Source organism: Thermobacillus sp. ZCTH02-B1 (assembly GCF_002159085.1).
GTDB lineage: Bacteria > Bacillota > Bacilli > Paenibacillales > Paenibacillaceae > Thermobacillus.
The window spans coordinates 230,687-341,709 of the sequence record NZ_LZRU01000009.1; the positions used below are offsets into that span (position 1 = coordinate 230,687).

122 protein-coding genes, 1 tRNA gene, 1 pseudogene and 1 riboswitch (1 of these 125 cut by a window edge) are annotated in these 111,023 nt (G+C 65.4%); of the genes and pseudogenes, 12 read left to right on the plus strand and 112 right to left on the minus strand.

The genetic code is table 11. The features are described 5' to 3' along the window. Nucleotides 1–151: the 5' portion of a hypothetical protein gene (locus tag A9Z00_RS02680; RefSeq protein WP_296974061.1), read on the minus strand. The gene continues 65 nt to the left of window position 1, outside the view; 151 of the gene's 216 nt are visible here — the first part of the coding sequence; its start codon is at nt 149–151; its stop codon lies off the left edge, out of view. A 154-nt stretch (nt 152–305) separates the two neighbouring features. Then, nucleotides 306–1,115 carry a carbon-nitrogen family hydrolase gene (locus tag A9Z00_RS02685; protein WP_296974062.1) on the minus strand — a complete coding sequence of 270 codons (810 nt, stop codon included), beginning with the start codon at nt 1,113–1,115 and terminating at the stop codon, nt 306–308. A 309-nt stretch (nt 1,116–1,424) separates the two neighbouring features. On the opposite strand from A9Z00_RS02685, the gene A9Z00_RS02690 reads away from it, so the two are divergent. The 8 genes from A9Z00_RS02690 (at nt 1,425) to mtnB (ending at nt 9,405) form a co-directional block, all read left to right on the plus strand. Next, the gene (locus A9Z00_RS02690; protein ID WP_296974065.1) at nt 1,425–1,835 is read left to right on the plus strand and encodes a hypothetical protein; all 411 of its coding nucleotides are present in this window, start codon (nt 1,425–1,427) and stop codon (nt 1,833–1,835) included. Between the two features lie 112 nt (nt 1,836–1,947). After that, nucleotides 1,948–3,141 carry a pyridoxal phosphate-dependent aminotransferase gene (locus A9Z00_RS02695; protein ID WP_296974067.1) on the plus strand — a complete coding sequence of 398 codons (1,194 nt, stop codon included), beginning with the start codon at nt 1,948–1,950 and terminating at the stop codon, nt 3,139–3,141. Nucleotides 3,142–3,540: 399 nt separating this feature from the next. Continuing rightward, nucleotides 3,541–4,644, plus strand: coding sequence for a glutamate 5-kinase (proB, locus tag A9Z00_RS02700; protein WP_296974070.1), 1,104 nt, complete (start codon nt 3,541–3,543; stop codon nt 4,642–4,644). Nucleotides 4,645–4,693: 49 nt separating this feature from the next. Further along, nucleotides 4,694–5,959, plus strand: a complete 1,266-nt coding sequence (locus A9Z00_RS02705; protein WP_296974071.1) for a glutamate-5-semialdehyde dehydrogenase — start codon at nt 4,694–4,696, stop codon at nt 5,957–5,959. A gap of 15 nt (nt 5,960–5,974) precedes the next feature. Next, a complete protein-coding gene (gene proC / locus A9Z00_RS02710; RefSeq protein ID WP_296974074.1) occupies nt 5,975–6,856 on the plus strand; it encodes a pyrroline-5-carboxylate reductase in 882 nt (293 codons plus the stop codon). Nucleotide 6,857: 1 nt separating this feature from the next. Further along, the gene (locus A9Z00_RS02715) at nt 6,858–8,081 is read left to right on the plus strand and encodes a 2,3-diketo-5-methylthiopentyl-1-phosphate enolase (protein ID WP_296974076.1); all 1,224 of its coding nucleotides are present in this window, start codon (nt 6,858–6,860) and stop codon (nt 8,079–8,081) included. Beyond that, a complete protein-coding gene (locus A9Z00_RS02720) occupies nt 8,078–8,746 on the plus strand; it encodes a 2-hydroxy-3-keto-5-methylthiopentenyl-1-phosphate phosphatase (RefSeq protein ID WP_296974078.1) in 669 nt (222 codons plus the stop codon). The genes A9Z00_RS02715 and A9Z00_RS02720 overlap by 4 nt, the downstream gene beginning before the upstream one ends. Continuing rightward, nucleotides 8,743–9,405 (plus strand): methylthioribulose 1-phosphate dehydratase, encoded by a 663-nt coding sequence (mtnB, locus tag A9Z00_RS02725; protein ID WP_296974080.1) that lies wholly within the window; start codon nt 8,743–8,745, stop codon nt 9,403–9,405. Before A9Z00_RS02720 ends, mtnB begins: the two co-directional genes overlap by 4 nt. A gap of 126 nt (nt 9,406–9,531) precedes the next feature. Here mtnB and A9Z00_RS02730 read toward each other — a convergent pair whose 3' ends face one another. The 21 genes from A9Z00_RS02730 to A9Z00_RS02830 all read right to left on the minus strand — a co-directional run bounded on the left by A9Z00_RS02730 (nt 9,532) and on the right by A9Z00_RS02830 (nt 29,818). Next, the gene (locus A9Z00_RS02730) at nt 9,532–10,245 is read right to left on the minus strand and encodes a DnaD domain protein (protein ID WP_296974081.1); all 714 of its coding nucleotides are present in this window, start codon (nt 10,243–10,245) and stop codon (nt 9,532–9,534) included. Between the two features lie 34 nt (nt 10,246–10,279). Continuing rightward, nucleotides 10,280–11,518 (minus strand): acetate/propionate family kinase, encoded by a 1,239-nt coding sequence (locus tag A9Z00_RS02735; protein ID WP_296974084.1) that lies wholly within the window; start codon nt 11,516–11,518, stop codon nt 10,280–10,282. Continuing rightward, complete coding sequence (locus A9Z00_RS02740) at nt 11,515–12,387, minus strand: 3-hydroxyacyl-CoA dehydrogenase family protein (RefSeq protein WP_296974086.1); 873 nt, start codon at nt 12,385–12,387, stop codon at nt 11,515–11,517. The genes A9Z00_RS02735 and A9Z00_RS02740 overlap by 4 nt, the downstream gene beginning before the upstream one ends. Before the next feature lie 200 nt (nt 12,388–12,587). Continuing rightward, nucleotides 12,588–14,084 (minus strand): AAA family ATPase, encoded by a 1,497-nt coding sequence (locus A9Z00_RS02745; RefSeq protein WP_296974089.1) that lies wholly within the window; start codon nt 14,082–14,084, stop codon nt 12,588–12,590. Beyond that, nucleotides 14,077–14,613, minus strand: a complete 537-nt coding sequence (locus A9Z00_RS02750; RefSeq protein WP_296974092.1) for a hypothetical protein — start codon at nt 14,611–14,613, stop codon at nt 14,077–14,079. Before A9Z00_RS02750 ends, A9Z00_RS02745 begins: the two co-directional genes overlap by 8 nt. 129 nt (nt 14,614–14,742) lie before the next feature. After that, nucleotides 14,743–15,240 carry a cell wall elongation regulator TseB-like domain-containing protein gene (locus A9Z00_RS02755; RefSeq protein WP_296974094.1) on the minus strand — a complete coding sequence of 166 codons (498 nt, stop codon included), beginning with the start codon at nt 15,238–15,240 and terminating at the stop codon, nt 14,743–14,745. Nucleotides 15,241–15,266: 26 nt separating this feature from the next. After that, nucleotides 15,267–16,577 carry an amidohydrolase gene (locus A9Z00_RS02760; protein ID WP_483316255.1) on the minus strand — a complete coding sequence of 437 codons (1,311 nt, stop codon included), beginning with the start codon at nt 16,575–16,577 and terminating at the stop codon, nt 15,267–15,269. Then, the gene (locus A9Z00_RS02765; RefSeq protein ID WP_296974097.1) at nt 16,552–17,214 is read right to left on the minus strand and encodes a redox-sensing transcriptional repressor Rex; all 663 of its coding nucleotides are present in this window, start codon (nt 17,212–17,214) and stop codon (nt 16,552–16,554) included. Before A9Z00_RS02765 ends, A9Z00_RS02760 begins: the two co-directional genes overlap by 26 nt. Continuing rightward, entirely contained in the window at nt 17,214–20,084 is a 2,871-nt protein-coding gene (gene dinG, locus A9Z00_RS02770; RefSeq protein WP_296974099.1) for an ATP-dependent DNA helicase DinG, read from the minus strand. The genes A9Z00_RS02765 and dinG overlap by 1 nt, the downstream gene beginning before the upstream one ends. Nucleotides 20,085–20,107: 23 nt before the next feature. After that, the gene (locus tag A9Z00_RS02775; protein WP_296974102.1) at nt 20,108–20,863 is read right to left on the minus strand and encodes a tetratricopeptide repeat protein; all 756 of its coding nucleotides are present in this window, start codon (nt 20,861–20,863) and stop codon (nt 20,108–20,110) included. A gap of 140 nt (nt 20,864–21,003) precedes the next feature. Further along, the gene (panD, locus tag A9Z00_RS02780) at nt 21,004–21,387 is read right to left on the minus strand and encodes an aspartate 1-decarboxylase (RefSeq protein WP_296974105.1); all 384 of its coding nucleotides are present in this window, start codon (nt 21,385–21,387) and stop codon (nt 21,004–21,006) included. 7 nt (nt 21,388–21,394) lie between these two features. Next, nucleotides 21,395–22,288, minus strand: a complete 894-nt coding sequence (gene panC, locus A9Z00_RS02785) for a pantoate--beta-alanine ligase (RefSeq protein ID WP_296974106.1) — start codon at nt 22,286–22,288, stop codon at nt 21,395–21,397. After that, on the minus strand, nt 22,275–23,141 hold the full coding sequence (gene panB, locus A9Z00_RS02790) for a 3-methyl-2-oxobutanoate hydroxymethyltransferase (protein ID WP_296974107.1): 867 nt from the start codon (nt 23,139–23,141) through the stop codon (nt 22,275–22,277). The genes panC and panB overlap by 14 nt, the downstream gene beginning before the upstream one ends. Nucleotides 23,142–23,490: 349 nt before the next feature. Further along, nucleotides 23,491–24,456, minus strand: a complete 966-nt coding sequence (locus A9Z00_RS02795; protein ID WP_296974109.1) for a biotin--[acetyl-CoA-carboxylase] ligase — start codon at nt 24,454–24,456, stop codon at nt 23,491–23,493. After that, on the minus strand, nt 24,453–25,697 hold the full coding sequence (locus A9Z00_RS02800; RefSeq protein ID WP_296974112.1) for a CCA tRNA nucleotidyltransferase: 1,245 nt from the start codon (nt 25,695–25,697) through the stop codon (nt 24,453–24,455). Before A9Z00_RS02800 ends, A9Z00_RS02795 begins: the two co-directional genes overlap by 4 nt. 34 nt (nt 25,698–25,731) lie before the next feature. Beyond that, entirely contained in the window at nt 25,732–26,892 is a 1,161-nt protein-coding gene (gene bshA / locus A9Z00_RS02805; protein ID WP_296974113.1) for an N-acetyl-alpha-D-glucosaminyl L-malate synthase BshA, read from the minus strand. Between the two features lie 26 nt (nt 26,893–26,918). Next, the gene (gene bshB1, locus A9Z00_RS02810) at nt 26,919–27,608 is read right to left on the minus strand and encodes a bacillithiol biosynthesis deacetylase BshB1 (RefSeq protein WP_296974114.1); all 690 of its coding nucleotides are present in this window, start codon (nt 27,606–27,608) and stop codon (nt 26,919–26,921) included. Continuing rightward, the gene (mgsA, locus tag A9Z00_RS02815) at nt 27,605–28,027 is read right to left on the minus strand and encodes a methylglyoxal synthase (RefSeq protein ID WP_296974726.1); all 423 of its coding nucleotides are present in this window, start codon (nt 28,025–28,027) and stop codon (nt 27,605–27,607) included. The genes bshB1 and mgsA overlap by 4 nt, the downstream gene beginning before the upstream one ends. Before the next feature lie 8 nt (nt 28,028–28,035). After that, nucleotides 28,036–28,863: a 4-hydroxy-tetrahydrodipicolinate reductase gene (dapB, locus tag A9Z00_RS02820; protein WP_296974116.1), complete on the minus strand. Its 828-nt coding sequence runs from the start codon at nt 28,861–28,863 to the stop codon at nt 28,036–28,038. A gap of 38 nt (nt 28,864–28,901) precedes the next feature. After that, a complete protein-coding gene (locus tag A9Z00_RS02825) occupies nt 28,902–29,429 on the minus strand; it encodes a tetratricopeptide repeat protein (protein WP_296974118.1) in 528 nt (175 codons plus the stop codon). A 74-nt stretch (nt 29,430–29,503) separates the two neighbouring features. After that, nucleotides 29,504–29,818 (minus strand): nucleotide pyrophosphohydrolase, encoded by a 315-nt coding sequence (locus A9Z00_RS02830; RefSeq protein ID WP_296974729.1) that lies wholly within the window; start codon nt 29,816–29,818, stop codon nt 29,504–29,506. 135 nt (nt 29,819–29,953) lie between these two features. On the opposite strand from A9Z00_RS02830, the gene A9Z00_RS02835 reads away from it, so the two are divergent. Next, a complete protein-coding gene (locus A9Z00_RS02835) occupies nt 29,954–30,823 on the plus strand; it encodes a YitT family protein (protein ID WP_296974120.1) in 870 nt (289 codons plus the stop codon). Between the two features lie 10 nt (nt 30,824–30,833). On the opposite strand, the gene A9Z00_RS02840 is transcribed toward A9Z00_RS02835, so the two are convergent. The 55 genes from A9Z00_RS02840 to A9Z00_RS03110 form a co-directional block, all read right to left on the minus strand. Next, nucleotides 30,834–31,664, minus strand: coding sequence for a sporulation protein YpjB (locus A9Z00_RS02840; protein ID WP_296974123.1), 831 nt, complete (start codon nt 31,662–31,664; stop codon nt 30,834–30,836). A gap of 85 nt (nt 31,665–31,749) precedes the next feature. Next, nucleotides 31,750–32,412 (minus strand): DUF1405 domain-containing protein, encoded by a 663-nt coding sequence (locus A9Z00_RS02845; RefSeq protein WP_296974124.1) that lies wholly within the window; start codon nt 32,410–32,412, stop codon nt 31,750–31,752. A gap of 142 nt (nt 32,413–32,554) precedes the next feature. Continuing rightward, nucleotides 32,555–33,430 (minus strand): menaquinol-cytochrome c reductase cytochrome b/c subunit, encoded by an 876-nt coding sequence (locus A9Z00_RS02850; RefSeq protein ID WP_296974126.1) that lies wholly within the window; start codon nt 33,428–33,430, stop codon nt 32,555–32,557. A gap of 19 nt (nt 33,431–33,449) precedes the next feature. After that, the gene (qcrB, locus tag A9Z00_RS02855; RefSeq protein WP_296974128.1) at nt 33,450–34,121 is read right to left on the minus strand and encodes a menaquinol-cytochrome c reductase cytochrome b subunit; all 672 of its coding nucleotides are present in this window, start codon (nt 34,119–34,121) and stop codon (nt 33,450–33,452) included. 19 nt (nt 34,122–34,140) lie between these two features. Then, entirely contained in the window at nt 34,141–34,671 is a 531-nt protein-coding gene (locus tag A9Z00_RS02860) for a Rieske (2Fe-2S) protein (protein WP_296974131.1), read from the minus strand. 218 nt (nt 34,672–34,889) lie between these two features. Next, the gene (locus tag A9Z00_RS02865; protein WP_296974132.1) at nt 34,890–35,324 is read right to left on the minus strand and encodes a DUF2487 family protein; all 435 of its coding nucleotides are present in this window, start codon (nt 35,322–35,324) and stop codon (nt 34,890–34,892) included. A gap of 119 nt (nt 35,325–35,443) precedes the next feature. Then, nucleotides 35,444–35,617 carry an IDEAL domain-containing protein gene (locus A9Z00_RS02870; RefSeq protein ID WP_296974135.1) on the minus strand — a complete coding sequence of 58 codons (174 nt, stop codon included), beginning with the start codon at nt 35,615–35,617 and terminating at the stop codon, nt 35,444–35,446. Between the two features lie 141 nt (nt 35,618–35,758). Further along, entirely contained in the window at nt 35,759–37,000 is a 1,242-nt protein-coding gene (locus A9Z00_RS02875; RefSeq protein WP_296974137.1) for a hypothetical protein, read from the minus strand. Nucleotides 37,001–37,148: 148 nt separating this feature from the next. Next, nucleotides 37,149–37,742: a histidine phosphatase family protein gene (locus tag A9Z00_RS02880; RefSeq protein WP_296974140.1), complete on the minus strand. Its 594-nt coding sequence runs from the start codon at nt 37,740–37,742 to the stop codon at nt 37,149–37,151. A 31-nt stretch (nt 37,743–37,773) separates the two neighbouring features. Then, on the minus strand, nt 37,774–38,382 hold the full coding sequence (locus tag A9Z00_RS02885) for an anti-sigma factor family protein (protein WP_296974141.1): 609 nt from the start codon (nt 38,380–38,382) through the stop codon (nt 37,774–37,776). Beyond that, nucleotides 38,379–38,969 carry an RNA polymerase sigma factor gene (locus tag A9Z00_RS02890; RefSeq protein WP_296974142.1) on the minus strand — a complete coding sequence of 197 codons (591 nt, stop codon included), beginning with the start codon at nt 38,967–38,969 and terminating at the stop codon, nt 38,379–38,381. The genes A9Z00_RS02885 and A9Z00_RS02890 overlap by 4 nt, the downstream gene beginning before the upstream one ends. A gap of 566 nt (nt 38,970–39,535) precedes the next feature. Further along, nucleotides 39,536–40,627 (minus strand): prephenate dehydrogenase, encoded by a 1,092-nt coding sequence (locus A9Z00_RS02895; RefSeq protein ID WP_296974144.1) that lies wholly within the window; start codon nt 40,625–40,627, stop codon nt 39,536–39,538. Between the two features lie 5 nt (nt 40,628–40,632). Next, complete coding sequence (gene hisC, locus A9Z00_RS02900; RefSeq protein ID WP_296974146.1) at nt 40,633–41,730, minus strand: histidinol-phosphate transaminase; 1,098 nt, start codon at nt 41,728–41,730, stop codon at nt 40,633–40,635. 135 nt (nt 41,731–41,865) lie between these two features. Then, nucleotides 41,866–42,672: a tryptophan synthase subunit alpha gene (gene trpA / locus A9Z00_RS02905; protein ID WP_296974148.1), complete on the minus strand. Its 807-nt coding sequence runs from the start codon at nt 42,670–42,672 to the stop codon at nt 41,866–41,868. Further along, nucleotides 42,669–43,865: a tryptophan synthase subunit beta gene (trpB, locus tag A9Z00_RS02910; protein WP_296974149.1), complete on the minus strand. Its 1,197-nt coding sequence runs from the start codon at nt 43,863–43,865 to the stop codon at nt 42,669–42,671. Before trpB ends, trpA begins: the two co-directional genes overlap by 4 nt. Beyond that, entirely contained in the window at nt 43,862–44,518 is a 657-nt protein-coding gene (locus tag A9Z00_RS02915; protein ID WP_296974151.1) for a phosphoribosylanthranilate isomerase, read from the minus strand. The genes trpB and A9Z00_RS02915 overlap by 4 nt, the downstream gene beginning before the upstream one ends. Beyond that, nucleotides 44,515–45,309, minus strand: coding sequence for an indole-3-glycerol phosphate synthase TrpC (trpC, locus tag A9Z00_RS02920; RefSeq protein ID WP_296974153.1), 795 nt, complete (start codon nt 45,307–45,309; stop codon nt 44,515–44,517). The genes A9Z00_RS02915 and trpC overlap by 4 nt, the downstream gene beginning before the upstream one ends. Beyond that, entirely contained in the window at nt 45,299–46,351 is a 1,053-nt protein-coding gene (trpD, locus tag A9Z00_RS02925) for an anthranilate phosphoribosyltransferase (protein WP_296974156.1), read from the minus strand. Before trpD ends, trpC begins: the two co-directional genes overlap by 11 nt. Before the next feature lie 39 nt (nt 46,352–46,390). Beyond that, nucleotides 46,391–47,932, minus strand: coding sequence for an anthranilate synthase component I (gene trpE, locus A9Z00_RS02930; protein ID WP_296974159.1), 1,542 nt, complete (start codon nt 47,930–47,932; stop codon nt 46,391–46,393). A gap of 570 nt (nt 47,933–48,502) precedes the next feature. Continuing rightward, nucleotides 48,503–48,886, minus strand: a complete 384-nt coding sequence (gene aroH, locus A9Z00_RS02935) for a chorismate mutase (RefSeq protein WP_296974160.1) — start codon at nt 48,884–48,886, stop codon at nt 48,503–48,505. Then, nucleotides 48,883–49,986, minus strand: a complete 1,104-nt coding sequence (aroB, locus tag A9Z00_RS02940; protein ID WP_296974161.1) for a 3-dehydroquinate synthase — start codon at nt 49,984–49,986, stop codon at nt 48,883–48,885. The genes aroH and aroB overlap by 4 nt, the downstream gene beginning before the upstream one ends. Further along, complete coding sequence (gene aroC / locus A9Z00_RS02945; protein ID WP_296974163.1) at nt 49,986–51,155, minus strand: chorismate synthase; 1,170 nt, start codon at nt 51,153–51,155, stop codon at nt 49,986–49,988. Before aroC ends, aroB begins: the two co-directional genes overlap by 1 nt. 423 nt (nt 51,156–51,578) lie before the next feature. Continuing rightward, nucleotides 51,579–51,737, minus strand: coding sequence for a hypothetical protein (locus A9Z00_RS02950; protein WP_296974165.1), 159 nt, complete (start codon nt 51,735–51,737; stop codon nt 51,579–51,581). 56 nt (nt 51,738–51,793) lie between these two features. Then, entirely contained in the window at nt 51,794–52,582 is a 789-nt protein-coding gene (locus A9Z00_RS02955) for a CheR family methyltransferase (protein ID WP_296974169.1), read from the minus strand. A 40-nt stretch (nt 52,583–52,622) separates the two neighbouring features. Continuing rightward, nucleotides 52,623–53,066 (minus strand): nucleoside-diphosphate kinase, encoded by a 444-nt coding sequence (gene ndk, locus A9Z00_RS02960; RefSeq protein WP_296974170.1) that lies wholly within the window; start codon nt 53,064–53,066, stop codon nt 52,623–52,625. Between the two features lie 44 nt (nt 53,067–53,110). Beyond that, nucleotides 53,111–54,085, minus strand: a complete 975-nt coding sequence (locus tag A9Z00_RS02965) for a polyprenyl synthetase family protein (protein WP_296974730.1) — start codon at nt 54,083–54,085, stop codon at nt 53,111–53,113. Beyond that, on the minus strand, nt 54,082–54,954 hold the full coding sequence (locus A9Z00_RS02970) for a menaquinone biosynthetic enzyme MqnA/MqnD family protein (protein ID WP_296974172.1): 873 nt from the start codon (nt 54,952–54,954) through the stop codon (nt 54,082–54,084). Before A9Z00_RS02970 ends, A9Z00_RS02965 begins: the two co-directional genes overlap by 4 nt. Next, on the minus strand, nt 54,917–55,531 hold the full coding sequence (locus tag A9Z00_RS02975) for a UbiX family flavin prenyltransferase (RefSeq protein ID WP_483316261.1): 615 nt from the start codon (nt 55,529–55,531) through the stop codon (nt 54,917–54,919). Before A9Z00_RS02975 ends, A9Z00_RS02970 begins: the two co-directional genes overlap by 38 nt. A 23-nt stretch (nt 55,532–55,554) precedes the next feature. Next, on the minus strand, nt 55,555–56,430 hold the full coding sequence (locus A9Z00_RS02980; RefSeq protein ID WP_296974175.1) for a UbiA-like polyprenyltransferase: 876 nt from the start codon (nt 56,428–56,430) through the stop codon (nt 55,555–55,557). Beyond that, nucleotides 56,427–57,143 carry a demethylmenaquinone methyltransferase gene (locus tag A9Z00_RS02985; RefSeq protein ID WP_296974176.1) on the minus strand — a complete coding sequence of 239 codons (717 nt, stop codon included), beginning with the start codon at nt 57,141–57,143 and terminating at the stop codon, nt 56,427–56,429. The genes A9Z00_RS02980 and A9Z00_RS02985 overlap by 4 nt, the downstream gene beginning before the upstream one ends. A gap of 5 nt (nt 57,144–57,148) precedes the next feature. Further along, nucleotides 57,149–58,018 carry a heptaprenyl diphosphate synthase component 1 gene (locus A9Z00_RS02990; RefSeq protein ID WP_296974178.1) on the minus strand — a complete coding sequence of 290 codons (870 nt, stop codon included), beginning with the start codon at nt 58,016–58,018 and terminating at the stop codon, nt 57,149–57,151. A 113-nt stretch (nt 58,019–58,131) separates the two neighbouring features. Continuing rightward, nucleotides 58,132–58,683, minus strand: coding sequence for a hypothetical protein (locus A9Z00_RS02995; RefSeq protein ID WP_296974181.1), 552 nt, complete (start codon nt 58,681–58,683; stop codon nt 58,132–58,134). Between the two features lie 106 nt (nt 58,684–58,789). Continuing rightward, on the minus strand, nt 58,790–59,011 hold the full coding sequence (mtrB, locus tag A9Z00_RS03000) for a trp RNA-binding attenuation protein MtrB (protein WP_296974183.1): 222 nt from the start codon (nt 59,009–59,011) through the stop codon (nt 58,790–58,792). Between the two features lie 117 nt (nt 59,012–59,128). Then, nucleotides 59,129–59,205: transfer RNA gene (locus A9Z00_RS03005), tRNA-Pro, on the minus strand. 117 nt (nt 59,206–59,322) lie between these two features. After that, a complete protein-coding gene (locus tag A9Z00_RS03010; RefSeq protein WP_483316256.1) occupies nt 59,323–59,607 on the minus strand; it encodes an HU family DNA-binding protein in 285 nt (94 codons plus the stop codon). Between the two features lie 171 nt (nt 59,608–59,778). After that, nucleotides 59,779–61,257, minus strand: coding sequence for a stage IV sporulation protein A (spoIVA, locus tag A9Z00_RS03015; protein ID WP_296974188.1), 1,479 nt, complete (start codon nt 61,255–61,257; stop codon nt 59,779–59,781). Between the two features lie 265 nt (nt 61,258–61,522). Beyond that, a complete protein-coding gene (locus A9Z00_RS03020) occupies nt 61,523–62,272 on the minus strand; it encodes a hypothetical protein (RefSeq protein ID WP_296974190.1) in 750 nt (249 codons plus the stop codon). Further along, on the minus strand, nt 62,269–62,892 hold the full coding sequence (locus tag A9Z00_RS03025; RefSeq protein WP_296974193.1) for a nucleotidyltransferase family protein: 624 nt from the start codon (nt 62,890–62,892) through the stop codon (nt 62,269–62,271). Before A9Z00_RS03025 ends, A9Z00_RS03020 begins: the two co-directional genes overlap by 4 nt. A 16-nt stretch (nt 62,893–62,908) precedes the next feature. After that, nucleotides 62,909–63,205 carry a 2Fe-2S iron-sulfur cluster-binding protein gene (locus A9Z00_RS03030; RefSeq protein WP_296974196.1) on the minus strand — a complete coding sequence of 99 codons (297 nt, stop codon included), beginning with the start codon at nt 63,203–63,205 and terminating at the stop codon, nt 62,909–62,911. Nucleotides 63,206–63,226: 21 nt separating this feature from the next. Further along, the gene (locus tag A9Z00_RS03035; RefSeq protein ID WP_296974197.1) at nt 63,227–63,418 is read right to left on the minus strand and encodes a DUF2768 family protein; all 192 of its coding nucleotides are present in this window, start codon (nt 63,416–63,418) and stop codon (nt 63,227–63,229) included. 98 nt (nt 63,419–63,516) lie between these two features. Then, nucleotides 63,517–63,792 (minus strand): stage VI sporulation protein F, encoded by a 276-nt coding sequence (locus tag A9Z00_RS03040; protein WP_296974199.1) that lies wholly within the window; start codon nt 63,790–63,792, stop codon nt 63,517–63,519. Nucleotides 63,793–63,885: 93 nt separating this feature from the next. Further along, nucleotides 63,886–64,923: an NAD(P)H-dependent glycerol-3-phosphate dehydrogenase gene (locus tag A9Z00_RS03045; protein WP_296974201.1), complete on the minus strand. Its 1,038-nt coding sequence runs from the start codon at nt 64,921–64,923 to the stop codon at nt 63,886–63,888. Next, on the minus strand, nt 64,913–65,527 hold the full coding sequence (gene plsY / locus A9Z00_RS03050) for a glycerol-3-phosphate 1-O-acyltransferase PlsY (protein ID WP_296974203.1): 615 nt from the start codon (nt 65,525–65,527) through the stop codon (nt 64,913–64,915). Before plsY ends, A9Z00_RS03045 begins: the two co-directional genes overlap by 11 nt. Before the next feature lie 13 nt (nt 65,528–65,540). Beyond that, a complete protein-coding gene (gene der / locus A9Z00_RS03055) occupies nt 65,541–66,863 on the minus strand; it encodes a ribosome biogenesis GTPase Der (RefSeq protein WP_296974205.1) in 1,323 nt (440 codons plus the stop codon). Nucleotides 66,864–66,970: 107 nt separating this feature from the next. Continuing rightward, a complete protein-coding gene (locus A9Z00_RS03060) occupies nt 66,971–67,522 on the minus strand; it encodes a hypothetical protein (RefSeq protein WP_296974207.1) in 552 nt (183 codons plus the stop codon). Between the two features lie 127 nt (nt 67,523–67,649). Further along, nucleotides 67,650–68,882: a 30S ribosomal protein S1 gene (gene rpsA / locus A9Z00_RS03065; protein WP_296974209.1), complete on the minus strand. Its 1,233-nt coding sequence runs from the start codon at nt 68,880–68,882 to the stop codon at nt 67,650–67,652. Between the two features lie 99 nt (nt 68,883–68,981). Then, nucleotides 68,982–69,557, minus strand: a complete 576-nt coding sequence (locus A9Z00_RS03070; protein WP_296974212.1) for a lysophospholipid acyltransferase family protein — start codon at nt 69,555–69,557, stop codon at nt 68,982–68,984. Beyond that, a complete protein-coding gene (gene cmk / locus A9Z00_RS03075) occupies nt 69,554–70,264 on the minus strand; it encodes a (d)CMP kinase (protein ID WP_296974734.1) in 711 nt (236 codons plus the stop codon). The genes A9Z00_RS03070 and cmk overlap by 4 nt, the downstream gene beginning before the upstream one ends. 89 nt (nt 70,265–70,353) lie before the next feature. Next, nucleotides 70,354–70,554, minus strand: a complete 201-nt coding sequence (locus A9Z00_RS03080) for a hypothetical protein (protein WP_296974214.1) — start codon at nt 70,552–70,554, stop codon at nt 70,354–70,356. A 68-nt stretch (nt 70,555–70,622) separates the two neighbouring features. Further along, entirely contained in the window at nt 70,623–71,276 is a 654-nt protein-coding gene (locus A9Z00_RS03085; RefSeq protein WP_296974216.1) for a flagellar brake protein, read from the minus strand. 81 nt (nt 71,277–71,357) lie between these two features. Continuing rightward, on the minus strand, nt 71,358–72,734 hold the full coding sequence (gene ypeB, locus A9Z00_RS03090; RefSeq protein WP_296974219.1) for a germination protein YpeB: 1,377 nt from the start codon (nt 72,732–72,734) through the stop codon (nt 71,358–71,360). Nucleotides 72,735–72,808: 74 nt separating this feature from the next. Continuing rightward, a complete protein-coding gene (locus A9Z00_RS03095; RefSeq protein WP_296974754.1) occupies nt 72,809–72,952 on the minus strand; it encodes a hypothetical protein in 144 nt (47 codons plus the stop codon). Between the two features lie 59 nt (nt 72,953–73,011). After that, nucleotides 73,012–73,719, minus strand: a complete 708-nt coding sequence (prsW, locus tag A9Z00_RS03100) for a glutamic-type intramembrane protease PrsW (protein WP_296974221.1) — start codon at nt 73,717–73,719, stop codon at nt 73,012–73,014. Between the two features lie 150 nt (nt 73,720–73,869). Then, nucleotides 73,870–74,430 (minus strand): genetic competence negative regulator, encoded by a 561-nt coding sequence (locus A9Z00_RS03105; protein WP_296974223.1) that lies wholly within the window; start codon nt 74,428–74,430, stop codon nt 73,870–73,872. Nucleotides 74,431–74,972: 542 nt separating this feature from the next. Beyond that, complete coding sequence (locus A9Z00_RS03110) at nt 74,973–75,296, minus strand: hypothetical protein (RefSeq protein WP_296974226.1); 324 nt, start codon at nt 75,294–75,296, stop codon at nt 74,973–74,975. Between the two features lie 166 nt (nt 75,297–75,462). Between A9Z00_RS03110 and A9Z00_RS03115 the strand changes: the two genes are divergently transcribed. Further along, nucleotides 75,463–76,485, plus strand: a complete 1,023-nt coding sequence (locus A9Z00_RS03115) for a polysaccharide deacetylase family protein (RefSeq protein WP_483316257.1) — start codon at nt 75,463–75,465, stop codon at nt 76,483–76,485. Here A9Z00_RS03115 and A9Z00_RS03120 read toward each other — a convergent pair. Genes A9Z00_RS03120 through A9Z00_RS03130 form a run of 3 tightly spaced genes read right to left on the minus strand, consistent with a single transcriptional unit; the run spans nt 76,433 to nt 78,176 of the window. Next, nucleotides 76,433–77,296, minus strand: coding sequence for a metallophosphoesterase (locus A9Z00_RS03120; protein WP_296974231.1), 864 nt, complete (start codon nt 77,294–77,296; stop codon nt 76,433–76,435). The two genes, A9Z00_RS03115 and A9Z00_RS03120, sit on opposite strands and share 53 nt — an antisense overlap. A 35-nt stretch (nt 77,297–77,331) precedes the next feature. Further along, the gene (locus A9Z00_RS03125; protein ID WP_296974233.1) at nt 77,332–77,559 is read right to left on the minus strand and encodes a hypothetical protein; all 228 of its coding nucleotides are present in this window, start codon (nt 77,557–77,559) and stop codon (nt 77,332–77,334) included. A 23-nt stretch (nt 77,560–77,582) separates the two neighbouring features. Then, nucleotides 77,583–78,176, minus strand: a complete 594-nt coding sequence (locus A9Z00_RS03130; RefSeq protein WP_296974236.1) for a CPBP family intramembrane glutamic endopeptidase — start codon at nt 78,174–78,176, stop codon at nt 77,583–77,585. A gap of 95 nt (nt 78,177–78,271) precedes the next feature. On the opposite strand from A9Z00_RS03130, the gene A9Z00_RS03135 reads away from it, so the two are divergent. After that, a complete protein-coding gene (locus A9Z00_RS03135) occupies nt 78,272–79,174 on the plus strand; it encodes a hypothetical protein (RefSeq protein ID WP_296974240.1) in 903 nt (300 codons plus the stop codon). 220 nt (nt 79,175–79,394) lie between these two features. Next, the gene (gene serA / locus A9Z00_RS03140; RefSeq protein ID WP_296974241.1) at nt 79,395–80,984 is read left to right on the plus strand and encodes a phosphoglycerate dehydrogenase; all 1,590 of its coding nucleotides are present in this window, start codon (nt 79,395–79,397) and stop codon (nt 80,982–80,984) included. A gap of 212 nt (nt 80,985–81,196) precedes the next feature. On the opposite strand, the gene A9Z00_RS03145 is transcribed toward serA, so the two are convergent. The 31 genes and pseudogenes from A9Z00_RS03145 to A9Z00_RS03295 all read right to left on the minus strand — a co-directional run bounded on the left by A9Z00_RS03145 (nt 81,197) and on the right by A9Z00_RS03295 (nt 110,942). Continuing rightward, nucleotides 81,197–82,645 carry a sensor histidine kinase gene (locus A9Z00_RS03145; protein ID WP_296974244.1) on the minus strand — a complete coding sequence of 483 codons (1,449 nt, stop codon included), beginning with the start codon at nt 82,643–82,645 and terminating at the stop codon, nt 81,197–81,199. 1 nt (nt 82,646) lies between these two features. After that, on the minus strand, nt 82,647–83,363 hold the full coding sequence (locus A9Z00_RS03150; RefSeq protein WP_296974245.1) for a response regulator transcription factor: 717 nt from the start codon (nt 83,361–83,363) through the stop codon (nt 82,647–82,649). 32 nt (nt 83,364–83,395) lie between these two features. Further along, nucleotides 83,396–84,658: a cytochrome c biogenesis protein CcsA gene (ccsA, locus tag A9Z00_RS03155; RefSeq protein WP_296974247.1), complete on the minus strand. Its 1,263-nt coding sequence runs from the start codon at nt 84,656–84,658 to the stop codon at nt 83,396–83,398. Continuing rightward, nucleotides 84,655–86,307, minus strand: a complete 1,653-nt coding sequence (locus tag A9Z00_RS03160) for a cytochrome c biogenesis protein ResB (RefSeq protein WP_296974249.1) — start codon at nt 86,305–86,307, stop codon at nt 84,655–84,657. Before A9Z00_RS03160 ends, ccsA begins: the two co-directional genes overlap by 4 nt. 24 nt (nt 86,308–86,331) lie before the next feature. Then, nucleotides 86,332–86,862, minus strand: a complete 531-nt coding sequence (locus A9Z00_RS03165; protein WP_296974251.1) for a redoxin family protein — start codon at nt 86,860–86,862, stop codon at nt 86,332–86,334. A gap of 82 nt (nt 86,863–86,944) precedes the next feature. Further along, nucleotides 86,945–87,685, minus strand: coding sequence for a pseudouridine synthase (locus tag A9Z00_RS03170; protein WP_296974253.1), 741 nt, complete (start codon nt 87,683–87,685; stop codon nt 86,945–86,947). A gap of 142 nt (nt 87,686–87,827) precedes the next feature. Next, nucleotides 87,828–88,328, minus strand: coding sequence for a spore maturation protein (locus A9Z00_RS03175; RefSeq protein ID WP_483316262.1), 501 nt, complete (start codon nt 88,326–88,328; stop codon nt 87,828–87,830). A gap of 375 nt (nt 88,329–88,703) precedes the next feature. Continuing rightward, nucleotides 88,704–89,282 (minus strand): annotated as a pseudogene (locus tag A9Z00_RS03180) (nucleoside recognition domain-containing protein); the annotation flags it as partial. Nucleotides 89,283–89,286: 4 nt separating this feature from the next. Further along, complete coding sequence (locus A9Z00_RS03185; protein WP_296974257.1) at nt 89,287–90,456, minus strand: D-alanyl-D-alanine carboxypeptidase family protein; 1,170 nt, start codon at nt 90,454–90,456, stop codon at nt 89,287–89,289. 160 nt (nt 90,457–90,616) lie between these two features. Then, on the minus strand, nt 90,617–91,090 hold the full coding sequence (gene ytfJ, locus A9Z00_RS03190; protein WP_296974258.1) for a GerW family sporulation protein: 474 nt from the start codon (nt 91,088–91,090) through the stop codon (nt 90,617–90,619). Nucleotides 91,091–91,123: 33 nt separating this feature from the next. Further along, nucleotides 91,124–91,843: a DUF2953 domain-containing protein gene (locus A9Z00_RS03195; RefSeq protein WP_296974259.1), complete on the minus strand. Its 720-nt coding sequence runs from the start codon at nt 91,841–91,843 to the stop codon at nt 91,124–91,126. Nucleotides 91,844–91,998: 155 nt separating this feature from the next. Then, on the minus strand, nt 91,999–92,604 hold the full coding sequence (gene scpB / locus A9Z00_RS03200) for an SMC-Scp complex subunit ScpB (protein ID WP_296974261.1): 606 nt from the start codon (nt 92,602–92,604) through the stop codon (nt 91,999–92,001). Continuing rightward, entirely contained in the window at nt 92,573–93,355 is a 783-nt protein-coding gene (locus tag A9Z00_RS03205) for a segregation and condensation protein A (protein WP_296974262.1), read from the minus strand. Before A9Z00_RS03205 ends, scpB begins: the two co-directional genes overlap by 32 nt. 30 nt (nt 93,356–93,385) lie before the next feature. Then, nucleotides 93,386–93,856: a 6,7-dimethyl-8-ribityllumazine synthase gene (gene ribH / locus A9Z00_RS03210; RefSeq protein ID WP_296974735.1), complete on the minus strand. Its 471-nt coding sequence runs from the start codon at nt 93,854–93,856 to the stop codon at nt 93,386–93,388. 8 nt (nt 93,857–93,864) lie between these two features. Then, nucleotides 93,865–95,091: a bifunctional 3,4-dihydroxy-2-butanone-4-phosphate synthase/GTP cyclohydrolase II gene (locus A9Z00_RS03215; protein ID WP_296974263.1), complete on the minus strand. Its 1,227-nt coding sequence runs from the start codon at nt 95,089–95,091 to the stop codon at nt 93,865–93,867. 24 nt (nt 95,092–95,115) lie between these two features. Next, entirely contained in the window at nt 95,116–95,778 is a 663-nt protein-coding gene (gene ribE, locus A9Z00_RS03220; protein WP_296974264.1) for a riboflavin synthase, read from the minus strand. A 2-nt stretch (nt 95,779–95,780) separates the two neighbouring features. Beyond that, nucleotides 95,781–96,899, minus strand: a complete 1,119-nt coding sequence (gene ribD / locus A9Z00_RS03225) for a bifunctional diaminohydroxyphosphoribosylaminopyrimidine deaminase/5-amino-6-(5-phosphoribosylamino)uracil reductase RibD (RefSeq protein ID WP_296974266.1) — start codon at nt 96,897–96,899, stop codon at nt 95,781–95,783. Nucleotides 96,900–97,350: 451 nt separating this feature from the next. Further along, nucleotides 97,351–97,533: riboswitch (FMN riboswitch) on the minus strand. Between the two features lie 182 nt (nt 97,534–97,715). Beyond that, on the minus strand, nt 97,716–99,047 hold the full coding sequence (gene lysA, locus A9Z00_RS03230) for a diaminopimelate decarboxylase (protein WP_296974268.1): 1,332 nt from the start codon (nt 99,045–99,047) through the stop codon (nt 97,716–97,718). A 108-nt stretch (nt 99,048–99,155) separates the two neighbouring features. After that, complete coding sequence (locus A9Z00_RS03235; RefSeq protein ID WP_296974270.1) at nt 99,156–100,712, minus strand: spore germination protein; 1,557 nt, start codon at nt 100,710–100,712, stop codon at nt 99,156–99,158. 784 nt (nt 100,713–101,496) lie between these two features. Further along, the gene (locus tag A9Z00_RS03240; protein ID WP_296974272.1) at nt 101,497–101,931 is read right to left on the minus strand and encodes a stage V sporulation protein AB; all 435 of its coding nucleotides are present in this window, start codon (nt 101,929–101,931) and stop codon (nt 101,497–101,499) included. After that, entirely contained in the window at nt 101,924–102,577 is a 654-nt protein-coding gene (locus A9Z00_RS03245; RefSeq protein WP_296974274.1) for a stage V sporulation protein AA, read from the minus strand. Before A9Z00_RS03245 ends, A9Z00_RS03240 begins: the two co-directional genes overlap by 8 nt. A gap of 237 nt (nt 102,578–102,814) precedes the next feature. Continuing rightward, nucleotides 102,815–103,570, minus strand: a complete 756-nt coding sequence (gene sigF, locus A9Z00_RS03250) for an RNA polymerase sporulation sigma factor SigF (RefSeq protein WP_296974276.1) — start codon at nt 103,568–103,570, stop codon at nt 102,815–102,817. Nucleotides 103,571–103,593: 23 nt separating this feature from the next. Beyond that, entirely contained in the window at nt 103,594–104,040 is a 447-nt protein-coding gene (gene spoIIAB, locus A9Z00_RS03255) for an anti-sigma F factor (RefSeq protein WP_296974279.1), read from the minus strand. Next, a complete protein-coding gene (gene spoIIAA / locus A9Z00_RS03260) occupies nt 104,037–104,390 on the minus strand; it encodes an anti-sigma F factor antagonist (RefSeq protein ID WP_296974281.1) in 354 nt (117 codons plus the stop codon). The genes spoIIAB and spoIIAA overlap by 4 nt, the downstream gene beginning before the upstream one ends. 123 nt (nt 104,391–104,513) lie before the next feature. Next, a complete protein-coding gene (locus tag A9Z00_RS03265; protein ID WP_483316258.1) occupies nt 104,514–105,704 on the minus strand; it encodes a D-alanyl-D-alanine carboxypeptidase family protein in 1,191 nt (396 codons plus the stop codon). Between the two features lie 236 nt (nt 105,705–105,940). Then, on the minus strand, nt 105,941–107,284 hold the full coding sequence (locus tag A9Z00_RS03270; RefSeq protein WP_296974285.1) for a pyrimidine-nucleoside phosphorylase: 1,344 nt from the start codon (nt 107,282–107,284) through the stop codon (nt 105,941–105,943). A gap of 5 nt (nt 107,285–107,289) precedes the next feature. Beyond that, entirely contained in the window at nt 107,290–107,475 is a 186-nt protein-coding gene (locus A9Z00_RS03275; protein ID WP_296974287.1) for an aspartyl-phosphate phosphatase Spo0E family protein, read from the minus strand. 118 nt (nt 107,476–107,593) lie between these two features. Further along, nucleotides 107,594–108,415 carry a purine-nucleoside phosphorylase gene (locus A9Z00_RS03280; protein ID WP_296974289.1) on the minus strand — a complete coding sequence of 274 codons (822 nt, stop codon included), beginning with the start codon at nt 108,413–108,415 and terminating at the stop codon, nt 107,594–107,596. A gap of 76 nt (nt 108,416–108,491) precedes the next feature. Then, a complete protein-coding gene (locus A9Z00_RS03285; RefSeq protein WP_296974291.1) occupies nt 108,492–109,676 on the minus strand; it encodes a phosphopentomutase in 1,185 nt (394 codons plus the stop codon). 65 nt (nt 109,677–109,741) lie between these two features. Next, entirely contained in the window at nt 109,742–110,644 is a 903-nt protein-coding gene (locus tag A9Z00_RS03290; protein WP_296974294.1) for a tyrosine recombinase, read from the minus strand. Nucleotides 110,645–110,696: 52 nt separating this feature from the next. Continuing rightward, nucleotides 110,697–110,942, minus strand: coding sequence for a DUF4227 family protein (locus A9Z00_RS03295; RefSeq protein WP_296974296.1), 246 nt, complete (start codon nt 110,940–110,942; stop codon nt 110,697–110,699). Between the last annotated feature and the right edge of the window lie 81 nt (nt 110,943–111,023).

Below are 111,023 nucleotides of genomic sequence, written 5' to 3' on the forward strand. Positions count from 1 at the left end.
GGACCGTCGCGAGCGCGGCGAGGGCGGCGGCGATGCCCGCGACGGCGGCCCACGGGTTCCAGCGCAGCTCACGGATCGCGTGGAGCCAGCACGCAAGCCCCGTGAGCGTCGCAAGCAGCGTCGGCACGGTGAGGATGACGCCGGCCTTCACATCATAACCCCAGCCGATGGCGGAGACAGGGACGGTGCGCGGACATTCCTTCGTTCTTTCGGCATGGTTTCACCGGGCTTGCGCTGCCGCCGGGATTCCCGGAATCCTTCCGTCATCGTCCGCCGCCGAACCCCGGCGCCCGTGCGTTCGGGGCTCAACCGGCCCCCTCATCCAGCCGGTACAAGGACGGCCTCCGGTCCTCGAACACCGGGATGCGCCGGCGTACGTCGTCCACGAGATCCAAGTCGATCTCCGCGGTCAGAATCGTCTCTTCCCCGCCCGCTTCCGCGACGATTTCGCCCCATGGATCGATGATCATCGAATGGCCGAAGAATTCCGTGCCGTTGCTCGTTCCGACCCGGTTGCAGGCCGCGACGAACACCTGGTTCTCGATCGCCCGTGCGCGAAGCAGCGTCCGCCAGTGCTCCAGCCTCGGATGCGGCCACTCCGCCGGCACGACCAGAATCTTCGCCCCCGCGAGCACAAGCGTCCGGGCCAGTTCCGGAAAGCGGATGTCGTAGCAGATCATCGCGCCGACCCGCACGCCGTCGAGCTCGGCCAGTCCGATCCTGCGCCCGGGCTTCAGATGCTTCTCCTCGTCCATCAGCCGGAAGAGATGGATCTTGTCGTATTCGCCGGCCGGCTCCCCGTCCCGGCCGAAGATCCGGACCGTGTTGTAGACGCCGTCCTCCCTGAGTTCCGCAATCGAGCCGGCGACCACGTTCACGCCGTGCTTCCGGGCGAATCCCGACGCGAAAGCCCGCGTCCGGTCGCCTCCGGGGTCGGCGATCGAACCGATGATCTTAAGCGCGTACCCGGTGTTCCACATCTCGGGCAGGACGATCAGATCCGGCCGTTCCGCCGCCGCCCGTTCCATCCGTCCGGCCGCCCGTGCGAAGTTGGCCTCCGGATCGCCCGCCTCGACGTGCATCTGCACGAGCGAAATCCGCCATCTGCGCCCCATGCTCCGCGCCCCCCCGTCACCGAAAATTTGCGCTTCTCCCATCTTACTCCGACATGCCGGCATGTCAAGTTGGCAACACTACAGGCAACATGCTTCCGACACTTTTCCACCCGAGGAGCTGATCGCGTGAAGAGACTGCTGCCCGCCGTACTGTCCGCATTATGCCTGTTATGCCTGGCGCCGGCCGTGTGCCGGTCCGCGCCATCCGGCCCGGCCGGCATGCCCGCCGCCGCAACGGACGCATCGGCGTCCGCCGGCGCGGCTTCGTCCCGCGCAGCCGGCGCCGCGCCCGCCCGGGAACAGATGCCCTTGAAGCCGGTGCAGGTGTTCGACGTGAAGGCCGGCAAAGTCGTCCGCACCGTTCCGAACGACGAGGAATTCCAGGCGATGGCGCGGGAATGGCTGCGCTCGGTGACCGGACTGTCACCGAGGCTCAGGCCGTCCGAAGATTGCGGATTCGTCTACCGCGTGCCGCTCGCCGGAACCGCAGCCGTGCGGATCGGGGGAACGGCCATCGCCGTCCGCGACATCTTCCTGTTCCAATGCGAGCGGGAGCGCCCGCTGCTCCTGGTCTTCGATCCGGACAACCGGCCGTACCTGCTCCAGTTCGAAGCCGACCTGCGTCCTTTCCTGCGCAAGCTCGCCGCTCCGGAAGCGCCGCCTCCGGATGACCGGAAGGACCGCCCGCGATTTCGGGGTATTCCGACCGGTACAGACTAAAATTTTTCTCGACATGCCTGCCATTCCGTGCTAGAGTTATGTATCATGCCTCGCCCGCGCCCCGAAGCGGATTCCCGCCGGGCGCGGGCGGATGCCGGAGTGGTGTGGTGACATGAAGCGACCGATCGCCCCTGTCCGCGTTGAACCGGCCGCACGGCTGAAGGAGCTGCCGGTGCAGTTCTTCGCCGGGCTGTCGGCCCGCGCCGCCGCCCGGATCGCCGAAGGCCGCGACGTCATCAACCTCGGTCAGGGCAACCCGGACCGCCCGACGCCGCAGCCGATCGTCGAGCGCCTGAGGGAGGCGGCCGGCAACCCGCTGTACCACAAATATCCGCCGTTCAGCGGCTTCCGGTTCCTGAAGGAAGCGGTGGCGAAGCGCTACGAGGAAGACTACGGCGTCAGGCTGGACCCGGAGACGGAAGTCGCGATCCTGTTCGGCGGCAAGACCGGGCTCGTCGAGATCAGCCAGTGCCTGCTCGATCCCGGCGATGTCTGCCTCGTGCCGGATCCCGGCTATCCGGACTACTGGTCGGGCATCGCGCTGGCCGGCGCGCGGATGGTGTTCATGCCGCTTTCCGAAGCGAACGGCTTCCTGCCCGACTACGGCGCGCTGAAACCCGAAGATCTGCGGCGCGCGAAGCTGATGTTCGTCAACTACCCGAACAACCCGACGGGCGCCGTCGCCGACGCCGCCTTCTATGAAGAGACGGTCGCATTCGCCGCGCGGCACGGCATCGTCGTCGCGAGCGACTTCGCCTACGGCGCGATCGGCTTCGACGGCAGGCGCCCGGTCAGTTTCCTGCAGATACCGGGCGCGAAGGAGGTCGGCGTCGAGTTCTACACGCTCTCGAAGAGCTACAACATGGCCGGCTGGCGCGTCGGTTTTGCCCTCGGGAACGCCGACGTGATCCGGCTGATCAACCTGATCCAGGATCACTACTACTGCAGCCTGTTCGGCGCCATCCAGGAGGCGGCGGCCTTCGCGCTGACCGGCCCGCAGGATTCCGTGCGCGAGCTTGCGGCGATGTACGAACGGCGCCGGGACACGCTCTTCCGCGCGCTGGACCGCATCGGCTGGAAGGCCCGCAAACCGGGCGGATCGTTCTTCTGCTGGCTTCCCGTCCCCGCCGGTTACACGTCCGAATCGTTCGCCGATCTCGTCCTCGAGCGGGCGGACGTCGTGCTCGCCCCGGGCGTCGGCTTCGGCCGGAACGGCGAGGGCTACGTGCGGCTCGGCCTGCTGGCCGACGAGGCGCGGCTCGAGGAAGCCGTCGAACGGATCGGCCGCCTCGGACTGTTCGGCTGACCGATGCGAAGCCCGTCCGCTTCCGGCGGCCGCCGGCTTTACAGCGGTGCCGTTTCATGATAAGGTAATAGCATACAAACGAAAACGCGAAACGTCATGACGGGACCAGTAAGCATGCTGCAGGCGCGTTCAGAGAGCGGAATCCGTGGGCGCCGGAGGACGAAGGTCAACCGGACGGCCTGAGGCTGCGAGAATCCGCCGCGCTCCGTGCTGAACCCACCCCTGAACGGCCGGCGACGAGCCGGACAGCCTCCTGCTGTTATCGGGAACAGAGCGGACGGCGCCCGTGCGCCGTCAATAAAGGTGGTACCGCGGAAGCGCAGACTTTCGTCCTTTAACGGGGCGAAGGTCTTTTCTTTTTGACCCCAACACAGCATCAGACGGCAAGGAAGGATCGGAATGGGCGAACGCATCGTCGTCAAAATCGGTTCCAGCTCGCTGACTTCCGCCGAAGGCGGCCTGAACCGCTCCCGCATCGAGTATTTCGCCGGCGAGCTCGCCTCCCTGCACCGGTCCGGGCGGCAGGTGCTGCTCGTCACGTCGGGAGCCGTGGCGGCCGGCTTCCGGAGAATTGGCTATCCCGCGCGGCCAAAGCAGCTCCACGAGAAGCAGGCGGCGGCAGCCGTCGGCCAGGCGCTGCTCATGCAGGCCTATCAGGAAGCGTTCGGCCGAAGCGGCATCGTCGTCGCGCAGATTCTGCTCACCCGGCACGATTTCTCGAACCGGCAGCGCATCCACAACGCGCTGATGACGATCGAGGAGCTGCTCCGCCGGAACGTCATCCCGATCATCAACGAGAACGACACCGTCACGGTGGAAGGGCTCAAATTCGGCGACAACGACAACCTGTCGGCGCTCGTCGCCAACCTCGTCAAGGCGAAGAAGCTGATCATCCTGACCGACACGGACGGCCTGTACACCGGCGATCCGCGCCGCAACCCCGACGCGAAACGCATCGACCGGGTGACCGAGATCGACGAGCGGATCATGGCCGTCGCGGGCGGTGCGGGCAGCTCCGTCGGCACCGGCGGGATGCGCTCGAAGATCGAGGCGGCGCGCGTCGCGACGCGCGGCGGCGTGCAGGCGTTCGTCGGCCGGGCGATCGGACCCGGCGATCTGCTGGCGGCGGTCGAGGGCCGCGGCCGGGGCACCTACTTCGATACCGACTACGACAACCTGTCCGTGAAAAAGCAGTGGATCGGCTTCCATTCGACGCCGAACGGCCGGATCACCGTCGACGAGGGCGCGGTCCGGGCGCTTGTCAGCGAAGGACGCAGCCTGCTCCCCGCCGGCATCATCGGAGCGGAGGGCGAATTCAACCCGGGCGACGTCGTTGAGGTCGCCGGACCGGACGGCGTGCCGATCGGGCGCGGCGTCGTCAACTACGCTTCGTGGCAGGTGCAGGCGACCGCCGGCCTCAGCACCGAGGAAGTGCGCAAGCGCGTCGACGTCGTCCGCATCGAGGTGATCCACCGGGACGAATGGGTCTCGTTCCCGCGCTGAAGCGCGATCGAAACCGTCGGAACCAGAAATGCAATGGAGGGATCGAAACATGAGCCGGCAAACGACGATTGACGAAGTGAGGGAGAAGGCGCTGGCGGCCCGCGAAGCGCTCAAGGCGATGAACCGGCTGACGACGGAGCAGAAAAACCGGGCGCTCCTCGCCATGGCCGACGCGCTCATCCGCGAGCGGGACGCGATCATCGCCGCCAACCGGGAGGATCTTCAACGGGGCGAGGCGAACGGCACGTCCCGTTCCCTGCTGGACAGGCTGAAGCTGGACGAAAGCCGGATCGCCGGCATCGCGGATGGATTGCGGCAGATCGTCGAACTGCCCGACCCGGTCGGTGAAGTGCTCGAGTCGTTCGAGCGGCCGAACGGGCTGCGCATCGAGAAGGTGCGCGTGCCGCTCGGCGTCATCGGCATGATCTACGAGGCGCGGCCGAACGTGACCGTCGATGCGGCGGGACTCTGCCTCAAGACCGGGAATACCGTCGTGCTGCGCGGCGGATCGGCGGCGATCGATTCGAACCGGCGGATCGTCGAGGTGCTGCGCGGGGCCCTCGCCTCCACCGACGTGCCGCCCGACGCGCTGCAGCTCATCGAGGATTCCGACCGCCGGTCGGTCGACGCGATGCTGAAGCTGAACGGCCTGCTCGACGTCATCATCCCGCGCGGCGGCGCATCGCTCATCCGCAACGTCGTCGAGAACGCGACCGTGCCGGTCATCGAGACGGGCGCGGGCATCTGCCACACCTTCGTGGACGAAAGCGCCGATCCGGAAATGGCCTCGCGCATCGCCTTCAACGCGAAGGTGCAGCGCCCGTCGGTCTGCAACGCGATGGAGACGCTGCTCGTCCACCGCAAATTCGCGGAGGCGCATCTCGACCGGCTGCTTAAGCCGATGGCCGAAGCGGGCGTCGAACTGCGCGGCTGCGAGGAGACGCGCCGCCTCTTCCCCGGCGCGCTCGCCGCGACGGACGAAGATTACGCGACCGAGTACAACGATTACATCCTCAACGTGAAAATCGTCGGCAATCTGGATGAAGCGCTGGCCCACATCGCGAAATTCGGCACGAAGCACTCCGAATGCATCGTGACCGAAGATCGCCGCAACGCCGAGCGGTTCCTGCAGGAGGTGGATGCCGCGGCCGTCTACCACAACGCGTCCACGCGCTTCACGGACGGCTTCGAGTTCGGCTTCGGCGCCGAGATCGGCATCAGCACGCAGAAGCTGCACGCGCGCGGTCCGATGGGACTGCCTGCGCTCACGTCGACGAAATACCGGATCTACGGCAACGGCCAGATCCGCGGCTGAGGGGTGCGGCGGACCATGACGACGAACGGCCGATCCCTCACCCCGCCGCAAGGCCCGATCGGCCTGAAGCTCTGCTTCTTCGGAGCGGGCTCGATGGCCGAAGCGATCGTGCGCGGCCTCCTCTCCGCCGGACTGGCGGAGCCGTCCGGCATCACGATGCTGAACCGCTCGAACGCGGCCCGGCTGGCCGAACTCGGGGAACGCTACGGCGTCCGCACCGCCGCGGACGAGGCGGCGAAAGAGCAGGCGCTCCGCGGCGCGGACGTCATTTTCCTGTGCATGAAGCCGAAGGACGCGGCGGAGGCGCTCCGGCGCCTCTCCCCCCTCCTCCGGGACGGACAGCTCCTCGTCTCCGTCATCGCGGGGCTGTCCATCGCCGCGATCGAGCGGCTGGTCGGCCGCCGGCTGCCGGTCGCGCGCACGATGCCGAACACGTCGAGCACGATCGGCCTCGGGGCGACCGGCATCAGCTTCAACGACGCGGCGTCGGACGGGCAACGCGGGCTCGTGCTGCGGATATTCCGCGCCGTCGGCACGGCGCACGTCGTCGACGAATCGCTGATCGACGCCGTGACGGCGCTGTCGGGCAGCGGCCCCGCCTACCTGTACTACATGATGGAAGCGATGACCGACGCCGCCGTCTCGCTCGGACTTCCCGCGGACACGGCGCGGGCGCTGACCGTGCAGACCGTGCTCGGCGCGGCGAACATGGTGCTCGAGACCGGCGAGGAGCCGGCCGATCTGCGCCGCAAGGTAACCTCGCCCGGCGGCACGACGCAGGCGGCGATCGAGACATTCGAGCGGCAGGATTTCCGCGGCCTGGTCGAACGGGCGATGCGGCGCGCGGCGGAGCGTGCCGCCGAACTGGGCGCGGAACTGGAAAGGAGCGTCACCTGACATGGGCGGATATTGCCGTGCAACCTACCGGCTCTATGACGAAAAGGCCGATTTCGAGAAGAAGGCGCAAAGCATCGCCGTCGGCCTCACCGTCGGCAGCTGGACCGACCTGCCGCAGGCGCGCAAGGCCGAGATGGAGAAGCATCTCGGACGGGTCGTGTCCGTCACCGAAGTGCCGGCGGCGGATTCCCCGACCGGCGAGCGGTACGCCGACATCGTCATTGACTACCCGGACATCAATTTCAGCCGCGACATCCCGGCGCTGCTCGTCACCGTGTTCGGCAAGCTCTCGATGGACGGCCGGATCAAACTGCTCGACATCGGCTTCTCGGACGACTTCCTCTCCGCCTTCCCGGGACCGAAATTCGGCATCGAGGGCGTCCGCCGGCTGCTCGGGGTGCACGACCGGCCGCTCCTCATGAGCATCTTCAAATCGGTCATCGGACACGATCTCGCGAACCTGCGGGAGCAGTTCCTCCTGCAGGCGCTCGGCGGCGTCGACCTCGTCAAGGACGACGAGATTCTGTTCGAAAATCCCCTGACACCGCTCGAGAAGCGCGTCGAAACCTGCATGGCCGCGGCGGAGGAAGCGAAGCGCGCGACCGGACAGGAGCTGCTGTACGCCGTGAATCTGACCGGTCCGACGTTCAAGCTTGCGGAGAACGCGAAGCGGGCGATCCGGGCCGGCGCGAACGCGCTGCTCTTCAACGTGCTCGCCTACGGCTTCGACGCGCTCGCGGAGCTCGCGCGCGATCCGGAGATCAACGTGCCGATCGCGGCGCATCCCGCGATCTCCGGCGCGATCTATCCGTCCAGGCATTACGGCATCGCAGCCCCGCTCCTGCTCGGCAAACTGATGCGGCTCGCGGGCGCCGACCTCGTCCTGTTCCCCTCCCCCTACGGCTCGGTCGTCATGCCGAAGGAGGACACAAAAGCGGTCAAGAACGCGCTGACCACGGGCGAGCTTCCGCTCCGCAGCAGCTTCCCGGTTCCGTCGGCGGGCATTCATCCCGGCCTCGTGCCGCTCCTCCACCGCGACTTCGGCCCCGACGTCGTCGTGAACGCGGGCGGCGGCATCCACGGCCATCCGCTCGGCACGTCCGCCGGCGGCCGCGCGTTCCGGCAGGCGATCGACGCGGTGATGGCCGGCGTGCCCCTGGTCGAAGCCGCGAAGCGGCATGACGAGCTGCGGGCGGCCGTCGAGGCGTGGGGGATCCGGGAATGACGCAAGGCAAGGAACGGATCATTTTCTGCGACTTCGACGGCACCATCACGATGAGCGACAACATCGTCGCGGTCATCCGCCATTTCGATCCGCCCGGCTGGCGCCGGATCGTGGACGACGTCCTCGCCGAACGAAAATCGATCCGCCAGGGCGTCGGCGAATTGTTCCGGCTGCTGCCGAGCTCGAAGAAGGACGAAATGATCGACTTCGCCGTGAACAACGCGGTCATTCGCGAGGGATTCGCCGAACTGCTCCGCTTCTGCCGGTACGAGGGGATCGAATTCTATGTGACGAGCGGCGGCATCGACTTTTTCGTCTATCCGATTCTCGCGAAATTCGACATCCCGCGCGACCACATCTTCTGCAACGGCAGCGACTTTTCCGGCGAGCGCGTCGAGATCACGTGGCCGCATCCGTGTGAGCCGCCCTGCACGAACGACTGCGGCATGTGCAAAACGACGATCATGCGCCGCTTCCCGCCCGGGCGGTACGAGCGGATCGTGATCGGCGACAGCGTGACCGATTTCGAGGCGGCCAAGATGGCCGACGCGGTGTTCGCGCGGTCGCATCTGACCGAGAAATGCAGGGCGCTCGGCGTGCCGTACACGCCGTTCGAGACGTTCTACGACGTCATCGACGGGCTCGAAGAGAGGGTGATGTCATGAGCGGCAGCGCCTTTGCGGCCATCGCGGCCGAGGAAAAACAGCGCGTGCTGGCCGAACTCGGGGAGCTGAAGGCGCATCTCGCTTCCCGCGGTCTGTTCCCGGGCACGAGCGGCAACCTGTCCGCCCGCGTCGGCGGGTTCCAACCGGATCGCTTCCACTTCGCGATCACGGCGAGCGGCAGGGACAAATCCCGGTCGACTCCCGAGGATTTCCTGTTCGTCGACCAGGACGGCAAGCCGGTCGAGACGACGGCGCTCAAGCCGTCCGCCGAAACGCTCATCCATTGCGAGATCTACCGGCTGACGGGCTGCGGCGCGATCGCCCACGTCCACACCGTGTTCAACAACGTCGTCTCGGAATGGTTCTGGGAGCGGCGCGCGGTGCCGGTCTGCGGCGTCGAGCTGATCAAGGCGTTCAACATCTGGGAGGAAGAGGCGTCGATCGACATTCCGATCGTGCCGAACTACGCCGACATTCCGCGCATCGTGCCCGAGGTGACGGCGCGGCTTGATCCGCGCGTGCCCGGCATCCTGCTGCGCAAGCACGGCATCTACGCCTGGGGCCGCGACATCGCGGAAGCGAAGAAGCATCTCGAGGCGTTCGAGTTCCTGTTCGAATATGTCTACCGCTGGGAACTGCTCCGGAGCGGACGGCGATAAAACAGAAAGGCGCGAGCCTTGCGCAGGCCGCGCCATTTTTGTGCGGTTGCATACGTTCGGGCGATTCCGCGCGTTCGTGTTGTCCGATCTCATCCGCATCAGCCGGAACCCGCCAACCGTCAGGCTTTACGCACGCCCGCGGAACTGCCGCGCGCGGAGCCGCGCCTCCTCCTCGCTCGTGATCCGGTTCCGGCTCCATTCGAGCAAAATGCGGTCGATATACCGGAAGCTCAGCTTTCCCGCGAACACCGCTTCCTTCAGCGCGAAGCGGATCAGCTCCTCCGGATAGCGGTCCTGGTCCAGCCAGGCCGAGATCGTCTCGAGTTCCATCGGCGACAGGGGCCGGCCGAATTCCCGCTCGAACACGGCAAACAGCTCCGCCGCCCGCCCGTCCTCCGCGGGGACGGCGGCGCCGCGGGGGGGCTCCCGGCGCTCCGGCGACGACGGCCGTGCCGCCGCGCCGCCGGACGGTTCGTGCGCGGCCGCATGCGCAGCGGCCTGCTCGTACCAGCCGGTCCAGCGGTAGGCTTCCGACCGGACGCCCGTCTCCGGATCGATGCGCTCGTCGATCGCGAGGAAGCCGCGTCGGATCAGGTCGCCGATCAAACCGGCGACGCGGTCCGGACCGATCCCCATCCGCGTGCCGATCTCGTCCGGCGTCGGAAACGGATTGCCTTCCGCGAGCCGGAAACCGGCGATCTGGAGGAGCAGCACGAATTCCTCGTCGCTGAGCCCGAGCGCGCGGTAGGTGCGCAGCACGAACTGCGGCACGAACACGCCGCCTTCCGCGAGGAATTCGGCGGCGGCTCCCGCCGGATCATCCCGTCCGATGTCCGTCATCCGCATCCTCCTCCTGCCGCGCATCCGCGTCCGCTTACGATTCCAGGGCGGCCGCCGTCTCGCCGGCCCTCTTCCGCTCCGTCACGAGGCGGTACGTATCCCGCGCAATGATCAGCTCCTCGTTCGTCGGCACGACGAGCACCTTCACGCGCGAATCCGGCGCCGAGATGAAGCGCGCCTCCTTCGCGGCATCGAAGTTCGCCGCCTCGTCGAGCTTCACGCCGAGGAACGAGAGTCCCTCGCACACCGCCTTGCGCACGTGCGGAGAATTCTCGCCGATGCCGGCCGTGAAGACGATCGCGTCCAGCCCGTTCATCGCCGCCGCGTAGGCGCCCACATATTTGCGCAGGCGGTAGCAGAACATGTCGAACGCAAGCTTCGCGTTCCGGTCCCCCTCCTCCATCGCCTCGATGATCTCGCGCATGTCGCCGCTGGATCCCGAGATTGCGAGCAGGCCCGAATGCTTGTTCAGCATCGAATTCACTTCGCCGAGCGTCAGCTCTTCCTTGCTCATGACGAACGGCACGACGGCCGGATCGATATCGCCGCTTCTCGTGCCCATCATGAGCCCTTCGAGCGGCGTCAGCCCCATGCTCGTGTCGACCGACTGCCCGCCCAGAATCGCCGCGCAGCTCGAGCCGTTGCCGATGTGGCAGGTGACCATCTTGAGTTCTTCGATCGGCCTGCCGATCAGTTCGGCCGCCCGCCGGCTGACATAGAAATGGGAGGTGCCGTGGAACCCGTAGCGCCGGATCCGGTGCCGCCGGTACAGCGCCATCGGAATCGGATACAGATAGGCGTGGCGAGGCATCGTCTGATGGAACGCCGTGTCGAACACGACCGCCTGCGGCACGTCCGGCATGTTCTGCTCGACCGCGTTGATGCCCGTCAACGCGGCCGGATTGTGCAGCGGCGCGAGGTCGAACAGGTCGCGGATGCTGCGCTTCACCTCGTCATCGACGAGCACCGATTCCTTGAACGTCTCCCCGCCGTGCACGACCCGGTGGCCGACCGCCTCGATCTCGGCGATGGAGCCGACGACGCCGTGCTCCCGGTGTTGCAGCAGGTCGAGGACGCGCCGGACCGCCGTCACGTGATCGAGGATTTCGCTCACCTCGCGGACGCCCGGCTTGTCCTTCGGCTCGTGCGTCACGATCGCCGATTCCGTGCCGATCCGCTCGACCCGTCCCTTCGCCAGCACCGACTCGTCCTTCATGTCGTACAGCTGATATTTGAGCGACGAGCTGCCTGCGTTGATGACCAAAACCTTCATATCCGATCCCCGTCCTCGTCGTATCGGAAGAATCCCTCACCCGTCTTCACGCCGAGCTGGCCGGCGCGGACCATCTTCTTCAGCACGACGGACGGCCGGTACTTCAGCTCGCCGTACTCCCTGAACATCTGCTCGAGCGCCGCCACGACCGAATCGAGGCCGAACCGGTCCGCCATCTCGAACGGGCCGTACTTGAACGAGTAGCCGATCCGCATCGCCTTGTCGATGTCCTCGGCCGTCGCGACGCCCTCCTGCAGCAGATTCGCCGCCTCGTTGATGAACAGGCAGATGAGCCGGCTCGTCACGAACCCCGGCGATTCGTAAACCATGATTCCCTGCTTGTTCAGCGTGTCCTCGACGAACTTCCGCACCGTCTCGAACGTCTCGTCGGACGTCTTCAGGCCGCGGATCAGTTCGACGACATCCACCTTGAACGCGGGATAGATGAAATGAAGCCCGATGACCCGCTCCGGATGCGCCGTCACGCCGGCCAGCTCCGTCAGGCTGAGCGTCGACGTGTTGCTCGCGAGAATGATGTGCGGCGCGCAGATCCGGTCCAGCTCCGCAAACACCTGCTTCTTCGTGTTCAGATCCTCCGACACCGTCTCGATGACCATGCCGCATTCGGCCATCGCTTCCAGCGATGTGACCGTCCGGATCCGTCCGAGGATCAGCTTCTTCTCGGCCTGCGTCAGCGCCCATTTCTCGATCTGCTTGTCCAGGCTCTGCTCGATCTGGCGCAGGCCGTGGGCGGCATGCTGCTCCGTGCGGTCGGCGAGCAGCACGTCCAGCCCCTTCGCGGCCAGCATCTCCGAGATGCCCTGGCCCATCGTCCCCGCTCCGACCACTCCAACTTTGCGTATCGTCAAGCCGATCACCTGCTTTGTCCCTTAGTGCGACACGCTACAATTATACCGTAAGCCGGACACAAAAAAGAAGGCGTCCGGACGGACGCCTCCCCAATGTTCACACAACCTTCGGAAATTCGGACGGCCTCCCTTTTCGACATGGACCGGCATGGCCCGAAGGGAACCCGGCCATGCTTCCGCGCGCCGGACTTCGGCCGCGTTCAGGCGCCCGCCTGGACGGGCCCGCGCAGAAACTCGCGGAACCTGTCCCCGCTCAGCGTCTCCTCGCGCATGAGCAGCTCGAGCGACCGTTCAAACACGTCCCGGTGCTCCCTCAGGCACGCCTTCGTCTTCTCCATCAGCCGGTCCAGCAGATCCCGCGCGACGCGGGAGAACGTCTCGGGCGTCAGCATGCCCGGATCGACGATGCCGAGCTCGGTCAGGCCCGATTCGACCATCGTGCGCACGATGCCGAGCGCCTGCTCGAAATCGCTCCGCGAACCGGTGCTGCGGCCGCCGAAGAACAGCTCCTCCGCCGCCGCGCCCGCCAGCGCGACCATGATCTGCCCTTCCAGATACTCGGCCGTATAGAGATAGCGGTCCTGCTGCGGATTGTGGCGCACGTAACCGAGCGCCTGCCCGCGCGGCGACAGCGCGACCGTCGAGACGCTGCCCGGGCGGACGAGCTCGGCCATGATCGCGTGGCCCAGCTCGTGGAGCGCCACCCGCTCCCGCTCTTCCCGCGTCGCCTCGCGGTCCGTTTTCTCGCCCATCATCACCTTGTCGATCGCCATCGTCAAATGGTGCATTTCAATGGTGTCGGACTCTTCGCGCATCGCGTAGATCGCCGCCTCGTTCAGGACGCTTTCGAGCTGGGCGCCCGAGAAGCCGAACGTCTCCTCCGCGACTTTGTCCAGATCGGCCGTCTTGCCGAGCGGTTTGCCCGCGGCGTGGATGGACAGGATGTGCCGGCGGCCCTTCTTGTCCGGCAGATCGACCGCGATGTGCCGGTCGAATCGTCCCGGGCGAAGCAGCGCGCTGTCAAGCATGTCCTTGCGGTTCGTGGCGGCGATGAGCAGAATGCGGGGGGATTCGTTCGCCTGGATGCCGTCCATTTCGGTCAGCAGCTGGTTCAGCGTCTGGTCGTACTCGCGATGCTGGCCGCCGTCGCGCCGGCCGCCGATGACGTCGATTTCGTCGATGAAGATGATCGCGCTGTTCTTGCCCGCCTTCCGCGCCTTCTGCCGCGCCTCGCGGAACAGCTCGCGGATCCGGCTCGCGCCGACGCCGACGTACATCTCGACGAATTCGCTGCCCGAAGCCGCGACGAACACCGAGTCCGTATGGTGCGCGGCCGCCTTCGCGAGCAGCGTCTTGCCGGTGCCCGGCGGACCGGTCAACAGGATCCCCTTCAGCGGACGGATGCCGAAGCGCGCGATCTCGTCCGGCCGGATCAGAAACTCCAGCGCCTCCATCAGCTCCTGCTTGGCCCGCTCCTGTCCGCCGATCTCGTCGAACGTGAGCGCGGCCGGCTGCTTCCTCGGGGCCTTGCCGCCGCCCGGCACGGGAAGCTGACCCCGCGTCCGGACCGCAAACAGCAGGAGACCGGCGACGGCCCCCGCCAGCAGGATCGGCACGACGTTCACGCCGACGTACCAGAGGAACAGGAGCAGCACCGGAACGGAACCGGTCAGCATTTCCTTCCAATATTTAAGCATCCGGCCACACCCCCAGGACGGCGGGCTGACGCGGAAGCACGACGTACTTGACCGCTTCTTCCAGCTTCAGGGTGATGTAGACGTTGGATTCGTCCATCTCCGCCTTCGCTTCGAGACCGGGATGGACGGCCTCCAGCCCGGCCAGGGTTTCCGGAATGTCGGCGTATCGCCGGGTTTCCATTGCCTGCGCGATCGCGAACAGCGCCGACGACCAGATCGTTTCAAGTTTCTCGTTCCGCTCCTGGCGGATGACCAGTTCGAGCTTGCGGCCTCCGAGAACGTCCGCCGCGCGCTCGCGGATATTCCGGTGGACTTCGGCGAGGCTCGCCGTGCCGTCCAGCTTGATTTCCACGGTTACGCGATCGTCCGTGACGACCGGATTGGAGGCCTCCGCCCCTTCGATGTCCGAAAACGTAACGGCGAGCGGCTGCTCGACCGCATAGTGGCGATACACGAACCATCCGCCGAAAAGCAAGGCGCCCGAGACGAGCGCCGACAGCAGCACGGGGACCATGCGTATGCTCGTCATCCGGATGCCTCCTTCCCATGCGATGCTGTATGCCTTAAAAGTATAGCATACAAGAAGCGCCGCATGGGCCGGCAATAACAGGCAAGCGCCCTTCCGCCGCATGCCGCGCGCGGGGGCGCTTCCGTCTCGTCAACCGGTTGCCTTCGCGGGAAGACGGTAAGTCCTGAACGGTCTGCCGTCCTCGAACGCGTAAAATCCGTAGAAATGGCGCTCCACGCCGTTCTCGTTCCTGGTGTACCAGACTTCCCAGATGCGCCGGCCTTCCGCATATCCCGGGCGGATCCGGAGGATCGCGGCGTCGGGATGTTCGCGCAGCACATCCCGCCGGAGCGCGTCGGCGTCGTAGGCTTCGCCGGCGTCCGTGATCTCGACGCGATCCGCGAACACCCAGACATATGCGTCCGATCCGTCCTCCCGCTCGCCGCGCACGACCCAGACCACCTCGTCCCAGACGAACTTGACCGCCGACTCCGCCTTCCGGAGGCCGGCTTCGGCGACCGCGCGTTGCACCGCTTCCCGCTCTTCGCGCGCATAATCGCTCCGCGCCCACTGGAGATACAGCAGGATGAGCGCCAGCACCAGCCCGAGCGAGAGCAGGACGATGACGGCCCAGCGACGGGGCGTCATGAAACGTTCCGCTGGCTCGCGCCGCCTCATGTCTTCGCTTTCAGCCTTTCGAAGCGTGCGGCCGCCTCCGCCCGGATCCGCTCCTCGTCCAGCCGCGTGCAGACGCGGTCCCGCACAACCTGCACGCCGTCGACCCAGACGTGCTTCACATCCCGGCCGCTGCCCGCGTAGACCAGGTGCGAGACGAGATCCGTGCGCGGGAAATATTGCGGCTGGTCAATGTCGATCGCGATGATGTCCGCGCGCATGCCGGGCTTGAGCATGCCGATCTCGTCCGCCTGCCGGATCGCCCGCGCCCCGTACACCGTACCGAGCTTGAGCGCTTCCCGGGCGGGCACGGCCGTCGGATCGCCGGAGACTCCCTTGTGGATGAGCGCCGCAAGCCGGATTTCATCGAAGATGTCCAGATTGTTGTTGCTCGCCGCGCCGTCCGTGCCGAGCGACACGGTCACGCCCGCGCGGAGCATCTCCGGCACCCGCGCGACGCCGCTCGCGAGCTTCAGGTTGCTCGCCGGATTGTGGGAGACCGCGACGCCCCGTTCGGCGAGCAGCGCGATCTCGTCGTCGGTGAGATGCACGGCGTGCGCCACGAGCGCCGGGCGGCTGAACACGCCGAGCCGGTCCAGATGCTCGACCGGCCGCGCGCCGTACTCGCGGACATTCTGCTCGACCTCGGCCGCCGTCTCCGACATGTGCGTGTGGATCGGCAGATCGAGATCGTGGGCGGCCTGCACGAACCGCCCGATGAAGGCCGGCGGGCAGGTATACGGCGCGTGGGGGGCCATCATGACGCGGATGCGGCCGTCCGCCTTGCCGTGCCAGTCGCGCGCGAACCGGACCGCATCCTCGAATTTCGCGCGCTGCTCCGCTTCGGAGCAGAGGCCGATGACGCCCCGGGCGAGAACGGCCCTCAGTCCCGCCTGCTCGACCACCCGCGCCACCTCGTCCATATGGTCGTACATGTCGACGAACGCCGTCGTCCCGCTCTTCAGCATCTCGACGACCGCAAGCTGCGCGCCGGCGCGCACGTCCTCCGCCGCAAAGCGCGCTTCCATCGGCCAGATTTTGTCCCGAAGCCATGCCTGCAGCGCCATGTCGTCCGCATATCCGCGCAGCAGCGTCATCGCCGCGTGGCCGTGCGTGTTCACGAGGCCCGGCATGAAGAGGAGCCCGCTGCCCGCGATCCGCTCGGCACCCTCCGCGAGCGCTCCGGGATGCGCTTCGTCCAGGTAGACGATCCGGTTCCCTTCCGCCACGAGATGGCCTTCCACCAACGGTCGATCGTCGTCCATCGTCAGGAAGATGCCGCCGTCAATCCACCACTTCGTCGTCGTCATCGCCATCCTCCGCATTTCTCTCCAGATAATAGGCCAGGCTGAGCAGTTCGGTCGTGAAATCGGCATGATGCACCCGCACGTTCGGCGGCACCTTCAGAATCGCGGGAGCGAAATTGAGGATCCCCTCGACGCCCGCCTCCGCCAGTTGATCGGCCACCGTCTGCGCCGCGGAGGCCGGCACCGTGATGATGCCGATCCGGATTTGCAGCGCTTCGACGGTCTGCTTCAGCTCTTCCATCGGCTGGACGCGCATCGTGTTGATCATCATGCCGATCTTGTCCGGATGGGCGTCGAACACCGCGACGATCTTCATGTTGTCGCGGCTGTAACGGTTGTAGTTGCAGAGCGCCTGGCCGAGATTGCCCGCGCCGACCAGCGCAACGTTGATGTTCCGGTCCAGCTTCAGGATGTGCCGGATCTTGCCGATCAGATACGAGACGTCGTAGCCGATGCCCTTGCGGCCGAACTCGCCGAAGTACGCAAGATCCTTGCGGATCTGCGCGGGATTCAGATCGAGCTTGCGTCCGAGCTCCTGCGACGAGACGGTCTGCACGTCGCTGCGCAGCAGCTCGTTCAGCGCCTGGAGATAGAGCGGCAGCCGGCGCACGACCGCCTCGGAGATTTTGGCCTGCTTCATCACGCGGATCCTCCCTGCTTCGCCCCGGTCTCCCCGAGCCACTCCCGGATGCGCGGCACGATTCGCTCGACGTTCATCGTCTCGATCCTGGGTCCCGGAAGCGAGTGCAGAAAATATTTGCCGTAGCTGGTGTCGATGACGCGCGTGTCGTACAGGATGACGATGCCCCTGTCCCGCGCCGTGCGGACGAGGCGGCCGAACCCCTGCTTGAAGCGGATGACCGCCTGCGGAATCGACAGCTTCATGAACGGGTTCTTCTTCTCCGCCGCGAGTTGCTCCGACTTCGCCTCGAGCAGCGGATGGTTCGGCGGCGAGAACGGCAGCCGCACGATCGCGAGGCACGTCAGCATCTCGCCGGGCAGATCGACGCCTTCCCAGAAGCTGCTCGTGCCGAGCAGCACCGAAGCCTGCGACTGCCGGAAACGGCGGACCAGCTTCGTCCTTCCCCCTCCGTCGACGCCCTGGGCGATGACGGAGATCCCCGCTTCGGAGAGCCGCTCCTTGAGCGGTTCATAGACCTGCTTCAGCATCTTGTAGGAAGTGAACAGGACGAGCATCCGGCCCGACGTCTCGCGCGCCACGTCCGCCAGCGAATCGACGAGCGCCGCCAGGAACGCCGGATCGGCGTTCGCGCCGCGGATCGGCGGCAGATTCCGCGGAATGACGACGAGCGCCTGGTCGCGGTAATTGAACGGCGACGGGAGTTGGACGGTCTGGAGCCGCCCGTCCTCTTCGAACCCCGTCAGCCCGAGCTGCTCGGTCGCATATTCGAACGACTGGTGCACGCTGAGCGTGGCCGACGTCAAAATGACGCTGCGCTTCGCGTCGAAGAAATATTGCTTGAGCAGCCCGCTTACATCGGCCGGCACGGCGAACAGATGGACCGACCGGAATTTGAGGAACGCATTCGTCTCAATCCAGTAAACGGTGCCGTGTTCTTCCAGTCGGACAAAACGTCTCAGCTCGTCGCGCACGCGCGCAAGATCCTTCACGCGGCCCGCGATGTCGGCGGCGGCCGCCTCGACTCCGGCGTCGTCGCAATGTTCCCGGAGCTCCGCCATCAGCCTGTCATACGCGCGCACGATTTCGCTGATCGAGGCGAACACGTTCGCTTCGGCCGACCGCACCGCTTCCCATTCGGCCGGCGGCCGGTCGCCCCGGACGCGCAGGACGCCCTGCCCGTCGTCGTCGGCACCGGGCTGCGCCAGGCGGTACAGGAGCTCGAACAGCTCGTCCCATTGGAGGCGCAGCTCGCCGAATGTCGGGACGGTGCCGTCGATCGTCTCGATCCATCCCTCGGCCCGTGCGTGGCCGGTGTCGGCGATTTTCTGCCGGAGCTGGAAGATGAGCCCGGAACGGGCGTCCTTGCACAGCCGGATCAGCGGATGCATGCCGCTGTTGTAGGAAATCTGGGCACCGAGATGCTTGCCCGCCGCCTCCTCCAGATGATGGGCTTCGTCGACGATGAGATGGTCATAGGCGGGCAGCAGCCGGTATTCGGCGCGGATGTCGGTGAACAGCAGCGAATGGTTCGTGATGACGAGATCCGCGTGGGAAGCCTCCTGCTTTGCCCGGTGGTAGAAACAGTGCCGGAACCAGGGGCAGGCGCGATTCAGACACGAATCGGCATCGCTCGCGACGGTCTGCCAGTATTCGGCGCCGCGTCCGCCGAAGTTCAGCTCCTCCTGGTCTCCGTGCTCCGTCTCGGAGAGCCAGACCAGCATCTGCGCCGTCGTCAGCCGGTCGTCCGAGGGCGCGAAGTAGTCCCGCGCCGCCAGCTTGCCTTCGAATTTTCGCAGGCACAGATAGTTGCTCCGCCCCTTGAACACGGACGCCTTGAACGGCACGGGCAGCACCTTCGCAAGCAGCGGCACGTCCCGCTCGCGAATCTGCTCCTGCAGGTTGATCGTGTGCGTGCTTACGACTATTTTCTCGTCATGGCGGATACCATAATAGAGAGCCGGAATGAGATAGCCGAGCGATTTGCCCGTTCCCGTGCCGGCCTCGATCATCAGGTGGCGGCCGGATTCGAGCGCGTCGTGCACTTCACGGATCATGCGGACTTGCGCATCGCGCGGTTCGTAATCCGGGACATGTTCCCGCAGCCGCTCGAGCGTCTCGGCGAGGAACGTCTCGAAGTCCGTGTTCCGCAGCCGTTCGGCCGCGTCCGGATCGTGGAGGCGCGGCGGCTCCTCTTCGGTCCATTCTCCGACCCGGAGCGCGAAGCCGCGGTGGTAACGCCAGGCGTCCGTGTCGATCGCCTTCTGACGCCGCCTGCGCTCCAGCGCGTCATGCACGATCCAGCCGAGGTCGTCGCCGTCCCCGAGCTGCGCGGCCATCCGCTCGAGCGTGAGCAACGGCAGATTGCGCAGCTTTTTCATGCACGCCCTGAACACGAGCGCGGTCGCCATCGCGTCGCTGTCGGCCCGGTGATGGCGCTCGTGCTCGATGCCGAACGCCTCGGTGACGGCTCCAAGCTGGTACGACGGCTGGGTCGGATACAGGATGCGCAGGAGCTGGAGCGTATCAAGCACCCTTCCCGTGAACGGCAGGTAACCGCATCGGTCCAGCGTATCGTTCAGAAAGCCGACGTCGAATCCCGCGTTGTGCGCGACCAGCACCGCATCGCTGATCAGCGGGATGACCTCGGCCATCACGTCTTCCGGTTCGGGCGCGTCGCGCACGTCTTCATCCGTGATGCCGGTCAGCTCGGTGATGAATGCGGGGACCGGGACCCTGGGACGCACATAGGACGCGTAGCTCCCGGTCACGCCGCATTCCTCGTCGAGCAGCACGATGCCGATTTGGATGATGTCGTCCGTATCGCTGTGGTTTCCGGTTGTTTCCAGATCGAGAACCGCAAATTTCATCCGGTTGTCGGACTCCCCATGTGTCAGACGAACCCGGGCCCCCCGAAATGCAGCTCCAAGGGTCCGTCGTTCGCCATGCAGATTGCCAGGTTGCGCGCGGCGCCCGCAAATTCGGGATCCGCTTCGCAGGCCTGCCTGAAATAGTGCGCCGCTTCCCGGGGATTCGCTTTGACGGCCTGGATGCAGCCGAGCGCATTCAGTCCGAGCGCCTTCAGCTTCCGATTCGGAGCCTTCCGCACGACGAGCCGGAAATGGCGCTCCGCTTCCTCCCAATCGCCGAGATGGAGGTTCGACATCGCGAGGTACAGGCGCGCCGCCAGCGATTCGGGGCGAAGCTCCACCGCCCTCCGGAACGCGGCCGCCGCTTCCCGGTACATCGCCAGCTCGAAGTAACCGCGCCCCGCGGTCAGCTGCCGGTCCGCTTCTTCCGCCGGCGCAACCGGCGCGCCGTCCGCCGCGTCATCCGGGCCGGTCCATGCCCCGCCCATATCGGACGACGCATCACCCGCGCCTTCCGGCGCGTTCCGGACATCCTGTCCGCTCCCGTCGTGCGCCGCATCCGGCGCGGCGGGCGCGGCGTCGCAGGCGGCGGCCATTTCGCGCAGCTTCGCCAGCCTCTCCTCCACCTTGAGCCAGCCGTCGATGACCGCGTCGCTCATGACCTGGATCCTGCGCATCTTCCCCTCGATCGCGGACCGCTGCGCGGCGTCCGCGGCGGGATAGCGGGCCAGCCATTCGTCGAGCATGCCGCATACGGCGGCAAACCATTGCCTGAACACCTTCGCCGCCCCCTTCGCCCTGGCCTACCGGCCGGCTGCCGGCCGGTAGGCTCATTCTGCGCCGGGCCGGGGGCGGACTATACCGCGGACGGAGCGTCATATCCCGCAACCGGATCCGGTATGCGGGCGGCATGGCGGTTTTAAGGGATGGACGCGTGCTCTTCCCTGCCGATGAAGGCCGCCGGCCGGTTCGCGTCGTCCGCCAGCACGACGCGCGGGCGGTAAGTCCGCGCTTCCTCCTCGGTCATGAGCGCGTACGAGATGATGATGACCCTGTCCCCGGGTTGGGCATGCCGGGCGGCGGCGCCGTTCAGGCAAATGACGCCCGAACCGCGCGGGCCCGGAATCACGTACGTCTCCAGACGGGCGCCGTTGTTGATGTTCACCACCTGCACCTTCTCGTTCTCCCACAGGTCGGCGGCTTCCATCAGCTCCGCGTCGATCGTGATGCTGCCCACGTAGTTCAGGTTGGCTTCCGTTACCGTCGCGCGGTGGATCTTCGATTTCATCATGTTCCGCATCATCGCGTCCTCACTCCTTTCCGGCCGGCGTCCGAATCTCGAGCAGCCGGTTGTCGATGAGCCGCGTGCGGCCGAACCGGACGGCCAGCGCCGCGATGAACCGGCTGCCCGGCGGCATCGCGTCGAACGGCCTCTCCTCCGGAAGCCGGAGGTCCGGCCAGGTCAGCACTTCCGCATAGTCCGTCACGGCGAGCGGCGCCCGCCGGATCGATTCGCGCATCGCCTCGGCCAGCTTCCCGGGCGTCATGCCGGGTTCGAGGAATTTCTCCTCCGCCAGCTGCAGCGTCTCGTACAGGATGACGGCCTGGCGGCGTTCCTCCGCGTTCAGATAGACGTTCCGCGAGCTCATCGCGAGCCCGTCCGGCTCGCGGACCGTCTCGCACGGCACGATGCGGACGGGGAAGTTCAGATCCTCGACCATCCGCTCGATGACCGCGACCTGCTGCGCGTCCTTCATGCCGAAGTAGGCGTGGTCCGGCATGACGATGTGGAGCAGCTTCGCGACGACGGTGCCGACGCCGTCGAAATGCCCGGGCCTCGAAGCGCCGCACAGCCGTTCGGTCAGTCCGGAGATGACGACGCGCGTCGCCGTCGGCCGCGGATACATCTCGTCCACGGAGGGCATGAATAGGAGGTCGCAGCCCGCCGCCTCCGCCACCCTCCGGTCCCGTCCGGGATCGCGCGGATACCGGTCAAAATCCTCGTTCGGTCCGAACTGCAGCGGGTTGACGAAGACGCTGACGACGGTCAACCCGTTCTCCGCCGCCGAGCGGCGGATCAGGCTCGCATGCCCTTCGTGCAGATACCCCATCGTCGGCACAAATCCGACCGTGCCGCCGGGATGCGCCCGGCGCCAATCGGCAACGGCGGCGCGGAGCTCGGCGATCGACTCAATCGTCCGCATCCCGCTTCGCCTCCCCGCCTCCGTACGGCTGCGCGGCCGGCTCCGGCTCGCCCTCGAAGCTGTGCTCGGGCCCCGGGAACGCCCTCGCCTTCACGTCGCGCACGTAAGCGGCGATCGCTTCGCGGATGACGGTGCCGACATCGGCGTAGGTTTTCACGAATCGCTTGCTCCGATACGGCGACGCGTACCGGATCATGTCGTGGAAGACGAGCACCTGGCCGTCGCAGCCCGCGCCGGCGCCGATGCCGATCGTCGGAATGCCGAGCGACTTCGTGACGGCTTCCGCCGCGTCGTTCGTCATGAGTTCGAGCACGACGGCGAACGCGCCGGCCTGTTCGAGCGCCTTCGCATCGTCGACGAGCCGGCGGATGTCCTCCTCCCGGCGGCCCTGCACCCGGTAGCCGCCGACCTGATGGACCGACTGCGGCTGAAGCCCGATGTGGCCCATGACCGGAATGCCGGCCGCCGTCAGGGCGGCCACCTCGTGCGCGATGTCCGCGCCCCCTTCCAGCTTGACCGCCTGCGCGCCGGTCTCCTGCATCAGTCTGCCCGCGTTGCGGAGCGTCGACTCTGGTCCGAGCCGGTAGGTCAGAAACGGCATGTCAACCACGACGAAGGTATCGGGAGCGCCGCGCCGGACGGCGCGGGCGTGATGGATCATGTCGTCCAGCGTGACGGGCAGCGTCGTGTCGTAGCCGAGCACGACATTGCCGAGCGAATCGCCGACGAGGATGGCGTCCACGCCCGCCTCCTGGGCCAGCCTGGCCGACGGGTAGTCGTACGCGGTCACCATCGAAATCGGGATGCCGTCACGCTTCATTTTTCGCCATTTCGTCACGGTAAGTGCCTGCATGACGCGAGGTCCCTCCCTGTTCCGCCGAACGTTCCGCCTTCGCGGCGCCTTGAGGTCCGGAAAAAGCAAAAAATCCTCCGGCGTCGAAGCCGCAGGCCAATCCGGAGACAGCGGGAAACATTACGGCCGCGCGTGCCTCCTTCTGTCCCGGGCCTGACGGCTCAGAGCAGCATGCGCCAACCCGGATGAACGTTCCGCGTCCGTCTGCATGATGCGTGGAGAAACAAGTCGATGCCGAGTGCGATTCGCGAAAGCGATACCGCCTCTTGCCGACAGTATAGCATGACGGGCCCCGAAAGGAAAGCGGCGGACGTTCCCGGCGCCGGTCCCCCCCATGGCCTCATGATCCTCATGAGACGAACTCCGCCGAGAAAATCTCGCGCTCCGACCCGTCCGCCGTCCGGACGCGCAGCGCGCCGTGCGCCGTCAGCCCCAGCGCGACACCCTCCACCATCCCGTCGGGCGTCTTCAGCACCGCCGGCCTTCCGAGCGTCACGCTGTACGCCTCCCAGAGCAGCCGGATCGGCCCGAACCCGTCCCTGCGGTAAATGCCGTACAGTTCCTCGAGGGATTCGAGGAACAGCGCCGCCGTCTCCGTCCGGTCGAAGGACCGGCCGGCGGCCATCCGGAGCGAGACGGCCTTGTCCTTCAGCTCGGGCGGGTAGTCGTCCGGTTCAAGGTTGACGCTGACGCCGACGCCGGCGATCACATGGCGCAGCCGCTCCTCCTCCGCACTCGATTCGAGCAGGATGCCGCTGATCTTCCTGCCGCCCACGAGCAGATCGTTCGGCCACTTGATGCCGATGTCGAGCCCGGTCTGCCGGCGCAGCGAGCGGCAAAGCGCGGCGGCGACGAGCAGCGTGAGCTGCGGCGTGCAGAGGACCGGCACGTCCGGCCGCAGCACGAGGCTCATCCAGAGGCCCTTGCCCTTCGGCGACAGCCAGCTTCTCCCCATCCGGCCGCGTCCGCTCGTCTGGAGCTCGGCGATGACGAGCGTCCCCTCGGGCGCCCCTTCCTCGGCCAGCCGCTTCGCGATATCCTGCGTCGAGCCGACCTCGTCGAACAGGTGCAGCGTCCGGCCGAACGACGTCGTGCGCAGGCGAGACAGAAGCCCCGCCGCGGTCAGCCGGTCGGGCGATCCGGCCAGCCGGTAGCCGCGGTTGCGGCACGCCTCGATCGTGTAGCCCTCTTCCATGAGCCGCCGGATCTGCTTCCAGACCGCCGTCCGGCTCACGCCGAGCAGGCGGCTCGCCTCCTCTCCCGAGACGAACGCCCCTTCGCGTTCGGCGAGCATCTTCAGCAGTTGTTCCTTCATGTTCCGTCCTTTCCGTCCCGTTCGTCTTCCGCAAGTTCCAGCGCCCGCTCCAGCAGCGCCCGGCGTTCGTTCGGCAGGCGGCCGGCGGCGGTTTCCCGGAGCAGGCGGTCCATCGTCCGCCGGATCCAGGGACCCGGTCTGCGGCCCGCCGCCGCGGCGAGGGTGCGCCCGTCGAGTTCGAGCTCCGCCGCCGTGAATGCGGGCATCGCTTCCAGCCAGTCCGCCCACCGCCCGATCGTATCCGGCGGAACGGGGCTCAGGGCGGGAAAGGCCCGCATGACGGCCAGCCAGTCCTCCGACGCCTTGCGTCCGTGCCTGAGCGCCAGCTCCGCCCAAGCCTCGCGCGAATCGGGCATGCCGGAAGCCTCCGCGTGCAGATCGAGCGGCCCGAAGATGCCGTCCAGCCGCCGCTTGCCGTACGCGAAGCCCGACATCCAGCGCTTCGCGCTGTCGCGCGGCACGTTCGAAGCCGCCCAGAGCGCGATCCAGCGCCGATCGCCGGCTTCCAGCGCGCCGAGCCGCATGCCGTCCGCGCACGCCGGCTCGCCGGGCGCCTCGAGCGGCGCCTTCGTCTCCCGCCAGAGCCCGGAGCGGACGAACAGCCGGACCGCCCGGTCCGGATCGGAGCCGAGCACCATCTTGTCCAGCTCGGCGCCGATGCGCTCCGTCGCGATGTGGCGCAGCAGGCCGGCGTTCCGCCTGAGCGCGCGCCAGGTCGAAGGCGCCAGGCGGAATCCCAGCTCGGCCGCGAACCGGACGGCCCGCACCATGCGGAGCGCGTCCTCGCGGAACCGTTCGTCCGGGTCGCCGACGCAGCGGATGACGCCGCGCTCGAGATCCGCGCGTCCGCCGAACGGGTCCATCAGCCGCCCTTCCGCGTCCATCGCCATCGCGTTGACCGTGAAATCGCGCCGGCCGAGATCGTCGCGGATGTCGTCGACGAACGCGACTTCGGCCGGCCTGCGGAAGTCTTCGTACGCCGATTCCGTACGGAAGGTCGTCACCTCGTACGCGCGGCCGTCCAGGAACACGGTCACCGTGCCGTGCCGGATGCCGGTCGGCGCATGCTTCGGGAAGAGCGCCATCACCGCCTCGGGCCGCGCGGACGTCGCGATGTCCACATCGCCGACCGGCCGGCCGAGCAGCGCATCACGGACGCAGCCGCCGACGAACCAGGCCTGGTATCCGGCCTCGGCGAGCCGCCGGAGCACCGGCAGCGCTTCCTTCAGCTTCGCTTCCATGCCGCAGCACCCCCTCCCGGAACGCCGTGCCCGCTTACCCGCGCTCCGCCACCGGAGCCCCGGCTTCGATGCCGAGCACGCGGTAATAAATGCGCTCGTATTCGGCGGTGATCCGGTCGCTGTCGAAGACCGTGCGGGCGCGCTCCAGGCACGCCGCCCGGAACCGGGCGTACAGTTCCCCGTCCTCCAGCAGCCGGATCGCGTATCCGGCCATTGCCTCCGTATCGCCGACCGGTGCCAGGAAGCCGGTCGTTCCGTGCGCGACGAGCTCCGGTATGCCGCCGGCCGACGAGCCGACCGTCGGCACGCCGCATGCCATCGCCTCCAGCGCGACGAGGCCGAAGCTCTCCTTCTCCGACGGCAGGAGCAGGAGATCCGCGACGGAGATGACCTGCGCCACGTCGTCCTGCTTGCCGAGGAACGTGACGCGGTCCGAAAGGCCCGTCGATTCGACCTGCCATTGCACCTTCGACAGCTCCGGCCCTTCGCCGACCAGCAGCAGGCGCGACGGAATCTTCGCGTTCACGCGCGCGAAGATGTCGATGACGTCGCCGACCCTTTTCACCGGCCGGAAATTCGAAATGTGCATCAGCACCTTCTCGCCGGGAGACGCGTATTCGGCGCGGAGCGCAGCGCACTCCCGGGGATAATACACGCGCCTGTCGACGAAGTTGTACGTCAGCTCGATCGGCGTCTCGATGTCGAGACGTTCCCGGGTTTCCCGGATCAGATCGCGCGAGACGGCCGTCACCGCATCGCTCTGATGGATCGCAAGCCGGATCAGGTCGCGCAGCGACGCGTCCTGGGCGAGCACCGTGATGTCGGTGCCGTGCAGCGTCGTCACCGTCTTGATGGCGCCGCCGAGCATCTGCTTCGCGAGATACGCGCAGATTGCGTGCGGCACGGCATAGTGGACATGCAGCAGATCGAGCTTCTGCATCCGCGCGACCTGCGCCATCTTGCTGGCCAGCGACAGGTCGTACGGCGGATAACGGAAGACATAGTAGTTGTTCACTTCGACTTCGTGATAATAAATGTTCCGCTGGAACTTGCCGAGGCGGAACGGAACGCTGTGCGTGATGAAATGGATCTCGTGCCCCTTCTCGGCGAGCAGCTTGCCGAGCTCGGTCGCGACGACGCCGGAGCCGCCAAGCGTCGGATAACAGGTGATGCCGATCCTGAGCGGTCTTGCCATGGATGCTCCTCCTCTCGCCCGGGGCGTCAGAACAGCTTCACTTCGAACGGACGCTTCGCCGCGAAGCCTTCGGCGTAATCCCAGCCGCGCTGGCCCCCGAGCAGCCGGTCGCGGGCTTCCACGCGCTCGACATAGCGGTTGTTGAGCGGCGTCGCCACCGCGTCCGGCCCCGGCTCGAACTGCGAGCGGTAGGCCGACAGCGCGCGGCGCTTCGCCTCGTACCATTCCGAGACGTTGACGACCAGGCCGACATCCGCGACGTCATTGATATAGTAGTAAAAAATCTGCTCCACCTCGACCGGCTCCAGCTCGGGCAGGTATCGGCGCAGCTTCGCGCTGAAGACCGCCTCCTCGACGATCCGGCTTGCGGCGTTGTGATCGGGATGGCGGTCGTTCCAGTACGGCGCGAACACGATCCGGGGACGGAGCCTGCGGATTTCGCGGACGACGGCCGCGATCTGCTCCGGCGATCCCGTAAGGCCCCGGTCGGGCAGGCCGAGACAGGAGCGATGGGCCAGTCCCATCGCCTTCGCGGCTTCCGCCGCTTCCCGCTGCCGAAGCTCGACGGTTCCGTTCGACGACATCTCCGCGAAGGTCAGATCGCAGACGCCGAACCGGACGCCGGCCTGCACGTGCTTGGCGATCGTCGCGGCCATGCCGATCTCGACGTCGTCCGGATGGGCGCCGAACGCCAGCATGTCGACCCGTTCGGTCATGGACGCCAGTCCTCCGGCTTGTACTTGTGGACGAGCTCCCGCCACGCGAATTCACCGCGTTCGAGCGCCCTGACGAGCAGCTCGGCCGTCGCGATGTTCGTCGCGACCGGGATGCCGTACACGTCGCACAGGCGCAGCAGCGCGTTGATGTCCGGCTCGTGCGGCTGCGCCATCAGCGGGTCGCGCAGGAAAATGATCAGATCCATGATGTTCTGCGCGACGAGCGCACCGATCTGCTGGTCGCCGCCGAGCGGCCCGGACATAAACCGGTGCACCTTCAGCCCCGTCTGCTCCATGATCCGCTGGCCGGTCGTGCCCGTGGCGTACAGGTCGTGGTGGCGGAACACGTGCTCATAGGCGATGACGAAATTGACCATCTCGTCCTTCTTCCGGTCGTGCGCGATGAACGCCACCTGCATCCGCGTGCTCATGGGCGTCTCTCCTCTTCCGCGCCGTCCATGAGATGCTCGAAACCGTATACGAGCCCCGTGTAGGTCATCACTTTCCGCACGGCGGTCTTGACGCCCGGCATGTATCCGGCGCGATCGTATGAATCATGACGGATGCGCAGCGTCTGCCCGAAGGCGCCGAAGATCACTTCCTGCTGCGCGAAAATGCCGGGCAGCCGCACGCTGTGGATGCGAAAGCCGTTGTAGTACCCGCCGCGCGCGCCCTCCAGCTTCTCTTCCTCGTCGGGATGACCCTGCCTCAGTTCGCCGCGCACCGCCGAGATCAGCTCCGCCGTCTTGAGCGAAGTGCCGGACGGCGCGTCGAGCTTCCGATCCCCGTGATATTCGATGATTTCGAGATGCGGGAAATATTTGGCCGCCTCCTGCGCGAACTTCATCATCAGGATGGCGCCGATCGAGAAATTGGGCGCGACCAGACCGCCGATGCCCCGGCTTCTGCACAGCTTGTCCAGCTCATCAATCTGGTCCGGCGCAAGGCCGGTCGTACCGACGACCGGCCGCACCCCGTATGTAATGGCCGTCATCGCGTTGCCGTAGGCCGACTGCGGCACCGTGAAGTCGACGAGCACGTCGACGCCGCCGCCGCGCAGCGCCTCTTCCAGATCGCCGGCGATCGTGACGCCGCAAGCGGGAAGTCCCGCCGCGACGCCCGCGTCTTGTCCGACCGTCGAGCGTCCGATGGCGGCCGCCAGTTCGAACGTCGGTTCCTCCAGCACCATCTTGACCACTTCGCGTCCCATTTTGCCGCTTGCGCCCGCGACCGCGACGCGTATCTTGTCCGTCATGCGTTCCATCTCCCATTTCCAATCCTGGATGAATATAATTATTGATGCGTTTTGCGTCCGCGCATCCGTCTGTCACGGCGGCGGTAATCGGCGAACAGCCGCTTCGCTTCGCCGTGCGCCGGATTGAGCCGGAGCGCTTCCCTGGCCGCCCGCGCGGCCTCGCCGTACCGGCCAAGCGCCCCGTACGCCGCCGCCAGGAGCAGCCAGGCTTCGTCGAGAAGCGGATCGAGCTCCAGCGCCAGCCGAAGCCCCGCGATCACGGAGTCGTAATCGGGATCGGCCGAGGCCAGTCCGCTTTTCGCCTCTTCCACGGCGATCCTCGCCCGGACCGCCGCGAGATGGTAACGGTATTCCGCCTGATCCGGCGCCAGCCGGACCGCTTCCTCCGCATGCATCAGCGCCTTCGCCCACAGGGCGCTGCGCATGCAGGTAATCGAGCATTTGTGATGATGGGCGGGATTTTCGGGCTCGGCGGCGATGGCCCGCTCGAACGCCCGGATCGCCTGCTCGTAATCGCCCGACAGAATCGAGGCGTACGCCTGTCTGACATGCTCTTCCCCGTCCACCCCAGACGCCCCCTCGCGCATCCTGATATCGATCAGCATATGCGCAAGGCGGACGCCGGGCATGGGCGGCGCCGCTATCCGGACGTCTGTTCGATGCGCGTCCAGCGGTCTTTGTCGCGCGTCGCGAACTTCGCCATCACCTTGTCGTGCGCCGCCGTCAGATCGATGCCGAGCGAATTGGCGAAGCAGATGAGAATGAACAGCAGATCCCCGAGCTCCATCTCGATCGAGCCTTCCGGCTCGTCAGGTTTCTTCGGCTTCGGCCCGTACAGATGGTTCACTTCCCGCGCCAGTTCCCCGGCTTCCTCGGTGAGCCGGGCCATCAGCGCGAGCGGGCTGAAATAGCCTTCCTTGAATTGCGAGATATAGGCGTCGACTTCGCGCTGCATGTCGGCAAGCGTTTTACCCAACACTACACACGATCCTTTCCTTGTGCGAAGGTTCTTTCCTTATGTTAGCGCAAAGGACATGGGAACACAATGCTCGCACTTCTTCGGGGTTCCGCGGGAAAGAGGTGGATGCGAATGTCGCGAACGTCGGCCGGCGGATGGCGCGTTCTCGTCCCCGTGGCGGCGGGAACGGCGATCTACGCGTTCGGCCTGCACTATTTCGTCCTTCCGAACACGCTGATGGAAGGCGGCGTCACCGGTATCGGACTGCTGCTGTACTACATCTTCGGATGGCCGCTCTCCGTCACGACGCTGCTGCTCAACGTTCCGCTCTTTCTGGCGGGCTGGCGGATGCTCGGCTGGCGGGCCATGGCGATGACGCTCTACGGAACCGCCTGCCTGATCGTCTCGCTCTGGCTGATGGAACGCGCGGTGGCCGCGGGGCTCATCGTGCCGCTCGCCGGACGGGGCGACCTGATCCTGCCCGCGCTGTACGCCGGCGTGACACTCGGGGCCGGGCTCGGCATCGTCTTCCGCTTCGGAGCGACGACCGGCGGCATGGACATCGCCGCCCGCATCCTCGTGCGGCGATACGGCTGGAGCATGGGCCAGACCATCCTCTGCATCGACGCCGCCGTGATCGGCTCCTCGCTCCTTTTCGTGCCGGTCGAACGCGTCCTTTATACGCTCGTCGTCGTGTTCATCACCTCGAAGGTGATCGATTTCGTGCAGGAAGGCGCCTACGCGGGCAAAGCGTTCATGATCATTACGGACCGTGGCGAAGCGATCGCCGAAGCCGTCACGCGCAGGCTCGACCGGAGCGCGACGATTCTCCCGGCGAGGGGCGGCTATACGAAGGCGGCGAAGGATGTCGTCTACTGCATCGTCGGCCGGTCGGAAGCCCGGGCGCTGCGGCAGCTCGTGCACGAGATCGATCCGAAGGCGTTCTTCGCGATCAGCGACGCGCACGACGTCATCGGTGAAGGATTCCGCGAACATAATTGAAGCGCCTGCGTCACGGCAGGCGCTTTACGGTGTGGATGCCCCAACGGTCATGGGCGTATTTGCGCCAGCCCGCGTAACCGAGGGCCGCGAGCAGAATCGCGGTCACCGCGGCGATCCACGCGGGCGCCGGGTCGCGGCGGGCGCTTGCCGGCATCTTCGCCGCCGGTCCGAACAGCTCTTCCGCCGCCCGTTCCATGTCGTCGAACGACCGCTCGATCAGCAGTTGATTCGCCGCGCCCCGCTCCGCCGCCCCGAGCAGCCGCTCGGCATAGCGGATCCGCTCCCTGAACCGTTCAACGGCCGGCAGCGGGCGGGCCAGCGCGGCGGCGGCCTCCAGCCGGTCCACCCGCTCCTTCATGATCCGGAGCGATGCGGCGGCCGCTGCCGCTCCTTCCTGTCCGCCCAACCCCCAGCTTCGACGAACCCGATCCAGATCCTCGCCGATCAGGCGGCCGTATGCTTGCCATAGCGAACGGCGGCCGGGCGCCAGCGCGTCGACGGCCAGCAGCAGGCGGGATGCCTCCTCCCGCCAGACGGAAGCGTCGCGTCCGCGGGCGATCGCCCTGTCGGCGGCGGCCAGGCGTTCGTCGAACCGGCTCCAGCCGGACGGCTCGCCGAGGGCGCGAAGGTCGGGCGATGCGGCCGCTTGCTTCATCTTTTGCAGACTGGCCCATGCCAATTGGCGGTTGCCTTCCACGGCCGCGAGATAGAAGCTTCGCGTCAGCATTTCCAGCCGGTCGAGGCGCTCCCCGTCCCCGTCCGATGCGTTCGCGGAAATCGGCGGCACGCCGGCGGCCAGCAGCAACGCGAACGCCAGCAGCGCTGTCAGGCGAACGGACATGGACAATCCCTCCCGCCTACAGTCTATGAGCGGATCGTCCGGATCAGAACCGCCCCGTGCCGGCCGTCACCGCCCCGGACGGAACCTATGCCCTTTCCGGCGCGCGATCGCCCGCCTCACCGCCTGTCCTGAACTGCATTGCGATCAGCGCCAGAAAATAGCTGAGCACGGACAGCGCGAAGGTGAACGCCGCGATGACCGTGAGATCGTCATCCAACACCCGCGGCAGCCACGGATGGATGCCGACGCCGTAATCCATCGCGTCGTTCAGCAGCATCCATCCGAGGGCGAGCAGCGCCGCGATTTTCCCGAAACGCATGAACCGCACATACAGCAGCCCTTCCACCGCCATCGCCGCGTGCGACGCGATCAGCATCCAGTTCTGCCAGTCGAGGGGATCACCCTGCAATCCCTGCGCGGCGTTCATGACGACCGCCCAAATGCCGTATTTCACGAGCGTCAGGACGGCAAGCGCTTCCACCGCGATCCGGAAGATCCGGTACGCGCGGCCCGAACCGTCCGGCCGGACGAGCAGGAGCAGCAGCCAGATCGTGAAGAACAGGCTCGCGGTGGGACTGTCCGGTACGAACACGATGCGCCATGCCGGATGGCGATCGAGCGTCCAGCGAAGCTGCTCTCCGTACCACACATAACCGTACGCCGTGCCGAGCCCGTTGCAGACGAACAGCAGCCAGAGTAGCCGGCGGTCCGTCAGGAACGCGCGGCTGAAGAACCATGAGAACGACATGTGCACCTCCCCTTCCCTTGCTCCGCCTCACGCACGCTCCGTTTTGTCGACAAATACAAAACCTGACCGCCGGATGGCGATCAGGTTCACCGGTTGTTCCGCGGCCTGAGGGTCGGCCGGCCGCGGATGTGCGCACATGCTTCTATTCGGTCGCCGCTTTCTGCTTCGCGAGCCATTCCGCGATCTGGTCGATCTCTTCGGCGCTGAGCCGATCGCCGAACGCGGGCATTTGCCCCCGGCCGTTCGTCACGATGTCGGCCAGCTCTTCCTTCGAGAACTTGTCGCCCACGCCGGCCAGCGCCGGGACGGGGCCGTTGCCCTGATAGTCCGAACCGTGGCAGGCGAGGCAGTTCGCCTGAATCACCGACGTGATCGGATCGTTCGCGTCGACAATGGCGATCTGCTTCTCTTCGGCGCCGCCCGGTTTCTGCGGGCTTTCTCCGCGCTCGGCCGCACGGCGGGCCTCCTGTTCGCGCTGGATATGCTCCGGAACGATGCCCATTTCTTCCAGCTGATCCTGATAGTGATCCCATGCGACATAGGTCAGATAGACGCAGGAGATGATCGCCAGGAACATCAGCGTCGAAGCGATCGGCCGCTTGTAGAAGCGGCGTTCCGGGCCCCGGTCGAGGAACGGCGCGCACAGCAGGGCGCCGAACATGATGAGCGGCACGCCGACCGTGCCGAGCACGACGTAATCGCCGGACACATAGGGCATTTTCAGGAACTGGTACAGGAACAGGAAGTACCAGTCCGGCATCGGGATGAACGACGTGTTGTTCGGGTCGGCCGGATAGCCGAGCGGTGCCGGATGGGATACGACCAGCACGAGAAAACCGACCAGCACGACGACGCCGACCATCCACTCTTTTAGCAGGAAGTTCGGGACAAACGCCTCCGACTTTCCTGGAAACGCCGAATAATCGGGCGGAATGTTCGGCCTTCTCCCGGACTTCTTGACCCGGGAGTCGCCGACGTATACCACTTTCTCCTTGGAATCGTTGGAGTGTTGGGCCATCGGTCTTAACTCCCTTCCATCACAGCGGTCCGGAGATGCCTTGTCTGCGAATCATGATGAAGTGCACCGCCAGAAGCGCGAGCAGAGCGCCGGGCAGGAAGAAGACGTGGATCGCGAAGAAGCGCGTCAGCGTCTGCGCCCCGACGATGTCGCCGCCCCTGAGCAGTTCGGCGATGAACGGTCCGATGTACGGCACCGATTCCGCGATCTGGATGCCGACCTGCGTCGCAAAGTACGCCTTGTTGTCCCACGGCAGCAGATAGCCCGTGAAACCGAGGCCGAGCATGACGAAGAAGATGAGCATGCCGACGACCCAGTTCATCTCGCGCGGATGCTTGTAGGCGCCGGTGAAGAAGACGCGGAGCGTGTGCAGGAACATCATGACGATGACCAGGCTCGCGCCCCAGTGATGCATGCCGCGCACGATCGCGCCGAACGCGACCTTGTGCTGCAGGTAGTCGACGCTCGCGTACGCGTTGATGATATCCGGCACGTAGTACATCGTCAGGAACATGCCGGACAGGATCTGGATGACCGTTATGAAAAACGTCAGGCCGCCGAAGCAATATACGAAAGCGGAGAAGTGATGCGCCGGGTTGACATGTTCGGGCACCTCGTGGTCCGCGACGTCTCTCCACATCGGCGTAATGTCCAGACGCTCGTCTATCCAGTTGTATATGGCTTTAAACATCGGATATTGCGCCTCCCAATCAGACTCGCGAATTCGGTTTGACCGGACCGAGGTACACCCAGCCGTCCCTCAACTCCACTTCGTATTCGTCGAGCGGCGCGGGAGCCACTTTCAGGTTTTTGCCGTCAATCGAATATTTCGCTTCGTGGCACGGGCAGAAATATTGGTTGTCGTTGTGGGTGTTCCAGTTCACGGTGCACCCGAGATGCTTGCAGATCGGCGACAGCGCGAAAATGACGCCGTTTTGGTCGCGCGCGATCCACGCGGTGCGCACCGGATCGCTCTCGTACCAGCCGTCCACCTGATGGATCTGGTATTTGAATTCCTTCGGCTCCGTCGTAATTTCGCTTTCCTGGGCCACTTTGACGAACGTGCCGCCCGTCTTCTTCTGCAGAACCGGGTCGATCGCAAAGCGGATCATTGGCAGCGCGACTCCGCCGACCATGAACGCGCCCGCACCGCCGAGTGTATACGACAAAAATTGGCGCCGGGACATCGTCTTTTTCTTCGCGGACGAATGGGACTGCTCGTGCTGCTCGCGGTTGCTCATCTCCTGCTCTACCCCCTTTGCCAGCCGAAAATGCGGGTCATGTCAGGCCGTCCACTGCCATGACGAACCAAAAACCATAACCTATAATAGCCCAGGCCCTATTGAGCGTCAAGAACGAGGCCTTGAAAATGAAAGCGCGCCAAAAATCGTTCTGAATTTTGTTGAAGATTTGTCACAATTGCCGCATCTCGACACATTTTTCCCCCGCGGGAAGCATCCTATTCCCCGGCCGGCGACGCGGCGTCCCGGCGGTTCCGCCACATCGCCTGGACGGCCTCGGACACCGATCGGGCATCCGGCGTCCCGCCGTCCGGCTCCGGCACGATCCAGAGGTCGATCGCCCCGCCGTCCGCCGCGAGCGAACGGTCGAGGGCGACGACGATGACGCGCCGGAACCCGGCCGCCTTGAGCCCCGAGGCGATCCGGCCGATCGCCTCCGCTCCGTCGGTCAGGTAATGCAGGGCGGGATAGGTGACGGTTCTTCCCCTGAACGGCGTTTCGACCAGCTCGAGCAGATCGCGCAGACGCTCGAGCGCCGCCGTCGCTTCATCCGGCGTCTCGGTTCCCTTGAGGCCGGTGACCGGCAGGATCGCGGTGTCGAAATAAAGCTGCATTTCCGCCCAGCGTTCGCTGCTGAAGTCGCTGAATTTCATCGGGATTTCGGGCCTCCGCTTCCGGTCGGTTGGTCTCCCCGGACATCTTACCATATTCGGGGGCGGGCCGGAAACCGCCGGCGGCAAACAAAACCCGCCCGTAACCGGGCGGGTTTCGGTCATATGGTCCGCAATTCTTCCGCAAGCCTCCGGAATCCGTCCGCGTCGCGGTTGTCCAGCGCCTTGTCGATCTCGGCGTAGAGCTTTTCCCTGCGATAGACGCGCAGCGCCTCGTCCAGCACCATCTCCGCGGCAAGCGAAAGCATCGCCTCGTAGGCTTTCATTTTGTCCACGGAACACACCTCCAGAAAAAGCGGTGTTGGATTCCACCGGATGGCTGTCCATCCCTGCCGACGTCTTACTCAAGCATATTCCGGCAGCGAACGCCCTGCCGCGGACGAATGCCCCGCACGGGCGCCATGTTCCGCCGCCTCTCAGATCGGGATCGGCTCGGCATCGCGGATCCTGACTCCCGCGACCAGCTTTCGTCCGGCGTTCGTCATCCGGAGCGCCGCCCGACCGCCGTCGTCCTCTCCGATCCGGATCAAACCGAGATGGAGCATCATCTTGAAGACGCGCTTGTCGAGCACGGCGTCCGGATCGTCGTAATAGAACGGCCGGACGAACGGCCGGAGCACCCCGCGCAGCGAATCGACCGTCACCCAGCGGTCCGCCAGCCGGTCGATCAGCCGGACGAGTGCGGGCAAGTTCGGGATTGCCGCGCGGTAAAGCCGGATCCAGAACCGGTACATCTCCGCCGGATCCTCCGGTTCGCGGCTCGCCAGCCGCGCGGCGCCCTCACCGGTCAGCCGGAGCTCGCCGTCCTGTTCCGCGAGATACCCTTTTGAATGGCAATAATCGTACAGCAGCGCCAGCCGGTCCGGATAATCCTTGAAGCGCCTGCCGTATCCGAACCGCCAGCTTCCCGGCGTCGGAAGCTCTTCCCGCACGGCCAGCGCCTCGAGCAGCCGGAGCAGATTCCGCTTGTACATCGCGCCTTCCCGGGTGAGCGGCACCGCATGGCGCGCCGCGTAATCGAGCAGGACGAGCACGTCTTCCGCGAGCAGTTCCTGCTCGTCCCGGTACGCGCGCGGCTCTTCCGTGTAGACGAGCCGTCTCGCGAGACGCTGCGCCAGCACGTCGCGGAACCGCCCCTTCAGATCCTCGGGCATGCGGAACAGATACCGGCTCGTGCCGTTCGTGCCGTTGAACAGCCAACCGTATTGCTTGAAGCGCGAGATCGTCTCGCGCAAGCCGGAAGCGGACGGTCCGCCGTCCCGTGCGGATTCGGCGCGCGCCTCCGCCCTGCTCCGCTTCTTCTTCGGCTTCTTCTCCGGGGCGGGCTCGGCCGGTTCCATTTCGAGCCGCACGGCCGCGACCTCCTCGGGGGTGCCGGGCTTCCGCTCCGCGTCGAACCGGCTGCTCCGCACGCGCGCGAGCAACTCCTCCAGGCTGAACGCGTCGCGGTCGTCGAAGAGCAGCGAATGGAGGAACCGCTCGTCCTCGAGCGAGAGACCGTCGAGGAGCGCCTCGAACCGGCCCTTCTCGCAGACGGCCGCCATGATCGACTGCATCAGCTCGTGCTTCGAATGCCCGTCGCACTCCAGGCGGTACGTCTCGGCGATCCGCAACAGCTGCGAAATGTCCGCGTAACCCAGCATTTCGGCCAGCAGCATGCCGTCCCCTCCGTTCTGCGGGTCTATTCCCATTATGGGAAGAAGGGGAAGAAAACAAACGTGACGCCGGGCCCGAACCGGACCGGCCGATCCGCCGGAAGGCGCGCGAGGCGAAAAAAAGAAGCCGACCCTTCGGATCCCTCCAGGGTCAGCTTCGCTTCTCCAACCGATCCAGATGCTTCGAACAGTTGTGCAGGATGACGCGCCATCCCGCGCCGTCCGATTCGAGGATGGACAGCGACATGTTGCCGATGCGCCGGTCCTCCAGGTCCTTGCACAGCGCGCGCAGCAGCACGGCGAGAACGCTGCCGTGGGATACGACGAGCAGCCGGATGCCCGGCCTTGCGGCCCGCCATTCCTCGATGAACGCAAGGCATCGCCTCCGCACTTCCTCGTCGCTCTCCTGCCCGATGTCCAGGGAGCGCCAGTCCGGTCCCCAGCGCGCCAGCCGCTCCTCTTCGGTCGTACCCTCGGCAAGTCCGAAGGAACGTTCCCGGATCCGCGGATCGGGCGGAAGCAGCGGCAGGCCGAGCTCGTCGGCCAATATCCGCGCCGTCTCCCGGGCGCGCTTCAGGTCGCTCGAGATGACGGCGTCCCAGCTTCTTCCTTCCGATTTCAGCCGGGCCGCCAAAGCGTATGCCTGCCGGACGCCGGCTTCGCTGAGCGAAATGTCGGTTTGTCCCTGAATGCGGCCGGCGGCGTTCCATTCCGTCTCGCCGTGCCGGATGAGTCCGATGATCAACGCCCAACCTCCCGGGAAAGCGGCCGTCACGTCAACTGCGCGTGCGCGAGAACCAGTTGATCGTCAGCAGCGTCATGATCATGCCGAGAATCGAAAGCGCGATCCAGTAATGGGGATACGTGGGTACGACGGTGAGCACGACGGGTCCGCTGATGCTTGCCACGGGCATATCCTGATAGAACTCGATGCTGATGGGCGCGGCGCCCTCGATCGAACTGATCGTGTCGATCATGCCGGTCAGCCTCGCGATCTGCTCGTCGGCGGCCGGCTTCTCGGGACGGCCGATCGCCATGTAGACGAATGCGCAGGTGAACATTGCGAGGAAGAAAGCCATGGCGGCCGACACGCCGCGGCGGAACGATTCGGACCAACGGTACGTCCGGTCCTTGACCGGAATCAGCCAGAAATCTTCCCGGTAAATCCGCTCCATGACGGAACGGGTGATGCTCTCGCCCGTCTCTTCCCCGGCCTCCTCGTAAGGCAGCCGGCGGAGCATCGACTCGCTTTCTTCCCAAATCCGGAATTCTTCCGCACACCGTTCGCATTCGGCCAGATGGGCCTCGAATGCCAGCCGTTCCGGATCGTCTCCGGGCAGATCCCAGACGAGAGCGAACCATTGCTGCGCCTGTTCGCAATTCATCGTGCTTTCATCTCCTCGTACTCCACGTAAGACGGATTGAAATACGGCTCCAGTTGGGATTTCACGCTGGCCCGCGCGCGGAACAGCAGCGATTTGACCGCGCTGACGGACTGACCGAGCACCGCCGCGATCTCCTGGTAATCCAGCTGGTCGTATTCGCGCAGGATCAGCGCGGAACGCTGCTTCTCCGGCAGCCGGTTGATCGCTTCGCGCACGAGGTTCATCCGCTCCTGCTGCAACAGACGCTGTTCCGGCGCCGCTTCCGGCGGCGCGAGCGGCACCAGGCCGGATTCGTCGAGCGAGACGTTGCCGCTCTTCTGCTTGCGCAGCTCGCTGAGCACCGTGTTGCGCGCGATCGTGTAGAGCCAGGTGGAGAACGATGCGTCGCCTTCGCGGAACGAATGGAGGCTGCGGTAGGCTTTGTAGAACGTCTCGGAGCACAGGTCCTCGGCCAACAGGTCGAGGCCGGCTCCCTTCAGCATATGGTGGATGAATGCCAGAATTTTGCGCTGATAGCGCCGCATCAGTTCCGAATATGCCTGGACGTTGCCGTCCTTGATTTCACGGATCAGTTGGGAGTCGGTCATGGGCAGTGCCCCTCCTTGGGCTGCGGTGATCGCCCTCCCGGATCCGCGTCAATACATTGTACCGGTCCGGAAGGCAAAAGTTGCGCCGCCCGGAAGCTTCATGCCGGGCCGCGCGTACGGGCGATGTCCCGCCGGCCGCCGCGGGAGCGTTCCCCGCCGGCGGCAACCATGAGTTTTCAATTCGAGCCGGAATGTCGAAATCCTTCCGTTTGTGCCGAATCGGAGACGATCCCCAGCATTTTACAAGGCACATACCGTCATTGTATCACAGATTCACATTTTGGGAAGTTCCCGGTTCTTTCCGCGCCCGCCGCACCATGTATATAGACGAACGAATGCCGCATTTGGTGCAGGGAAACGGGATTTTTATCAAAAAAAATGACCACCCGCAAGGGTGGCTGCACGAAACAGGTGCAAATGATTTGGATAGGAGTGGAGAGAAACCATACTGTAATTCAAAGTATATGTATCCGTTTTCAATTTGTCAAGTATGCGTTTACAAATTGGCCCTCCGGCCCATGCGGCCGCGGAAGGCAGGCCGAGCCGCACGGGGCCCGGCGCCCGCGCTACACGTTGACTTCGAATCCCATGCCGGCGAGCTTCCGCACCGCGCGGTCGAAGTCTTCCTGCGTCCGGAACGACAGCCGCAGGATGCCCGGCACGTCCTCCCGGCTCTCGATGATCTGCAGATTGCTGATGTTGATCCGATCGTTGCCGAGCTCCGTCGCGATTTTGCCGATGATGCCCGGATGGTCCGGCACGTCGATGTAGCATTCGTAGAGCGGCTCGATGACGCCGCGCCGGCGTTCCGGCAGGCTGCTGCGGAACTCGCCGGCCGTGCGGAACGCCTCCTCCACCCCGGGGCCGTCCATCCGCTCCAGCATGCCGATGAAATCGCCGATGCCCACCTGCCACTCCCGGAGCAGCCGGATCACGACTTCCCGATTGTTGATCAGGATGTCGCGCCAGATGACGGGATCGCTCGAGGCGATGCGCGTGATGTCGCGGAAGCCGCCCGCGGCGAGCGCGGAATAAAGCGGATTCGTCTCGTTGTACAACCGGATCTGGTTCACGAGCTGCACCGCGATGACGTGCGGCAGATGGCTGATCGCGCCGACGATCGCGTCGTGCTCCTCGGGATCGACATACACGATGTTCGCCTTCGTGTGGCGGATCAGCGCCGCCAGCCGCTCGACGGCCTCCTTCGGCGTGTCCGGATCCGGCGTCAGCACGTAATAGGCGTTCTCGAACAGCAGCGAGGTGGCGGCTTCGACGCCGGATTTCTCCTTGCCCGCCATCGGATGGCCGCCGATGAACACCGCTTCGCCGAAATCGAGCGAGCGCGCGCAGGCGGCGATCGACGCCTTCGTGCTGCCGACGTCCGTGATGATGCATCCGGGCTTCAGCTTCATCGCGGCCAGCCGGCGCAGGTAATCCTCGAGGTTGCCGACCGGCACGCACAGGAAAATGAAATCCGCGTCCCGCGCCGCCTCTTCCATCGAAGTCGTCGCCGCGTCGACGACGCCCCGCGCGAGATACCGCCCGATCGACGACTCCCGGTACGAATGCCCGATGACGCGGAAGCCGGGCTTGCCCTTGAAGCAGAGCGCAAGCGAACCGCCGATGAGTCCGACGCCGAAGATCGCGATCGTGGTCATGGGAATCAGACCTCAACCGCCAGTTCCTGCAGCGCCTGCTCCAGCGCTTCGATGAACTTGCGGTTCTGCTCGGCGCTTCCGACCGTGATGCGGATGTGCGTCGGATAATGCTTCCAGCGCGCCCGCGCGATGATGCCCCTGCGCAACAGCGCCTCGAACACCGCCTGCGACGGCCTGCACGCGTCGAACATGACGAAATTGCCGTACGGCTCGAAATATTTCAGGCCGAGGCGGTCGAACTCGGCTTTCAGATAGGCGAGCCCTTCGGCGTTCTTCCGCCTGCTCTCCTCGACGAACGCCCGGTCCCCGAGCGCGGCCTTCGCGGCCGCCTGGGCGAAGCGCGTCGTATTGAACGGCTCCCGCACCTGGTTCACGGTGCGGATGACGTCCGGCCGGCCGATGCCGTAGCCGATCCGGAGCGACGCAAGACCGTGGATCTTCGAGAACGTGCGGAGCGCGATCAGGTTCGGATAGCGTCTCACATATTCGACGCCGTCCGGGTAGGACGGATCGTCGATGTATTCGAAGTACGCTTCGTCGAGCACGACGAGCACGTGCGGCGGCACCTTCGCCATGAACGCGTCGAGCTCGTCCCTCGTCACGATCGTGCCGGTCGGGTTGTTCGGATTGCAGATCCAGACGATCTTCGTCCGATCCGTCACTTTTGCGAGCATCGCCTCGAGATCGTGGCGGCCGTCCTTGAGCGGCACCTCGATGATCTTCGCGCCCTCGATCTCCGCGTTGTGCCGGTACTGCGGGAACGTCTCGTCGGCCATGATCGTCTCGTCTCCCGGCAGGAGATAGGCGCGGGCGATCATCAGGATCACTTCGTCCGATCCCGCCCCGAAGATGAGCTGATCCGTTCCCACGCCGAGATGCGCGGCGAGCGCCTCCGTCAGCTCGACGGCCGCGCCGTCCGGATACAGGCTCGTGTTGGCGATCTCGCGGATGACGGCCTGCTTCACCGCTTCGGAACAGCCGAACGGATTCTCGTTCGACGCAAGCTTGATCACTTCGGTCAGGCCGAGCTCACGCTTCACTTCCTCGATCGGTTTTCCCGGCTGATAGACCGGCAGATGAACGATTTGGGGTTTGGGCTGCACAGCGGTTCACCTCGAACATTCGGATCGCGCGAGCGGACACGTGAAGATGCGGCGCCGTCCGGCAACGCGGGGACGCCGCTTCGCGCGCTTGTCACAGATCAAATTGTCGCACATCCGCCGGCATTCGGCAAGGGATCAGACGCGCAAAGACCGGATGAAATCCTCCACCCGCCGCACGCCTTCGGCCCGCGTGGCGGGATCGCGGAGCAGCGGCAGGACCTCCTCGATCTTGCGCACGATCGCGCTGCCGACGATGACGCCGTCCGTCTTCCCGCGGAACCCGAGCACCTGCTCCCGGTTCGAAATGCCGAATCCGACGCATATCGGCACCGGCGACGCTTCCGCCACGTCCGCGAGAAACGCGTCGATCGACGCATGAAATGCCGAGCGCATGCCCGTCACGCCGAGCGAAGATACGCAGTAGACGAATCCCCTTGCCCGCGCGACGATCCGGGAGATCCGCTCGCGGGACGTCGGCGCGACGAGCGGAATGAGATGAATGCCGGCTTCCTCCGTCCTGGCGCGCAGCTCCCCGTCCTCTTCCATCGGCAGGTCCGGCACGATGATGCCGCTGATGCCGTGTTCGTTCAGCAGCCCGATGAACCGGTCGAACCCGTACTGGAGAATCGGATTATAATAGGAAAACAAAATGTACGGGATATCCGCCCCGAGCCCGCGCGCCTCCGCCGCCGTGCGGACGACGTCCTCCAGCGTCACGCGGTTTGCGAGCGCGCGCTCGGACGCGCGCTGGATGACCGGGCCGTCCGCGAGCGGATCGGAATACGGCACGCCGAGCTCGATCATGTCGGCACCGGCCCGGGCGCATGCGGCGATCAGTTCCGCCGACGTCGCCGGATCCGGGTCGCCGATCGTGAGAAACGGGATGAGGGCGGACTTCCCTTCCCGGCGCAGCCCTTCGAATGTCGCGTCGATCCGGTTCACCGGCCATCCCCCTCCAGATACGCCATGATCGATTCCACGTCCTTGTCTCCCCGGCCGGACAGATTGACGACGACAATCGCATCCTTCGGGAGCGTCGGCGCCAGCTTGAGCGCGTGCGCGACCGCATGCGCCGACTCGAGCGCGGGGATGATTCCTTCGGTCGCCGCCAGCACCTGCACCGCCTCGACCGCTTCGGCGTCGGTGATCGGCACGTACTCGGCGCGACCGGTTTCCTTCAGCCAGGCGTGTTCCGGCCCGATGCCGGGATAGTCGAGACCCGCCGAAATCGAGTGCGCCGGCAGCACCTGGCCGTATTCATCCTGCAGCACATAGCTGAACGACCCCTGGAACACGCCCCGGCGACCCTTCGTAAGCGTCGCCGCATGCTCGTCCGTGTCGAGCCCGCGGCCGCCCGCCTCGACGCCGACCAGCTTCACCTCCCGGTCTTCCAGGAACGGATGGAACATGCCGATCGCGTTGCTCCCGCCGCCGACCGCCGCCACGATGACATCCGGCAGGCGGCCCTCCGCCCGAAGCATCTGTTCCCGCGCCTCGACGCCGATCACGCGCTGGAAGTCACGCACCATCATCGGGTACGGATGCGGGCCGGTGGCGGATCCGAGGATGTAATAGGTATCTTCGACATGGCTGACCCAATAGCGCAGCGTCTCGTTGCAGGCATCCTTGAGCGTGCGCGTGCCGCTCGTGACCGGCACCACCTCGGCGCCGAGCAAGCGCATCCGGAAGACGTTCAGCTCCTGCCGCTTCATGTCCTCCTCGCCCATGAACACCTTGCACTCGAGGCCGAGCAGCGCGGCGACCGTCGCCGACGCGACGCCGTGCTGGCCGGCGCCCGTCTCCGCGATCACCTTCGTCTTGCCCATCCGCTTCGCGAGCAGCCCCTGGCCGAGCGCGTTGTTGATCTTGTGCGCGCCCGTATGGTTCAGGTCTTCGCGCTTGAGATAGATTTTGGCCCCGCCGAGGCGCTCCGTCAGCCGCGCGGCGAAATAGAGCGGCGTCGGCCGGCCCGAATATTGCCGGAGCAGTTCGTCCAGCTCGGCCTGGAAATCGGGATCCCGTGAAAATTTCAGATAGGCTTCTTCCAGTTCGAACAATGCGTTCATCAACGTCTCCGGCACATAGCGGCCGCCGAATCGGCCGAAGCGGCCGTGTTCGTCCGGCATCCGGTTCATCCTTCCGCCACCCTTCCGACGAAGCTTCTGATTTTGTCCGGGTCCTTCACGCCGTCCGTCTCGACGCCGCTGGACACGTCGACGCCGTCCGGCGCGTGGACGTCGACCAGTTCCCTTACGTTGTGCTCGTTCAGGCCGCCCGCGACATAGAGCGGCACCCCGATGGCATGCGCCGCCGCCTTGTAGTCGGCGATCACCCGCCAGTCGAACGCCGTGCCGGTGCCGCCGCCGGCGGTGTCGATCAGCGCGGCGTCGATGGCGCCCCCGAAGGGCGCGATCCGCTCGCCGGCCGGAGCATCACCGCCACGGATCGGGAACACCTTCCATACTTGGACGCCGAGCTCCGAGCGGATCCGCCGGCAGATCTCCGGCGTCTCCGAGCCGTGAAGCTGCACGATGTCGAGCGGCGCGATCCGCAGCACCCCGGCAAGCGACTCCGGCGAGGCGTCGACGAAGACGCCGACCGCGCGCGGCGGACGCCCTTCCGCGCAGCGCAGCGACCGCGCCGCGCGGATCAGCTCCGCCGCTTCCTCCGGCGTGACCTGCCGCCGGCTCTTCGCGAAGACGAAGCCGATCTCGTGGATCGGCAGGCCGTCCAGGGCGAGGATCGTGTCCGGGTTGCGGATCCCGCAGATTTTGATGCGCACGCTCATCGCCGGACCGGGCCCATGAGCTGGAGGACCGCCTCTCCGACGTCAGGTTGCCGCATGAAATGTTCGCCGATCAGCACGGCGCGCGCGCCCGCCTCCCGCACGCGGCGGATGTCGTCCGGCGACGCGATGCCGCTCTCGCTGACCAGGATCGCATGGTCCGGCGCGAGGCCGGCCAGCTCCTCCGTCGTCTTCAGATCCGTCACAAACGTACGCAGATCGCGGTTGTTGATGCCGACGAGCTCGTCGATGCCGAGTTCCAGCACCGTCTCCATTTCCCGCCGGTCATGCACTTCGACGAGCGCGTCCATGCCGAGATCCTTCGCCAGCCGGTGAAGGCTCGCGAGCTCATCCGGCTTGAGGATCGCGGCGATGAGCAGAATCGCGTCGGCGCCGATCAGCCGCGCTTCATAGATCTGCAACGGGTCGATCGTGAAATCCTTGCGCAGGAGCGGAAGCCCGACGGCATCGCGGATCCGGGTGAGATACTCGTTCGCGCCCTGGAAAAACTCGCGGTCCGTCAGGACGGACAGGCAGTCCGCGCCGGCCGCCTCGTACCCGCGGGCGAGCTCGACCGGATGGAAATCGTCCCGGATCAGCCCCTTGGAAGGCGACGCCTTCTTCACCTCCGCGATCAGGCCGATCTCCCTCCGCCGACCCTCCGCGAGCACTCGCAGGAAGCCGCGGCACGGCGGGAGCTCCGCGATGCGGCGTTCCGCCCCGGCCGGATCCAGCCGTTCTCTCAGTTCCTCAACCTCGCGGCGCTTCACGGCCACGATGCGATCAAGATACATCGGCGAATTCCCCCGTCTTCCGGATCAGTTCCTCGAGTTTCGCCTCGGCGGCGCCCGAATCGATGACGGCCGCGGCCGCCTCGACGCCCGCCTTCAGCGTCTCCGCCTTGCCCCCGAGGTAAATGCAGGCGCCGGCGTTCGCGAGCACGAAGTCCCGGTAGGCGCCGCGCTCCTCGCCTCGGAACACGCGGCGGACGATCGCCGCGTTCTCCTCCGGCGTCCCTCCGGCGACGGCCTCGAGCGGGCGGCGCTCCAGGCCGAGATCCTCCGGCTTCAGTACGTAGGTCCGGATTTCGCCGTCCTTCAGCTCCGACACCTGCGTCTCCCGCGAGATGCTGATCTCGTCCAGGCCGTCGAAGCTGCCGGCGACGATCGCCCTCCGGATGCCGAGCTCGCGCAGCACCTCGGCGATCGTCTCCGTCTTCGTCCGGTCGTACAGTCCGAGCAGCTGCCGGTCGGCGCCGGCCGGGTTCGTCAGCGGACCGAGCAGATTGAAGATCGTCCGGACGCCCAGCTCCCGACGCGGACCCGCCGCGTGCTTCATCGACGGATGGTAGATCTGCGCAAACAGGAAGCAGATGCCCGTCTCGGCGAGGCATTCCGCCGCCTGCTCGGGCGTCAGCCGGATGTTGACGCCGAGCGCCTCCAGCACGTCGGCGCTTCCGGCCTTCCCGGACATCGCCCGGTTGCCGTGCTTGGCGACGCGGATGCCGGCCGCCGCCGCGATGATGGCGGACGATGTGGAGACGTTGAACTTGCGGATGCCCGATCCTCCGGTGCCGCACGTATCGAGCAGGCCTTCCTGCACCGTCCTCACCCGGTGCGATTTCTCGCGCATGACCTTCGCGAACCCCGCGATTTCGTCCACCGTTTCGCCCTTCATCCGGAGCGCCGTGAGCACGCCCGCGATCTGCGCCGGCGTCGCCTCGCCGTCCATGATCCGGGCCATCACTTCCTCCGCCTGCACGCGCGACAGATCCTTGCCCGCGATCAGATGCGCGAGCGCTTCCTGCATCGTCATCCCCTTGACCGCCTGTTCCATGCTCCACCTCTCCCTTCGTGCGCATCATCCGTGAAATGTTCAGTAGTCGAGATTCGGCGCGGCCTGCAGAACCCGCTTTTTGCGCTCCGCCGGGAACGCGGCCTCCGCCGTGCGGATCGCCTTCAGCAGCGCCATCGCCTTGTTCACCGTCTCCTGATACTCCTTCTCCGGCACCGAATCCCAGACGATGCCGGCGCCGGCCTGCACGTAAGCCTTGCCGTTCTTGAACACGATCGTCCGGATCGTGATGCACGTGTTCAGGCTGCCGGCAAAGCCGAGATAGCCGATCGCGCCCGCGTAGGCGCCGCGCGCCTCCCGCTCGAGCTCGGCGATGATCGCCATCGCCCTGAGCTTCGGCGCCCCCGAGACGGTCCCCGCCGGCATGCAGGAGACGAGCGCGTCGAAGAAATCCTTGTCTTCCCGGAGCGTGCCGGACACGTTCGAGACGATGTGCATGACGTGCGAATACCGCTCGATCTCCATGTACGCGTCCACCTTGACCGTGCCGAACTCGGCGACGCGCCCGATGTCGTTGCGGCCGAGATCGACGAGCATCACGTGCTCCGCCCGTTCCTTCTCGTCGGCAAGCAGCTCGCGCTCGAGCGCAAGGTCTTCCTCCGGCGTCCTGCCGCGCGGACGCGTGCCCGCGATCGGACGCGTCTCGACCCTGCGGCCGTCCACCTTCACGAGCACCTCCGGCGAAGCGCCGACGATCACCTCATCGTCAAACTTCAGGTAATACAGGTAAGGAGACGGGTTCATCGTGCGCAGCACCCGGTAGACGTGAAGCGGATCGACATCGGTCTCGATGCTGAACCGCTGCGACAGCACGACCTGGAAAATGTCGCCCGCCCGGATGTATTCCTTCGCCCGCTCCACGTTCGCCATGAATGCCTCCTTCGTCACGTTGGAGCGGACATCCCCGAGATCGGGGCTTTCCGGCGCCGCCATGCCGGCCAGGACCGGCTCCGGCAGCGGCTTCCTGATGCGCTCGATGAGCGCGTCGATCTTCCGGCACGCGTCCCGGTAAGCCGCCTCGATGTCCCGGTCGGTCGCGCCTTCCGGCACGTGAACGTTCGCGATGACCTGCACCTGCTGCTTGAAATGGTCGAATACGATAAGCCGGTCGCAGAACAGGAAATGGATGTCGTCCATCTGCAGATCGTCGATCCGGTGCGCGGGCAGCCGCTCGTAATACCGGAGCAGATCGTAGGCGAAGAATCCGATCGCGCCGCCGGTGAACGCCGGCAGACCATCAAGCGCCGGGCTGCGGTACGACCGGAGGTGCGCCTTCAGCAGCTCGAGCGGCTTGCCCTCGCATGCTTCGATCCGGCCGTCCCGCTCGATCGTCATGCGCCCGTTCTTGCCGCGGATGATCATGAACGGATCGGTGCCGATGTACGAGTAGCGGGCCCATTTCATGCCTCCCTCGACGCTCTCGAGCAGGAACGCGCGCCGGTCGTTCGCGAAATGCTGGAACAGCCGGATCGGCGTCTCCGTGTCCGCCATGATGCTGCGCGCGATCGGAATCAGGTTGTAGCTGGAAGCCAGGCGGATGACTTGTTCAAGCTCCCGGGACATGCTGCATCCTCCTCCTGCAGAGCGTCCGACCGGACACGCGTCCGACCGGAGCCCGGACGATCCGGACGATCGCATCAAAAAAGGCTCCCGCCGACGGCAGGAGCCTGGAATGCGCATGTATGACGATGCTTGCGCGGCCGCATCCGGCAGTCTCCGGAGCATGCCGCATCCCGGCCGTCTGCAGCGCAGCGGCCGCGAAACCGCCTCGTCTCGTCTCGTCTCATCCACGCTCTGCTCGTCTCGTCTCGCCCGCGCCGGCCCTCCGGCCGCGCGGAAGAATACTTACACTATAACGGATCCGGCGGAAATCGTCAACCCGAAGTCTTCCATTCCGGCGAAACTTCATATTTCCTTGAACGCTTATCCCACGTCAGAATCAGCTGCCTCCCGTCGGCCGATCCGACCACCATCCGCGCTTCGTCCATAACTTCGATGCAGGTATCGACGGGAACGCCATCCGTTCTTCGTTCGCGATCTCCGGCATCCGCCCGTCCCCCCGGAAGCATCAACCATTCAAGGATAAAAGGCCAGCCCGACATCCCGGCTGGCCCGTTGAATCGATGAAGCCGATTACGGCGTGTTGTCCGCGTCGCCGGCGAGATCCGGACGAAGTTCCCGGGCCCGGCCCAGGAAGATGTGGCGAATCTCGTCCTGCCGCTTGTCCGTGTTGACGTGCACCATCAGCCGGATGCATTTCTCCAGGCTGCCTTTTACCGGCACTTCCAGCGCGCACATGAGCGGCACCAGCTCCCAGCCCGGAAGCTGGCGGATGGCGCGGGCCGGAAATATCGCGTCCAGATCGTGCGTCACCGTGACGATGATGCTGGCGATGTCCTCCGGCACGATCCCGTTGGCCTCGACAATCCGCTTCAGAAGCTCCGACGTCGCCTCGAGGATCACCCGCTCCTCGTTCGCCTCGACGGTCGTCGCTCCGCGGATTCCCCGCACGGTCATGACACCTGCTCCTCCTCTTTCAGCTCTTCCAGGACGCGCCGCACCCGCTCCGCGGACATGTTCCGCTCGATGTAGACCTCGCCGATCGCCTTCGGCACGATGTACACCATGCGGCCTTCCCTGAACTTCTTGTCGTGGCTCATCGCGTCCATGATCGCGTCGATGTCGTAATGGGCGGGAAGCCGGACCGGAAGCCCGCACTTCAGGAGCACCCGCTTCGTCACCTCGTAGACTTCCCGCGGCGCCCCGAGTTCCACGCCGATGCGCGCCGCGCCCACCATGCCGATCGCGACCGCCTCGCCGTGCAGGAGCTCCCCATATCCTCCCGCCGCTTCGAGCGCGTGTCCGATCGTGTGTCCCAGGTTGAGGACCGCGCGCAGATCGTTCTCCCGCTCATCCTGCGAGACGATCTCCGCCTTCACCTTGCAGCCGAAATAGAGCGCGTATCCGAGCGCGTCCGGATCGAGCGCGCGCAGCCGGTCCGCGTTCGCGTCGATCCAGGCGACGAATTCGGCGCTTCGGATCAGCCCGTGTTTCACGACCTCCGCCAGGCCGTTGCTCACCTCGCGCGGCGGCAGCGTGCGGAGCGTCCCGAGGTCGTACAGCACCATCACCGGCTGATGGAATGCGCCGATGATGTTCTTCGCGAGCGGATGGTTCACCGCGACCTTGCCGCCGACGCTGCTGTCGTGGGCGAGAATCGTCGTCGGCACCTGGATGTACCGGATCCCGCGCATGTACGCGGCCGCCGCATAGCCGGCCAGATCGCCGACGACGCCGCCGCCGAGCGCGACGATCGCCGAATTCCTGTCAAGCCCGGCGTTCAGCGCGGCCGTGATCAACGCTTCGAACTGCGCCAGCGATTTCGCCCGTTCGCCCGCGGGAACGACGGCGACGGCCGTGCGGTATCCGGCCTCCCGAAGCCCGGACTCCAGCTTGTCCAGATAGAGCGGGCCCACCCGTTCGTCCGTCACGATGAGCAGCGGCGACTGCCTGCCGACGCCGTGCCTGTCGAAATAGAAGGCCGCCCGCTCCAGCAGGCCTTCCCCGATGTAGATCGGGTAGGACCGCTCGCCGAGCTGCACCGCAAGTTCCCGCATCAATAAGCCTCCAGTTGCTTCAGGTAGTTGTTCAGGTTGGCGCGGATTTCCTCGACGGAATCGCCGCCGAATTTCTCGAGGAACGCCTTCGCGACTTCCCAGGCCACCACGTGCTCCATGACGACGCACGCGGCGGGAACGGCGCAGGTGTCGGAGCGCTCGACCTGGGCGGTGAACGGTTCCTTCGTGTCGATGTCGACGCTGCGCAGCGGCTTGTAGAGCGTCGGAATCGGCTTCATGACGCCGCGCACGACGATCGCCTCGCCGGTCGTCATGCCGCCCTCGATGCCCCCCGCCCGGTTCGTCGCCCGGTAGAAGCCGCGGCCCTTCTCGTACAGAATTTCGTCATGAACCTGCGAGCCGCGCAATTTCGCCGCCTCGAAACCGATGCCGATCTCGCATCCCTTGAACGCGTTGATCGAGAGCACCGCCTGCGCGATCCGTCCGTCAAGCTTCCGGTCCCATTGCACGTGGCTGCCGAGGCCGACCGGCACGCCTTCGACGATGCACTCGACGATGCCGCCGAGGGTGTCGCCCTCCTGCCGGACCTGGTCGATGTGGGCCATCATTTTCGCCTCGGTCTCCTTGTCGACGACGCGGACCGGCGATTCCTCCGTCAGCCGGATGATCTCGTCGAGCGGCAGATTGTGCTTCGGCGCCTCGATCTCGCCGATGCGGATCACCTGTCCGCCGATCTTGATGCCGAATTCGGCCAGGAGCTGCCGGGCCAAGGCGCCGCAGGCGACGCGCGCCGCCGTCTCGCGGGCGCTCGACCGCTCGAGCACGTCGCGCAGGTCGCGCAGATTGTACTTCAGCCCGCCGTTCAGGTCGGCATGACCGGGACGCGGGCGGTGGACCCGGCGCTTCGTCTCGTCGGTGCCCTCGACCGGCTCGACGCTCATGACGGTCGTCCAATGCTTCCAGTCCTTGTTCTCGATGACGATCGCGACCGGCGCGCCGGTCGTGCGGCCGTGGCGCACGCCGCCGACGATCTTCGCCGTATCCTGCTCGATCTGCATGCGCCGTCCCCGGCCGTGGCCCTTCTGGCGGCGCTGCAGCTGGTAGTTCAGTTCGTCGAAATCGATCTTCAGATTGCTCGGCAGTCCTTCGACGATGGCCGTCAGCTGCGGCCCGTGCGTCTCGCCTGCCGTCAGATACCTGAGCGTCATCCGCAATTCCCCCCGGCGGCCTTGAGGCCGCGCTTCGCTGTCATTTCCGTCCGGTTTTGTTGCCCCGTTGCCTTCGCTCATTATAGTATAGCGTCCGTTCGTTTGACAAGGAATCGCAGAGGTGCGCCCGCAAGTTGCCGAAGAGGCGCCGGCCGGGGACTCCGTTTGATCGGAGGGATCGGAGGCGAGAAGGCTGCAAGGAGTATGAACGGGGATGGCGATCTGGTTGACCGAAGGGGACAAGAACGCGGGGAGGGAGCGGAGATGGCGATTTCGCTTACCGAAAGGGCCGGATCGGCATGCGCTCCGGGAAGCCGGACGTCCCGGCGCCGGATGCATCCATCCCGAACCGGCACGGGCACCGGAGATTCCGCGCGAGAAAGGCCGGCTCTTCCAAAGCCGGCCCTTGGGATTGCGATGTCATCAGCCGTGGGCATGGCGCTTCCTCCGCCGGCCGCCGGTTTCCCGGTCGGCCTTCAGGAGACCCGTCACCTGCGCGGTGTCCAGCCCGAGGAGCTGCGCGCACTCCCGGATCGTGATCCATCCGCGCCTGTAGGCGGCAATGACCACACGCTTGTCCATTCCACCCCTCCGTCGCAGTCGGGATTCACCGTCAGTATGGGAGGGATTGGCGGCGGTTATGCATGTTCCCGCTTGCGCCGGTAGAAAAACGTCTCCGCCGATTCCAGGCCGTACCGGGAAGGCGTGAAGATCTGCTCGGTGCTGCCGACGAACAGCAGGCCGCCCGGCCGGAGCGCCCGCGCGAATTTGTGATACAGTTCGTGCTTCGCGTCTTCCGTGAAGTAGATCAGGACGTTGCGGCAGATGATGAGGTCGTAATCGGAGCCGAACGGATCATGGAGCAGATTGTGCCGCCGGAACCGGACGGCGCGGATCAGCTTGTCCGAGACACGCCAGCCGCCCTCGGCCTCGGTGAAATACAAGCGGCGGTAATCGGACGGCACTTCTCGGAGCGAACGATCCGGATACAGCCCGATCTTCGCCTTCTCGATCACGTTGGCGTCAATGTCCGTGGCCAGGATGTCCGCCCGCGCGAGCGCGCCGAGCCGGTCGAGGATCATCGCGATCGTGTAGGGTTCTTCCCCCGTCGAACAGGCGGCGCTCCAGATGCGCAAGGTTCCGCCGGCCTTCAGCATCTCCGGGAGAAACCGCTGTTCGAGCGCGGCCCAGCGGTTCGCGTTGCGCCAGAATTCGGACACGTTGATCGTCATCCGGTCGAGGAACTCGTTCATCAGCTTCTCGTCGCGCTGCATCGCCTCCCAGAATTCGGCGAACGTGCCGTATCCGTGCTTCAGGCGAAGCGTCGTCAGCCGCCGCTTCATCTGGGCTTCCTTGTATTGGGACAGATCGATGTTCGTCTTCTGCTTCACCCGCTGGATGAACAGGGCGAAATCCGCGTCCTCCATGGGTCCCTCCCCCGAAAGCGCCACGTCCTTCCGGCGGTCCTCAAATCCAGCGACCGAGGTCGAGCTCGTACTCGACCAGTTCTTCCGGCCGGAAGAAGTTCGCGATCTCGCGCTCCGCGTTCTCGGGCGAGTCCGATCCATGGATGAGGTTGTATCTCGTATGTACCGCGAAATCCGAGCGGATCGTCCCCGGCGCCGCCTCCGCGGGGTTCGTCTTGCCGATCAGCGCGCGGGCCAGCGCGACGGCGTTGTCGCCCTCCCATACCATCGCGAACACCGGTCCCGACGTGATGAACCGGATCAGCGGCTCGTAGAAATCCTTGCCTTGATGCTCGGCGTAATGCTTCGCGGCCAGCTCCTCCGACATCTTCATGAACTTCGCCGCGACGAGCTTCAGTCCCTTGCGCTCGAAGCGCGACACGATCTCCCCGATCAGGCCGCGCTGCACGCCGTCCGGCTTGATCATCAGAAACGTCCGTTCCAATTGCTCTCCTCTCCCGTGCGGCCGGGCGCCGATGCGCCCGGTCTTCAGTAGTTGCGCCTGCCGACGAAACGGGCCAGCTCCGCCAGCGTTCGCCGCGCCGGAATGTCCGGCAGTCCGTCCAGCAGGCCGATCGCCTTGTCGACATAGCGGACGGCCAGCCGTTCCGCCTCTTCGATTCCCCGGCTGGCGCGGATCAGCCCGATGGCGCGCGAGCAGTCCGCCCGTCCGTCCGCGTCGCGGATCTTCGCGATCTCCCCGAGCAGTTCGTCCCGCACCTCCGGATCGCGGAGCGCAAGCAGGACGGGCAGCGTAATGTTGCCCTGGCGGATGTCCGATCCCGGCGGCTTGCCGAGCTGCCGCTCCGTCCCGAGCACATCGAGCAGATCGTCGCGGATCTGGAACGCCATGCCGATGTTGTAGCCGTAGCGGTACAGCCGGTTGTAGAGCGCCGGCGGCGCCCCGGCCGCCGCCGCGCCGAGCTGGCAGCTGATCGCGATGAGCAGCGCGGTCTTCCGCCGGATGCGCAGCAGGTAGTTGCGCACCGTCTGCGCGGTGTTGAAGAAATCGCGGATCTGCTCCATCTCGCCGATGCACATCTGCACGATCGCCCGCGAGAGCGCCTGGTGCAGCAGCGGATCGCTCAGCTCGGCGATGATCGTGAGCGCTTTCGCGTAGATGTAGTCCCCCGTGTACATCGCGACCCGGTTGTCCCACTTCGACTTGACCGTAAGCTGTCCGCGCCGCGTATCCGCGTCGTCGATCACGTCGTCGTGCACGAGGGACGCCATGTGGATCAGCTCCAGCGGAACCGCCACCTTCTTCAGCACGTCGAGGCGGTAGTCCCCGAACTTCCCAGCGAGCAGAACGATGGCGGGACGGATCCGCTTGCCGCCCGCCTTGAGCAGATGGCTCGCCGCCTCGCTCAGCAGCGCGTGGTCGCTTGTCACGCTCCGCTCCAATTCCTGCTCGATGATGTTCAAATCATGCTCCAATCCTGCGTACAAATCGGTCAGTCTCATCCATTCACCCATGCCGCTGCGTGATCCGGCCACGTCGCGGGAGCGACCCGCCGCTCAAGCAGCCCCATCCGGAACGCGCAGTCGTAGTAATGGATCAGCCCTTCCCTTTCCCCCGGGCCGAATCCGTATCGCAGCGTGCGGAAATACCGCTCCCAATAGTCTTCCCCGCCGCCGAACCGTTTTGCCGCCTTGCGCGCAAGTCCGCCGACATCGGCCAGCGTCCGCCGCCTGCTCTCGAGCAGCGCTTCGTGGACGCCCCGGATCGTCTCCGGCGCCTCCCGCCAGGCTTCCCTCCGCACGGCGAAGAGCGCGAAGGTCATGCCGAGCCCGGTCCATTCCTTCCACATGCGCGCCGCGTCGAGCACCTGGAGTTCCGGGCCGGCGTTCCAGGAAGCGCGGATCGCCGGGTCTCCGATGAGCAGCGCGCCGTCCGCCCGCTCCAGCATCGCCCCGAGATCGGGCTCCATCGCAATCAGCTCGGGACAGCGGCCGTAGCGGCCCTGCAGCACGATGCGCAGCAGGTTGACCGACGTCGCGGAAGCCGTCGTCACCGCGATCCGGCCGCGCAGCGCCTCCTCCAGCGGCCGCTTCAGGAAGAGCAGGACGGACATCACCTCGCCGTCCGCGCTGATCGACAGATCGGGCAGCAGCTCGTACTCGTCGAACCGCTGGCCGTAGGCGAACGACGAGATGGCCGACACGTCGATCGTCCCTTCGGACAGCGCGCGGTTCAGTTCCGACGGAACGCCCTTTATGACGCGGACGTTGCAAACGCCCGCCTCGGCCAGGCATTCCTCGAAACGGTCGAAGATCGGCCAGACGTTCGCGTAATCAATCCGGCCCACCGTGATCTCGCGTTCCGCCGCCAAGTCCGTCATCTCCCCATCGTCTGTACAGGTTGTGTCCGATTCCCATGTTGTCCAGCAATTTGCCGACCATGAAGTCGATCATATCACGGATCGTGGCGGGATGGTAGTAAAATGCCGGCATCGCAGGAACGATCCGGACGCCGAGCCGCGCGAGCTTCAGCATGTTCTCGAGATGGATCGCGTGAAGCGGCGTCTCGCGCGGCATGAGGATCAGCCTGCGCCCTTCCTTCAGCGCGACGTCCGCCGCGCGCTCGAGCAGATTGTCCGAAGCGCCGCTTGCGATCGCCGCGAGCGTCCCCATCGAACACGGCGCGATCACCATGCCGTCATGGAGGAACGATCCGCTCGCGATCTTCGCGCCGACGTCGTCCTGCGGATAGTAGCGGATGCGGCCGTCGGTCAGCGCGCCGCCGAACCGGCGGTCCAGCTCTTCCGCTCGCCGGCCCGAATCCCAGCCGGCCTCCTCGCGGAGCACCCGCCATCCCGATTCCGAGATCACGAGATGGACCTCAACCCCCGCGCCGAGCAGCGCCTCGATCAGCCGGATGCCGTAGGCGCAGCCGCTCGCGCCCGTCATGCCGACGACCCACTTCCGTCCGCTCACCACCTGTGCAGCACCACCAGGTCAAACAGCGTGAAGGCGAAGATGACGACGCTCAGCGTGCCGTTCATCGAGAAGAAGGCCATGTTGACGCGGCTCAGGTCCTCCGGTTTGACCAGCGTGTGCTGATACGCCAGGATGCCGAGCGCGATCAGGGCGCCAACCAGATAGCCGAACGACAGGTCCGTCATCCAGAACAGCGCGAGGAAGCCGAAGGCCGGAATGACATGGAAGATCCGGGCGATGACGAGCGCCCTGCGGATGCCGAAGCGGGCCGGAATCGAATGCAGCTTCGCCTCGCGGTCGAATTCCGCGTCCTGGCAGGCGTAGACGATATCGAAGCCCGCGGTCCAGAACGCGACGGACACATAGAGCAGCCAGGCGGCCGGACCGGCCTCGCCGGTGATCGCCAGCCACCCGCCGAGCGGTGCCAGCGCGATCGTAAAGCCGAGGATCACGTGGCAGAGCCAGGTGAAGCGCTTCGTGTAGTGATAGAAGATGAGCGCGAACACGGCGATCGGCAGCAGCCGTACGACCAGCGGGTTCAGATTGAACGCCGCGAGAAACAGCAGCGCGAAGGACACGATGATGAAGACGACGACTTCCGGAATGCCGATCAGCCCGGCCGGAATCGCGCGGTTCGCCGTGCGCGGATTGCGCGCGTCGATCGCCCGGTCGATCAGCCGGTTCAGCGCCATCGCCGCGCTGCGCGCGCCGACCATCGCGACGGTGATCCAACCGATCTCGGCCCAGGACGGAAGCCTGTCCAGCATCATGACGGAGCCGAGGATGGCGCCGACGAACGCGAAGGGAAGCGCGAACAGCGAGTGTTCGAACTTGATCATCTCGAGAATAATGCGAATCTTGCGCATCATGCCCTCCCGCCCCGCTTCACGCCGATGTGCAGCGCCGCCACGCCGCCCGTGAGCGGATGGGCCTCCACGTCCGCAAGGCCGACCTCCCGGAAAATCTCCGCGAGCTCCTCCCTGCCCGGAAAATCGGCCAGCGATTCGGGAAGCCATTTGTACTGCTCGTAGCGGCGGGCGACCCATTTGCCCAACAGGGGCATCAGATGCCGGAAATAGAGATCGTACAAGGCCTTGAACGGCTGCCAGGTCGGCTTCGACACATCGAGGCTCACGACGAGGCCGCCGGGTTTCACGACGCGCGTCATCTCGCGCAGCACCCGGCGCAGATCTGGCACGTTCCGGAGGCCGAAACCGATCGTCGCGTAATCGAACGCGTTGTCCGGATACGGAAGGGACATCGCGTTGCCGTGGCGAAGCTCGATCCGCCCGGCAAGCCCCGCCTGCTCGACCTTCCGCCGTCCAATCTCGAGCATCGCCTCGCTGAAATCGAGCCCGACAACGCGGGAAGCGCCGGCCCGGGCCAGCGCGATCGTCCAGTCGCATGTGCCGCAGCACAGGTCGATGGCCGAAGAGCCGGGTTTCACGTTCATGCGCCGCATCGCGAACGCCCGCCAGGCCTTGTGCCGGCGGAAGCTGATGATGTCGTTCATCCGGTCGTACTTCGGCGCGATGCTCTCGAACACTTCGTGGACGTACCGCTCTTTCCTATTGCCTTCCAAAGCCTTCACCTCGTCTCGTTCGTCACCGCAGGCTGCATGGTGAAGGACGGAAGGAACTTCCCGGCGATCTGGGCCAGCTCCGCGGCCAGTCTGTCCGATTCGAGCATCCGGAGCACGGACTGCACCTGCGCGACCGATTGCCGGAGCAGCTCGGTCAGCCGGGCGGTCAGGTTGTACTTCGCGACGAGCTGCCGGATCAGCCCTTCCTCCCGCGGATGCTGGGTAAGCTTCCGGCGCTCTTCCTCGGTGCCGTCCTGCAGGATCAGCCAATACCCCCAGCTGCCCTCAAATCGGCCGGGGGATTCGATCCGCTTCAGTTCCTCCATCACGACTTCGCAGCGGGTGAATCCGTGCAGCAGGTCCGGATAGATCGCCTGGACGCGTTCGTCTACGAGGTTCTCGAACAGCTCGAACAACCCGGTCCTGAGCCGGGTGTGGATGCCGATGTATTCGTCGGCCGTCACCTTGCGCTGCTTCATGCGCGCATACAGGCTCATCTTCAGCCGGTTGACCTCGCAGACCGCGCTGCTGATCCGCCGGATCATCTCGATCTGTCCGGCCTGCGACAGCAGATGGTAGAAGCGGCTGCTGAAATAGTTGCCGGCCAGCACCAGAAGCTGACGGGCGCGCATCTCGCGCCGGGGCTGCGGTCCGGAACGGTTGTCCACCAGGTCGTGCGTATCGAGTCCGAGCTGCACGAGCCAGACGACCAGCGCATACAGTTCGCTCCGCTCGCGGGGAAGCTTGCCGTCCAAAAGCAGCGTATACAACAAATGAGCCCGGGAATCCGGGAATGCGGGCAGCTCGGTATGATCTCGGATCATGTCGTATTCGACGTACTTCTTCGCGATTTCGGGAATGCGGTAAGCGCTCATCCGTGATGCCTCCGGGCCGCAGCCGGCCCGCTCGGACCGCGCCTCGGCCGTATGAATTCGCCCTCTATTATAGCACATTGTGAAGCCGAACACATCCGCGGGTCACGGAGCCGTCAAGATTCCGGTTCCACGCTCCCGAACCGCTCCTGCCAGAGCCGGGTCGTCACGATCCGGAGCCGTTCGCGCCAGATGCGGTCGCGGCCCGGATCCGCGGCCTTCAGACCGGACCAGTGCGAGGCGATCCACGGGTCGGACCGGCGCACGTCCGCCGCCAGCAGCAGCCGCTCCCTGCCGGACGCGGAATCGTGTTCCCCGAACCGGACCAGCAGGCGCCGGACGTTCGACGTATGCCAGAAAGACAGTGCGATCAGCTCCTTGAGATCCGCATAAACGGCTTCCGCCGAACCGCCGTCCGCGACCGTGAAATCCACGGACAGCACGGAACCCGACCAGCGTACCCGACGGATCCGCTGTCCGAATTCGGTTCCCGCCAGCAGGTCGACCAGATTGTCCGAATCGAGCCGGACGGACCGGTCCTGGCCGAATACCGCCAGATGCCGCCCTCCGTCCGGAACGGATTCGGGCGCGATCGCAATGAGCAGCGCGGCCGCGAGCCCGGCGCAGCAGGCCGCCGCGGACAGCGCCTTCCAGACAGACGATGTCATCCCGATCCCTCCGCGCAATCGGCGTTCATTCAGGATGCCCCGCCTGTATAGTGTACAAACAAAAAAAACAGGCTATGCCTGCCGCGCCCGCCGGCAAGCCGGCCTCCTACTCATCCGTCTCGATCATGCCGTGCTTCGTCAGGATCGTCGCCTTCCCCCGGACCTTGATCGCGGACGTATGCTCGGTGAACTGCGCGATCAGCACCTCGCCCTTGTCCAGCTTCTCGGTATGGTGGAACTTCGTGTCCCGTCCCCGGGTAAGCCCGATGACCGTGACGCCCTGCTCCTTTGCCTTGATCACCACGTATTCGGCCAGGCCCGTGTCCATTCCGATCGCCTCCGGCTGCACACGCGCGGGCACGGGGCCGTGCGCATGCGGATGATACGAATATACAAAGAAAGAAAACTGCTTCCCGCTGTGCCGGAAGCAGTTTCCCTGTGAGAATGGTCGGGTGTACCGGATTTGAACTGGCGACCTCTACCACCCCAAGGTAGCGCTCTACCAAGCTGAGCTAACACCCGACAACGCAACAATCATTCTAATCGATCGCCGGTCCGATGTCAAGAGGCTGCGGATACCGAAAAAACATCGTCCGAACGGACACGCCGTCCGGACGATGCGGGAACGGGGGGATCGCTTCAGTCCCCGACCAGTTCCTTCAGCGACTTGCCAGGTTTGAAGGCGGGCGTCTTGCTGGCGGCGATTTCGATCACTTCGCCCGTCTGCGGGTTGCGTCCCTTGCGCGCAGAACGCTCGCGGACCTCGAAATTGCCGAAGCCGACAAGCTGAACCTTTTCCCCGTTTTGCAGCGCTTCGGCAATCGCGTCGAATACGGCGTCGACCGCCTTGGCGGCGTCTTTCTTGGAAAGTTCCGCAAGTTCGGCTACCTTGTTGACGAGTTCGGATTTGTTCATCGGATTCACCTCCCTGGCCGCGGCTGACCGAGTTCCTATTCATACTGTTTAACCGTTCCATGCCAAATTATACCTGCGATTGCACAGTTTCTATACTAATACAGGAATATCCGAAATTCAAGGACCGAGAGGCCTCGCAAAACGTCGCAAAGCGCGCCCCTCGGGCGCGCTTCCTCCGAATCAGAGAATGATCGCGATCAGGCCGCCGGACCCTTCGTTGATGATGCGGCCGAGCGTCTCCTGCAGCTTGTAGCGCGCGTTGTCCGGCATCATCGCAATTTTGCCCTGGATCCCTTCGCGCACGATCGAATGCAGCGACCGGCCGAAAATGTCCGATTCCCAAATCTTGATCGGATCGTTCTCGAAATCCTGCATCAGATAGCGGACGAGCTCCTCGCTCTGCTTCTCCGTGCCGATGATCGGCGCGAATTCCGACTCGACGTCGACCCGGATCATGTGGATCGACGGCGCCGTCGCCTTGAGACGGACGCCGAACCGGGAACCCTGACGGATGATCTCCGGCTCGTCGAGCGACATTTCGGAAAGCGTCGGCGCGGCGATGCCGTAGCCCGTCGTCTTCACCATCTCGAGCGCCTCCGCAAACCGGTCGTACTCCTTCTTCGCGTGCGCAAACTCCTGCATCAGTTGCAGCAGATGGTCCTTGCCGCGGATCTCGACGCCGACCACCTCCTGGAGAATCCGGTCGTACAGCTCATCCGGCGCGTACAGGTCGATCTCCGCCACGCCCTGGCCCAGGTTCATGCCGCTTAAGCCCGCGCGCGCGATAAAGTCGTATTCATGGAACTGCTGCACGACCCGGTCGACGTCACGCAGCCGGCGGATGTCCTGCACCGTGTCGCGGACCGACTGCTCGAAGCTTTTGCGCAGCCAGTGATCCTCGTTCAGCACCATGACCCAGCTCGGCAGGTTGACGTTGACCTCGTGCACCGGGAATTCGTACAGCGCCTCGCGCAGCACGTTCAGAACGTCCGCTTCCCCCATCGTCGCCGCGCTGAGCGCCATGACCGGGATGTCGTATTTCGCCTGCAGCTCGCTGCGCAGCGCCTCCGTCTCGTAGGAATTCGGCCGCGTCGAGTTCACGACCATGACGAACGGCTTGCCGACTTCCTTCAGTTCCTGCACGATCCGCTCCTCCGCCTCCACGTAGGCGCTGCGCGGAATTTCGGCGATCGTGCCGTCCGTCGTCACGACGATGCCGATCGTGGAATGCTCCTGGATCACCTTGCGCGTACCGATCTCGGCCGCTTCCTGGAACGGAATCGGCTCGTCGAACCAGGGTGTCGTGATCATCCGCGGCCCGTTCTCGTCCTCGTATCCCTTGGCGCCTTCCACCGCGTAACCGACGCAGTCGACGAGCCGGACGTTCACCTCCAGCCCTTCGGAGACGCGGATCTGCACGGCCTGGTTCGGAACGAACTTCGGCTCGGTCGTCATGATCGTCCTCCCGGCGGCGCTCTGGGGCAGCTCGTCGATCGCGCGGATCCGGTCCGCCTCGTTCGTGATGTTCGGCAGCACGACCGTTTCCATGAATCGCTTGATAAAGGTCGATTTGCCGGTGCGGACGGCCCCGACGACGCCGAGGTAGACGTCTCCGCCCGTGCGTTCGGCGATGTCTTTGAAAATATCGACTTTTTCCACTCGTGATCCCCTCCATTCGATTTGACGAGAACCCCGCCGGCGGCGCCATCCGCAGTCCGCCGTCATCGAACCGTATTGGACTGGTATCATCCTATTACGGACCCGTCCCGAATATGACCCCTGTCCGGAATTTGCCGATCCGGCTGAACGCATCACTTCCTCTGCTGGTATATGACGGCATGCCGCCGTCTATGACATCGATCCGCAACATGAAGAAAGGCGGAGCGTTCAAGCTCCGCCTTCGTCGTGCCGATCGGCGCCTGATTCATTTGTCCGGATAACGTGCGGCCGGATCGCCGTCGATCCAGTGATAGACGGGTGATTTGACCGGCACGAACAAGGTTTCGCGCACGAGCAGCTCGCGCAGATCCTCGTCCGGTGCCGGCGCCGTCCCCTTGCCCTCGACCAGCCTGCGGATGTCGGCGGCGTAATCGGCGAACACCTCGCCGCTTTCGTGCACGAGCACGTGGATCGGCTGTCCGCTGAAGACGCTGCGGATGTCCGGTTTGCGTCCGCCCAGCTTGTCGAAGTCCAGCAAGCGGAACGACGGGTAGAGCTCTTCTCCGGCCGGAAGCGCGCCGCCGTGCGACGCCGCGTATTCCTTCACGCGTTTCTCTAGATCGTTCAGCTTCTGGAGAACCGCGATGTTCAGCAGCCGGACGGTCGGCTCGGTCTCCTCGTCCAGCACGAGGAAATAGTAGTTTCCGCCCTTTTCGAAGGCCGCCGCCGGCAAATCCGAAAGATACCCGGTCCTCAGGAGCCTGGCCAAATCGACGACGAATTTCTCGTACCTCGGCGTGTCCGCGTCCGCGTTCCGGATCGGCAGAAGTCCCGTGTCCCGCCGGTATTCCTCCACCGCCGCCTGGACGATCCGGACCGCATCGCGCGGCGGCATCCGGTTCTGGGCCAGTTGCTCCTTCGGGTACAGGCATCCGGTCAGCACCGCGGACAGCAGCAGGACGACCGCCGCCGCGCGCCATGCGGAAGCGGAACGCCTCGCGGCTTGTCCCGTCATGTCCGTCCTTCCGCTCCTTCCCTGCGGCCGTTCGCCGCGGCCGCCAACAGCTCCTCCACGGCCGCAACCGCTTCGGGCGTGAAGCCGCCGGCCGCCGTCAGCGCGCGGAACGCGCGCAGATGCCGGTCCGGATCCGCGGCGATCGCTCCCGAGACCAGCTCCATCCGGTCCCGGCGCCCGCGCAGCCAGTTGAACCACAGCTCGTGCGCGAGCGGGACGATGTCCACGCCGCATCCGCAGGGCGCGAGGACGCGGCGCCCGGCCAGCGGCAGGATCACGTCCCGCACCCGCATCTCGTACCGGCAGCCGCGGTCCGAGACGACGAATCCGCCGACGAGCTCCACCCGGATGCCTTCCACAAGATAATGACTCAGAATCGATTCGTAGCGCTCCGTCACGCTCCGGACCGGACGGTCGACCGCGTAAGGCGCCAGCGCCTCGTGCATCGCCCGCGCGTCGGCCGGATCCGCGTACAGGTCCAGATCGCGCGGCGGCGCGGGAAGCTCCAGGCCGCGCAGCATGAGCCCCGCGCTGCCGCCGACAACCCAGGCGATCCCGGTCCCGGCGATCCGTTCCACGATGCGGCAGAGCGCCCGCTCCAGTCCAGCCTTGCTGTCCATCTCCCTCACTCCGCGCTCAGAAGTACGGGCGGTTCACGACGCGGATATCGCCGGCTCCCGGCCGCACGACGGCCTGGCAGGCAAGCCGGAATCCCTCGTCGAATTCTTCGGGTTCCAGCCTGTCCCACTCGGCGTCCGTGATGTCCTCCAGCCATTCCGCGCCCGCCTCGATCCGGCAGCGGCAGCGGGCGCACGTGCCGCGCGTGCAGGAAAATCCCCAGTCGACGCCGGCCTTCAGCGCATGGTCCAGGATCGTCAGCCCCGCTTCGGCGGGAACGGCCGCTTCCTTCGTTCTTCCCCGCAGATAAATCATGCATCCTACTCCTTCGGCCGTCTAGGCCAGAATCACGATCAGGCCGAGCAGCGAGCCGACCAGCAGCATGAGAACCGCGACGGTCGAAACAAGGATACGCATGAATCCTTTCGTTCTGAGGCGCGCAAACGTGATCGCCACGGCCGACAGCACCATCAGCCCGATGCTGCTCAGCGCAATCCACATCGTGGTCAGGCCATTCATGTCCGTCATCTTCTCCACTTCGCGCAAAGTTCCTGAACATTATACCACCACGGCCGCGTCGCAGGCAAAGCAAAAGCCGGCCCCGACCGGACCGGCTGCGCGCAGGATCAGCGGATCATCGTGCGGATCAGCGCTTCCAGACGCTCCATGTTCATGCCGCTTTTGCGGACCGCCTGGACGATGTCGTTCACCGTATCCTCCGAAACGGGCACGTTCGCGACGGCCGCCACCTGCCGGATCAGGCGGCGCAGTTCCGCTTCGTTCTGGAGCGTCCGCGCCGTCACGGAGCCGGCCAGCTTCTTCACCTGCTGCTCGCTGATCGGCTTGCCCGTCTTTTTCCTGACGACGTTCAGCACATCCTTGGACAAGTTCTTGCCGCTCATGGCACCCCTCCTCCGTCGTGCTGCATGCATCATATGCGGAGGAGGGACAATTGGTGCGGACGGTCGTCCGCCCGTCATCGGCGGCGAGGCGGTTCATTCCGCCTCCAGCCAGGCCTTTGCCACCTCTTCGCTCTCGTGCGTCCGGACGCGGCCCATCAGCGATTCCACCGCCGCCTTCGGCGATTTGCCCTCGAACAGGACGGCGTGCAGCTGCTCCGTGATCGGCATCGAAACGCCGTACCGGCGGCTCAGCTCCCGGGCGGCCCGCGTCGTGCCGATGCCCTCGACGGCCATGCCCATCTTCGCGAGCACCTCGTCGACGCTCATGCCCTGCGCCAGCATCGATCCCGCCCGCCAATTGCGGCTGTGCCGGCTCGTGCACGTCACGACGAGATCCCCGACCCCCGCCAGCCCGGCGAACGTCAGAAGCTGGGCGCCCATCGCCTGCCCGAGGCGCCCGATTTCGGCCAGTCCGCGCGTGATCAGGGCGGCCTTCGCGTTGTCCCCGTAGCCGAGGCCGTCGGACAGGCCCGCGCCGAGCGCGATGATGTTCTTGATCGCACCCGCGACCTCCACGCCGATCACGTCCGGATTCGTGTACACGCGAAAATAGGAATTCATGAAATAGTCCTGCACCGCTTCCGCGGCCCGTTTCGAACGCGACGCGGCGACGACCGTCGTCGGGCAGCGGCGGACGACTTCCTCCGCATGGCTCGGTCCCGACAGCACGGCGATCGTCTCCTCCGGACGCCCGGTTTCCTCGGCGATGATCGTGCTGATCCGCTTGAGCGTGTCCCGCTCAAACCCCTTCACGGCGTGGACAATCCAGGCATTCCGCGGAAGGGCGCCGGCGGCCTTGCGCGCCACCTCCCGGGCGGACGCGGATGTGGCGGCAAACACCACGAGTTCTGCGCCGTCAAGCGCCTCGCCGATGTCGGTCACCGCACGGATCCGTTCGCTCAGCTGGACGCCCGGCAGGTAGGCGCTGTTCGTGCGAAGCCGGTTGATTTCGTCCGCCTGTTCCGCCCGCCTCGTCCACAATGACACGTCGCAGCCGTTGTCGGCCAGCACGCTCGCGAGAGCCGTTCCCCAGCTCCCGGCCACAAGCACGGCAACCCGCTTATTTTCCATGCTGCACTCCTTTCCCGGTCCCGAGTTTGTGCTCCTGCCCCCGGACGAGCTTCACGATATTCGTACGATGACGGATGAATGCGTAAGCCCAGATGAGCAGGCTGGCCCAAAACAGCTCGCGGGGCATGGAGAGCACCAGGATGAAGACCGGCAGCAGGGTGACGAAGATGAGTGAGCCGAGCGAGACATAGCGGGTGAGCGCCACCGCCGCGATCGCGATGACGCCGGCGATGAGGGCCGGCCAGAACGCGATCGTCGCCATGACGCCGATCGTCGTCGCGATGCCCTTGCCGCCCTTGAAGCGGAACCAGATCGGCCAGTTGTGGCCGGTGATCGCGGCGGCTCCGCAGAGGATCGGCACCCACGGCTGGCCGTCGCCCAGCCATTTCCCGAGCAGCACGGCGGCGATCCCCTTGCCCACGTCGAGCAGGAAGACGACGGCGGCCGGCCCCTTGCCGAGCACGCGCAGCGTGTTCGTCGCGCCTGCGTTGCCGCTTCCGTACTTCCGGATGTCGATCCCCTTCACCCAGCGGGCGATCAGGATGCTGAACGATACGGATCCGAGCAGATAGCTCGCCGCGACAGCGATGATCGAAGCAAGCACCGTGGACTCTCCCCTAATCCTCGTCTGACTTCCTGCGCACGATGATGCGGATCGGCGTCCCCTCGAAGGCGAACGCTTCCCGGATCTTGTTCTCCAGATAACGCGAATAGGAGAAATGCATCAATTCGGGGTCGTTCGCGAACAGCACGATCGTCGGCGGCTTGACCGCCACCTGCGTCGCGTAGTGGATGCGCAGCCGCTTCCCCTTGTCCGAGGGCGGCGGATTGACCGCGATGGCGTCCGCGACGATGTCGTTCAGGAGATGCGTCTGAACCCGCATCGCATGCTGCTCGGCCACATGCTCCACGACGGGCAGCAGCTTGTGCAGACGAAGCTTCGTCTTCGCCGACAGGAACACGATCGGCGCGTAGTCCATGAACTGGAAATGGTCGCGGATGCGCAGCTCGAACTGGCGCATCGTCTTGTCGTCCTTCTCGACGGCATCCCACTTGTTCACGACGAGCACCGAGGCCTTGCCCGCCTCGTGGGCATAGCCGGCGATGTGCTTGTCCTGTTCGGTAATGCCCTCGACCGCGTCGATCAGCACAAGCGCGACATCGGCCCGCTCGATCGCCTTGAGCGACCGGAGCACGCTGTATTTCTCCGTCGTCTCGTAAATGCGGCCCCGCTTGCGCATGCCGGCGGTATCGATCAGCACGAACTTCCGTCCGTCCTTCTCGAACGGCGTGTCGATCGCGTCGCGCGTCGTGCCCGCCACATCGCTGACGATGACCCGTTCTTCGCCCAGGATGGCGTTCACGAGCGAAGATTTGCCGACGTTCGGGCGGCCGATGATCGCCACCCGGATCACGTCGTCGTTGTACGCTTCCTCCGTCTGTTCCGGAAGCGACTCGGCCACCCGGTCGAGCAGATCACCGATGCCGGTGCCGTGCACGCCGGAAATCGGAACCGGCTCGCCGAAGCCCAGGCTGTAGAAGTCGTATGCGGCGTCGGCCTTCTTCGGATTGTCCACCTTGTTCACCGCGACGACGACGGGTTTGCCCGAGCGGAACAGCAGGCGCGCCACTTCCTCGTCGGAGGGCGTAAGCCCGGCCTTGCCGTCCACCATGAAGATGATCACGTCGGCTTCGTCGATGGCGAGTTCGGCCTGCGCCCGCACCGACCGCATGATCTCGTCGCCGGCATCGATTTCGATGCCGCCGGTGTCCACGAGGCTGAACGTCTTGCCGCACCATTCGGCCGAACTGTAGATGCGGTCGCGGGTAACGCCGGGCTTGTCTTCCACAATGGCCAGCCGATCCCCGATGATGCGGTTGAAGACCGTGGACTTGCCGACATTGGGCCGCCCGACGATCGCGACTACGGGTCTTGCCATCTTGCCCACTCCTTGACAAACTTTCGACCAGACTGCTGCGATCGGAAACCTTTACTAATATACCACACCCGAGCCATTTCCCGGAAATCGGCCGTTCGGCCCGCCCGTCAGGCCTGCGGCCGCAGGCGTCCGGCCAGCGACGCCCCGCCGCGGGCAAGCAGCGTGACCGTCCGCGCGGCAAGCAGCGAGAGCGTCAGGCCGTCCAGCCAGCCCCAGGCTCCGGCCGGCGCGGGGGCGAACCGGTCCGCCGCGATCGCGGCGAGCGTGACGGCGGCGAACTGCGCGCGGAAACGGCCGGACGCGGCGGCCGCAAGCACCCCCGCCGCCAGCGCCCCGTCCAGACGTTCATCCCAGATGATGAACACCGGATCTTCCGCATATAATTTCCTGAGCCAGCTCCAGACAAAGCCTGCGGACAGGGCTCCGAAGATCGCCTGAAGGCGCTCGCCGGCGCCGGCGCCCCGGAGCAGCGCGCAGGCGCAGATGAGCGCGGCCGTCTTCGGTGCCGCCGCGTGGCCGAATCCGCAGGCGGCAAGCACCGCGGCGGCCAGAACGGCAAGCGGGGCGGACACATCGTCGAGGAGCTGCCTCTTCCATCCGGTCGCCAGCAGGATGCCCGCCACCGCCAGCACCCAGGCCGTCGTGAATCCAGCATTCACCGTCATCCCTCCCCGCCCTATTATGCGTCGGAGGGATGCATCCGTTGCGCTTCGGAAGGAACCGCAGCAAGGGCCGCCCCCGCTCGGATCGGCGATCCGGTGAAGGCGGCCCCTGGTCGGCGTCGGTTTATTTAAGTTTGCTGAGTTTGTCGCCGAAGCGCTCGCCGAGCGTGAAGCTCAGATTTTCCCTCGGAACGGTTTCGATGTGTTCGCGGCCGCCCCTGCCGCGATCCCGTGCCGGCGGTTCCGGCGCTTTCTCGGTTGCCTTGATGCTGAGCGAAATCCGCTTCTCGGCCGGATTGAAGTCCAGCACCTTCGCCTTCACTTCCTGGCCTTCCTTCAGCACTTCGTGCGGCGTCGCGATGTGGCGGTGCGCGATCTGCGAAATGTGGACGAGGCCTTCCACGCCGGGCGCCACTTCAACGAACGCGCCGAAGTTGACGATGCGCTTCACGACGCCGGTGACGATGTCGCCCACATGGAACTTGTCGGCTGCAAGGTCCCACGGACCGGGCTGCGCCGCCTTGATGCTCAGGCTGATTTTGCCCGCCTCGGGATCGACCTTGAGCACCTTGACCTTGACCTTGTCGCCTTCGGAGACGACATCCCGCGGATGGGGAACGTGCGTCCAGGCCATCTCGGACACGTGCACGAGGCCGTCGACCCCGCCGACGTCGACGAACGCGCCGAACGGCGTCAGCCGCTGCACGGTGCCCTCGATGATCTGGCCCGGCTGCAGCGATTCCATGACGCGGCGCTTGTTCGCTTCGTACTCTTCCTCGAGCACTTCCTTCGCCGACAGGATGACCTTGTTCGTCGCCTTGTCGAGCTCCTTGATCTTCACGCGCAGCTTGCGGCCCTTGTAACCGCTGAAGTCTTCGACGTAATGGCGCTCGACCATCGACGCCGGGATGAAGCCGCGCACGCCCACGTCGACGACAAGGCCGCCCTTGACGACGTCGGCGACCGTCACCTCGAGCACTTCACCCTTCTCGAACTGCTCCTGGAGCCGATCCCACGCCTTCTCGGCGTCGACCTGGCGCTTCGAGAGGATGAGGCGCTCCTTGTCGTCGTCGATGCTGATGACCTTGAGTTCTACCTCCTGGCCGACCTGGACGGCGTCCGCCGCGTTCTCGAGCGGAACCGCCGACAGCTCCCGGAGCGGAATGACACCGTCATATTTATATCCAAGGCTCACGTAAGCCTGGTTGTTTTCGATCTTGATGACCGTGCCCTTCACCTTGTCGCCCTTCTTCAGGGTGACCACCTGGTCCAGATCCGGCTCCGTGATGGTCTCCGCCGCGGTACCGGCTTGTTGCTCCGCTGCCGCGGTTTCCAGGTTTTTCGTTTCTTCAGACATGGACACTAACCTCCTCGATTCTGCCCCAACTTTATTTAAACCCGCCGGCCGCGCGTGAAACGGACCGGCGCATTTAAAACGGATGAAAAGTGCATTTGGCTAGCCGACGTTCAATTCGCGGATGCGTTGCATGATGAGCTCGGTCGCGCGATCCAGCGCATCGCCGTCCGTGCTTCCCGCGAACGGCGCGAAATCGATCGGCGGACCGTAAATGACGTGCGTCCTGCGGAACAACCGGTAGCCGGGCACGATCCTGCACGGCACGACCGGCGCTCCGCTCCGGATCGCCAGCAACGCGGCTCCGCGTTTTGCGGAGGAAGCGTCCGAATTGCGTGTCCCTTCCGGGAACATGAGGATCGCATGACCGTCCCGCAGCAGCTGCAGTGACGTCTTGATCGCTTCTTTGCTGACGCCGCCCCGCTTGACGGGGAAAGCTCCGAGCGCGGTGATGAGCGCGGCGAACGGCTTGAAGTTGAACAGCTCGGATTTGGCCATGTAGTGCAGGCGCCTCGGCACATAGATGCCGAGCGTCGGCGGGTCCAGCACGCTGATGTGGTTCGAGCAGAGCAGCACCCCGCCCTCCCGCGGAATGTTCTCCACGCCGTGCGCCTTGAGCCGGAACAACACGGTGAACAGAAACCGCAGCACGACCCGGGCGAACTCGTAGAAATTCATGCTCCGCCCGCCCCCAGGGCCGCCCGTTCGGCAAGCATCGCGATGCGATCCGCGGCCTCCTCGGCCGTCAGGCTCGTCGTGTCGAGGACGATCGCGTCCTCGGCCTTGACGAGCGGCGCAATCTCACGGCTTGCGTCCAGACGGTCCCGTTCGGCGATCTCCCGCTCGAGCATCTCCAGCGTGAGCCCCTGCGCCCGCCCGCTCTCTTCGTAGCGGCGGCGCGCGCGTTCCCGCACGCTGGCCGTCAGGAAGATCTTGAGTTCAGCGTCGGGGAGCACATGCGTGCCGATATCCCGGCCGTCCATGACGACGCCGCCGGCCTTCGCCATCGCGCGCTGCAGCTCCACCAGCCTCGCCCGCACGGCCGGAACGGCCGCATAGGCGGGAACGGCGGCCGTCACTTCGCGCGATCGGATCTCCCCGGTCACGTCCTCCCCGTTCAGAAGGACGCGCTGACCGTTGTCGCCCGTCTCGAGCCGGATGTCGAGTCCGGACACCAGCCGCTCCAGCTCGCCCGAATCTCCGGGTCCGACGCCAGCCCGAAGCGCGGCCAGCGCAACCGCCCGGTACATCGCGCCCGTGTCGATGTACACGTAGCCGAACCGGTCGGCGACCATGCGGGCGACCGTGCTCTTGCCCGCTCCGGCCGGTCCGTCGATGGCGATCGCGATGCGCCGCGGACTTGAGCCCTGCGCAATCTTCGTCAGCGTAAACCCCTCCAGCGACCTTCATGAAAAAAGCAGGCACGGCCTGCCAAACGAGAAAATTATACCACATACCCGACCAGGATGCAAAATTACCCGTCCCCGAGCGGAACGCCTTCGAGACGTTCCGTCCTGGACAGGACCGGCCTCAAGCCGTCGGCATGAAGCGCAACCTGCGCCGCGATGACGAGCGCAAGCAGCGCGGCGACGGCAACGGCCAGCCTCCTGCACATCCTGTCCGCAACGGCCGTCCAGTAGGAACGGCTGCGCCGATCCGCATTTCGCCCGTCCATCCTTCGATCACCCTTTCCCGGAAACATCAGTCTTCCCGGATAACGGGCATCGGATGCGGCCGAAACGATCAACGCTTGCGGAATTCGAGCTGGCGCTCGAAGCAGTATCGGATAATTTTCTGTCGTTCGCTGTCCGAGATTTCGATGAACTTGGCCATGATTTGCTGTCGGCCGGATTCGAGCTTTTTCACCCGGACGACTTCCGGCTTGAAAAACGCATGCTCGATCGTCCCGTTCTTGTAGGGGATGAGCAGCCAGCACTCCATCACGTCGCCGGGCCTGATCGACCACCGCGGGTCCGTGACGAAGGAAATGCCGCCCCCGCCGATGTCTTCCGTGTACGCCAGGAACCGGACCTGGCTCGCAAGTTTGACGGCCAGTTCCAGCACCGCCGGCACGCGGAGGAAGCTGCGCCGCTGCACTTTCCGGATCGAATCGGGATCCGGCTTGCGGATCGCGACCAGCTTGATGACATCGTCACGGAATCCGATCACGTGGGTGTTGAAATGGTGCCTGACGCCGCCTTCCGCGAGAAAATAAGCCGAGAGTTCGTCCCCGAGATTCAACCGTTTGAGCCGGCCGGTATCCTCCTCAAGCGGCACCTCGATGTAGAGGATGTCGTCCTCGACGTCCGCGATGCGCGACTTGTAGACCTTCTCTGCTTCCTCTTCATCCGGAGATGCCGCCTGAAGGAACAGGAGCGTGTTCACCTTCGGCTCCAACTCGGTCTTCCCCCCCATTACAAGAAATTATACCATGGGAGGAAAGACACAACCAGCGGAAATTGCGGCCTGATCGGCGGTTTATCGGGCTTGCGTCCGCTCCCCGGCCGTCTGCGCGTCGTCTGCCGTCCTGTATCGCTCGATTTTTTCCTCGATCCCGGTCGAAGCGTTGATGTAAATCCGATACCGTCCGCCGTTGATCCGCCCGGCGAACTCGTAGCAGAGCACCTCATCGTCCTGTTCGTTCCGGATGTAGGCGAGCTGCGAGCGTTCGACCTCGAAATCGGGATGGAGATGCTTTCTCGCCTCCGCTTCTCCGATCGCCGGCTTGACGGGCTTCCGCTCCCGGCGCTCATAGACGTAATCCGCCGCCTGCAGCCCCACCACTTCGCCGTTGTCGAGTGCCACCTTGACCGTCAGCTTCCGCGGATAGACGACGGCTCCGTCCAGGACGGGCGCGTACGTCAGGTTCACCGCGTTGTCGTACGGATCGGCCGCGATTGCCCGCATCTCGGGATAGCCGCGCTCCTTGAGGAACGCGCGCGCCGCCCGATCCGCCTCGTCCAGGCCGACGGACCGGGATCCCCGGATCTCGCGGGAGTTCATGTACCAGATCAGTTCTCCGCCCCGCTTCGTAAAATCCATTTGAATCCTGACGCCGCTCCCCTTATCCACGACGGCGGAATAGACGGCGTACTCCGTGCCCTGCGCGTTCTCCGTCACCTGCACGGCGGACGGATCGGGAAGGCCCAGCATTTTCGCGGCCCTGCGGCGCACGTCGTCGGCCGTCACGGGCTTGCCCGGCAGAAGGTCGACCGTCCGCTTCCGGTACATGGCCGCAACGGGCCGCCCCCAGTCGATCTGTTCGTACTGGGCGATCTTGCCGTCCACCATCTTGAACCCGTCGATGATCACGTTGTCGCGCGGCGCGTCTTCGGAGGCCAGCGCCAGCTCGACGTCCATCCACCGCAGATTGTCGGCCAGCACCTTCTCCTGGACCGTGCGCAGGTCTTTCGCGATGGTCTCGGCCGATTCATACAGCTTCTTCAACGTGGCGAGCTCCTGCTCGCTGAGCGGCTGCTTCGACAGGTCGCGGATCGCCGTCTTGTAAGAGAAATTGGCGATCTTCGACAGGAATTCCTCCGTCCGGTTGAACGGAAGCAGCGTAAGCGGAAGCTGGCTGATATCGCTCTGCGCTTCGCTCGTGATGCGCCAGATGTTGATCAGACCCTTGCGCTGGACATCGTGGGACGACGGGCTCACGGCAAGCGTGTTGCCCAACTGCTCGTGCAATTCTTCGATATGGTCGCTCAAATCGTGGAACGCGCGCTGGTACTGGTTTTCCGCCTTGATGAGCAGACTGTTCTTCTCCTGGTGCTCCCGGTATCCCCAGAAGGCCGTTCCCGCAAGCAGAACGGCGAACACCGGGAACAAAACGGCGCTGAGACGCGTATACATGCGACAAGCTCCTTTCGCTGGCAAGCTTGGCGTTAGTTTGCTTGCGCGAAAGGAGCTTTATGCACCGCCGACGATCATTCCCAATGCTCTTCGATGTCGAAGTCTTCGGTGTTGTCGCACAGGCATTGGCGGAAGCCGGTCTCGATCCGTCCCTTCTCCCGCCTGCCGCGAAGGATGAATTTCTCGCCGCACCGCCTGCAGCGGATGCGCACTTTCACTCGATTGGATGCCGCCGAGGTCATGGCCGCCGACCGTCCTTTCGTCGTTTCTTGACCCATTATGGACGGATCCGCTGCATTTTAATCTCGTCTTCCCGCGGAATGGAACGGAACGGCGACCGGTCGTTGGCGCGCCGGATCTTCCGGCCTCCCCGGATCCACAGGTAGGCCATGAACGGCGCGATCGGCAGCATCCAGTAATTCCTGAACACGAGCAGAATATAATCGAAGGCGCCATGCCAGAATAACGGAAGCAGGAAGGATGCGGCGAGATATTTCCCGGATTGGCCGGAGGCGAATTTCGCCTTGCCGATGTAGTAGCCCATCACGACCCCGAACAGCGCGTGTCCGGATACGGGCAGCAGCGCCCGCAGGATGAGCGAACCGAACGTAGCCGGCATGAGCAGGGCGTACAACACGTTCTCGACCGTGGCGAACCCGAGCGAGACGGCCGCCGCGTAGACGATGCCGTCGTAAGGCTCGTCGAACTCGGTATGGTTGTAAATCATGTGATACAGCACGAACCATTTTATCGCTTCCTCGATGCCCGCCGAAACCAGGAAAGCCTGCACGAGCGGGGAATCCCCGAGCCCGAGCGTGACGCCGCGCTGGATGACGGCGATCGGCAGCACGATCAGCGCCCCGACGACGAACATCCGCGCGACCATGTGGATCGGTTCGGCGTCGTATCGGTCTTTGAGATAGAAATAGGCAAGCAGCGCGATGCCCGGCGCGATGGCCGCCGTCAGCATCGACAAGAGCCACATGCGGCCATCCTCCTTCCGCGCGGCCCGCATGAATGAGAGAAGCGCTCCCGATGGCCGATCTTCGCCCTCTCGGATGCGCTTCGGCATGGAACGCGATCAGAACCGCTCGTTGATCTCCTTCACGGCATCGGATGCGAAGATGACTTTTCCTTATTCTTCCAGAACGACTTCCGTGACGGACGCCGCCTCGCCGTATTCGGCGAGCACCGCGGTGATCGCCTGATAGCGGGACGGATCGACTTCCGACGCTCCGAACGCCAGCAGATACAGCCCCTTGTAGGCGTAGAGCCTGCCGCCGGACTCCGGCACGGCCGCGGCCAGCCTGCGGCATGCGGCAACGACGTCCTCGAAATCCCGGAACGCGTAGAGTATCGTGTCGCTGATTTCCAGCGTCACTTCCATTTCGTACATGTCCTCGTCATGATCCGGTTCGTCGTCATCCACATCATCATGGTGCTCGACGACATCTCCGCTGCCTCGGGTGACGATGACCACCATCCCTTGTGCCGGGAGACCGATCACTTCGACCGCGAGGGGACCGGTGGCTTCGAATCCCAGTTCGCTGTAGGCCTGATCCATCATCTCGCTGAACAGTTCATGCACCTTGGGAATTTCGCGCCACAAGTCCTCCTTCTGGATTCCCCGTTCCAGGAGGTCGTCCAACGTCAGGAAGATGCGGATCTTGTCCTGACTGAGCCGCTCAATCTTCATGATGGCTCCTCCCCCTCTGCAGCTTCGTACAATTGCACCTTCGATCCCGCCTGACGAACCCATGTCCACAGGCAAGATCTTGCTTCTATGTTATCACGGATGCCGACGAAATGCACTAGGAAACGAGGAAGAAAGCAAACCCATTTCCGGAAAGGGCGCTGCGCGCGGAGGATAGGCGATGCGTCCGCGAATCCGTTGCAACAAGGCTCCGCCCGGCAAGGCAGGCCCGCGGGTTGCAGGATGCCGGCGCCGCTTTCGCCGGTTCCGCGCGGACGATTTGTCGTATGGTGTCTGTCGAATCCGGATATGTATCCGTCAAACGGAGGTATTGCCGCCAGACAGGACGCCGAACGAGCGGCGTTTGCGGATGCAACCGATGCAAAATCGGCTTCGGGAAACGAAAAATTCCGGAGGCCGGGCGGGCACCGTGAGCCGTACCGCGGATCGCGCGCCGGACCGCGGGACAGGGACAACGTCGCGCGATGACCGTCGGACCGCGGGGGTGACCGGAACCGGCCGCGGCCGCGCCGCCCGGTCTCCGGTCAATGCGGTTTGTCGGACGCGGCGTCTCCGGCCTCGGCGAGAATGCGCTCCGCTTCCTGCTTCACGCGTTCGTCCGCGCTGATCATCGAGCGTATCGTGCTCCACGTTCCGGAATCCGACTTGCCGGTTTTCCGCTCTTCCTTCCCTTTCTCGCCGCCGAACCGGAACCTCAGTGCCTGCTCGATCATCATGCGCCTAGCCGCATCCATCATCCGTTCCGCCCTGCGGACGCACCGTTCGATCGCACCCGGATTTTTGCGGGACAGGATGATGCCGGCCGCGAGGCCGAGCAGGCCGCCCGCCACAAAACCGCGCATGCGCATTCGCGGGTCCCTCCTCGTGTGTCGGATGGATTGCGTACCTAGTGTTGCCCGGGCAACCGGCATAAATCCCGGTCAAAATCAGGAAGCCTCCGAATCAGGCAGCATCCGATGATGGATCGGCGGCGCTCCGCCGTGCTACAATGGGGGACGACACGCGGGGGAGGTGATGTCTGTGCGAAAACCGGCCCTTGCGCTTGCGGCTGCCATGCTGGTCCTGACTTCTTGCGGGTCCGGCGCCGCCGGCGGTGACGGCACGGGAATCCGGGAAGACGGCGGCACGGCCGTCGCCTGCGCGGAGCGGGGCTCGAGCCCGTCGGGGGCGGTTGACGATGCGGAACGCGGCGGCGGTGCGCCGGGTGATGCGGACGCATCCGAAACGCCCGAAGAAACGGATGCCGGCCGGACCGCCGGCGGGGCGGAATCCGGCAGCGGCGCCGACGAAGCGAACGCCGGTCCCGGCGTTTCCGGCGGACCGGATGCTGGCGGACAGTCGGAAGCGGCCGACAAGGCGCCGCCGGCGCCGCTCTACCGGATGAACGGCGTCTACAGGTTCGTTCCGATCGACGAAACGGCCGCGCCGGCCAAGGTCGTGCTCCTGACCTTCGACGACGGCCCGAAGGATCGGGAGGTGCTCGAGCGGATGCTCGACGCCCTCGACGGCCACGACGCGAAGGCGGTGTTCTTCGTGAACGGCTACCGCGCGGTGAAGCAGCCCGAACTGCTGCAACTGATCCGCGAGCGGGGCCACATGATCGGCAACCACTCCTGGGATCACATCGATTTGAAACAGCTGGACGACGACGCCGTGCGCGACCAGATCGGCCGCGTCCAGGAGCTCGTCGGGGGGACGGTCGGCGAGGAGCCGAAGCTGTTCCGGCCGCCTTACGGATCGGGCGGCGACCGTGTCAGGAAAATCGCGGAAGAATTCGGGCTGCTCTACACGACGTGGTCGAACGGGTCGCTCGACTGGGACGCGAACGCGAAGGACAAACCGGACGTCGTGATCCGCAACGTGCTCGACCAGCTCCATCCCGGCGCGAACATCCTGATGCACGAGCTGCCCTGGACCGCGGACGCGCTTGACGAACTGCTCGGCAAAATCGAAGCGGAAGGATACGGCTTCCTCGATCCGGCGCTCATCGAGATTCCGACGGCGGATCCGGATGCCGGCGGAGCGAACGGAGCGTGAAGAGGTGGGCTTCCGCCGGCGCCATGAGGCGCAGCGGAAGATGCGACGTGCCGTATCCGCAGCTAACGAACAGCCAGGGGCCGTCCGAGCCCCCGGTTTTCGTGCGCCGCGGCGGGGTCCGCCAGCCGCGCAGATATCGGAGATGTCCCCGGGCCAGCGGTCCGACGAGCGGCAGCACGATTTGGCCGCCGTGCGTATGGCCGGCCAGGATGAGATCCGTCCTGTAGAGATCCCTCGCCGTCATGCGCTCGACGATCAGCGGGTCGTGCGCCAACAGGATCGTGCAGGACGTCTGCCGGTCCGGTATGCCGCGCAGCGCGGCCCGGACGTCATCCCTGCCCGAACTCGGATCGTCGACGCCGGCCAGCCGAATCGATTGTACGCCGCGGCGGATGACGCGCGACTCGTTCCGCAGCAGCGTGACCCGCTCTTCCCGCAGCAGCCTGGCCAGCGCTTCGGCGTCCTCGTCGTAATCGTGGTTGCCGAACACCATGAAGACCGGCGCGATGCCGGCCAGCAGCCTTGCGTTTTCCCGGACCCGGGAGAACGGCACGCCGCGCTCCGTCAGATCGCCGCCGATGAGCACGAGGTCCGCGCCGCCCCCCTCTCCGGCGAGGAGCCCGAGGAGCGGCCGGACGGTCCGCCGGTGCACGTCGCTGATGAAGAGAATGCGGAAGCCGTCGAACGCGGCGGGAAGCCGGGGAAGCGCAACCTCCTCCCGGCGCAGCCGCACGCGGTACGCCTCGCGGACCATGGCGGCCCCGAGTCCCGCGCACGCGGCGGCCGCGGCTGCGGCTATCCACACGATCACGTAACGTTCCTCCTTCCTCCCGCGCGGCCGTCCGGTCATCCGCCGTTTTCGTAAATCCAGTGTCCGTACATGAGCAGCCCTACCATCAGCGCCAGAAACAGCACGATGAGCGAATTGTAGAACCAGCGCGCAATCTGGATCCTGCTGGACGGAAACTTCACCCGGCGCGGCGGCAGCGGAGGCGTCTCCCGATCCGGTCCGTCCGCGCGGTCGTCCGGCGCGAAGCGCGCCGGGGAAGCCGAATCCGGCCCCCTTTTCCCCAACCGGAAATCATCCCGTCTCTCTCTCATGATTCCCTCCGAAACCGAATCATCAGACCGCCCGCCGCGTCGATCAGGAAATGCGCCGTGATCGGCGCCCACAGCGTGCCGGTCTCGATCAGGATCCATCCGAGCCCGTAACTGGTCAGAAAGACAAGGCCCGTCGGAATCCAGTGCTTCAGATAGCGGACATGGATCGCCGCGAACAGAATGCTGGTCCAATAGGTGCCGATATGATGCTGCACCGCGCCGCGGAACAGCAGCTCCTCGCACAGCGCGGCGGTCGCCGCGATGACCAGGATGTGCCAGATCGGCCGGCTGCGGAACAGCCGCTCGTTCACGCCCCCGTCGTCCGCCGCCTCTTCGGGCATCCACCGCTCCGCGATCAGATTGACGGCAAGGGCGGCGGCAGCCAGCAGGACACCCCAATACAGAAAGTTCGGGCCGTCCGGCAGGCCGAGCAGCGCAATCGGGTTCCGGCCCTGAAAAATCAGCCAGCACATTCCGATAATAAACATAAGGGCTTGCGTCGCGTACAGATTGATCAGCAGCATCCGGTCGTCCAGCTCGTCGATGGTGACGCGCCGCATTTTGAAGTCTCGCAGGTTGAATTTTTTCATCGTTCGACCGCCGGTTTCCTTTTTCGTGGTTTTTCCCCTCTACGGGAGGACGCTTATCTCTTATCTCTATCATACATGGTGCGAAGGAGTCTGTCATGGAAAAGCGATTGCCACGGACGGAATTGCTGTTCAGCCTCGTATTCGTGTTCACGTTGGCCGTAGCCGTTGCCGCCTTCTTCCTGGGCATGAAAATCGGCGTGGAACAGACCGAAGCGCGGTATGCGCCGAAGCTGGAAGCAGCGGATCGGCCGGCCGTTACGGACTATCAGCAGCAGGATCTCCTGTCGTATTACTATACGGTCTATCAGCCGTTCCGTTCCTTTGCGGCCGAATGGGTCCGGGAAGCGTCGAAGATGAAAACCGGACAGACGGCGAACCCTTCCGGCCGGCTCAAGGCGATGGCCGACGCCGCGGACGAACGCTACCGGGAAGCGCGGGCTTCGGACATGCCCGCGAACGCGCCGCTGCTCGTCGACGCCCAGACGAACGTGCTGAAGAGCCTGAAGCTCTTCTCCAAGACGTTCAGCCGGTATGCGGGGGAAAGCGGAACCGCGCAGGACATCATCCGCCGGATCGGCGCGGACGAACTCTACCGCGAAGCGCTGGATTACGCGCTCCTCGCGGAGCGGCAATATTATGAAGCCATGGTGCTGTGGGGCGCCTCCCTCGACCCCGACTTCCCGAACCGGATTCCGGACGGTTCGGGTCTTCCGGTCGAGATCTGGAAGAGCCAGCCGCTGCTCGTCAAGAACGCGGTCGCGGCCGGCTATCTCCGGGAGCACCGGATGCTTCGGGATTACCACCCGCACGATTTGACCGCCCGGGTCGACTACTTCTTCGAATCCGGCCAGGCGAACGGGTTCAAGATCGGCACCGTGGACGAAGCCGTGGACATCCTCCTGCGAACCGACGCCGTCCGCAGCGGCGATTTCCTCGAGCGGCGGGCCTCCTACGGCGAGGGCGAACTGCTTCCGCAGCTTCCGATGTTCGGCGGCTGAAGGGCGGCACACTCCCTCCCCGGCTTGTCGCCAAATTTTCAAATTTTGACCCTGCGTTTGTCCCGATGCGAGAATTGCGTTAATTCGTCGTTTAATATAAAATAATGAAAGCCTGCAAACCACAGCATCGTGTGAGCCGAAACTCTCGTCCGGACAGGCAATAGGCGACGGGCGGGGGTTTCCTTGTTTTGCAAATCGTCACGGGAGGTTCTCAGGGGGCATGTTCAAGGTTCTCGTCATGGATTCGATCAGCGATCAGGGCATCCAACTCCTGATCGACGCGGAAGACGTGACCGTCGACAAGAAGTCGGGCCTGAGCGAAGACGAGCTCGTCGCCGTCATCGGCGAATACGACGCATTGCTCGTGCGCAGCCAGACGAAGGTCACCGCCCGGGTGCTGGAGGCCGGAAAGAAGCTGAAGGTGGTCGGCCGTGCCGGCGTCGGCGTCGACAACATCGATCTCGCGGCCGCGACCGAGCGCGGCATCGTCGTCATCAACGCGCCGGACGGCAACACGATCACGACCTGCGAGCACACGTTCGCGATGATGCTGGCGCTGGCCCGCCACATTCCGCAAGCCTACGCCAAGACGATCTCCGGCGTGTGGGACCGCAAGTCGTTCGTCGGCGTCGAGCTGCGCAACAAGAAGCTCGGCATCCTCGGCATGGGCCGGATCGGCAGCGAGGTGGCCATCCGGGCGAAGGCGTTCGGCATGGAAGTGCTGGGCTACGACCCGTACCTGACCGAGGAGCGCGCGGACAAGCTTGGCGTCAAAATCTCCACCATCGAAGAGATCGTCCGCACGGCGGACTTCATCACGGTGCATACCCCGCTCACGCCGGAGACCCGGCACATGATCTCGCGTCCGCAATTCGAGATCATGAAGCCGGGCATGCGCATCATCAACTGCGCGCGCGGCGGCATCATCGACGAGCAGGCGCTCATCGAGGCGATCGACGCCGGCATCGTGGCGGGCGCGGCCTTCGACGTGTTCGAGACCGAACCGCCGTCGCCGGATCATCCGTTCCTTCACCATCCGAAAATCATCGTCACGCCGCACCTCGGCGCGTCGACGGTCGAAGCCCAGGAAAACGTGGCGATCGACGTCTCGGAACAGGTACTGCACATCCTGCGCGGCGAGCCGTTCAAAAACGCGGTGAACATGCCCTCGATCCCGTCCGAAGTGCTGAGCAAGCTGCAGCCCTACTACCCGCTCACCGAGAAGCTCGGCAAGGTCGCGGCCCAGCTCGCGGAGGGCGCGGTGGAAGAAATCAGCATTAGTTATTCGGGCGAAATCGCCGACATCGACACGTCTTCCCTGACCCGCTCGGTCGTCAAGGGCGTGCTGTCGCATCATCTCGGCGACGATCAGGTCAACCTGGTGAACAGCCTGCATCTCGCGAAGACGCGCGGCGTCTCCATCACATCGAACAAATCGTACGCGCACAAGGGCTTTACGAACCTGATCACGGTCAAGCTGCGCACGAAGCGCGAGGAGCGTCTTGTGTCCGGCACGCTGCTGAACGGACTCGGCTCGCGCATCGTCCAGATCGATCAGTTCCCGGTGGACGTCGCGCCGGAAGGCAACCTCGTGCTGATCAGCCACCACGACAAGCCGGGCATCATCGGCCGCGTCGGCACGATCCTCGGCTCGAACGACATCAACATCGCGACGATGCAGGTCGGCCGCAAGCTGGTCGGCGGCGAGGCGATCATGGTGCTGACCGTCGACAAATCCGTGCCGAAGGACGTGCTGGCCGAAATCTCCCGGCTGCCGGATCTGAAGAACGCGAAGGAAATTCACGTCTGACGCCGGAAAGCGAAGGAATGGGTCCCACCCGGCCGCTCCCGGAGCGAAAGGCACCGCCAGGAACGCGGGAAAACGCCTGCGCCGGCCGGAAGCGGAACGAAAGAGGGCCTGAACCGCTCCCCCTGCATCCGGGGGCGGTTCAGGCCCTTCCTGTTCCACGACCAACAAGAATAGGCGCTAATAGGCGCTCCGATTCGACGCGAACCGAAGCATCAGGCTTGCGCCGGTTCGACGGGAAGCAGCATCGTGAACGTCGTGCCCCGCCCGACCTCGCTCTCCACGCCGATCCGGCCGCGGTGCGCCTCGACGATGTTCTTCACGATCGCAAGTCCCAGGCCCGTGCCGCCCGTCTCCCGGCCGGTGCCGCGCCTGCGCGCCTTGTCCGCCTTGTAGAACCGCTCGAACACGTACGGCAGATCTTCCGCCGGAATGCCCTGCCCCTCGTCCCTTACAGCGATGCGCACGTGGCGCCTCCCGTCCGCCGAAGCCGGCTCCGCCCGGATCTCGATCGCCGCTCCGGCCGGCGTATGGCGTATCGCGTTCGAGAGCAGATTCGTCAGCACCTGCTCCAGCCGTCCCTCGTCGGCGGCCATCAGGATCAGCGGCTCGTCCGGAAGCGTGTGGTACAGCCGGATGTCCCGCTCCTTCGCGTACACGACGAATTTCCGGTGGACGCGCCGGATCAGCTCGCCGATGTTCACGACCTGCTGCTTGATCTCGAAGTGACCGCTCTCCATCCGCGCGAGATCGAGCAGATCGTTCACGAGCCGCCCCATCCGCACCGATTCGTCGTGGATGACACGGACGATCTCCCGCTGCTCCTCGGGCGACACCGCGATGCCGTCGAGCAGCGCCTCGCTGTATCCCTGCAGCATCGAAAGCGGCGTGCGGATTTCATGGGAGACGTTCGCGATGAAATCGGTCCTGAGCTTCTCGAGCCGGTGCTCCTCCGTCACGTCGCGCAGCACGGCGACGGCGCCCCGGACGCCGTGCTCCGACATCAGCGGCGCCATGACGACCGACCAGGCCTCGTTCTGGACGTGAACCCTGCCGCTCACGTCGCGGCCTTCCCGCAGCACGGATTCGTAGAGTTCGCGCAGCGGGCCCGGGACGCCGGCATGGCGCGCCTCGCCGTCCGGCTCGTCTTCCCATGCGATGTCCGCCCACCGCTTCAGCATCGCTTCTCCCTGCGGATTGGACTGGATGACCCGCCCTCCGGCATCGAAGGTGATGACCGCGTCCCGCATGCTGCGCAGAATGCCGGCGAGGTGCTCCTTCTCGTGCTGCAGGGCGCGGATCAGCTTGTTCACCTCAGCGGCCATGTGGTTGAACGTACCCGCCAGCTCGCCGATCTCGTCGGTGGAGCGGATCGGCAGCCGCATCCGGTAATCGCCCTGCGCGATCAGATCCGCCGCCCGCTTCATTTCAATCAGCGGCTTGTTGATTTTGAACGAGAGGAAGAACGCGAAGAACGTCGTCAGCAGGAAGCCGATGGCGCCCGTGATGATGAACAGCAACTTGATCTTGCCGGCGTTGTTCGTAAAGGCCAGATCGATGTACTGCAGCAGGAACATGCCGAGGATGACAAGCACGGCCGCCACCAGCAGGATGATCGTCCCCCACAGCTTGAAGACGACGCTCCGCATGAAGCGCGGAATCATCTCACTTCGGCACCTCGAGCTTGTAGCCGACTCCCCACACCGTCGTGATCATCGCCGCCGCTTCCGGCGACACCCGGTTCAACTTTTCGCGGAGCCGCTTCACGTGGGTGTCGACCGTCCGCAGATCGCCGAAAAATTCGTAGTTCCACACATCCTTCAGCAGATCTTCCCGGGTGAACACCTTGTCCGGCGACTTCGCAAGGTAGTAGAGCAGATCGTATTCCTTCGGCGTCAGCTGCACTTCCTGACCGTTCGCCGTCACGCGATGCGCATCATGCTCGATCATGAGATGCGGGAACACGATGTTGTTGCTCGCGTGCGTGTCCCGGGTGAGAAAGGCGGTCGCCGAAGACCGGCGCAGGATCGCCTTCACGCGGTAGATGACCTCGCGCGGGCTGAACGGCTTGACGACATAGTCGTCCGCGCCGGCCTCAAATCCCTGCACCCGGTTCATCTCCTCGCCCTTGGCGGTCAGCATGAGCACCGGCGTCGCCTTCGTCTGGCGCAGCTTCGAGCAGACCTCGATGCCGTCCATTCCCGGCAGCATCAGGTCGAGGATGATGAGGTCGTAGTCGTGCTCGAGCGCCATTTTCAGCGCCTGCTCGCCGTCCTCCGCCTCGTCGATCGCATAGCCCTCTTTCTCGAGATACATGCGGAGCAGCCGCCGGATGCGCTCCTCGTCATCCACGACCAGAATCCGTTCCGTCCGTTCCTCCACCGAATCCACGCTCCTTCGACATCGCTCATGTATCAGCTCACGCCGGCGTACGAATGGAGGCCGGCGATGATCAGATTGACGCCGATCAGTGTGAACATCACGATGAGAAAGCCGATGACCGACAGCCAGGACGATCGGAGGCCGTGCCATCCGTTCGATAACCGGAGATGCAGATAGGCGCTGTAGAAAAGCCAGGTGATGAGCGCCCAGACCTCCTTCGGATCCCAGCCCCAGAACCGTCCCCAGGCCTGTTCGGCCCAGATCATCGCGAAGATGAGGGCGCCCAGCGTGAAGATCGGAAAGCCGATCGCGATCGCACGGTAGCTGATTTCGTCCAGGTCCTCGGGATCGATGCCTTCCAGCAGCGGATGGATGACCGCGCCGAGCGGCCTGCGCGCGGCAAGCCTGAGCAGCCCGTAGAGGATCGTGCCGCTGATGATGGACCAGATCACCGTGTTGAACTTCCGGCCGGCGTTCACGCCCTGCATCCAGGCCGGCGCCTCGAACAGCGGCCGGTCCAGCCCCAGGAACGGCCGGACGGACACGGGCTCGCTGCCGTGGGGTTTCACGATCGGCGGCATCTGGTACTCGATCGTCTCCCGCGTCCACTGCTCGTTGCCGTATGCGTCGATCGTCAGTTCCTCCCGCAGGAACGTCGCTTCATAACCGGCGCCGCGGAACGCGAACACCGTGATGATGAAGCCGGCGACCACGACCAGCACGTACAGCGAGAATTCGAGCCAGAATTGCGATCGCCGCGCGGAAGCGCTCTTGTCGTTATAATCGGTTACGCGCAGCAAATACATGAGACCCGCGGCGAAGCCGACGGCGAAGAACGCTTCGCCGAGCGCGGCGCCCGTCACGTGCAGCCGCAGCCAGTTCGACTGGAGCGACGGCACGAGCGGCTGCACCTCCGAAGGAAATACCGCGGCGTAGGCGATGATCAGGATCGTGAGCGGCAGCGCGAACATGCCGAGCAGCGGCGCGCGGTAGATCGCGTACAGGACCGTGAACGCGATCATGATCATCATGCCGAGCAGCGTCATGAATTCGTACATGTTGCTCGTCGGGATGTGGCCCGCCCCCGCCCACCGGGTGAAGAAGAACGCGAGATGGGCGGCGAGGCCGAGCGACGAGCAGATGAACGCGATCCTGCCCCATTTGCGCAAATGGTGCTGCGGGTCGCGGTTTTTCCATTTTCTCCCGATCACCGCGATCACGTAGAACAGGAACGCGGCGCAATAGAGGACGAACGCGACGAGAAACGCGCCGCTGCTGATGGAAAGCCAGTTCACCGTCTTTTACCTCCGTTGTCCAGCGACTTCGGGTCGGCTTCGAGGCCGGCCGACCGCAAGGCGGCGGCGACTTCGCTCCTCAGGCCGTACCAGTTCTTGTTCGTGTGGGCGCCGAGCGTCAGCCGGCCGTCGTCGATGCGCAGCCAGACCCGCCGGTGCTGCCAGTAGAACCCCATGACGAGCCCGATCAACGAGATGAAGGCGCCGGCGAAGATGTACGGCAGGGCCCGGTCGACGCGGACATTCAGGTAACTGACGTCGCCGAGAAATTCCACGTGCGCCATGTCCGTCACGCGGAAATCGAACCGCTCGGCCAACTCGCCGTTGATCAGGTCCTGTCCGAACCGCTCGCGGTCGGTCGGAATCGGGAAGTAGAAAAACGTCTCGCCGCCCTCCGGCAGGTCCGGCCCCTCGATCAGGAACAGGAACGCCGGCGCGTTCGGCTGCGAGGACTTGTTGCCGGGCACGCCGTCGGCGTTCACCGTGAAGTCGAGGAACCGGGTGATCAGCTTCAGCCGGTAGGGGCCGAGCTCATACTCCGGCTCCGGCTCCAGAATCGACAGTTCGAACGGCCCGTAGGTTTCGCCGCTCTTCAGATCGACGAGCACCGGGCGGATGGTCTTCAGGCGCGGCGTCGTGTCGTAATCGAACTGGTACAGCTTGAGTCCCTTGTACTCGAGCGGGTCGTTGACAACGATGTCGTGCTCCTTCACCTTGCGCAGGACGGGCTCCAGCGCCGTGCTGCCGCAGTTCGCCTCGCACACGTACAGCTCGGCCTTCGTCACGAACCGCTTCGGGCGAAGCGTGCCCTTCAGCCGCTCCGGCAGCTCGTCGTCCGAGTAAAACTCGACCTCGAAATCGAGGTTCTTCACATAATAGTTCGTTTCGGGAATGTGCGCGATCTCGCCTTCCCGGACGCCCACGTACTCGTCCAGCTGCCAGCCCGGAATCGCGCGGGCGAGCACGGCCAGCAGAAAGATGATCAGCCCGACGTGGTTGATATAGGGCCCCCACCGGCTGAAACGGTTTTTCTCGGCGAGCAGCGCGTTGTCCTCGACCCGGACGCGGAACCGCCTCTTCCGGAACTGTTCGGCGAGCTTCCGCATCCATTCCGCGTCGTCGTCTTCCAGATCGGCGGCGTATGTCACCCGCTGGCGCGTCAGGAACTGGATGTGCTTGCGCACCTGCTGCTTGTTCAGCGCGCGGTACAGCGGCACCACCCGGTCCAGGCTGCAGATGACGAGCGACGCGCCGATCATGACGAGCAGCGTGATGAACCACCACGACTCGTAGGTGCGGGAGAAGCCGAGCATGTAATAAATTTTGCCGGCCAGGCCGTAATGCTCCTCGTACCAGGAAGGGTCAAAATTGATGAACGCGTTTTCCTGCGGCAGAATCGTGCCGAAAATCGCGGCGATCAGCGTGATGACGATCAGGACGACGGCCACCTTGACCGAGGAAAAGAAGCTCCAAATCCGGTCCAGCAGGTTCGGATTCGATTTCTGCGACCTGCGCGCCACGCCGTCGTACCGCATCTCGAGCGGACCATCCGTCAGCGCTTCCGTGCCGAGCGGTTTGCCGCACGACTCGCAGAGCGCCGTGTCCGGCGGGTTCTGGTGTCCGCACTCGCACTTCGTGTTCTCCAACAACGAAAGCCTGCTCCTTTCCGGCCGTCACGTCTCCAGCAGTCTCAGGATGTACCGCTCGATTTCCTCATCCGTCATGCCGCCGGTGTCGATATCCAGGATTCGCCCGTCGCGGCCGATGAAGAACGTCGTCGGGTAGGAACGCAGCGCGTATTTCCGTTCGATCATGCGGTTCCTGTCGCGCAGGATCGTGTAGGACAGGTTGAACCGCTTCAGGAAATCGCGCACCGTGATGTCGTCCTCGCTCAGATTGATCGCGAGCACGACGAGCCCCTGATCCTTGTATTTCTGGTATTGCCGCTCGATCGCCGGCATTTCCGCCACACAGGGCGGACAGAACGTTCCCCAGAAGTTGATGATGACGGGCCTTCCCCTGTAATCCGCGAGGCTGTGCAGATTGCCTTCGACATCGGCCACATTTTCGAACGCCGGCGGACGGCCGCCGATCTTCGGTTTCTCGTCCGACTTGAAGAGCGACGTTCCGACGGCGTAGCCGCCGAGCAGCAGAATGCCGATCAGAATGACGACCTGCGTGATCTTGCGCTTCCGGCCCTTCATCCCCTGTCACCCTTCCGCATGTTCCGTCATTCTCCATCCATTATAACGAATCCCGGCGCCTTGGGGCTCCGGGGCCGGATCGCTATTTATGAACTTTGTGTGACCTTTCGGCTTCCTGCAGCAGCGCGCGCACCTCTTCGGGCGAAAGCTCCCGGTACTTCCCGCGGGGGATGCCCTGCAGCGTCAGGCAGCCGAAGCGGACGCGCTTGAGCCGCTTCACCGGGTGACCGATCGCCTCGAACATCCGCCGCACCTGGCGGTTGCGCCCTTCGTACAGCGTGATCTCGATCGTCGCCTCGTTCCGGTCCGGATCGACGTCCCGGTACTCGACCTCCGCCGGCGCCGTCATGCCGTCGTCCAACTCGATGCCGGCCGCCAGCTTTTCCAGCAGCGTCCCGTGCGGAATGCCCTTGACCACGGCGTGGTAGGTCCGCGGAATGTGGCTGGAAGGATGGGTCAGCCGGTTCGCGAAATCGCCGTCGTTCGTGACGATGAGCAGGCCCTCGGTATCGTAATCGAGCCGCCCGACCGGATACACCCGCTCCCGGACATGGCGGAAATAGTCGGTTACGACCTTGCGCCCCTGCGGATCATGCACGCTCGTGATGACTCCCTTCGGCTTGTGGAAGGCAAAATACAGCTTCCGCTCGGGCCGAATGACGCGACCCGCAACGCGGATTTCGTCAACGGCCGGATCGGCTTTCGCGCCGAGCGTGCGGACGACCACGCCGTTCACTTCGACCCGTCCGGCCAGGATCAGCTCCTCGCATTTCCGCCGCGACGCCACTCCCGCGCGGGCCATGATCTTTTGCAGTCGTTCCAATCGCCGTCACCTCTCGACAACATCATACCCGTCCGCCCGCGAAATCACAAGCAACCGGGCAGCGACGAAAGCGGGATCGCCTGCGGTCCTGAAACCCGGCGGTTCCCGCTTTGCTTCCGTTATATGGTATTGCCCGGATCGGTCATCCGAAAACAAGCAGGCAGACGGCGACGGAGGCGACGAACCCGACCAGATCCGAGAAAAGCCCCACTTTCAGCGCGTAGCGCGTGCGGCGGATGCCGACCGCGCCGAAATAGACGGTCAGCACGTACAGCGTCGTGTCCGTGCTGCCCTGAATCGTCGAAGCGATGCGGCCGATCATCGAATCCGGCCCGTGCGTCTTGATGAGGTCGGTCGTGTAGGCAAGCGAACCCGCGCCGGTGATCGGCCGGAGCAGCCCGAGCGGCACGACCTCGCCCGGCACGCCCAGCCGCTCGCACAACGGCCGGATGATCCCGACGACCATGTCCATCGCGCCCGAGGCGCGGAACATGGCGATTGCCGTCAACATGCCGACGAGGTGCGGAATGAGGCCGACCGCGGTTCCGAAGCCGTCCTTTGCGCCTTCGACGAACGATTCGTACACCGGCACCTTGCGGTACGCCGCATACAGCGGAATGAAGGCGATCAGCGCGGGGATCATCCAGGCGGAGATCGCCGTGACGAGTTCGTACACCGCGCCTCACCCGCCTTCCGCGCGCGGCGGACGGACCGGACCGCCTGACTTCCCCGGACGCATCCCCACACGGACGGCCGGGCGTGCTTCCGGCGCCGCGCGCGATGACGGCGGAAACGGATCGGCCGGCCGGCAGCTTGCGGCTTCGCTCCCCGCGCCTCGCACCGAACCGCCGGATGCGGGCGGCGCCGGAACGGTCGTCCCTCCCGCCCCGGCGGCATGCCCGGCTTCCCGGTCCGAATCGTCCGACGCGGCCGGCGGAGGAGCGACGGCCGGACGCCGGGGGCCGGCTGCGCGCCCCGCCGGCGGAACGTCCGCCGGCGGAGCGGACAGGCGCGGCGGACGGCCCGCGCGGCCGCGATACCAACGGTCGGCGAGCAGCGCCGCTCCCGTCGCGATCGCCGTGGCCGCGATCGTCGTGCCGACGATCTCCGCCGGATTCGCGGAACCGTAATTCATCCGGATCGCAATCAGCGTCGTCGGCACGAGGGTGATGCTCGACGTGTTGATCGCAAGCAGCGTGCACATGGCGGGCGTCGCCGTCGTCGGATCGGGATTGAGCTTCTGCAGTTCCTGCATCGCCCGGATGCCCATCGGCGTCGCCGCGTTGCCGAGCCCGAGCAGATTCGCGCTCATGTTCGACATGATATATCCGAGCGCCGGGTGGTCCTTCGGCACGTCGGGAAACAGTCGGCGGACGACCGGGCCGAGCAGCACCGCGAGCTTCCGGAGCAGTCCGGCGTCCTCGCCGACCCGCATGAGCCCCATCCAAAAGACGAGCACGCTGATGAGCCCGAAGCAGACCGTGACGCCGGTCTGCGCGCCGTCGAACGCGGCCTTGGCCAGTTCGTCCATCCGGCCGTTCGCGGCGGCGGCAACGAAGCTGATCGCGATCATGCCGAGCCAGATCCAGTTGACCACGGGCTCACACCTCCCGCAGCAGCAGCGTCAGTCCGACCGTTCGCAGGGCGGAGAGCAGCGTGCGGGATGTCGACTCCTTCGCCCCTCCGGCCGCAGGAGCGGCGGCATTCCCGCCCTCACGGTCCGCGCCGCCGGGCTCCTCCAGCAACCTCAGCGGCACCGCTCCGATCCGCTCGCCGTCCAGCCGGAATTCGAGCTGCCCGACGTCGCCGAGCCGGGTCCTGACGTCGTCCTGCGGATGGACGCGGAGATGCATCGTGATCCGCTCCCGCTCGCCCTCCGCGAGCGGATAGCGGAACGCTCGTTCCGCCGCGAGACGGTAGCCCGCGATTTTGCGCCCCTCCTCCACGACCATCTGCAGCGGGTAATGCCGGAACCCCCAGTCGAGCAGCCGCCGGTGGTCGGCCCAGTCGTCCCCGTCGTTCAGGGTCACGGCCGCGAGCTGCTGCCCTCCCCGCGTGGCCGAACTGACCAGACACCTGCCCGCCTTCTTCGTGTAGCCGGTCTTGACGCCGTCCGCGCCCTCGTACAGATGGAGCATCTTGTTCTTGTTCGTCCACACGTAATCCCATTCGGCGTTCGGATTCGGCGCCCTCCGGACGCGGGTCTTCACGATCTCGCGGAACACCGGATTGCGCAGGGCGTAAGCGGTCAGCTTCGCGAGATCGTTCGCGGATGAATAGTGGTCGTCCTGGTCCAGGCCGTGCGGATTCGCGAAATGCGTATTTTCAAGCCCGAGCTCGCGCGCCTTCTCGTTCATCAGATGGACGAATCCTTCCTCGGAACCGCCGACATGCTCGGCGATCGCGACGGCCGCGTCGTTGCCGGAACGGAGCATGAGCCCGTACAGCAGGTTGATGAGGCTCATCTCCTCCCCGGCCCTGAGATAGATGGACGAACCTTCCTTGCCCGCCGCGCGGCTGCTTGTCCGGACGATGTCGGACAGGTCGCCGTATTCGATCGCGACGATCGCGGTCATGATTTTGGTCAGGCTGGCGATGCGCATCCGCTTGTCGCCGTTGTGGCTGTAGAGCAGCCTGCCCGATTCGACGTCGATCAGCGCGGCGGCTTCCGCGCTCGTCGAGACCGGCGCGGGCGCGGCGGCGGCCGAAGGCGAGACGGCAGCCGCCAGCAGGGCGGCGACGACCGGAATGATCAGCAATCGCAGCTTCATCCTGCGGCTTCCTCCTTCGCTCTCCGGGATGCCGGGCGCGCTGCCCGGCCGGACCCGGTTCCGGACCTTGCTTGTACCATCGTATGACGAGCCCGCCGCCCGAATGCTTCCGCCCGTCCGGGACACAAAAAAAAACTGCCCGCTGGCGGGCAGCCCGGACTCAGACCACCGGCTTGTTCGCCGGCGATTCGGTGATATCCGGTTCCGTTTCCACAACCATGTCCGCGTTCCCCTTGAACATGGCCGACAGCTTGTCGAGCATTTTCGGCGCCGTATCGATGACGCGCTCCCACAGATGGGTATGGTTGTCCAGCGAGACGATTTTGACGCCCTGCGGGCCGACGACCAGGAACGCGATCGGCGTGATCGACACGCCCGCGCCGCTGCCGCCGCCGAAGGGAAGCGCGACGGTCGCGTTATGCTGATCGACCGAGGCGTGCGTCGGTTCGGAATTGCCGTCCAGCCGGATGTCGGAGCCGCCGGCGACGAAGCCGAAGCCGACCTTCGAAATCGGCAGGATCACGCTGCCGTCGGGCGTCTGCACCGGGTCGCCGACGATCGTGTTGACGTCCACCATCTCCCGGATGCTCTCCATGGCGGTTTCCATCAGGCCCTGGATCGGATGGTCGAGCATGATGCATCCTCCTTCGTCGGTTCGTACTGCTCATCACGCATGGTTAGGTTGCCCCGGGCCGGAACGTTTATGCCGCAGCCTGTTCCCGCGGGCTTCGGCCCGTTCCGGTTGCGACAGCAGCTTTAGCCAGTCTTTGATTTCGCCTCCTGCGCGAAGGATTCGGCCGAACAGGACAAGGCCGGCCAGGAGCAGCCAGCCGGCCCGGATCCGGGCGGTGAAGCTGAGGCCGGTCTTGAAGGCGGGCGAACCGAACAGCGGTTCCACGCGAAACGCCGGCCGCGTGCAGAGGCGGACGCGGCGCGACAGGGCGCCGGCGATTCCCGCCTTGAGCGCCCATGCGGCCCCGGTCATCATCGCGGTCCAGAACGCGTCCTTCAGGCCGATTGCCGTGTGCCATTCCCATTCCGTCACCCGGAGCCGCGCGACAAGCCGTCGGACGACGTCGGTCAGCCGGTAGACAAGCCGCAGCATCCGCCTGGTGTTCCGAAAAAACCGCTCCGCTTCTTCCCGTCCGATGCGTGCGACGTTCCGATCCCCGCGCCTTATGAGCCACTGCCAGTCCGTCCAGGACCAGCCGAACGCCTTCACGGTCTTCCGGCTCCGGATCAGGCCGTACAGCGCGCGGATCACCAATTCGCCTTCGTCATTCCCGTCGACGCGCCGGTATCGCCCGACGATGACCACATCCGACAGGCAGACGGCCGCCAACAAGGCGGCTGCGGCGACGGCGAGCCAGAACCAGGCCAACGGCATCCCGATCCCCCGCTTTCCGACGCGTTGCCAGTGATAGTATGCCCTTCCTCCGGAGGGTCATGCCGCAAGTGAAAAAGGCAGCACGGACCGCGCTTCACGGCGGCTCCGGACTGCCTCCGCAGCGGCGGAGACGCAATGGCGCCCCGCCCTGATGTTCAGTTTCCGTCCCCGAATTCGTCCAGCGTCATCTGCATGTCGTCCAGCTTTTCGAACAGGAGCCGGGTCTGCTCGGCCAGCAAGTCCTCGGCGGCCTTCTCCGGCTCGGGAAGCGCGCTCAGATCCGGCAGGCCGAAGTAATCGAGGAACGCCTTCGTCGTGCCGTACAGGATCGGCCGGCCGATCGCGTCCGCGCGTCCGACCTCCTGGATCAGCTCCTTGCTGACGAGCGACTGGATCGCGCGGTCGCTCTTGACGCCGCGGATCTCCTCGATTTCGACGCGCGTGATCGGCTGGCGGTAGGCGATGATCGCCAGCGTCTCAAGCGCGGCCTGCGATAGCCCCTGACGTCCGGGCGCGCAGGCCAGCTTCTCGAAATACGGCGCGTGCTCCGGCACGGTGGTCAGCCGGTAGCCGCCGGCGACTTCGGCGACGCGCAGGCCCCGCCCCTCCCGGATCATGTCCGCCTTCAGCTCCTCGGCGGCGTCCCGCGCGAGGGCCGGATCGCAGCCGAGAATTTCGCCGAGCTGCTTCGCGCTGATGCCCTCGTCGCCGGCCATGAAGAGCAGCCCTTCAATAATCGATTTCAAGGTCTTGTAATCCACTCGCCGACGCGTCTCCTCTCCATTGAATGACGATGTCGTCGAACAGCCGGTGCTGATGGCAGCGCACAAAACCCCGCTTGATCAGTTCCAGGACGGCGAGAAAGGTGGCGACGATCTCCTGGCGGTCCCATTGCCGCCGGATCAGCTTCGAGAACAAGACGGTTCCGTGCTCCCGCAGGATCCCGGCGATGTCGCGGATCCGGTCCTTGACCGATATCTCGTCGCGCCGCACCATGGAGACGATGTTGCGGCGCGCGTACCGCCGCATCGCGCGCAGATAGGCCGCCGCGAGGTCGGCCGGCTTGAGGCCCCGGACGGGATTCTCCGGCTTCGCCGGAAGATAGGGGGTCAGATCCTCGGGCTCCTTCGTGTAGACGAGCCCGCGGGCGGCCTCCAGCTCGCGCAGCTTCGCGGCGAGCTCCTTGTATTTGCGGTATTCGACCAGCCGGCGGATCAGTTCTTCGCGCGAATCGATTTCATGTTCGACGAACTCCTCCGGCCAGTCCTCCTCCTCGACCGGCGGTTTCGGGAGCAGCGTCCGGCTCTTGATCGCGAGCAGCGTCGCGGCCATGACGAGGAACTCGCTCGTGATCTCGAGCTCGAGCTCCTGCATCGCGTTCAGGTACTCCAGATACTGATCCGTGATCTCGCTGATCGAAATCTCGTGGATGTCGATCTCCGCCTTGTCCACCAGATGGAGCAGCAGGTCGAGCGGCCCTTCGAACGTTTCAAGCTTGTAATGGATCGTCACGCTCAGGGTTCCCTTCGCACCGGCCGGCGTTCATCCCCGGAGGGCCCGGGTCAGGTTGGCCATCTCGATGGCCGCGAGGGCGGCTTCCCAGCCCTTGTTGCCCGCCTTCGTGCCGGCCCGCTCCACGGCCTGCTCGATCGTGTCCGTCGTCAGGACTCCGAAGATGACCGGCACTCCCGTCTTCAGCGCGATCGCCGCGACGCCCTTGGAGACCTCGTTCGCGACGTAGTCGAAGTGCGGCGTCGAACCGCGGATGACGGCGCCGAGCGTGATGATCGCGTCGTACTTGCCGCTCTCCGCCATCTTCTGCGCGATGAGCGGGATTTCGAACGCGCCCGGCACCCAGGCGATCTCGATATCCGAATCATCCGCGCCGTGCCGCCGGAGCGCGTCGAGGGCGCCCGACACCAGCTTCGAGACGATGAACTCGTTGAACCTTCCGGCGACGATGCCGTATTTCAGCCCCTGCGAAACCAGTCGGCCTTCGTAGACTTTCACCATCGTGTCCGTCATCCTTTCTCTCCACCCAGTTTGTCGAGATCCAGCAGGTGCCCGAGCTTCGCCTGCTTCGTCCGCAGATAGCGGGCGTTGTCCTCGTTCGCCTCCATCTGAAGCGGCACCCGCTCGACCACTTCGAGACCGTAGCCTTCGAGCCCCTTGATCTTGCGCGGGTTGTTCGTCAAAAGCCGCATCTTCCGCACGCCGAGGTCCTTCAGGATCTGCGCGCCGATGCCGTAATCGCGGAGATCCGGCTTGAAGCCCAATTGAATATTCGCGTCCACCGTGTCAAATCCCTGCTCCTGGAGCTTGTACGCCTTCAGTTTGTTGATCAGGCCGATGCCCCGGCCTTCCTGCCGCATGTAGAGCAGGACGCCGCAGCCGGCCTCCTCGATCCGGCGCAGCGCCGCCTCGAGCTGCGGGCCGCAGTCGCAGCGGTGGGAATGGAACACGTCGCCGGTCAGGCATTCGGAGTGGACGCGCACGAGCACCGGCTGGTTCGGATCGATGTGCCCTTTTACGAGCGCGACATGTTCCTTCGAGTCGACGTCGTTCGTGTAGGCGACCGCGCGGAACACGCCGTAATCGGTCGGCAGCCGCACCTCGACGACACGCTGGACGAGCTTCTCCTTCTCGTTCCGGTACCGGATCAGATCCCGGATCGTGATCAGCCTGAGCCCGTGCTTCCGCTTGAACTCGAAGAGATCCGGCAGGCGCGCCATCGTGCCGTCGTCCTTGATGATCTCGCAGATGACCGCCGCGGGATACGATCCGCACATCCGCGCCAGATCGATCGCCGCCTCGGTGTGGCCGGCCCGCCTGAGCACGCCGCCCTTCTTCGCGATGAGCGGGAAGATGTGGCCCGGCCGGCGGAAATCGGACGGCTTCGCCTTCGGGTCGATCAGCGCCCTCACGGTGCGGGAGCGTTCCACCGCCGAGATGCCCGTCGTCGTCGAGATGTGGTCGACCGAGACGGTGAACGCCGTGCCGTGAAGGTCGGTGTTGTGGGCCACCATCGGCGGAAGGTCCAGCTCCTGCGCCCGTTCCTCCGTAATCGGCACGCAGACGAGGCCGCGCGCCTCCGTGATCATGAAGTTGATCACCTCCGGCGTCGCCTTCTCGGCCAGCGCGATCAGGTCGCCCTCGTTCTCCCGGTCCTCATCGTCGACGACAATGACCGTCTTGCCCATCATGAGATCGTAAATCGCGTCTTCAATCGCATCGAATTCCGGTTTCATCGCACTCCCTCCCTTCGTCCGGCATCAGGCGAACCCGTGCTCGCGGAGAAAGGCCTCCGTCAGGCCGCCGCTTCCCGCATGCATCCCGCGCCCGCTTCCGAAGCGGAGCAGATGCTCCACATATTTGCCCAGGATGTCGCATTCCAGATTGACGCGGTCGCCGGGTTTCCTGTACCGGAGCGCCGTCTTCGCCAGCGTGTGCGGGATGATCGACACGCTGAAGGTGCTTTCCTCCGCGCGGGCGACCGTCAGGCTGATGCCGTCCACCGCGATCGAGCCGCGCGGCACGATGTAACGCATGAGACCGGGATCGTCCGGCCTGAACGTGAACCAGACGGCGTTGCCCTCTTCCTCCCTGGACACGACGACGCCCGTGCCGTCGGCGTGTCCCTGCACGATATGGCCGCCGAAACGCCCGTCCGCCGGCATCGCGCGCTCCAGGTTGACCGGGCTGCCGGGCTTGAGATCCCCCAGCGCCGTATGCCGGTAGGTCTGCGGCGTCACGTCCGCCGTGAAGCACGACCGGCCGAGCGACGTCACGGTCAGGCAGACGCCGCTGACCGCGATGCTGTCGCCGATCTTCGTCCCCTCGAGCACGCGCTCCGCCTCGATCGTCAGCTCCATCGACTCGCCCCGTCTGACGGCCTGGACGAGACGACCGACTTCTTCCACCAGTCCGGTGAACATGTTCACATCCCTCCCGCCGCGGGAAGTTCCGGGTAACCGGTCACGCACCAGTCATCGCCGTAACGCGCGATTTCGATCCCGACGATCCTGACCGCTTCCGCCATCCGTTCGGCGCCGGGCCAGTCGAACAGCGGCGTTCCGGCGCTGCCGACGATCTTCGGCGCGTAGAAGACGGCGATCTTGTCGACGAGTCCCGCCGCGAGCATCGCGCCGTTGAGACCGCCGCCGCCCTCGAGCAGCACCGAGCCGATCCCGCGCTCGCCGAGCTTCCGCATCGCGTCGCGCAGGTCGATGCGTCCGTCCCGCGCATCGCAGGCGATCACCTCGACGCCCGCCGCCTCGAGCGCGCGCCTCCGTCCTTCATCGACGCCGCGCGCCGTGAGCACGATCGTCGGCGCCAGCCCGTCGGTGAAAACCTTCAGGCGGAGCGGCAGCCGGAGCTTCGAATCGACGACGATCCGGATCGGATCGAGGCCGGGAACCGGCGTCCGCGTCGTGAGCGACGGGTCGTCCCGAAGCGCCGTGCCGGCGCCGATCATGATCGCGTCGTGCCGGTGCCGCAGCGTGTGCACGGCCTCCCGGGACGCCTCGCCGGTCACCCACCGGCTGTCGCCCGAAGCGGCGGAGATCCGGCCGTCCATCGTCGCGCCCGCCTTCAGCGTCACGAACGGCAGGCCGGTGCGGATATACTTTTCGAACGCCTCGTTCAGCTTCCGCGATTCCGCCTCGAGCACGCCGACCGTCGTTTCGATGCCGGCCTCGCGCAGTTTCCCGAGACCGCGTCCCGACACCTTCGGATTGGGGTCCGTCGCCGCGGTGACGACGCGGGCGACGCCCGCTTCGATCAGCCGGTCGGCGCAGGGCGGCGTCAGGCCGTGGTGGGAGCACGGCTCGAGCGTCACGTAGACGGTCGCGCCGCGCGCCGCTTCGCCGGCCATGTTCAGCGCGTGGATCTCGGCGTGCGCCTCGCCGCGCCTCAGATGGCTGCCGAGGCCGACGATCCGGCCGTCCTTCACGATGACGCAGCCGACGACCGGGTTGATGCCGGTCTGTCCGCGCGCCTTCGCGGCAAGCTCGAGCGCCAGCCGCATGTAGTATTCGTCATCCAATCTTTCGATCACAACAAGAAAACCTCCGAAGACCGTTCCTTCGGAGGCTCTGGTGCCGGCGGGCGCGGTTGCAGACGGGGCTTCCGGATCACGCGGAGCGGTCCGGACGGCTGCCGGTTCACACGGAAGAGCCCGGCGGCGGCTGCGGATGCCGACCGGCCGCAAACGGACGCGCATGGACGGGAATGCGGCCGCAAGCCCGTTCACGGGACGACACGCGGTTACAAGCCCGTCCGCGCGCGCCATCGCGCGGGTGCGGCGTTGGTCCGGCGGACCTGCGGGTTGCAGTCTTCCCGATCCCGCCTTCCGCGCTTCCGAACACGCGGATGCGAACGTCGATCCGCCGCGCTTACAGCCGACTGCAACGGGCCGATCCCGATTCCGTCCGCTCCGAACGGGAAAGCCGCCTCCATGTGAAAAAAAGAACAATCCTGGCCGCCCCGATGCTGCTTGCGCTTCTGCCCGCTTCCTTCTCCCATCCAGACTGTCACTGTCGGCTCCGGAATCCGCACCGGATCCACCGTGCCGCCGTCCGGCCGTTTCGGCCCGCCGGGCGGCCCGGGTCGCGGGCTGACGCGGGTTCCGCAGCTGTCTGCGGATCGCGATCACCGCCGGTCGGGATTTCCACCCTGCCCCGAAGGAAACGTTCCATACATATTTGGGATTCAGTTTGAATAGTAACACCGATGGCGGGGTTTTGCAAGGAATCTCGTCCGCGCCGCGGCACGGACGAACGACCGGGCGTTTCCCGTTCCCGGCTGCTTTTTCAACAATCACACCCGCGCAAAAAAACATCCCCGAACCGATGCATCGGCCGGGGAATCCGATTCAGTTCGCCGCCGGCGCCTTCTTCAGACGCTCGGGCAGCAGATCGCAGCTTACGATGTCTTCGTACGTCTCGCGCCGGACGACGAGCGACGCCTGGCCGTCTTTGACGAAGACGACCGCCGGACGCGGGATCCGGTTGTAATTGCTGGCCATCGCGTAATTGTAGGCGCCGGTGCAGAACACCGCGAGCAGATCGCCCGGCTTCACGGGCGGCAGTTCGATGTCCCAGATCAGCATGTCGCCGCTCTCGCAACATTTGCCCGCGATCGACACCGTCTCGGTCGCCGGCTCGTTCATCCGGTTTGCGAGCACCGCCTCGTACTTCGAGCCGTACAGCGCCGGACGCGGATTGTCCGTCATACCGCCGTCGACGGCGACGTACTTGCGGATGCCCGGGATTTCCTTGATCGTGCCGACCGTGTAGAGCGTCGTGCCGGCGTCGCCGACGATGCTGCGGCCCGGTTCGATCCAGATTTCGGGAATCGGATATTGCGCCGCGGAGAAATGCGTCCGCACCGCGTCCACGATCGCGTTCACGTACTCCGCGGGAGACAGCGGCCGGTCCTCCGCCGTATAGCGGATGCCGAAGCCGCCGCCCAGATTGATGACGCGCAGCACGATGCCGAGCTCATCCCGCACCCGGATCGCAAACTCCGCCGCCCTGGCCGCCGCGAGCCGGAAGCCTTCCGTCGCGAAAATCTGCGAACCGATGTGCGAATGGATGCCGATGAGCTCGAGATTCGGCTTCGCGTTCGCCCGCTTCACCGCTTCGAACGCGGCGCCGCCGGCCAAATCAAAGCCGAATTTCGAATCCTGCTGTCCGGTCGAAATATATTCATGCGTATGCGCCTCGACGCCGGGCGTGATGCGGAGCAGGATGTTCACGCGTTTGCCCCGCTCGCCGGCGAGGGCGTCGAGCAGATCGAGTTCGACGAAATTGTCGACGACGAAGCATCCGATGTCTGCATCGAGCGCCAGCAGGATCTCTTCCGGCGTCTTGTTGTTGCCGTGGAAATGGATCCGTTTCGCCGGAAAACCGGCCTTCAGCGCGGTGTGCAGCTCGCCGCCGGAGACGACGTCGAGCGACAGCCCCTCCTGCTCGGCCACGGCGCAGATCGCCATCGTGCAGAAAGCCTTGCTCGCGTACGCGACCTGGAACGGAATGCCGGTTGCGCGGAACGCGTTCACGAATTCGCGCATCCGCTGCCGGACGAGCGCTTCGTCGACGATGTAGAGCGGCGTGCCGAATTCGGCCGCGAGATGCCGTACGTCGCAGCCGCCGATTTCCAACCGGCCTTCGGCGTTGATCCTGCTGGTTCCGTGCAAATGCATCCGAGTTTCTCCCCTTGCGCTGGTTCGTCAGATTTGCAGCATATTTATTACTATAACGCAGCCGGAACCGGCGTTAAATGGATTTTCTGTATCAACGTTTGCACTCTATTACCCATTCCCCTGCGCATCCGGGAGCCGGTCCAGTTGCTGCGGCTTGAGCAGCGGGTTGCGCTTCTTGTTCTGCAGCTCCGGCGGCCGCACGAGCAGAGCGGCCATCGACCGGCCGTCGAACGGAATGAACGGCCAGAGATAGGGCCGGTTGAACGACCGGGTGCAGGCGAGCAGTACGATGAACAGCGCCGTGCCGACGACGAATCCCGGGACGCCGAACAGCGCCACGGCGATGATCAGCGCAAGCCGGACGATCCGGTTGGCAAGCCCGAGCTCGTAATTCGGCGTCGCGAACATCCCGATCGCCGCGATCGCCATGTAGAGGATGACCTCGTTGTTGAACAGCCCGGTCTTCACGGCGATGTCGCCGATCAGAATGGCCGCGATCAGGGACATCGCGGTCGAGAGCGGCGTCGGCGTGTGCACGGCGGCCATCCGCATCAGGTCGACCCCGATCTCGGCGAGCAGGAACTGCAGGAAGAGGGGAATGCGCCCCATCTGCCGCGGACCGAGGAAATCCAGCGTCGGCGGCTTCAGCTCCGGTTTCAGCACGAACAGGAACCAGAGCGGCAGCAGAAACAGCGAGAACAGGATGCCGATGTACCGGATCCAGCGCAAATAGGTGCCGATGAACGGCGTCTGCCGGTTCTCCTCCGCGTGCTGCGTCAGGTCGAAGAACGTCGTCGGCAGCATCATGACGGTCGGCGTCGTGTCGGTCATCACCGCGACGCTGCCCTCGAGCAGCTGCGCCGCCACGACGTCCGGCCGCTCCGAGTAGCGGACGAGCGGATACGGATGCCAGCCCAGGTTCACGGTCGTCTCCTCGAGCTGCTTGTCCGCGAGCGGCAGACCGTATACGTTCACCCGGCCGATCTTTCGCTTCACTTCTTCGACCAGTCCGGGGTCGGCGATATCGCGGATATAGGCGATGCAGATGTCCGTCTTCGTCCGCGCGCCGACGCGGATCAGCTCGAACCGGAGCTCCTTGTCGCGCAGCCTGCGGCGGATCAGCGACACGTTCTTCATCAGCGTCTCGACGAATCCGTCGCGCGAACCGCGCACGACGCGCTCGAGCGAGGGCTCCTCCGGCGTCCGGTCCGGAAACATTTTCACGTCGAGGATCAGCGCCGCGCGCTCGCGATCGATGAACAGGGCCGCGTCGCCGGCAAGCACGGCGTCGAGCATGTCGTCGAACGTTTCCGCCTTTGTCACCTGCACCGCAGGGACGTAGGTATCGAAGAAGAGCTTCAGCGCATCCGCGTCGATGTCTTCCGGCGTCAGGTACGACAACCGCACGAGCACTTCCGTCAACACCGACGAATTGACCAGCCCGTTCAGGTAGAACAGGGCCGTCCTTCGACCTCCGAACGTCATCTCGCGCAGCACGACGTCGAAGTTCGCTTTCAGGCCCGCCTCGCGCTCCAGGAGCGGCTTCAGCTCGTCCAGGTTCTCCGGAATCGGCTGCTTGTTCCCGGATGGCGGCTGCCCGTCCTGCGCCCGGGGATGCCCGTTTCGCGCCTGCGGCCGGCCGATCGGCCCCTGCATCTTCTTCATCTGCATTTGCCCGTTCCGGGCCTGCGCCTCCCGTCCCTGCCGCTGCGGCGAACCTTCTCCCCCCGCCTGTTCCGCACGATGGGGCCTGCCGTCGGGCTGCGTATCCCCTTGCCGTACCGGAGCATGTCCGGAGAACCGCGGCGGATGAATGGCCTCAGGCATCACATCCTGCTGCGCATGCCGATCCCGACGCAGCCGACCGGACCCGCCCGCAGGATCGTCTCCGCCCGCCGACTCCCTGCGGAACCAGCGGCTCCGGAACCGTCCGCGTCCCGCTTCGGCAAGTCCGTGCGCCGGCGTCTCTCCGGAGGAAAGACTGCCCGCCTGGGTGTTTCCTTCCCGTGCCTTCCGCGCTTTCCGCCACCGCTTCGTTTTGCCGGCCATGGATCCGTTCGCCGGTTCCGTCCGACCGATCGAAGGAGCGAAGGCTTGCGCGTATGCCGACGTTCCGTTCCCGACCGGATCCGCATCGGCCTGGCCGCGGACCGCTTCCCGTTCGGGAAGTCCGGCGGACGCCTCCCCGCTCCCATCCGAACCCGTGCGGACGCGGCCGGCCCCCGCTTCGTGGCTTCCGTTCGCAAGCTCCGCGGCACCACCGTCCGCGGGTTCCTCCCGTTCCGGACGAATCAGCTTCCTCAGGGGAGGACGCAGGCTCTCCCCAATCCGATCCGAAGGCGGCGAAGGTGGAACGTCGAACGGCTCCGCCCCTTCCTCCCGCATCTCGTTGCGTTCGTCCATGGCGCGATTCGAAACCTCCTCCCGACATGCGCCGGCAAATCCGGCATCAACGCTGGTAGACGAACCAATCGAACAGCGATCCGGCCATCTTGCCCAGGACGAGCGCCCAGATCAGCGCCGGCATGTCCGCTTCGAGCCGGAGCCGCCTCGCCATGATCGGCAGCACGTTGATGACCTCCGTCAGCGCCGCCGCCAGCATGCCGACGAAGAGCCCGCTGAACAGGCCGGCCAGCGCAACGAGCAGATGACCCGCCCCCGTCTGCGGGCTGCGCCAGTCTCCGAAATCGGCCAGCATCCAGAACACGGTCCCGGACAGGACGGCCGTCTCGAACCAGGCCGCCTGCCGGTAGCCCCGCGAGAGCTGCGCCAGCCGCGGAATCAGATCGAGGATGACCAGCAGCGCGATCAGGCCGCTGCCGACCGCAAGGCCTCCGGACAGACCGAGCAGGGCGGCGGCCCCCCGGGGCAGCCATTCAGCCACGGCCGCCGTTCCCCCGGCTTACGCCCCCGCCGCCGTGCAGCTTGCGCATCTCGTCGGCGACGACATAGGCGTCGACATTTTCCTGATACTGATACATTTCCACCTCGAGCGGACTTGGCTCCTCGCTCAGTTTCCGCCGGATCACGCGGTTGAAAAACAATATCATGCCAAGCCCGACGCCGATCGAATACGGAATCTGGAACCAGAGCGGCCGCTCCGCTCTCGTCCCCGTAATCAGTTCCGTCATGCGCCGGTGCACCTCCAGCATGCCGACGTCCGCGTGAAAATTCATGATGGTCAGGCCCGAGCCGAAGAACAGGAGGAGCCACGCCACCACCAGCATGCCGGGGATCGGCTTTTGCGACCGGGCGGTAACCGTGACGAGCGTCTGCGGTTCGCCGACGAACTCGACGTCAAGCCCCGGTTCCGCTTCGGATACGGCGCGGATGACGTGCAGCATGTCGATCACGGCGCGGTCGCCGTCCTCCGGCGAATGCCGATACAGGACCAATCCGGCAAGCCGCCGTTCGCGCTCGTCGTCGGCCAGCAGGCGGGCGACGTCCCCGAGCCGCACGGTGTCGCCGGGCCGGATGACCAGTCGCTTGCGCAACCGGACGTAGAGCGTGTTCGTTCGCACGGTCGTCATGGGCTCATCCTCCCGCGGCGTTCCTGTCAAGTTCTAGTATGAGTGGCCGGCTTGCGGCTTAACCGACGGGCATGCTGACAAATTCGGGAACGGTGTCATCCGGGCGAAACAAAAAAAACCGGACCGCCGCATGGCGATCCGTTCGATCCATCTTCCAAAGGCATTTTCCGAAGGACGTTCGTCCTCCATGCACACGCGGACAGCCGGCAGGAATGGGCCGACGGTCCGGCATGACCGCTAAAGGGCGATCTGGTCCTTGATGGTCTGAAGGATCTTCTTCTCGAGCCTGGATACCTGCACCTGCGATATGCCGAGCCGGCTGGCCACTTCCGACTGCGTCTGGTCGCGAAAGTAGCGGAGGTATACGATCAGCTTCTCCCGTTCGGAGAGCGTCTCGATCGCCTCGCTGAGCGCAAGCCGGTCGAACCAGCGCTCACCCGATTCGTCGGCGATCTGGTCCATCAAGGTGATCGGATCGCCGTCGTTCTCGAATACAGTTTCGTGGATCGACGCCGGCGGCTTGCTCGCCTCCTGTGCGAATACGACTTCCTCGGGCGATATGCCGAGCCTTTCGGCGATTTCGCCGACGGTCGGCTGCCTGCCGAGCCCCTTGGACAATTCGTCCTTCGTCTTCCGCACCCGGTTCGCCAGCTCCTTCAGGGACCGGCTCACCTTCACCGTGCCGTCGTCCCTCAAGAAACGCTGGATCTCGCCGATGATCATCGGCACCGCGTAGGTGGAAAACTTGACGTCATAGGACAGGTCGAACTTGTCAACCGACTTGAGCAGCCCGATGCAGCCGATCTGGAACAGGTCCTCCGGTTCGTATCCGCGGTTCAGGAACCGTTGAACGACCGACCACACGAGCCGGATGTTGGCCTGGACCAGCTTGTCGCGGGCATCCGCGTCCCCGGATTGACTGAGGGCGATAAGCCGTTTCACCTCGGCGTCATCCAGGTGGACTTGCGGCTGCTTGCTCCAATCGACTTCCATGCGGTCCAACCCCTGTGCGCGCCCTAATTGTAGAGCGCCTTTTTCGATTCGATCCGCTTCATCATGCGGATCTCCGTTCCCTTGCCCGGTTCGCTCGATACGTCGAATTCGTCCATGAAGTTCTCCATGATCGTGAAGCCCATGCCGGAACGTTCCAGATCCGGCCTGGAAGTGAACAGCGGCTGCCGCGCCAGTTCCAAATCTTCGATGCCCTTCCCTTCGTCGCGGACGATGATCGAGACGGCGTCGCCCTCGATGCGCGCCTCGATCGTCACCATGCCGTCCGGCTTGCCGTCATAGCCATGGATGATGGCATTCGTCACCGCTTCCGACACGGCCGTCTTCAGGTCGTTCAATTCCTCGACCGTCGGGTCGAGCTGCGACACGAACGCGGCGACGGCGATGCGCGCGAACGCCTCGTTCTCCGACCGGCTGGAAAACGACAGCACCATGCGGTTCGACCCGTTCATGACACGACCTCCAGACTGCCGAGCGCCTCGTGCTCATTCTCGTACAGCGCGAGGATCTTGAGCAGTCCCGATAGCTCGAACAGCCGCCGGACGGCCGGACCCACGCCGCAGACGAGCAGCTTGCCGCCGCGGGCCGTCACCGTTTTGTAGCGCCCGAGGATGACGCCCAGCCCGGAGCTGTCCATGAACGCAAGCCCGCTCAGGTTCAGCAGGACGTGCGTCGCCCGCCCGCGCAACAGCGCATCCTCGAGCCGCTGTTTCAGACCGTCTGCCGTATGGTGATCCAGTTCGCCTTTCAGCCTGACGATCAGCACATTGCGGTATTGCTCCATTTCCTCATGAAGCCGCATTGCCGTTCACTCCCCTCCCAGCTTCGGTTAAGGTCTTCTACGCGTCCGGACGCCGTTCCTGCCCTGCGACAAAACTAGAAGCAGCCGGACAAAACGCGCCACCGGACGCGGCCGGTTTCGCGGTTATGCGAACAATTCCGCGCATGTCCGCTTGAACAGCGTCCACCAGTTCGCACGACCCACGCTTTCCGGCGCCTCGACGTCGAATTCGGCGAGCACGTTTCCGCCCTGATAGACGATGATTTTGCCGATCTTCTGACCGGCCTTCACCGGCGCCCGGACCGGTTCGTCGAGGCGCACCTCGTGGCGGATGTCCTTCATGCTCGCGCCCTTCTTCATCAGCACGCTGTACGGATGCTTCGCCTTGATCGTAAGGCTCGGCACTTCCCCCTTGGCGATCCGCACCGTGCCGATCGTGTCGCCTTGCTTGAAAATCGGGACGTTCGTGTACATGGCGAACGCGTAATCGAACATCTGCGACACCTCGGCGTTGCGCGTCTTCGTGTCCGGCTCGCCCATGACGACGGCGATGACGCGGAAGTTGTCGCGCTTCGCGGTCGCGCTCAGGCAGAACTTCGCCTCGCTCGTATACCCCGTCTTCAGCCCGTCCGCTCCGGGATAGAACCGGACGAGCTTGTTCGTGTTGACGAGCCAGAACGGGCGGTCGGTGTCCTTGCGCAGATAATCCTGGTACAGGCCGGTGTACTTCGTGATCTCGGGATGCTTCAGCAGCTCCCGCGACATGATCGCGATGTCATACGCCGACGTGTAGTGATTTTCCGCCGGAAGCCCGTTCGAGTTCACGAAATGGGTGTTTTTCATGCCGAGCTCGCGCGCCCGTTCGTTCATCATGCGCACGAATTCCTGCTCGGTTCCCGCGATCTTCTCGGCGAGCGCGACCGACGCGTCGTTGCCGGACGCGATGGCGACGCCCTTCAAGAGATCCTCGACCGTCATCTCCTCGCCCGCTTCGAGGAAAATCTGCGACCCGCCCATCGAAGCCGCGTGCTCGCTCGCCGTCACTTTGTCCGTCAGCTTGATGCGGCCTTCGTCGAGCGCCTCCATGACGAGCAGCATCGTCATGATCTTCGTGATGCTCGCCGGCGGCAGGCGGTCGTGGCTGTTTTTCTCAAAGATGATCGTGCCGCTGTCCGCATCCATCAGAATCGCCGAGCGCGCGTTCGGAGCCAGGTCGACCGCTCCGTTCCGGGACGGCGCGGGCGCGCCCTTCGGCTTCTCCTCGGCGGCCGCCGCGGCGGGCAGCGCGACGAGCAGGGATAACGCAACTAGCAGTACGGGGCGTACTCTCCTCACCTTCATGGTCCCTCCTGAATTTGCTGGTGCCGCCAGACGAAAGGGTCAGGCTTCTTCTTTCCAGTATGATCCGCCCCGAGGAAAATTATTCCGCAAGCAAATAGGCCCCGTCCTGCGGACGGAGCCCCGTGGATCGTGCCGTGGCGCGAAGAACGCCCGGAAATCGAAGAGGATTTTTCTCCTGTTTTGGTTCATGCCATGTGGATCGACAAAATGAAAGCGGTATGTTCGCTTGTTCAGCGTTCCTCCGAGTCCATCCGCCGGACGCCTTCCTCCGTCACGACGGACAGGATGAGCGGCCGCATCGCCGGCGGCTCGTCGCCGATCTCGAACGCCTCCGCCGCGAGCCGCAGGGCTTCGGCTTCGGCCTCGCCGCCGCGGGCGGCGTGCAGTTCGGCCAGCGCTTCGCCGGCTTCCACGCGGTCGCCGATCTTGCGGCCGAGCACGATGCCGACCGAATGGTCGATCGGCGCGTCCTTCACCGCGCGCCCCGCGCCGAGCATCATCGCCGCGAGGCCGAGCTTCTCCGCGTCGATGCGGCGCACGCAGCCGGCGCGCTCCGCCTTCACGGCGATCCGGCGCGGCGCCGAAGGCAGCCGGTCCGGATCGTCGACGACCGCCGGATCGCCGCCCTGGGCCGCGATGAGACGGCGGAATTTCTCAAGCGCTTCGCCGGAAGCCAGCTTCCGCTCCAATAGCGGCAGCGCCTCGTCGAGCGAAGCGGCCCTGCCTCCGAGGACCGCCATGTGCGCCGCCAGCGCAAGGCACAGCCGCGTCAGATCCTCCGGCCCCTCGCCGCGCAGCGCGGCGATCGCTTCCCGGACCTCGAGGGCGTTGCCGATCGCCCGGCCGAGCGGCTGGTCCATGTCGCTGATGACGGCCGCGGTCCTGCGGCCGACGAGCCGGCCGATCGCGACCATCGCCAGCGCGAGCCGCTCCGCGTCCTCGAGCGTCTTCATGAACGCGCCGCCGCCCGTCTTCACGTCGAGCACGATCGCGTCCGCTCCGGCGGCGATCTTCTTGCTCATGACGGAGCTCGCGATGAGCGGGATCGACTCGACCGTCGCCGTCACGTCGCGGAGCGCGTACAGCTTCTTGTCCGCCGGTGCGAGATCGCCGCTCTGTCCGGCCACGGCCAGCCCGATCTCGCGAACCTGGCGGATGAATGCCTCCGGCTTCAGCTCCGTGCGGAAGCCCGGAATCGACTCCAGCTTGTCGATCGTGCCGCCGGTGTGGCCGAGCCCGCGGCCGGACATCTTCGCGACGGGCACGCCGGCCGCGGCGGCGAGCGACGCGACGACAAGCGTCGTCTTGTCGCCGACGCCGCCCGTGCTATGCTTGTCCACCTTGACGCCCGGAATCCCGCTCAAATCCAGCTGACTGCCGGACCTCGCCATCGCGAGCGTCAGCTCCGCCGTCTCCGCGTCGGTCATGCCCCGGAACAGCACGGCCATCGCGAACGCGGACATCTGGTAATCCGGGATGTCACCCCGGACGAATCCCTCGATCAGGAACGCGATTTCCCGGGCGGTCAGCTCATGGCCGTCCCGTTTGCGCCTGATGATGTCGACCGCGCGCATGCCCTTCACCCCTGATCGTCAAGCTTTTCGCGCGTTCTGCTCCACTTCAGCAGCTGAACCTGCAGGATCAGTTCATCGAGCGACCGGCTCAGCTCCAGCACCTCCCGGTGCAGCATGTCGTTTCTCGCCCGAAAAGCCGAGTTCATCTGATGGCGCAACCTTTCGACTTGTCCCAGCAACTGCTTGTCCATGGCTGTCTTCCACTACTCTCCTTCTTTCGGATTCCCGGGCCATTATACGACGAAACGGAGGGAGGAGCGTGTCGCACCGGGTCGAGTCGAACGTTGCATTTTGCCGGGCGCCCGTATGCTACAAACGGGGGATGACACCCGTGACCAGAGCCAGAAAACGGGATTTCACCCGCTCGGTCGTCTCCATCACTTCTTCGTGGGACAACGGTTGGTCCAGTATGCCCGCCGCCATGTTGCTGATGCAGGAAATGCCCAGCACGTCCAGCCCGCAGTGGCGCGCCGCGATCACTTCCGCCACCGTCGACATGCCGACGGCATCCGCGCCGAGCGCGCGCAGCATGCGGATCTCGGCGGGCGTCTCGTACGAAGGACCCAACAGGCCCGCGTAGACCCCTTCCCGTAGTTCGAGTCCCTGCTCCCGCGCCGTCTCCCGCGCGATCGCGCGCAGCCGGCGGCTGTAGGCTTCCGACATGTCCGGGAACCTGGGACCCAGCTCGTCGTCGTTCGGACCGACCAGCGGGTTGCGGCCGGTCAGGTTCAGGTGGTCGGTGATCAGCATCAGGTCGCCCGGCCGGTAGGACGTGTTGATGCCGCCCGCCGCATTCGTCACGACGAGCGTCCGCGCGCCGAGCGCCTTCATGACGCGGACCGGAAACGCCGTCAGCTCCGGGCCGTAGCCCTCGTACATATGGAACCTGCCGCGCATGATGACGACGTTCCGGCCGGCCAGCCGGCCGACGACGAGTTCGCCCGCATGGCCCTCCACGGTCGAAAGCGGAAAATGCGGGATGTCCCGGTACGGGATGACGGCGGCGTCTTCGACATGATCGGCGAGCACGCCGAGCCCGGAACCGAGGATCAGCGCGATCTCCGGCACGAGCGCCGCCCTGGACCGGATGAAGTCCGCGGCTTCGCGGATATGTGCAGCCGTCAGCGTCATGAATGCAACCTCCCGATTCGGTTTGAAAAGTTCCCCGTCCGAAGCGCCGGTTTCGCCTCGCCCCGCCGGGCCGGGTTCATCCCCGCCCCAGGCCGAGTTCGGCAAGAAAGCTCGTGCCGTGCGGCGGGTGCTCCACGCCGAACAGCTCGGCGATCGTCGCGGCGAGATCCGCGAACGTCGACCGGGTGCCGAGCGGACGGCCCCCCAGGCGCGGATTGTAGATGAGAAGCGGCACATATTCCCGCGTGTGGTCGGTGCCGTGGTGGACCGGATCGTTGCCGTGGTCGGCCGTGATGATGAGCAGCGCATCGTCCCCGGTCAGCCGCTTCAATTCCGGCACCGCGCGGTCGAATTCCTCCAGCGCCCGCGCGTATCCGTGCGGATCGCGCCGGTGGCCGTACAGCGAATCGAAGTCGACGAGATTCGTGAACACGATGCCGCGGCAAGGCTTCGCCATCAGCTCCAGCGTCCGGCCGATGCCGTCGGCGTTGCTCTTCGTCGGGAACGAGGCCGTAACCCCTTCCCCGCTGAAAATGTCGTTGATCTTGCCCACCGCCCACACGTCATACCCGGCATCCTTCAGCGCGTTCAGCACCGTCGGCCGCGGCGGCTTCACCGCGTAGTCGCGCCGGTTCGGCGTGCGCGTGAACGCGCCGGGCTTCCCGACGTACGGCCGGGCGATGACGCGGCCGACCGTGTACGGCTCCCGGAGCGTCAGCTCGCGCGCGATCTCGCACGCCCGGTACAGCTCGTCCGGCGGGATGACTTCCTCGTGCGCCGCGATCTGGAAGACGCTGTCGGCGGACGTGTAGACGATCCACGCCCCCGTGCGCATTTGCTCTTCACCGAGTTCCTCGATGATCGCGGTGCCGCTCGCCGGCTTGTTGCCGATGACCGGACGGCCCGTCCGTCTCTCGAACTCGCGGATGAGCTCCTCCGGAAAGCCGTCCGGGAACGTGCGGAACGGCACGGGAATGTGCAGGCCGGCGAGCTCCCAATGGCCGGTCATCGTGTCCTTGCCCGCAGACGTCTCGGCCATCTTTCCGTATGCCGCCTCCGGCGCCGGGTGCGGCTCCCAGCCGTCAATCGGCGCGATGTTGGCGAGGCCGAGCCGGCGCAGCTCGGGCAGATCGAAGCCCGGCACCGCCTCGGCAATGTGCCCGAGCGTGTGGGCGCCCGCATCGCCGAACGCGGGCGCATCGGGCAGCTCCCCGATGCCGACGCTGTCAAGCACGATCCAGGTTGCTCTCGTTACGTTCACGGATCCGTGACACTCCCCCGAATGCACGATTGGATTCCGCGGGTCCTTTGGCCGGGCGATCCCCGTCAGCGCGCCCGCGGATGGGCCGATTCGTAGACCGATTTCAGGCTCGGACGCCGGAGCTGCGCGTACATGCGGGTCGCGGCAATGTCCTTGTGCCCGAGCATTTCCTGCACGGCGCGCAGGTCCGCCCCGCCCGCGACGAGATGCGCCGCGAACGCGTGGCGCAAACTGTGCGGGCTCACCCCGTCCAGGCCGGAAGACGCCGCATGCTTCTTCAGCAGCTTCCAGAATCCCTGCCGCGTCAGGCGCCCGCCGCGCCGGCTCAGAAACAGCGCGCGCTCCGGCTTGTCCGGCCGGGCGAGATGCGGCCGGCCTTCGCGCAAATACCGTCCGACCGCCTCCGCGGCCGCCTTGCCGAGCGGAATGAACCGCTCCCTTCCGCCCGGCCCGGCGCAGCGGACAAAGCCGAGCCGGAGGTCGACGTCCTCGACGTCCAGCCCGATCAGCTCGCCCGCGCGGATGCCGGTCGCGTACAGGAGCTCCAGCATCGCCCGGTCGCGCAGCCCGGACGGGTTCCGCTCGTCCGGCGTCTCCAGCAGCCGGGCCGTCTCCTGCTCCGACAGGATGCGCGGCGGTTTGCGCTCCGGCTTCGGCGGCCGGACATGGGCCGCCGGATCCATGCCGATCGCCTTCAGTTCGGAAGCGGCGTACCGGAAGAACGCGCGGATGCCGGACGCCGCGCGGGCGACGCTCGCCGGCGCCCGGCCCGCCTCCCTCAGCCCGGTCAGATACGCCGCGATGTGGCGCGGCTCCACCCGGGCGGCCTCCTCGATGCCCTGCGCCCGCATCGCGGCGACGAACGCCTTCAGATCGCGGGCGTACGATTCCGCCGTCGATCGGGAGAACTGCCGCGCCTCGCCGAGATGCGCGGCGAATCGCTGCGCAAGTTCCGCAAGATCCGGCACGACCCGCTCACCTCCTTCTCGGTCGGGCTCCGGAGCCCGATCCTGGCATGCCTCAACCGCCGGCCAGCCAGAACAGGCGCAGGCGGTCAAGGAAAGACGGCTCCGCACCGCCTTCCGGTTCTCCCGCGAACGCCAGCGCCGGCCTGTCCGGAGACGCACCGGGCGTTTCCGGAAGCCCGATCCAGCCCGCGAAAGGCCGGAGCACCTCCGCGATCGCAAGCGTCAGCGCCAGGAACAACGCGATGAACAGCAATCGGCGCAGCGCACGGCGCAGCGACAGCACCAATGCGCGGATCACCTCCGTGTACCCGCGGGACGGGCCGATGCTGCCAACATTCTATGCCGGGCCCGGGGCAGGCAGTACCGCCGGGCGCACCGG

What these genes read in the sequence shown, in the direction of transcription:
- ypeB (WP_296974219.1), bottom strand. Translation starts at nt 72,734, where the DNA reads ATGTATACGCGTCTCAGCGCCGTTTTGTTCCCGGTGTTCGCCGTTCTG.
- A9Z00_RS02915 (WP_296974151.1), bottom strand. Translation starts at nt 44,518, where the DNA reads ATGAGCGTGCGCATCAAAATCTGCGGGATCCGCAACCCGGACACGATC.
- A9Z00_RS03165 (WP_296974251.1), bottom strand. Translation starts at nt 86,862, where the DNA reads ATGAAGGGCCGGAAGCGCAAGATCACGCAGGTCGTCATTCTGATCGGC.
- ribH (WP_296974735.1), bottom strand. Translation starts at nt 93,856, where the DNA reads ATGGTGAAAGTCTACGAAGGCCGACTGGTTTCGCAGGGGCTGAAATAC.
- trpC (WP_296974153.1), bottom strand. Translation starts at nt 45,309, where the DNA reads ATGTATCTTGATCGCATCGTGGCCGTGAAGCGCCGCGAGGTTGAGGAA.
- A9Z00_RS02875 (WP_296974137.1), bottom strand. Translation starts at nt 37,000, where the DNA reads ATGCTGCTGGCCGAAATGCTGGGTTACGCGGACATTTCGCAGCTGTTG.
- lysA (WP_296974268.1), bottom strand. Translation starts at nt 99,047, where the DNA reads ATGCATTTGCACGGAACCAGCAGGATCAACGCCGAAGGCCGGTTGGAA.
- A9Z00_RS02975 (WP_483316261.1), bottom strand. Translation starts at nt 55,531, where the DNA reads ATGACGGGCGCGAGCGGCTGCGCCTACGGCATCCGGCTGATCGAGGCG.
- A9Z00_RS03145 (WP_296974244.1), bottom strand. Translation starts at nt 82,645, where the DNA reads ATGATTCCGCGCTTCATGCGGAGCGTCGTCTTCAAGCTGTGGGGGACG.
- A9Z00_RS02765 (WP_296974097.1), bottom strand. Translation starts at nt 17,214, where the DNA reads ATGAAGCAGGCCAAAATCTCCGAGGCGGTCGTGCGCCGGCTGCCGCTC.
- A9Z00_RS03275 (WP_296974287.1), bottom strand. Translation starts at nt 107,475, where the DNA reads ATGGACAAGCAGTTGCTGGGACAAGTCGAAAGGTTGCGCCATCAGATG.
- A9Z00_RS02835 (WP_296974120.1), top strand. Translation starts at nt 29,954, where the DNA reads ATGTCGCGAACGTCGGCCGGCGGATGGCGCGTTCTCGTCCCCGTGGCG.
- A9Z00_RS02885 (WP_296974141.1), bottom strand. Translation starts at nt 38,382, where the DNA reads ATGAATTGCGAACAGGCGCAGCAATGGTTCGCTCTCGTCTGGGATCTG.
- bshA (WP_296974113.1), bottom strand. Translation starts at nt 26,892, where the DNA reads ATGGCAAGACCGCTCAGGATCGGCATCACCTGTTATCCGACGCTTGGC.
- dinG (WP_296974099.1), bottom strand. Translation starts at nt 20,084, where the DNA reads ATGAAATTTGCGGTTCTCGATCTGGAAACAACCGGAAACCACAGCGAT.
- A9Z00_RS02995 (WP_296974181.1), bottom strand. Translation starts at nt 58,683, where the DNA reads ATGACATCGTCTGTCTGGAAGGCGCTGTCCGCGGCGGCCTGCTGCGCC.
- qcrB (WP_296974128.1), bottom strand. Translation starts at nt 34,121, where the DNA reads ATGTTTAAAGCCATATACAACTGGATAGACGAGCGTCTGGACATTACG.
- prsW (WP_296974221.1), bottom strand. Translation starts at nt 73,719, where the DNA reads ATGTGGCTCTTGTCGATGCTGACGGCGGCCATCGCGCCGGGCATCGCG.
- sigF (WP_296974276.1), bottom strand. Translation starts at nt 103,570, where the DNA reads ATGGAAGTCGATTGGAGCAAGCAGCCGCAAGTCCACCTGGATGACGCC.
- mtnB (WP_296974080.1), top strand. Translation starts at nt 8,743, where the DNA reads ATGAGCGGCAGCGCCTTTGCGGCCATCGCGGCCGAGGAAAAACAGCGC.
- A9Z00_RS03020 (WP_296974190.1), bottom strand. Translation starts at nt 62,272, where the DNA reads ATGACGGGACAAGCCGCGAGGCGTTCCGCTTCCGCATGGCGCGCGGCG.
- A9Z00_RS02840 (WP_296974123.1), bottom strand. Translation starts at nt 31,664, where the DNA reads ATGTCCGTTCGCCTGACAGCGCTGCTGGCGTTCGCGTTGCTGCTGGCC.
- A9Z00_RS02760 (WP_483316255.1), bottom strand. Translation starts at nt 16,577, where the DNA reads ATGACGACGACGAAGTGGTGGATTGACGGCGGCATCTTCCTGACGATG.
- A9Z00_RS02980 (WP_296974175.1), bottom strand. Translation starts at nt 56,430, where the DNA reads ATGATGCGCAAGATTCGCATTATTCTCGAGATGATCAAGTTCGAACAC.
- A9Z00_RS03215 (WP_296974263.1), bottom strand. Translation starts at nt 95,091, where the DNA reads ATGAAACCGGAATTCGATGCGATTGAAGACGCGATTTACGATCTCATG.
- A9Z00_RS03115 (WP_483316257.1), top strand. Translation starts at nt 75,463, where the DNA reads ATGTCTGTGCGAAAACCGGCCCTTGCGCTTGCGGCTGCCATGCTGGTC.
- A9Z00_RS03025 (WP_296974193.1), bottom strand. Translation starts at nt 62,892, where the DNA reads ATGGACAGCAAGGCTGGACTGGAGCGGGCGCTCTGCCGCATCGTGGAA.
- A9Z00_RS03105 (WP_296974223.1), bottom strand. Translation starts at nt 74,430, where the DNA reads ATGAAGATTGAGCGGCTCAGTCAGGACAAGATCCGCATCTTCCTGACG.
- ytfJ (WP_296974258.1), bottom strand. Translation starts at nt 91,090, where the DNA reads ATGCTCGACCATCCGATCCAGGGCCTGATGGAAACCGCCATGGAGAGC.
- A9Z00_RS03235 (WP_296974270.1), bottom strand. Translation starts at nt 100,712, where the DNA reads ATGAAGAAGATGCAGGGGCCGATCGGCCGGCCGCAGGCGCGAAACGGG.
- proB (WP_296974070.1), top strand. Translation starts at nt 3,541, where the DNA reads ATGGGCGAACGCATCGTCGTCAAAATCGGTTCCAGCTCGCTGACTTCC.
- panB (WP_296974107.1), bottom strand. Translation starts at nt 23,141, where the DNA reads ATGCAGGCACTTACCGTGACGAAATGGCGAAAAATGAAGCGTGACGGC.
- trpD (WP_296974156.1), bottom strand. Translation starts at nt 46,351, where the DNA reads ATGGAACAGGCGGTCAAGGGGATGACGATGCAGGAAGCGCTCGCGCAT.
- A9Z00_RS02745 (WP_296974089.1), bottom strand. Translation starts at nt 14,084, where the DNA reads ATGCTTAAATATTGGAAGGAAATGCTGACCGGTTCCGTTCCGGTGCTG.
- A9Z00_RS03110 (WP_296974226.1), bottom strand. Translation starts at nt 75,296, where the DNA reads ATGCGCATGCGCGGTTTTGTGGCGGGCGGCCTGCTCGGCCTCGCGGCC.
- A9Z00_RS02830 (WP_296974729.1), bottom strand. Translation starts at nt 29,818, where the DNA reads ATGCAGCGCGAAGTCGACGCCTATATCTCGCAATTCAAGGAAGGCTAT.
- A9Z00_RS02865 (WP_296974132.1), bottom strand. Translation starts at nt 35,324, where the DNA reads ATGAAATTCAGCGACTTCAGCAGCGAACGCTGGGCGGAAATGCAGCTT.
- A9Z00_RS02955 (WP_296974169.1), bottom strand. Translation starts at nt 52,582, where the DNA reads ATGGAGGACGCGGATTTCGCCCTGTTCATCCAGCGGGTGAAGCAGAAG.
- ribE (WP_296974264.1), bottom strand. Translation starts at nt 95,778, where the DNA reads ATGTTCACCGGACTGGTGGAAGAAGTCGGTCGTCTCGTCCAGGCCGTC.
- A9Z00_RS02735 (WP_296974084.1), bottom strand. Translation starts at nt 11,518, where the DNA reads ATGAAGGTTTTGGTCATCAACGCAGGCAGCTCGTCGCTCAAATATCAG.
- A9Z00_RS02990 (WP_296974178.1), bottom strand. Translation starts at nt 58,018, where the DNA reads ATGAGCGCTTACCGCATTCCCGAAATCGCGAAGAAGTACGTCGAATAC.
- aroC (WP_296974163.1), bottom strand. Translation starts at nt 51,155, where the DNA reads ATGACGCTCAGGTATCTGACGGCAGGCGAGACGCACGGGCCGCAGCTG.
- A9Z00_RS02750 (WP_296974092.1), bottom strand. Translation starts at nt 14,613, where the DNA reads ATGACGAGCATACGCATGGTCCCCGTGCTGCTGTCGGCGCTCGTCTCG.
- proC (WP_296974074.1), top strand. Translation starts at nt 5,975, where the DNA reads ATGACGACGAACGGCCGATCCCTCACCCCGCCGCAAGGCCCGATCGGC.
- A9Z00_RS02705 (WP_296974071.1), top strand. Translation starts at nt 4,694, where the DNA reads ATGAGCCGGCAAACGACGATTGACGAAGTGAGGGAGAAGGCGCTGGCG.
- panD (WP_296974105.1), bottom strand. Translation starts at nt 21,387, where the DNA reads ATGATGCGGAACATGATGAAATCGAAGATCCACCGCGCGACGGTAACG.
- A9Z00_RS03185 (WP_296974257.1), bottom strand. Translation starts at nt 90,456, where the DNA reads ATGAAGCTGCGATTGCTGATCATTCCGGTCGTCGCCGCCCTGCTGGCG.
- A9Z00_RS03080 (WP_296974214.1), bottom strand. Translation starts at nt 70,554, where the DNA reads ATGGACGGGCGAAATGCGGATCGGCGCAGCCGTTCCTACTGGACGGCC.
- A9Z00_RS02695 (WP_296974067.1), top strand. Translation starts at nt 1,948, where the DNA reads ATGAAGCGACCGATCGCCCCTGTCCGCGTTGAACCGGCCGCACGGCTG.
- A9Z00_RS03280 (WP_296974289.1), bottom strand. Translation starts at nt 108,415, where the DNA reads ATGACGCTGACGGCTGCACATATCCGCGAAGCCGCGGACTTCATCCGG.
- A9Z00_RS02755 (WP_296974094.1), bottom strand. Translation starts at nt 15,240, where the DNA reads ATGACGCCCCGTCGCTGGGCCGTCATCGTCCTGCTCTCGCTCGGGCTG.
- A9Z00_RS02890 (WP_296974142.1), bottom strand. Translation starts at nt 38,969, where the DNA reads ATGACCGACTCCCAACTGATCCGTGAAATCAAGGACGGCAACGTCCAG.
- rpsA (WP_296974209.1), bottom strand. Translation starts at nt 68,882, where the DNA reads ATGTCTGAAGAAACGAAAAACCTGGAAACCGCGGCAGCGGAGCAACAA.
- der (WP_296974205.1), bottom strand. Translation starts at nt 66,863, where the DNA reads ATGGCAAGACCCGTAGTCGCGATCGTCGGGCGGCCCAATGTCGGCAAG.
- dapB (WP_296974116.1), bottom strand. Translation starts at nt 28,863, where the DNA reads ATGACGGACAAGATACGCGTCGCGGTCGCGGGCGCAAGCGGCAAAATG.
- A9Z00_RS02720 (WP_296974078.1), top strand. Translation starts at nt 8,078, where the DNA reads ATGACGCAAGGCAAGGAACGGATCATTTTCTGCGACTTCGACGGCACC.
- A9Z00_RS02850 (WP_296974126.1), bottom strand. Translation starts at nt 33,430, where the DNA reads ATGGCCCAACACTCCAACGATTCCAAGGAGAAAGTGGTATACGTCGGC.
- A9Z00_RS03130 (WP_296974236.1), bottom strand. Translation starts at nt 78,176, where the DNA reads ATGAAAAAATTCAACCTGCGAGACTTCAAAATGCGGCGCGTCACCATC.
- A9Z00_RS02950 (WP_296974165.1), bottom strand. Translation starts at nt 51,737, where the DNA reads ATGGACAAGCGTGTGGTCATTGCCGCCTACAGGCGCGGATGGATCACG.
- mgsA (WP_296974726.1), bottom strand. Translation starts at nt 28,027, where the DNA reads ATGCAGGTGGCGTTCATCGCGCACGACCGGAAGAAGGACGAGATGGTC.
- A9Z00_RS02965 (WP_296974730.1), bottom strand. Translation starts at nt 54,085, where the DNA reads ATGAGACTGACCGATTTGTACGCAGGATTGGAGCATGATTTGAACATC.
- A9Z00_RS03035 (WP_296974197.1), bottom strand. Translation starts at nt 63,418, where the DNA reads ATGACGGACATGAATGGCCTGACCACGATGTGGATTGCGCTGAGCAGC.
- bshB1 (WP_296974114.1), bottom strand. Translation starts at nt 27,608, where the DNA reads ATGACCGAACGGGTCGACATGCTGGCGTTCGGCGCCCATCCGGACGAC.
- A9Z00_RS03195 (WP_296974259.1), bottom strand. Translation starts at nt 91,843, where the DNA reads ATGCCGTTGGCCTGGTTCTGGCTCGCCGTCGCCGCAGCCGCCTTGTTG.
- A9Z00_RS02730 (WP_296974081.1), bottom strand. Translation starts at nt 10,245, where the DNA reads ATGACGGACATCGGACGGGATGATCCGGCGGGAGCCGCCGCCGAATTC.
- A9Z00_RS03040 (WP_296974199.1), bottom strand. Translation starts at nt 63,792, where the DNA reads ATGAGCGGCAAGAACTTGTCCAAGGATGTGCTGAACGTCGTCAGGAAA.
- A9Z00_RS02895 (WP_296974144.1), bottom strand. Translation starts at nt 40,627, where the DNA reads ATGACCACGATCGCGATCTTCGGCGTCGGACTCATCGGCGGTTCGCTT.
- A9Z00_RS03030 (WP_296974196.1), bottom strand. Translation starts at nt 63,205, where the DNA reads ATGATTTATCTGCGGGGAAGAACGAAGGAAGCGGCCGTTCCCGCCGAA.
- aroB (WP_296974161.1), bottom strand. Translation starts at nt 49,986, where the DNA reads ATGCGGGAACTTGCGGTGCAGCTCGGCGAGCGGTCCTACCCGATCTAC.
- A9Z00_RS02860 (WP_296974131.1), bottom strand. Translation starts at nt 34,671, where the DNA reads ATGAGCAACCGCGAGCAGCACGAGCAGTCCCATTCGTCCGCGAAGAAA.
- spoIIAA (WP_296974281.1), bottom strand. Translation starts at nt 104,390, where the DNA reads ATGCGGCTTCATGAGGAAATGGAGCAATACCGCAATGTGCTGATCGTC.
- A9Z00_RS02685 (WP_296974062.1), bottom strand. Translation starts at nt 1,115, where the DNA reads ATGGGGCGCAGATGGCGGATTTCGCTCGTGCAGATGCACGTCGAGGCG.
- spoIIAB (WP_296974279.1), bottom strand. Translation starts at nt 104,040, where the DNA reads ATGAACGGGTCGAACCGCATGGTGCTGTCGTTTTCCAGCCGGTCGGAG.
- A9Z00_RS03175 (WP_483316262.1), bottom strand. Translation starts at nt 88,328, where the DNA reads ATGATCCCCGCGCTGATCGCCTTCATTCCGCTGTATGCGGCGTACCGC.
- A9Z00_RS03270 (WP_296974285.1), bottom strand. Translation starts at nt 107,284, where the DNA reads ATGCGCGCGGTCGACATCATCAGGCGCAAACGGGACGGCCATGAGCTG.
- trpB (WP_296974149.1), bottom strand. Translation starts at nt 43,865, where the DNA reads ATGAACCGGATGCCGGACGAACACGGCCGCTTCGGCCGATTCGGCGGC.
- A9Z00_RS02800 (WP_296974112.1), bottom strand. Translation starts at nt 25,697, where the DNA reads ATGGAAGCGAAGCTGAAGGAAGCGCTGCCGGTGCTCCGGCGGCTCGCC.
- A9Z00_RS03245 (WP_296974274.1), bottom strand. Translation starts at nt 102,577, where the DNA reads ATGACGACCGTGCGAACGAACACGCTCTACGTCCGGTTGCGCAAGCGA.
- A9Z00_RS03045 (WP_296974201.1), bottom strand. Translation starts at nt 64,923, where the DNA reads ATGGAAAATAAGCGGGTTGCCGTGCTTGTGGCCGGGAGCTGGGGAACG.
- A9Z00_RS03070 (WP_296974212.1), bottom strand. Translation starts at nt 69,557, where the DNA reads ATGAATTTCTACGAGTTCGCCCGGGTCGTGCTGCGGTTTCTGTTCACC.
- mtrB (WP_296974183.1), bottom strand. Translation starts at nt 59,011, where the DNA reads ATGGACACGGGCCTGGCCGAATACGTGGTGATCAAGGCAAAGGAGCAG.
- A9Z00_RS02845 (WP_296974124.1), bottom strand. Translation starts at nt 32,412, where the DNA reads ATGTCGTTCTCATGGTTCTTCAGCCGCGCGTTCCTGACGGACCGCCGG.
- A9Z00_RS02795 (WP_296974109.1), bottom strand. Translation starts at nt 24,456, where the DNA reads ATGAAGGAACAACTGCTGAAGATGCTCGCCGAACGCGAAGGGGCGTTC.
- aroH (WP_296974160.1), bottom strand. Translation starts at nt 48,886, where the DNA reads ATGACCGTGCGGGGAATCCGCGGAGCGACGACCGTCGAGGCGAACGAG.
- trpE (WP_296974159.1), bottom strand. Translation starts at nt 47,932, where the DNA reads ATGTCCCGGGAGCTTGAACAAGTCATCCGCCTGGCTTCCAGCTACAAC.
- A9Z00_RS02715 (WP_296974076.1), top strand. Translation starts at nt 6,858, where the DNA reads ATGGGCGGATATTGCCGTGCAACCTACCGGCTCTATGACGAAAAGGCC.
- panC (WP_296974106.1), bottom strand. Translation starts at nt 22,288, where the DNA reads ATGCGGACGATTGAGTCGATCGCCGAGCTCCGCGCCGCCGTTGCCGAT.
- serA (WP_296974241.1), top strand. Translation starts at nt 79,395, where the DNA reads ATGTTCAAGGTTCTCGTCATGGATTCGATCAGCGATCAGGGCATCCAA.
- A9Z00_RS03135 (WP_296974240.1), top strand. Translation starts at nt 78,272, where the DNA reads ATGGAAAAGCGATTGCCACGGACGGAATTGCTGTTCAGCCTCGTATTC.